The 115343-nt window shown below is 36.2% G+C and carries 103 protein-coding genes, 2 pseudogenes and 1 other annotated feature; of the genes and pseudogenes, 18 read left to right on the top strand and 87 right to left on the bottom strand.

Translation table 11 applies throughout. The features are described 5' to 3' along the window. Positions 1 to 220: 220 nt before the first annotated feature. Positions 221 to 562 (top strand): annotated as a pseudogene (locus GJU32_RS11155) (transposase); the annotation flags it as partial. Positions 563 to 1253: 691 nt separating this feature from the next. Here the strand turns inward: GJU32_RS11155 and pepF are convergent. The 4 genes from pepF to spxA all read right to left on the bottom strand — a co-directional run bounded on the left by pepF (position 1254) and on the right by spxA (position 5911). After that, positions 1254 to 3071: an oligoendopeptidase F gene (pepF, locus tag GJU32_RS11150; protein WP_155592027.1), complete on the bottom strand. Its 1818-nt coding sequence runs from the start codon at positions 3069 to 3071 to the stop codon at positions 1254 to 1256. A gap of 51 nt (positions 3072 to 3122) precedes the next feature. Continuing rightward, positions 3123 to 4244, bottom strand: a complete 1122-nt coding sequence (locus tag GJU32_RS11145; protein WP_155592026.1) for a competence protein CoiA — start codon at positions 4242 to 4244, stop codon at positions 3123 to 3125. 169 nt (positions 4245 to 4413) lie between these two features. Beyond that, positions 4414 to 5082 carry an adaptor protein MecA gene (gene mecA / locus GJU32_RS11140; protein ID WP_155592025.1) on the bottom strand — a complete coding sequence of 223 codons (669 nt, stop codon included), beginning with the start codon at positions 5080 to 5082 and terminating at the stop codon, positions 4414 to 4416. Between the two features lie 433 nt (positions 5083 to 5515). Then, positions 5516 to 5911 carry a transcriptional regulator SpxA gene (gene spxA / locus GJU32_RS11135; protein WP_025116803.1) on the bottom strand — a complete coding sequence of 132 codons (396 nt, stop codon included), beginning with the start codon at positions 5909 to 5911 and terminating at the stop codon, positions 5516 to 5518. Between the two features lie 485 nt (positions 5912 to 6396). After that, positions 6397 to 6619: a binding site (T-box leader), on the top strand. A gap of 118 nt (positions 6620 to 6737) precedes the next feature. Here spxA and trpS point away from each other — a divergent pair. After that, positions 6738 to 7727, top strand: a complete 990-nt coding sequence (gene trpS / locus GJU32_RS11130) for a tryptophan--tRNA ligase (RefSeq protein ID WP_155592024.1) — start codon at positions 6738 to 6740, stop codon at positions 7725 to 7727. A gap of 3 nt (positions 7728 to 7730) precedes the next feature. Here the strand turns inward: trpS and GJU32_RS23830 are convergent, their stop codons facing one another. The 3 genes from GJU32_RS23830 to GJU32_RS11115 all read right to left on the bottom strand — a co-directional run bounded on the left by GJU32_RS23830 (position 7731) and on the right by GJU32_RS11115 (position 10273). Beyond that, a complete protein-coding gene (locus tag GJU32_RS23830; RefSeq protein WP_036126664.1) occupies positions 7731 to 7952 on the bottom strand; it encodes a YuzI family membrane protein in 222 nt (73 codons plus the stop codon). Positions 7953 to 8062: 110 nt separating this feature from the next. Beyond that, positions 8063 to 9304 (bottom strand): beta-ketoacyl-ACP synthase II, encoded by a 1242-nt coding sequence (gene fabF, locus GJU32_RS11120; protein WP_155592023.1) that lies wholly within the window; start codon positions 9302 to 9304, stop codon positions 8063 to 8065. A gap of 30 nt (positions 9305 to 9334) precedes the next feature. After that, positions 9335 to 10273: a beta-ketoacyl-ACP synthase III gene (locus GJU32_RS11115; protein WP_155592022.1), complete on the bottom strand. Its 939-nt coding sequence runs from the start codon at positions 10271 to 10273 to the stop codon at positions 9335 to 9337. Between the two features lie 421 nt (positions 10274 to 10694). Between GJU32_RS11115 and GJU32_RS11110 the strand changes: the two genes are divergently transcribed. After that, positions 10695 to 10889 carry a YjzD family protein gene (locus GJU32_RS11110; protein WP_155592021.1) on the top strand — a complete coding sequence of 65 codons (195 nt, stop codon included), beginning with the start codon at positions 10695 to 10697 and terminating at the stop codon, positions 10887 to 10889. Between the two features lie 49 nt (positions 10890 to 10938). On the opposite strand, the gene GJU32_RS11105 is transcribed toward GJU32_RS11110, so the two are convergent. Then, complete coding sequence (locus GJU32_RS11105; RefSeq protein ID WP_155592020.1) at positions 10939 to 13065, bottom strand: ATP-dependent Clp protease ATP-binding subunit; 2127 nt, start codon at positions 13063 to 13065, stop codon at positions 10939 to 10941. A gap of 269 nt (positions 13066 to 13334) precedes the next feature. Here GJU32_RS11105 and GJU32_RS11100 point away from each other — a divergent pair, with 269 nt between their 5' ends. Continuing rightward, complete coding sequence (locus GJU32_RS11100) at positions 13335 to 14021, top strand: Crp/Fnr family transcriptional regulator (protein ID WP_155592019.1); 687 nt, start codon at positions 13335 to 13337, stop codon at positions 14019 to 14021. A 517-nt stretch (positions 14022 to 14538) separates the two neighbouring features. Continuing rightward, a complete protein-coding gene (locus tag GJU32_RS23160; protein WP_196426666.1) occupies positions 14539 to 14679 on the top strand; it encodes a hypothetical protein in 141 nt (46 codons plus the stop codon). A gap of 25 nt (positions 14680 to 14704) precedes the next feature. Here the strand turns inward: GJU32_RS23160 and GJU32_RS11095 are convergent, their stop codons facing one another. Continuing rightward, positions 14705 to 15013 carry a metal-sulfur cluster assembly factor gene (locus GJU32_RS11095; protein ID WP_155592018.1) on the bottom strand — a complete coding sequence of 103 codons (309 nt, stop codon included), beginning with the start codon at positions 15011 to 15013 and terminating at the stop codon, positions 14705 to 14707. 53 nt (positions 15014 to 15066) lie between these two features. Then, positions 15067 to 15831 carry a prolyl oligopeptidase family serine peptidase gene (locus tag GJU32_RS11090; protein WP_155592017.1) on the bottom strand — a complete coding sequence of 255 codons (765 nt, stop codon included), beginning with the start codon at positions 15829 to 15831 and terminating at the stop codon, positions 15067 to 15069. A gap of 121 nt (positions 15832 to 15952) precedes the next feature. On the opposite strand from GJU32_RS11090, the gene GJU32_RS11085 reads away from it, so the two are divergent. Both GJU32_RS11085 and GJU32_RS11080 read left to right on the top strand, forming a co-directional pair. After that, positions 15953 to 16762, top strand: coding sequence for a Cof-type HAD-IIB family hydrolase (locus tag GJU32_RS11085; RefSeq protein ID WP_155592016.1), 810 nt, complete (start codon positions 15953 to 15955; stop codon positions 16760 to 16762). 149 nt (positions 16763 to 16911) lie between these two features. Then, complete coding sequence (locus GJU32_RS11080; protein WP_155592015.1) at positions 16912 to 17769, top strand: DegV family protein; 858 nt, start codon at positions 16912 to 16914, stop codon at positions 17767 to 17769. Between the two features lie 144 nt (positions 17770 to 17913). Here GJU32_RS11080 and GJU32_RS11075 read toward each other — a convergent pair whose 3' ends face one another. The 8 genes from GJU32_RS11075 to GJU32_RS11040 form a co-directional block, all read right to left on the bottom strand. Next, positions 17914 to 19437, bottom strand: coding sequence for an alpha-amylase family glycosyl hydrolase (locus GJU32_RS11075; protein WP_230875016.1), 1524 nt, complete (start codon positions 19435 to 19437; stop codon positions 17914 to 17916). Positions 19438 to 19566: 129 nt separating this feature from the next. Continuing rightward, entirely contained in the window at positions 19567 to 19935 is a 369-nt protein-coding gene (locus GJU32_RS11070) for a YisL family protein (RefSeq protein ID WP_155592014.1), read from the bottom strand. Positions 19936 to 20119: 184 nt separating this feature from the next. Continuing rightward, positions 20120 to 21022, bottom strand: coding sequence for a fumarylacetoacetate hydrolase family protein (locus GJU32_RS11065; protein ID WP_155592013.1), 903 nt, complete (start codon positions 21020 to 21022; stop codon positions 20120 to 20122). A gap of 124 nt (positions 21023 to 21146) precedes the next feature. Then, on the bottom strand, positions 21147 to 22313 hold the full coding sequence (locus GJU32_RS11060; RefSeq protein WP_155592012.1) for a DUF418 domain-containing protein: 1167 nt from the start codon (positions 22311 to 22313) through the stop codon (positions 21147 to 21149). Positions 22314 to 22399: 86 nt separating this feature from the next. Beyond that, positions 22400 to 26116: a helicase-exonuclease AddAB subunit AddA gene (gene addA, locus GJU32_RS11055; RefSeq protein ID WP_155592011.1), complete on the bottom strand. Its 3717-nt coding sequence runs from the start codon at positions 26114 to 26116 to the stop codon at positions 22400 to 22402. A gap of 1 nt (position 26117) precedes the next feature. Further along, on the bottom strand, positions 26118 to 29627 hold the full coding sequence (gene addB / locus GJU32_RS11050) for a helicase-exonuclease AddAB subunit AddB (protein WP_155592010.1): 3510 nt from the start codon (positions 29625 to 29627) through the stop codon (positions 26118 to 26120). A 390-nt stretch (positions 29628 to 30017) separates the two neighbouring features. Further along, positions 30018 to 30656, bottom strand: a complete 639-nt coding sequence (locus GJU32_RS11045) for a TVP38/TMEM64 family protein (protein ID WP_196426665.1) — start codon at positions 30654 to 30656, stop codon at positions 30018 to 30020. Positions 30657 to 30667: 11 nt separating this feature from the next. Beyond that, positions 30668 to 31219: a helix-turn-helix domain-containing protein gene (locus GJU32_RS11040; protein ID WP_155592008.1), complete on the bottom strand. Its 552-nt coding sequence runs from the start codon at positions 31217 to 31219 to the stop codon at positions 30668 to 30670. 125 nt (positions 31220 to 31344) lie between these two features. Here GJU32_RS11040 and GJU32_RS11035 point away from each other — a divergent pair, with 125 nt between their 5' ends. Further along, positions 31345 to 32079 (top strand): AzlC family ABC transporter permease, encoded by a 735-nt coding sequence (locus GJU32_RS11035; RefSeq protein WP_155592007.1) that lies wholly within the window; start codon positions 31345 to 31347, stop codon positions 32077 to 32079. Then, entirely contained in the window at positions 32076 to 32402 is a 327-nt protein-coding gene (locus GJU32_RS11030; RefSeq protein ID WP_155592006.1) for an AzlD domain-containing protein, read from the top strand. The genes GJU32_RS11035 and GJU32_RS11030 overlap by 4 nt, the downstream gene beginning before the upstream one ends. Positions 32403 to 32432: 30 nt before the next feature. On the opposite strand, the gene GJU32_RS11025 is transcribed toward GJU32_RS11030, so the two are convergent. The 13 genes from GJU32_RS11025 to GJU32_RS10970 all read right to left on the bottom strand — a co-directional run bounded on the left by GJU32_RS11025 (position 32433) and on the right by GJU32_RS10970 (position 47655). Then, positions 32433 to 32654 (bottom strand): DUF2198 family protein, encoded by a 222-nt coding sequence (locus GJU32_RS11025; protein WP_155592005.1) that lies wholly within the window; start codon positions 32652 to 32654, stop codon positions 32433 to 32435. Continuing rightward, a complete protein-coding gene (locus GJU32_RS11020; RefSeq protein ID WP_155592004.1) occupies positions 32654 to 33835 on the bottom strand; it encodes a PDZ domain-containing protein in 1182 nt (393 codons plus the stop codon). Before GJU32_RS11020 ends, GJU32_RS11025 begins: the two co-directional genes overlap by 1 nt. 122 nt (positions 33836 to 33957) lie before the next feature. Next, positions 33958 to 35400, bottom strand: coding sequence for a S41 family peptidase (locus tag GJU32_RS11015; RefSeq protein WP_155592003.1), 1443 nt, complete (start codon positions 35398 to 35400; stop codon positions 33958 to 33960). A gap of 269 nt (positions 35401 to 35669) precedes the next feature. Continuing rightward, on the bottom strand, positions 35670 to 36257 hold the full coding sequence (locus GJU32_RS11010) for a peroxiredoxin family protein (RefSeq protein ID WP_155592002.1): 588 nt from the start codon (positions 36255 to 36257) through the stop codon (positions 35670 to 35672). Next, positions 36254 to 36886 carry a hypothetical protein gene (locus GJU32_RS11005; RefSeq protein WP_155592001.1) on the bottom strand — a complete coding sequence of 211 codons (633 nt, stop codon included), beginning with the start codon at positions 36884 to 36886 and terminating at the stop codon, positions 36254 to 36256. Before GJU32_RS11005 ends, GJU32_RS11010 begins: the two co-directional genes overlap by 4 nt. 615 nt (positions 36887 to 37501) lie before the next feature. Next, the gene (locus tag GJU32_RS11000; RefSeq protein ID WP_155592000.1) at positions 37502 to 38812 is read right to left on the bottom strand and encodes a murein hydrolase activator EnvC family protein; all 1311 of its coding nucleotides are present in this window, start codon (positions 38810 to 38812) and stop codon (positions 37502 to 37504) included. Positions 38813 to 38866: 54 nt separating this feature from the next. Continuing rightward, the gene (gene ftsX / locus GJU32_RS10995; RefSeq protein WP_155591999.1) at positions 38867 to 39751 is read right to left on the bottom strand and encodes a permease-like cell division protein FtsX; all 885 of its coding nucleotides are present in this window, start codon (positions 39749 to 39751) and stop codon (positions 38867 to 38869) included. Beyond that, positions 39741 to 40427 (bottom strand): cell division ATP-binding protein FtsE, encoded by a 687-nt coding sequence (gene ftsE / locus GJU32_RS10990; RefSeq protein WP_155591998.1) that lies wholly within the window; start codon positions 40425 to 40427, stop codon positions 39741 to 39743. The genes ftsX and ftsE overlap by 11 nt, the downstream gene beginning before the upstream one ends. Before the next feature lie 247 nt (positions 40428 to 40674). Next, a complete protein-coding gene (locus GJU32_RS10985) occupies positions 40675 to 41862 on the bottom strand; it encodes a DUF4097 family beta strand repeat-containing protein (RefSeq protein ID WP_155591997.1) in 1188 nt (395 codons plus the stop codon). 239 nt (positions 41863 to 42101) lie between these two features. Continuing rightward, positions 42102 to 44969, bottom strand: a complete 2868-nt coding sequence (uvrA, locus tag GJU32_RS10980; protein ID WP_155591996.1) for an excinuclease ABC subunit UvrA — start codon at positions 44967 to 44969, stop codon at positions 42102 to 42104. Between the two features lie 7 nt (positions 44970 to 44976). Then, positions 44977 to 46956, bottom strand: coding sequence for an excinuclease ABC subunit UvrB (uvrB, locus tag GJU32_RS10975; RefSeq protein ID WP_155591995.1), 1980 nt, complete (start codon positions 46954 to 46956; stop codon positions 44977 to 44979). A 209-nt stretch (positions 46957 to 47165) separates the two neighbouring features. Further along, positions 47166 to 47420, bottom strand: a complete 255-nt coding sequence (locus tag GJU32_RS23155) for a hypothetical protein (protein ID WP_196426664.1) — start codon at positions 47418 to 47420, stop codon at positions 47166 to 47168. Continuing rightward, positions 47413 to 47655: an IDEAL domain-containing protein gene (locus GJU32_RS10970; protein WP_155591994.1), complete on the bottom strand. Its 243-nt coding sequence runs from the start codon at positions 47653 to 47655 to the stop codon at positions 47413 to 47415. The genes GJU32_RS23155 and GJU32_RS10970 overlap by 8 nt, the downstream gene beginning before the upstream one ends. Positions 47656 to 47881: 226 nt before the next feature. Between GJU32_RS10970 and GJU32_RS10965 the strand changes: the two genes are divergently transcribed. Further along, the gene (locus GJU32_RS10965) at positions 47882 to 48391 is read left to right on the top strand and encodes a competence protein ComK (RefSeq protein WP_155591993.1); all 510 of its coding nucleotides are present in this window, start codon (positions 47882 to 47884) and stop codon (positions 48389 to 48391) included. Between the two features lie 41 nt (positions 48392 to 48432). Here the strand turns inward: GJU32_RS10965 and prfB are convergent. From prfB to GJU32_RS10705, 52 genes are all read right to left on the bottom strand, one after another. Continuing rightward, a protein-coding gene (prfB, locus tag GJU32_RS10960; RefSeq protein WP_420798380.1) for a peptide chain release factor 2 occupies positions 48433 to 49537 on the bottom strand; the annotation gives its coding sequence in 2 pieces (ribosomal slippage) (positions 48433 to 49461 and positions 49463 to 49537; 1104 coding nt in all). Positions 49538 to 49659: 122 nt separating this feature from the next. Further along, positions 49660 to 50202, bottom strand: coding sequence for a competence protein ComK (locus GJU32_RS10955; protein ID WP_155591992.1), 543 nt, complete (start codon positions 50200 to 50202; stop codon positions 49660 to 49662). A 383-nt stretch (positions 50203 to 50585) separates the two neighbouring features. Then, a complete protein-coding gene (gene secA / locus GJU32_RS10950; protein ID WP_155591991.1) occupies positions 50586 to 53096 on the bottom strand; it encodes a preprotein translocase subunit SecA in 2511 nt (836 codons plus the stop codon). Positions 53097 to 53238: 142 nt separating this feature from the next. Next, positions 53239 to 53790 carry a ribosome hibernation-promoting factor, HPF/YfiA family gene (hpf, locus tag GJU32_RS10945; RefSeq protein ID WP_155591990.1) on the bottom strand — a complete coding sequence of 184 codons (552 nt, stop codon included), beginning with the start codon at positions 53788 to 53790 and terminating at the stop codon, positions 53239 to 53241. A gap of 250 nt (positions 53791 to 54040) precedes the next feature. Next, the gene (locus GJU32_RS10940) at positions 54041 to 54421 is read right to left on the bottom strand and encodes a PilZ domain-containing protein (RefSeq protein ID WP_155591989.1); all 381 of its coding nucleotides are present in this window, start codon (positions 54419 to 54421) and stop codon (positions 54041 to 54043) included. A 196-nt stretch (positions 54422 to 54617) separates the two neighbouring features. After that, a complete protein-coding gene (fliS, locus tag GJU32_RS10935) occupies positions 54618 to 55028 on the bottom strand; it encodes a flagellar export chaperone FliS (protein WP_058843826.1) in 411 nt (136 codons plus the stop codon). 210 nt (positions 55029 to 55238) lie between these two features. Then, positions 55239 to 55598, bottom strand: coding sequence for a flagellar protein FliT (fliT, locus tag GJU32_RS10930; protein WP_155591988.1), 360 nt, complete (start codon positions 55596 to 55598; stop codon positions 55239 to 55241). Between the two features lie 28 nt (positions 55599 to 55626). Continuing rightward, positions 55627 to 57945 (bottom strand): flagellar filament capping protein FliD, encoded by a 2319-nt coding sequence (gene fliD, locus GJU32_RS10925; RefSeq protein ID WP_155591987.1) that lies wholly within the window; start codon positions 57943 to 57945, stop codon positions 55627 to 55629. Between the two features lie 22 nt (positions 57946 to 57967). Then, the gene (locus tag GJU32_RS10920; RefSeq protein WP_155591986.1) at positions 57968 to 58354 is read right to left on the bottom strand and encodes a flagellar protein FlaG; all 387 of its coding nucleotides are present in this window, start codon (positions 58352 to 58354) and stop codon (positions 57968 to 57970) included. A 158-nt stretch (positions 58355 to 58512) separates the two neighbouring features. Further along, positions 58513 to 60165, bottom strand: a complete 1653-nt coding sequence (locus GJU32_RS10915) for a phospho-sugar mutase (RefSeq protein WP_155592178.1) — start codon at positions 60163 to 60165, stop codon at positions 58513 to 58515. A 37-nt stretch (positions 60166 to 60202) separates the two neighbouring features. Continuing rightward, on the bottom strand, positions 60203 to 61417 hold the full coding sequence (locus tag GJU32_RS10910; protein WP_155591985.1) for a glucose-6-phosphate isomerase: 1215 nt from the start codon (positions 61415 to 61417) through the stop codon (positions 60203 to 60205). Positions 61418 to 61477: 60 nt separating this feature from the next. Continuing rightward, positions 61478 to 62620, bottom strand: coding sequence for a UDP-4-amino-4,6-dideoxy-N-acetyl-beta-L-altrosamine transaminase (gene pseC / locus GJU32_RS10905; protein ID WP_155591984.1), 1143 nt, complete (start codon positions 62618 to 62620; stop codon positions 61478 to 61480). A 2-nt stretch (positions 62621 to 62622) separates the two neighbouring features. Continuing rightward, positions 62623 to 63429 (bottom strand): formyltransferase family protein, encoded by an 807-nt coding sequence (locus GJU32_RS10900; protein WP_155591983.1) that lies wholly within the window; start codon positions 63427 to 63429, stop codon positions 62623 to 62625. Continuing rightward, positions 63429 to 64763 carry a DUF4910 domain-containing protein gene (locus GJU32_RS10895; RefSeq protein WP_230875014.1) on the bottom strand — a complete coding sequence of 445 codons (1335 nt, stop codon included), beginning with the start codon at positions 64761 to 64763 and terminating at the stop codon, positions 63429 to 63431. Before GJU32_RS10895 ends, GJU32_RS10900 begins: the two co-directional genes overlap by 1 nt. Next, positions 64760 to 65806 carry a pseudaminic acid synthase gene (gene pseI, locus GJU32_RS10890; protein ID WP_155591982.1) on the bottom strand — a complete coding sequence of 349 codons (1047 nt, stop codon included), beginning with the start codon at positions 65804 to 65806 and terminating at the stop codon, positions 64760 to 64762. Before pseI ends, GJU32_RS10895 begins: the two co-directional genes overlap by 4 nt. Then, on the bottom strand, positions 65803 to 66759 hold the full coding sequence (gene pseG / locus GJU32_RS10885; protein ID WP_155591981.1) for a UDP-2,4-diacetamido-2,4,6-trideoxy-beta-L-altropyranose hydrolase: 957 nt from the start codon (positions 66757 to 66759) through the stop codon (positions 65803 to 65805). The genes pseI and pseG overlap by 4 nt, the downstream gene beginning before the upstream one ends. Next, on the bottom strand, positions 66760 to 67482 hold the full coding sequence (locus GJU32_RS10880; protein ID WP_155591980.1) for a cytidylyltransferase domain-containing protein: 723 nt from the start codon (positions 67480 to 67482) through the stop codon (positions 66760 to 66762). A gap of 36 nt (positions 67483 to 67518) precedes the next feature. Next, positions 67519 to 68244 (bottom strand): SDR family NAD(P)-dependent oxidoreductase, encoded by a 726-nt coding sequence (locus GJU32_RS10875; RefSeq protein WP_155591979.1) that lies wholly within the window; start codon positions 68242 to 68244, stop codon positions 67519 to 67521. Further along, positions 68241 to 69482 carry an ANL family adenylate-forming protein gene (locus tag GJU32_RS10870; protein WP_155591978.1) on the bottom strand — a complete coding sequence of 414 codons (1242 nt, stop codon included), beginning with the start codon at positions 69480 to 69482 and terminating at the stop codon, positions 68241 to 68243. The genes GJU32_RS10875 and GJU32_RS10870 overlap by 4 nt, the downstream gene beginning before the upstream one ends. Before the next feature lies 1 nt (position 69483). Beyond that, complete coding sequence (locus GJU32_RS10865) at positions 69484 to 69708, bottom strand: acyl carrier protein (protein WP_155591977.1); 225 nt, start codon at positions 69706 to 69708, stop codon at positions 69484 to 69486. Positions 69709 to 69731: 23 nt separating this feature from the next. Next, positions 69732 to 70268 (bottom strand): UDP-4-amino-4,6-dideoxy-N-acetyl-beta-L-altrosamine N-acetyltransferase, encoded by a 537-nt coding sequence (gene pseH / locus GJU32_RS10860; RefSeq protein WP_155591976.1) that lies wholly within the window; start codon positions 70266 to 70268, stop codon positions 69732 to 69734. Between the two features lie 193 nt (positions 70269 to 70461). Continuing rightward, positions 70462 to 71553, bottom strand: coding sequence for a DegT/DnrJ/EryC1/StrS family aminotransferase (locus GJU32_RS10855; protein WP_155591975.1), 1092 nt, complete (start codon positions 71551 to 71553; stop codon positions 70462 to 70464). 18 nt (positions 71554 to 71571) lie between these two features. After that, positions 71572 to 72516 carry a WxcM-like domain-containing protein gene (locus GJU32_RS10850; RefSeq protein ID WP_155591974.1) on the bottom strand — a complete coding sequence of 315 codons (945 nt, stop codon included), beginning with the start codon at positions 72514 to 72516 and terminating at the stop codon, positions 71572 to 71574. A gap of 1 nt (position 72517) precedes the next feature. Then, positions 72518 to 73537, bottom strand: coding sequence for a dTDP-glucose 4,6-dehydratase (gene rfbB, locus GJU32_RS10845; RefSeq protein WP_155591973.1), 1020 nt, complete (start codon positions 73535 to 73537; stop codon positions 72518 to 72520). An 8-nt stretch (positions 73538 to 73545) separates the two neighbouring features. Beyond that, entirely contained in the window at positions 73546 to 74442 is an 897-nt protein-coding gene (rfbA, locus tag GJU32_RS10840) for a glucose-1-phosphate thymidylyltransferase RfbA (protein ID WP_155591972.1), read from the bottom strand. A gap of 27 nt (positions 74443 to 74469) precedes the next feature. Continuing rightward, positions 74470 to 75579 (bottom strand): glycosyltransferase family 2 protein, encoded by a 1110-nt coding sequence (locus GJU32_RS10835; protein WP_155591971.1) that lies wholly within the window; start codon positions 75577 to 75579, stop codon positions 74470 to 74472. A 15-nt stretch (positions 75580 to 75594) separates the two neighbouring features. Then, positions 75595 to 76806: a hypothetical protein gene (locus tag GJU32_RS10830; protein WP_155591970.1), complete on the bottom strand. Its 1212-nt coding sequence runs from the start codon at positions 76804 to 76806 to the stop codon at positions 75595 to 75597. A gap of 23 nt (positions 76807 to 76829) precedes the next feature. Next, positions 76830 to 77942, bottom strand: a complete 1113-nt coding sequence (locus tag GJU32_RS10825) for a glycosyltransferase family 2 protein (RefSeq protein ID WP_155591969.1) — start codon at positions 77940 to 77942, stop codon at positions 76830 to 76832. Continuing rightward, complete coding sequence (locus GJU32_RS10820; protein WP_196426663.1) at positions 77939 to 79039, bottom strand: phosphonoacetaldehyde reductase; 1101 nt, start codon at positions 79037 to 79039, stop codon at positions 77939 to 77941. The genes GJU32_RS10825 and GJU32_RS10820 overlap by 4 nt, the downstream gene beginning before the upstream one ends. A gap of 1 nt (position 79040) precedes the next feature. Beyond that, the gene (locus GJU32_RS10815) at positions 79041 to 79754 is read right to left on the bottom strand and encodes a phosphocholine cytidylyltransferase family protein (protein ID WP_196426662.1); all 714 of its coding nucleotides are present in this window, start codon (positions 79752 to 79754) and stop codon (positions 79041 to 79043) included. A gap of 1 nt (position 79755) precedes the next feature. Continuing rightward, complete coding sequence (gene aepY, locus GJU32_RS10810; protein ID WP_155591966.1) at positions 79756 to 80895, bottom strand: phosphonopyruvate decarboxylase; 1140 nt, start codon at positions 80893 to 80895, stop codon at positions 79756 to 79758. Position 80896: 1 nt separating this feature from the next. After that, on the bottom strand, positions 80897 to 82492 hold the full coding sequence (aepX, locus tag GJU32_RS10805) for a phosphoenolpyruvate mutase (protein ID WP_155591965.1): 1596 nt from the start codon (positions 82490 to 82492) through the stop codon (positions 80897 to 80899). A 29-nt stretch (positions 82493 to 82521) separates the two neighbouring features. Beyond that, positions 82522 to 83382: a nucleoside-diphosphate sugar epimerase/dehydratase gene (locus tag GJU32_RS10800; protein WP_155591964.1), complete on the bottom strand. Its 861-nt coding sequence runs from the start codon at positions 83380 to 83382 to the stop codon at positions 82522 to 82524. A gap of 24 nt (positions 83383 to 83406) precedes the next feature. After that, positions 83407 to 84378, bottom strand: a complete 972-nt coding sequence (pseB, locus tag GJU32_RS10795) for a UDP-N-acetylglucosamine 4,6-dehydratase (inverting) (RefSeq protein WP_155591963.1) — start codon at positions 84376 to 84378, stop codon at positions 83407 to 83409. A gap of 120 nt (positions 84379 to 84498) precedes the next feature. Further along, positions 84499 to 85692, bottom strand: coding sequence for a motility associated factor glycosyltransferase family protein (locus GJU32_RS10790; RefSeq protein WP_155591962.1), 1194 nt, complete (start codon positions 85690 to 85692; stop codon positions 84499 to 84501). Continuing rightward, positions 85692 to 86036: a DUF8042 domain-containing protein gene (locus GJU32_RS10785; RefSeq protein WP_155591961.1), complete on the bottom strand. Its 345-nt coding sequence runs from the start codon at positions 86034 to 86036 to the stop codon at positions 85692 to 85694. Before GJU32_RS10785 ends, GJU32_RS10790 begins: the two co-directional genes overlap by 1 nt. Continuing rightward, positions 86029 to 87729, bottom strand: coding sequence for a motility associated factor glycosyltransferase family protein (locus tag GJU32_RS10780; RefSeq protein WP_155591960.1), 1701 nt, complete (start codon positions 87727 to 87729; stop codon positions 86029 to 86031). The genes GJU32_RS10785 and GJU32_RS10780 overlap by 8 nt, the downstream gene beginning before the upstream one ends. 86 nt (positions 87730 to 87815) lie before the next feature. Continuing rightward, positions 87816 to 88733 (bottom strand): flagellin Hag, encoded by a 918-nt coding sequence (hag, locus tag GJU32_RS10775; RefSeq protein WP_155591959.1) that lies wholly within the window; start codon positions 88731 to 88733, stop codon positions 87816 to 87818. Positions 88734 to 88916: 183 nt separating this feature from the next. Next, a complete protein-coding gene (csrA, locus tag GJU32_RS10770; RefSeq protein ID WP_155591958.1) occupies positions 88917 to 89135 on the bottom strand; it encodes a carbon storage regulator CsrA in 219 nt (72 codons plus the stop codon). Continuing rightward, on the bottom strand, positions 89135 to 89578 hold the full coding sequence (gene fliW, locus GJU32_RS10765; RefSeq protein ID WP_155591957.1) for a flagellar assembly protein FliW: 444 nt from the start codon (positions 89576 to 89578) through the stop codon (positions 89135 to 89137). Before fliW ends, csrA begins: the two co-directional genes overlap by 1 nt. A gap of 16 nt (positions 89579 to 89594) precedes the next feature. After that, complete coding sequence (locus GJU32_RS10760) at positions 89595 to 90158, bottom strand: DUF6470 family protein (protein ID WP_155591956.1); 564 nt, start codon at positions 90156 to 90158, stop codon at positions 89595 to 89597. 60 nt (positions 90159 to 90218) lie between these two features. Beyond that, positions 90219 to 91133: a flagellar hook-associated protein FlgL gene (gene flgL / locus GJU32_RS10755; protein ID WP_155591955.1), complete on the bottom strand. Its 915-nt coding sequence runs from the start codon at positions 91131 to 91133 to the stop codon at positions 90219 to 90221. A gap of 63 nt (positions 91134 to 91196) precedes the next feature. Next, positions 91197 to 92789 carry a flagellar hook-associated protein FlgK gene (gene flgK, locus GJU32_RS10750; protein ID WP_155591954.1) on the bottom strand — a complete coding sequence of 531 codons (1593 nt, stop codon included), beginning with the start codon at positions 92787 to 92789 and terminating at the stop codon, positions 91197 to 91199. A gap of 15 nt (positions 92790 to 92804) precedes the next feature. Then, positions 92805 to 93305, bottom strand: coding sequence for a flagellar protein FlgN (locus GJU32_RS10745; protein WP_155591953.1), 501 nt, complete (start codon positions 93303 to 93305; stop codon positions 92805 to 92807). A 27-nt stretch (positions 93306 to 93332) separates the two neighbouring features. Next, a complete protein-coding gene (gene flgM, locus GJU32_RS10740; protein ID WP_036121087.1) occupies positions 93333 to 93593 on the bottom strand; it encodes a flagellar biosynthesis anti-sigma factor FlgM in 261 nt (86 codons plus the stop codon). Between the two features lie 120 nt (positions 93594 to 93713). Continuing rightward, positions 93714 to 94127 (bottom strand): TIGR03826 family flagellar region protein, encoded by a 414-nt coding sequence (locus GJU32_RS10735; protein ID WP_008178864.1) that lies wholly within the window; start codon positions 94125 to 94127, stop codon positions 93714 to 93716. 79 nt (positions 94128 to 94206) lie between these two features. Next, a complete protein-coding gene (locus tag GJU32_RS10730; protein WP_155591952.1) occupies positions 94207 to 94797 on the bottom strand; it encodes a ComF family protein in 591 nt (196 codons plus the stop codon). Beyond that, positions 94794 to 96161, bottom strand: coding sequence for an ATP-dependent helicase ComFA (locus tag GJU32_RS10725; RefSeq protein ID WP_196426661.1), 1368 nt, complete (start codon positions 96159 to 96161; stop codon positions 94794 to 94796). The genes GJU32_RS10730 and GJU32_RS10725 overlap by 4 nt, the downstream gene beginning before the upstream one ends. 62 nt (positions 96162 to 96223) lie before the next feature. Continuing rightward, positions 96224 to 97066: a DegV family protein gene (locus tag GJU32_RS10720; RefSeq protein WP_155591951.1), complete on the bottom strand. Its 843-nt coding sequence runs from the start codon at positions 97064 to 97066 to the stop codon at positions 96224 to 96226. A 524-nt stretch (positions 97067 to 97590) separates the two neighbouring features. Further along, a complete protein-coding gene (locus tag GJU32_RS10715) occupies positions 97591 to 98136 on the bottom strand; it encodes a DUF3225 domain-containing protein (protein ID WP_155591950.1) in 546 nt (181 codons plus the stop codon). A gap of 292 nt (positions 98137 to 98428) precedes the next feature. After that, a complete protein-coding gene (locus GJU32_RS10710) occupies positions 98429 to 99103 on the bottom strand; it encodes a response regulator transcription factor (RefSeq protein ID WP_155591949.1) in 675 nt (224 codons plus the stop codon). A 35-nt stretch (positions 99104 to 99138) separates the two neighbouring features. After that, entirely contained in the window at positions 99139 to 100287 is a 1149-nt protein-coding gene (locus GJU32_RS10705) for a sensor histidine kinase (RefSeq protein ID WP_155591948.1), read from the bottom strand. A gap of 165 nt (positions 100288 to 100452) precedes the next feature. On the opposite strand from GJU32_RS10705, the gene GJU32_RS10700 reads away from it, so the two are divergent. Both GJU32_RS10700 and GJU32_RS10695 read left to right on the top strand, forming a co-directional pair. After that, positions 100453 to 101088 carry a YigZ family protein gene (locus GJU32_RS10700; RefSeq protein WP_155591947.1) on the top strand — a complete coding sequence of 212 codons (636 nt, stop codon included), beginning with the start codon at positions 100453 to 100455 and terminating at the stop codon, positions 101086 to 101088. Positions 101089 to 101225: 137 nt separating this feature from the next. Continuing rightward, complete coding sequence (locus tag GJU32_RS10695) at positions 101226 to 102278, top strand: LCP family protein (RefSeq protein ID WP_155591946.1); 1053 nt, start codon at positions 101226 to 101228, stop codon at positions 102276 to 102278. Positions 102279 to 102739: 461 nt separating this feature from the next. Here the strand turns inward: GJU32_RS10695 and GJU32_RS10690 are convergent, their stop codons facing one another. Continuing rightward, positions 102740 to 103807: a glycosyltransferase family 4 protein gene (locus tag GJU32_RS10690; protein WP_155591945.1), complete on the bottom strand. Its 1068-nt coding sequence runs from the start codon at positions 103805 to 103807 to the stop codon at positions 102740 to 102742. A 225-nt stretch (positions 103808 to 104032) separates the two neighbouring features. Here GJU32_RS10690 and secA2 point away from each other — a divergent pair, with 225 nt between their 5' ends. Both secA2 and GJU32_RS10680 read left to right on the top strand, forming a co-directional pair. Next, positions 104033 to 106396 (top strand): accessory Sec system translocase SecA2, encoded by a 2364-nt coding sequence (gene secA2 / locus GJU32_RS10685; protein ID WP_155591944.1) that lies wholly within the window; start codon positions 104033 to 104035, stop codon positions 106394 to 106396. After that, complete coding sequence (locus tag GJU32_RS10680; protein ID WP_155591943.1) at positions 106396 to 107292, top strand: accessory Sec system S-layer assembly protein; 897 nt, start codon at positions 106396 to 106398, stop codon at positions 107290 to 107292. The genes secA2 and GJU32_RS10680 overlap by 1 nt, the downstream gene beginning before the upstream one ends. A gap of 81 nt (positions 107293 to 107373) precedes the next feature. Here the strand turns inward: GJU32_RS10680 and GJU32_RS10675 are convergent, their stop codons facing one another. Beyond that, positions 107374 to 108267 carry a C40 family peptidase gene (locus GJU32_RS10675; RefSeq protein ID WP_155591942.1) on the bottom strand — a complete coding sequence of 298 codons (894 nt, stop codon included), beginning with the start codon at positions 108265 to 108267 and terminating at the stop codon, positions 107374 to 107376. 250 nt (positions 108268 to 108517) lie between these two features. Between GJU32_RS10675 and brnQ the strand changes: the two genes are divergently transcribed. Then, positions 108518 to 109840: a branched-chain amino acid transport system II carrier protein gene (gene brnQ, locus GJU32_RS10670; protein WP_155591941.1), complete on the top strand. Its 1323-nt coding sequence runs from the start codon at positions 108518 to 108520 to the stop codon at positions 109838 to 109840. 185 nt (positions 109841 to 110025) lie between these two features. Next, positions 110026 to 111399 (top strand): S41 family peptidase, encoded by a 1374-nt coding sequence (locus GJU32_RS10665; RefSeq protein WP_155591940.1) that lies wholly within the window; start codon positions 110026 to 110028, stop codon positions 111397 to 111399. A 43-nt stretch (positions 111400 to 111442) separates the two neighbouring features. On the opposite strand, the gene GJU32_RS10660 is transcribed toward GJU32_RS10665, so the two are convergent. Beyond that, a complete protein-coding gene (locus GJU32_RS10660; RefSeq protein ID WP_155591939.1) occupies positions 111443 to 112042 on the bottom strand; it encodes a TetR/AcrR family transcriptional regulator in 600 nt (199 codons plus the stop codon). Positions 112043 to 112602: 560 nt separating this feature from the next. On the opposite strand from GJU32_RS10660, the gene GJU32_RS10655 reads away from it, so the two are divergent. Beyond that, entirely contained in the window at positions 112603 to 113577 is a 975-nt protein-coding gene (locus GJU32_RS10655) for a proline dehydrogenase family protein (protein WP_155591938.1), read from the top strand. Between the two features lie 74 nt (positions 113578 to 113651). On the opposite strand, the gene GJU32_RS10650 is transcribed toward GJU32_RS10655, so the two are convergent. Continuing rightward, the gene (locus tag GJU32_RS10650) at positions 113652 to 114989 is read right to left on the bottom strand and encodes an AAA-type ATPase lid domain-containing protein (RefSeq protein ID WP_155591937.1); all 1338 of its coding nucleotides are present in this window, start codon (positions 114987 to 114989) and stop codon (positions 113652 to 113654) included. A 179-nt stretch (positions 114990 to 115168) separates the two neighbouring features. Between GJU32_RS10650 and GJU32_RS10645 the strand changes: the two are divergent. Next, positions 115169 to 115343 (top strand): annotated as a pseudogene (locus GJU32_RS10645) (L-glutamate gamma-semialdehyde dehydrogenase); the annotation flags it as partial.

Below are 115343 nucleotides of genomic sequence, written 5' to 3'. Positions count from 1 at the left end.
ATTTCCATTACGGGCGGACGCTTTCCACGAGCGGGGTCGAGCTGCTTCCCTCGCTTCGTTACTGCCGCTTCGCTTTTGTACAGAAAACATTCGCCCAGTCCAGGATCTCGACTTTCCCGCTTTTCCCGCAGGAATCGCCGCCCTTCATTCCAATCAACTTCTACATAAAGAACTCCCTATTCATATGTTGATAAAAAGTTACCTTTCGAGGTGATAAACCATGATGACGAAGAATCAAATTAATGAACGTGAACAATTAGAAATGTTAACGATTGATCAATTGGTACCTGAAGATCATTTAGTGCGAAAACTAGAGGCTACTATTGATTTTCCTTTTATCTATCCATTAGTAAAAAACTTCTATTCAGCTTATGGACGTTCAAGTATTGATCCTGTCGTTCTCTTTAAAATGACGTTTATTCAATATGTCTTTGGTATTCGCTCCATGCGTCAAACCATCAAAGAAATCGAAATGAATATGGCGTATCGCTGGTTTTTAGGATTTGGTTTCCATACAGAAGTCCCGCATTTCTCTACCTTCGATAAAAATTATGTTCGCCGCTTGAACATGTACGCCATTCCTATGAGATCAAACAAATCTATGCAAAGTGCAAAGGAACGATTGAGCGTGTCTTTGCGGAAGCGATGGACGACCTTAAGAGGTCTTAAAAATTTGTCCATGCAGGCGATGCTTACTTTTGCTGCCATGAATTTAAAGAAACTGGCTACTTGGACGTGGCAGTCAGCTTAAAGAGTTCTTATGCTTGAAGAGTATGTTTAAACGGGTAGAAAATTACCATTTTTAAACATATTCATAGAAGAAAAAAAGACAAAAGGAATCGAGTGTTCACTTCTCGATTCCTTTTGTCAACAGTCTGAGGGACCCCATTCAACATGGGGTCCCTATTTCATGACTACGCAAAAAACAAAGAAGCGCCTCTATCCTCGACCGATAGAGACGCTTCTTTTTCACAAAGGGGATGGGAGAAATGTTCACGTTCAAACAAAGGGGTGTATGTTTGTTTTGTGATTTATTTCACAAGAATTACTCTATCATGGAATAATATATTTAGCAATGAAACCAATACTAGATTCACAAATTTGTCAAATAGAAAGCGATTACAAACAGTATTTTTCCAAGATGCACACTTTTAAACTATTTAGAAATCAAAAAAAATCATTATTCCTTCATTTCAATTAACACTGACAACAAAAGAAAAAGGACTGTAGGAATAATCCTACAGTCCGAGTAATTAATTATTTAACAATAATTTTTCTAATTCATTTAAACGCTCTTCAAATACTTTACATGCATCCTCAATTGGCTTAGCAACGTTCATATCAACACCTGCTGCCTTTAATACTTCAATAGGGAAATCAGAGCATCCTGCTTTTAAGAAGTTATTAATATAACGTTCTACAGCTGGTGCACCCTCCTCTAAAATCTGTTTACTCAATGCTGTAGCGGCAGATTTACCAGTCGCATATTGATAAACATAGTAATTATAGTAGAAGTGTGGAATACGAGCCCACTCTAAGCCAATTTCCTCATCCACAACCATATCATTTCCGAAGTACTTTTTGTTTAATTCATAATAAACCTCAGTTAAACGATCCGCTGTCAACGACTCACCGTTTTTATCCATTTGATGAATAAGATGTTCGAACTCAGCAAACATTGTTTGTCTGAATACCGTACTTCTGAAACCATCTAACCAATGATTTAATAAGTATATTTTTTGTTGAGGGTCATCAATTGTTTTCAGTAAATAGTCATTTAATAACTCTTCATTACATGTAGAAGCAACCTCTGCCACAAAAATAGAATAATCTCCATAAACGAATGGCTGGTTGTTTCGTGAATAATAACTATGCACACTATGGCCAAATTCATGTGCTAAGGTAAATAGATTATTCACATTGTCTTGCCAATTCATTAAAATATACGGATTAGTACCGTATGCGCCTGATGAGTAGGCTCCGCTTCGCTTTCCTTTATTCTCTAAAACATCTACCCAACGGTTATCCAGTCCGCTTTGAACAATGCTTTGGTATTCCTCACCTAATGGAGCTAAAGCTTTCACTAAAATATCTTTCGCTTCGTCGTAAGTGACCTTCATTTCCACTTCTTTAACAAGTGGCGCAAATAAATCCCACATATGCAATTCGTCTACACCTAATAACTTTTTACGTAACGAAATATAACGCTGCATAGCTGGTAAATACTTATGGATCGTTTCAACCAATTGATCATAAACGTTTTCTGGAATGAAATTATTAGACATAGCTGCGTGACGTGCAGAGTCATAATTACGAATACGAGCACTCACATTATGCTTCTTCACATTACCTGTAAGCGTAGCTGAAAACGTATTTTTAAATTTGCCATATGTTTCGTACATTACTTTAAACGCGCCTTCACGTACAGAGCGATCCTTACTCTCTAAAAACTTGATATAGTTACCATGCGTAAGTTGTATTTCTTCCCCCTCTTCATTTTTCACATGAGGGAAAACCATGTCTGCATTGTTTAGCATACTGAATGTATTAGAAGCTGTGCCAGTTACCTCAGACATCTGAGCTAGCAATGCCTCTTGTTCTGCCGGTAATACATGTGGTCGGGCCATGGTAATTTCTTTTAAAGATTGCTTATATAATTGTAAGTCTTGATTTTCTACTAAATAGCTTTCAATTGTATCTTCACTTAATGATAAAATCTCTGGTGTTAAAAATGAAAGGCCAGCTGAAATACTAGTTGCCAATGTTTGGATACGGCTGTTCATATCTTGATAAAAGCTATTTGTCGTATCTTGATCATAACGCATATGGGCATATGTGTAGAGCTTCATTGCACGTTGATATATATGCTCGTGATACTGCAAAGCAGCTAATAATGCCTCTGCCCCATTGTGTAAAGTACCTGCATAGCTAGGTGCTTGTTTAGCAAGCTCTGCAACCGCTTTTAATTCATCTTCCCATGTTGCATCTGTTGCAAAGATGTCCTCTAAACGCCATGTTAATTGTTCTGGTACTTCATTTCTTACTAAAACCTGATTACTGTTACTAGCCATGAATGCCAGCCCCCTTTATATGTGCTTTTTTCCTTTTACTCTCATATTTTCTCAGTATATTGTGGCAATTGCAAATAAATGTACATACACTTGCTCACAAATCTCTAGTAAACCATTCTCTTGCTTCATGCTCTTTAATAATTGACCATAATGTTGGATGACTCTTACCGCTTGTTCCGTCACTTCTAGATGGTGTTGTCTTAGAAATTTTTGAATTTGAATCTTCGATAATTCATACGGCTGGTGATTCAACTGCTTGCAAAAATGCAACAGCATCATTTGCCATTCACTAGCGAACAAGGCAATTGCAGTTCCCTCTTTTACTGGAATACCAATGTAGGAAGGCATAGCAGTAGGAGACAGCTGCAATTCATAGCAATTTCGTAAAAATGAATCTTGAACCCCTTTTTTGCTATGTAATAGGCGTCCATATGCAAATTGCCTAGAAGATTGTTTATAGAGTTGCCAATACAGTTGAAATTCATCGTGGGATATACGTTTAGGTGTATAAAAAGGAAAGCGCTGTTTATCGATCGCAATTTCTTGTACTTTGCCTATGAAAGTATGCCCATGAACATGGAGAAGATTCGTCCAATAAATAAAATGTGCAGTCTTAGCATTATAGGTCATTAGATAAGGTAAGCCAGTTGTGGTTGTTACAAATGCTTTTTGTAGCAATGGGGGAATGCTAATTTTTCTAATGCCGTTGAATGTATCTTTGCTTTGAGGTGTTTGAAAAAGCCAAATTGCTTGTATGCAATTTTTTTCATAGCCCGCTGTCCGTTGTTGCCATTTTTCATGGGAAATTGTGCTACATTGAAATTCAAGTGCGAAATGATTATCATCTATTATGACAAGCAAATCAGGGCGTTGAAAAAGCTTCTTTAAAAATGGCTCTAGCTCTACTTTATGCCCAAGCTTTTTTAGCCATTCGAATAATTGAATTTTGCCATGGAGATGCAGTTTAGATTCACCTTCTGCGAACAACTGTGAACAATTGTTTTTTGTGAGGTGTGCAAAGTGGGGAATATTATAGTGGCCTATTTTCAATTGAACAGGTTCTAAACATTGAGGACAAAAAAATTTCATCTGCCGCCTATATCGCTGTAAAGCATTTCTCGTATATTGATATGGGAGAAATAGCTGCTGTCGATTGTTATAGGCAATAAGCATATAATCAGCTCCTTTTTAGCCAACTATAGTAGAGTTTGATTGCTATAACAAAGATTACGCAGTTTTTTCTTCAAATTTAAGAAATGTGGTCTAATTAAAAAAGGACTGTAGCGAATCTCGATTTATTTATCGAGTTCACTACAGTCTAAAAAATCAAGTAATCAAATACTTAAGCAAAATATTTTCGAACTGTCTCAAAGCAATTAAATTCCATAATCTTTTCACCGTACTCCTCTAGACGATGAATCGTTAAATTCGATGGTGTTAAAAATTCCTTGATGACCGCATTCCTATCGTGACGATTTAAATCCTCATCGGCATTCCCGAAATCAACAACTAAATAGTACCAATCTTCATATTTGAATAATGAGGAATCCACTAATTCATCTGTCATTCGTTTCGCGACAGGGATTAACTCATCAATATCTTTAAATTTATAAACATAAATGTCTGTATCCATAAATAACTCTGAATCATCCATGTCACCAAATTGAGTTAGTTGGCTAAGAAGATCCTCTCCAACTTCATCGAATGGTGCAAACATTTCTTTGTGTTCATCAAAATTCGAATGACCATCTAATGTTTCACCGTCTTTTAAAATATGTGCACGTGTGACAATGATTTCTAAGCCTACTTCAGATGCATTGATATGAATCCAAATCGGACCTTCTACATCAAAATAATCCTCCGTGTTTACTTCATCAATCATATCCCAAAAAAGTTGCTCACCCTTTGCTCGATTGTACCAAATTTCTTCACGACTATAGCCGCGATCCTCTATATCATTGTACGTAATAAAGAGCTTGAGTGTATTTTCATTTACACGTTCGATGTCCACTAGACCTCATCTCCCTTCACTGTCATATGTCGAAAAACAGTTTTGTTTCATTAGTATGCTTTTATTCTTTGTTTTTAATGCTCATACCGCATTTGTTTTTCAACCTTTGACCACACTACAGTAAAACCTTCGAGAAACCGTAAACGTCAATTTTTGTTCACAGTTGTCTCTAACTCTATTGTATGCTGTTCTGTCATAAAATGAAAAGGATATACACCGTTTCACAGAAGATATTTGAATTATTGAAATTGTAGTAAACTATTTAACTTAAATCAAGTTTAACATACTTTTACGGAAATATATGACTTGCCCCTATTAATTATTATACTTCATATAGAAGGTTTTACATAAGTAAAACATAAAAAAAATAGATGTCACAACATGCATTCCACATTTGTAACATCTACAATATATATATTCAGATTAGATAGGTTTAATTCACCATTCGTTGCGCTTCTTGTAGTTGATATGCTCGAACTTTTCGAGGTAAGAAACGACGAATTTCATCTTCGTTATAGCCAACTTGTAGACGTTTTTCATCTAAAATGATTGGTCGACGTAATAATCCAGGATATTCTTGAATTAATTCATATAAACGTTGTAATGGTAAACTTTCAACATCTACATTTAATTTTTGAAATATTTTTGAACGGGTAGAAATAATTTCATCTGTTCCGTCTTCTGTCATACGTAAAATTTTTTTAATTTCACTAATACTTAGTGGCTCAGAAAATATATTACGTTCTGTATATGGAATTTCGTGCTCCTCTAACCATGCTTTCGCTTTACGACAAGAGGTACAACTTGGTGATGTAAATAGCGTTACGATCATTCTGACACATCCTTTCATTTTGTAATCATTATCTATAGACTAGTGTGTTAAATTAGAATTAATGTAATGTAAAATACACAGTATCATTATACAGTACTCTGCTGTATTTGAATATAGTTCCAATAAAAAAAAGACTCGACCCATCACTAAATATTCTGTTTATTTATACAGCTTTTAATGAAGTGTATTTGTTACAATCTTATGGACTACTACTAACATTCCCACTTTCAACGCATTTTAAACATCCTGACATGTGTCTTAATTGTTCTCATTTAAAAAAATTAAACGAGAAAATTGTCAATTGGACATGTACACTTAAACTCATTTTTAATAAAAAGATTTAGATTTATAATAAAATTACACAACAAAAAAAGCATATAATTTTTTTTCAAAAAAAAACACGGTCAAAAGTCCGACTTTACACAATGGATTCTTTATAATATAATTCATTGCAATAAAATCAATTTGAACAATTTAAATTGAGAAAAACGCTGACGAAGAGTAGTACATATGCTATATACACGTTTAGAGAGTCTGTGGTCGCTGCAAACAGATCGTGGAGGCATGTGGAATGGACTTCCGAGTTAGTTTTGTGAACGCTACTTGAAGCAACTAGCAAAGCTCGTCCCTTCACGTTACGAAGTAGAGTGGCCTTTTTAGGCAAGCTGGGTGGTACCGCGGATTCAAACATCATTCGTCCCTTCATTAGAAAATAATTCTAATGAGGACGCGTGATGTTTTTTTGTTTTCATGATCAAGTGGAAAGATGAAGACAAGGCCGCTGACAGATGTCACGGAATTTGAATTCGAGGAGGAAATTTTAATGACAACTATTTTTTCTGGCGTACAGCCAACAGGTATTGTAACTTTAGGAAATTATTTAGGCGCATTCAAGCAATTCCCTGCATTACAGGAGGAAGGGAACGCAATTTATTGTATCGTTGATCAACATGCGATCACTGTTGCACAAGATCCGAAAGAATTACGCGAAAGTATTCGTAAGCTAGCAGCTACCTATATCGCTACTGGCATTGATCCTAAAAAATCTACGTTATTCATTCAATCAGAAGTACCAGCTCATGCTCAGGCAGGATGGATGTTACAATGTATTGCATCTATTGGAGAGCTTGAACGTATGACCCAATTTAAAGATAAATCACATGGTAAGGAAAGCGTATCTGCTGCCCTTTTAACATACCCACCGTTAATGGCTGCAGACATTCTACTTTACAACACAAATATTGTCCCTGTTGGTGACGATCAGAAGCAGCATATCGAGCTAACTCGTGACCTCGCAGAACGTTTTAACAAACGATTTGGGGACGTGTTAACGATTCCAGAAATTCAATTACCAAAAGCAGGCGCTCGAATTAAATCCTTACAAGAGCCAACGAAAAAAATGAGTAAATCGGACCCAAATACAAAAGCAACAATCAGGTTGTTAGATACCGCCAAAGATATTGAGAAAAAAATCAAATCAGCTGTTACGGACTCAGATGGTATCGTGGCATTTGATGTGGAAAATAAACCAGGCGTTTCAAATTTATTAACAATTGAATCAGCTATTTCAGGTGTAGCTATTGACGATTTAGTCAAAAAATATGAGGGTATTGGTTATGGTGGATTCAAACAAGGGGTAGCAACAGCAGTTATAGAGCACCTAACACCTATCCAAGAAAAATTCTATCATTTAGTAGAATCATCTGAATTAGATATCATCCTAGATGAAGGTGCTGAAAAAGCGAATGTAATTGCCAGTGCTACATTAAAACGTATGGAAGATGCCATGGGACTTGGTCGTGCGCGTCGCTAACAATTAAGGCTTATCCGTGGATCGATCAAAGCCCAAATCAAGCACAACAGCACATATTATAATACAGGCTCCTACTGCCATATAAAATTCAGTTGTTTGAAAAATAAATTTGAAAACAACCTTCCAGGAATATCCTAGCGTACGGTAATTTAAATACAATATAAGATTCCCTACTGAGAGGATCATTAAGCCATAGCTTACTAAAAATAAAAAGAGACGAAACAAAGTAGCGGCATCCTTTCTATTTCTTCTTACTTATCATTTATTCACAAAACTATAAAAAAAGACGTCAGCCGTGTAAATTTGGCTGACGTTTTTTAATGTTGATGTTCTATTTAAGCTTCATATTTTTTGAATAAGAGACTTGCATTGTGACCACCAAAGCCAAGAGAATTACTCATTGCATATTGAATATTTGCTTCTCTCGCTTCATTTGGAACATAATCTAGATCACATTCAGGATCTGGATCTGTTAAATTGATTGTTGGTGGTAAAATCCCTTCTTTAAGTGCTAATGCTGTGAAAATAGCTTCTACACCACCAGCTGCTCCTAATAAGTGACCCGTCATAGACTTTGTAGAACTCATAGCAAGCTTATAAGCGTGATCACCAAAAGCTGTTTTAACAGCTTGTGTCTCAAATAAATCATTGTATGGCGTACTAGTACCATGTGCATTAATATAATCAACTTGTGATGGCTCTACCCCACCATCTGTCAATGCTTGCATCATCGCACGTGCTGCACCCTCACCCTCTGGAGCTGGAGCAGTAATATGATGCGCATCTCCTGTTGCACCATAACCTAAAACTTCAGCATAAATCTTAGCGCCACGTGCTTTTGCATGTTCATATTCTTCTAAAATAACAATACCTGCGCCTTCCCCAATAATAAATCCATCGCGGTTTTTATCAAATGGACGACATGCTGCTTGTGGGTCTTGATTTAATGATAAAGCAGTATTTGCACAGAATCCTGCTACAGCCATTGTCACGATTGGCGATTCAGCACCACCCGAAATCATTACATCTGCATCTCCACGTTCAATTACTTTAAAGGCATCACCAATTGAGTTTGTTCCCGAAGCACATGCCGTTACAGAACAAGAGTTAATACCCTTTGCACCAACATGAATGGACACTTGACCAGAAGCCATATCAGGAATCATCATTGGAATGAAGAATGGGCTGACACGTCTTGCGCCACGCTCTTGGAATGTTAAAAATTGTTGTTCATATGTTTCCATACCACCGATTCCCGAACCAATCCATACCCCTGCACGTGGAGCTAGTTCTTCATCAATTGTTAGCTGAGCATCTTCCATTGCCATGATCGAAGCCGCTAACGCGTAGTGTGTAAAACGATCCATTTTACGTGCTTCTTTACGATCAATATATTTTTCAATATCAAAATCTTTCACTTCTGCTGCAATTTTTGCTGCAAAAAGATCTTTATTTAAACGCGTTAACTCACCAATGCCAGATTTACCCGCTTTAATGTTAGTCCATGTTTCTTCGATGCTATTTCCTAGTGGTGTAACTGCGCCAATTCCTGTAATTACTACTCGTCTTTTACTCATTGTCTTACTCCCCTCAAGCATTTTTCTGTCTTATTTACCCCATCTCATGGCTACGGCACCCCATGTTAAGCCGCCACCAAAACCAACAAGGACTAATAAATCATCCTCTTTAATCCTACCTGCTTCAAGCTCATCTACCAAGGAAATACCAATAGATGCTGCCGAAGTATTCCCATATTTTTGAATCGTTTTTGACATTTTTTCTGGTGGTAGCTCTAATCGCTCACGAGCAGATTCCATAATGCGTATATTTGCCTGATGCGGCACTAAAAAATCAACGTCTTCTTTTGTTAAGCCAGCTTTATCTAACACATTAACAGCTGATTCACCCATTTGACGTACAGCAAACTTAAACACTTCACGACCATTCATGGCAATTGTATCTTGCGGAGTTAAATAAAGATTCTTTCCGCCTGTACCATCTGCACCAAGTTCAAATGATAAAATACCTCTGCCTTCAGATACTTGCCCTACTATTGCTGCACTTGCACCATCACCAAATAATACAGCTGTATTGCGATCCTTCCAATCAATGACTTTCGACAGCTTTTCAACACCTACTACTAAGACATATTTATAAGCATTTGCTTCTACAAACTGCTTTGCTGTCACTAAACTATATATAAAACCTGCACATGCTGCAGCCTGATCCATCGCCGCAGCATTCACTGCTCCGAGTTTTTCCTGAACCATACATGCTACACTTGGAAAATTTTGATCCTGTGTTACAGTTGCTACAAGTATTAAACCAATTTCCTCAGGTGTAATACCCGCTTTTGCCATAGCTTCTTTGGCAGCAGCTACTGCTAAATCTGAAGTGTCCTGATCATCTGCTGCAAAATGACGTTCTTCAATACCTGTTCGAGTACGAATCCATTCATCCGAAGTGTCCATTATTTTTTCTAAATCAAAATTTGTAACGACCTTCTCAGGAACATATTTGCCTATTCCTATTATACCAGCGTTCATATAGCAACCCCTCAGCTTTCTTACTATCAATTATTAGTAACTGGTCATAATTATAACGCATATGAAAGGAAGGACGCAAGATGATTTAAAATTAATGTGCTTGAAGGAACGTTTTGTTTGTTAATTTGTTCAACCAGCGGAACAGCTTTTTGAGTGGGTGCTTTTCTTTATTAGCGAGGTTTACTTGCGATTAATGCTTCACCTCACTTATTGCGCGAATATCTTATTTATTAGTGTAACTGAGGGACAAAATCAACACCCAGCAAATTTAACCGAACGTAAATACAAAAACCTCGTATTTGTTGTGACAAATTCGCCATGTTTCACATAAAAGGTTCATTTTTTTTCGATTTATGTTATGATATGATAATGAATATGAGTAAAACCTTATGATGAAAAAAGTTCGGTTGAGGTGAAATTAATGCAATATATCGTAACGTTCATATGGTCATTCCTACTAGTTTCTATGTTAAACTACGTAGTCAGCTCTGTACTTGGTGTACCATTTGATTTTAAAACAGGGGCAATCGTTTCAGTTGTATTCTCCATTCTTATTTTTGTTATTGGTGCAATCATCCCAAACGATCCTACACCAGAAGCTGCAGACCATCATTAATTTAGCTAGAAAAAACCTGTTCCGCATTATGCGAAACAGGTTTTTTCTGTTATTTTTCCACAACGCATTGACCATCACGCATTTTCACATGCAATGTTTCCCCTGGTAAAACCTCACCACGTAAAAGTTCTTTAGCTACGGCTGTTTCAATATGTCGTTGTACGAAACGTTTTAGTGGTCTTGCTCCAAATTGAGCATCGGCTCCTTGCTCTACTACCCAATCAATGACATCTTGATCGACAGATAACGTAATTTCTTGCCCTGCCACACGTTTAATCAGTTGCTCCGCATACTTCCAAGCAATCGCTGTAAAGTGTTTATTAGTTAAAGCATGAAAGAAGATAATATCATCCATACGATTTAATAATTCTGGTTTAAAATGTTGCCGTAGGGCAGTCATGACTAAGTCCTCAACCGCAGGTTCGTCCTCTTTTGCTTCCATTAAATAACTAGAGCCTATATTTGATGTTAAAATCACTACTGTATTTGTGAAATTTACCATACGTCCTTGACTATCTGTAATGCGACCATCATCTAAAATTTGTAATAAAATATTGGCCACATCTGGGTGTGCTTTTTCAATCTCATCTAGTAGAACGACAGAATAAGGATTACGACGTACAGCCTCTGTTAATTGCCCACCTTCTTCATAGCCTACATAGCCTGGAGGCGCACCAACGAGACGGGACACACTATGTTTTTCCATGTATTCACTCATATCAATACGAATAAAATGTTCCTCTGAATCAAATAATTGAGCAGCTAGTGCCTTGGCAAGCTCTGTTTTACCGACACCTGTTGGTCCTAAAAATAAAAAGCTACCAATTGGACGGTGTGGATCTTTAATGCCTGCCCGTGCACGCCATACAGCTTCTGTTACTAATTGAACAGCTGTATCTTGCCCAACCACACGTTCATGTAATGTATCCTTTAAACGCAGCAGTTTCTCACGCTCGCCCTCCACTAATTTGGTAACAGGGATTCCTGTCCAACGTGAAACAATCGCAGCGATTTCATCTGCTGTCACTTCTTCACGTAAAATGCGAGAATCGGCACCATTTTCTAATTGTTTTTCTAATGCTTGAATGTCCTTTTCTAGTGTTGGAATTTTGCCATGTCGTAATTCAGCGGCCTTATTTAAATCATATTTACTTTCAGCTTCATCTAAATCACGACGGTATTTATCCAATGTTTCACGCTTTTTCTGAATATCGTGTAGCATTTCTTTTTCAGCTTCCCATTGTTGACGCATACCCTTAGAGGATTCTTTTAACTTTGTTAATTCCTCACGTAATTGCTCAAGACGTTTTTTACTTGCCTCGTCTTTTTCCTTACGCAATGCCTGTTCTTCAATTTCAAGCTGCATTGTACGGCGAGTAACTGCATCTAATTCCTGTGGCATTGAATCGATTTCTGTACGAATCATCGCACAAGCTTCATCAATTAGATCAATAGCCTTATCTGGTAAAAATCGCTCTGTAATATATCGATTGGACAGTTCTGCTGCTGCCACAATCGCTCTGTCATGAATACGTACTGCATGATGTAATTCAAAGCGTTCTTTTAAACCACGTAAAATGGAAACTGTATCCTCTATCGAAGGCTCACGTACAAGCACTTGCTGGAAACGACGTTCTAAAGCAGGATCTTTTTCAATATACATACGATATTCGTCTAATGTAGTAGCACCAATACAGTGTAATTCACCACGTGCCAACATAGGCTTTAGCATATTTCCAGCATCCATAGCACCATCTGTTTTTCCTGCGCCTACAATTGTATGAATTTCATCAATAAATAGAATGATTTGTCCTTCAGAATCTTTTACCTCTTTTAATACACCTTTTAAGCGCTCTTCAAATTGGCCTCGGTAACTTGCACCAGCAATTAAAGCACTCATGTCTAATTCATACAAGACACACTCTTTCAAACCCTCCGGCACATCGCCTTTTACAATACGCTGCGCTAGACCTTCTACAATTGCCGTTTTACCAACTCCTGGTTCACCAATTAATACAGGATTATTTTTCGTTTTACGTGTTAAAATACGAATGACATTTCGAATTTCTTCATCACGCCCGATAACAGGGTCCATTTTGCCATTTTTAACTTCTTCGATTAAATTCCGTCCAAATTGCTCTAATGGTTTTTTATTATCTGTTTGTTGAAATTGCATAGCAAGCACTCCTTTACCATAATGTTTGCATAATAGTTATACCCATTCTTGTCCTTATGAAAAGTTTGACCTTTTTTGACTAACTTTATTTTACATCACTCGACAACTCTTAGCAAAGAAATCGCACTAAATTTTTTTCACTTAATTATGGAAGTTTACGTTATAATAATCGTATGTTTCTATGTTTTAGTATCGAAAAATCCACTATCCTTTTGTAATAATTATCATTTATTACAAAAAGAAAGCGATGTGTTGGAGATATGGTTTTAATGGATAATATGTTTGAAAAAATTAGGGATCTTTTTCAAAAGCACGGTGTGTTTATTAAAGTGACTAAAGGGAGTAAAATTTTTCTAGAGGGTGAACGAGCAAAAGAAATTTATTACATCACAACCGGCGTTATTTCGATTAGCCAAGAAACCGAAACTGGCAAGGAATTAACCAGTCGTATTTGTGGTCCTGACAGTATAATTGGAGAGGGTTCGTTGTTTTGTAATCTCGTCTATAATTCCATGACTGCAAAAGTTTTAGAACCTTCTTCGATGTATGTTTTAAGTCGCAAATCATTGGAACATTTACTGGAAGAGCAGCCGACGGTCATGGTGGAATATATGAAGTGGTTGCAAACAGAAAACTTAAAGCATCAAAGTCGTTTACGTGATTTAATGTTAAATGGTAAGAAAGGTGCTTTATTTTCAACGCTCATCCGGTTTTCTAATACGTATGGTAAACCTTTAGAAAATGGCTCGATTTTTATTGATTTTCAGCTGACAAATACGGAAATTGCGAATTTGTGTGCGACAAGTCGTGAAATGATTAATCGCATGTTGAATGATTTAAAAAAACACGATATTATCACTTTTGACAAAGGATTTATTACGATTCACGATTTACAATTTTTAAAAAATGAAATTGCTTGTGAAAATTGTCCATTACAAATATGCCGTATCGATTAATTCGTTACATGTGCAATCCCTGCCTATTTATAATAAGCAGGGATTTCATAATGCTGAAAAACAAAAACATCCATAGATTTTTTGTGAAAGGTGAAAATGGATTTCCGTTATAGGCTACTTGCTTTGTCGCTGACGCTTCGCTTTCGCGTAGAGCAGGGCTTCCTGTGGGCGAGCGCCAAGCCGCTTCCTCCACTACCGCTCCGTGCAGGGGCTCGCCTGTCTCGCTAGCCCACGGGAGTCAAGTAGCCTTCCACTCCAATCCATAAAAATGTTTCTTTTTAACAAAGGTTTTAAGTATTCACTACTCTTTATGGAGAGATGTTGTCACCCATCACTTCTCTACATTGAAAATAAGAGCCTATTCTTTCTTTAATTAGACAAATAATGGGCTATTTTGTTCACTACGGCTCGTATGAAAGGTAAGGAAAAGACACTTTTGCACATGGTTGATTGGAGTGGAGCCAGCGTCACTCCTAGGGGGATTTAGCGTCACAGCTGAGACCCTGGAGCGAACGCAGTGAGTGAAGCGGCTCATCGGACGCCCCCTGGAAAGGCGCTGGCGGAACGGAAATCAACCCCTCGCCTTGCTAAAGGTTCTTTTTCTGCCGTTGACATCACCTTTTTTCAACAATATGAAATCCCTGCCTATTTATCATAAGCAGGGATTTTTTTTTGCATCAATTTTAGCGTACGCCTAATGCCATTTTTGCATAGCGTGTCATTTTGTCTTTTGACCAAGGTGGGTTCCATACAATGTTAACATTTGTACTTTTCACTTCTGGAAGTTCACCTAATGCTGTATTCACTTGGTCTACAATGACTGGTCCAAGTGGGCAACCCATAGATGTTAATGTCATTGTAACAGTTGCAACACCTTCATCATCTAAATCTACATCATATACTAAACCTAAGTTGACGATATCAATTCCAAGCTCAGGGTCAATTACATTTTCTAAAGCACCAAACATGCTGTCTTTCATATCTTGATCCATTTGTATTTCTCCTTCCAACATAGTGTTAACCTTATCATAGCAGATGCATCATATTATGCCAAATGCTCCGCAAGCCAGTTTGTTGCAGCTAGCATACCGTCACGTGGGACAGCATGTCCAGCCTTTTTGTTCACCATAAACATTAAGTATTCAGGGTTTGCTTGATAGTATTCCCGTAATGTTTCATAAAATTTATACGTTTCACGGAAAGGTACAGTTTTATCTAATTCTCCGTGCCAAAAGAAGACAGGGCGGCCTGCAAATTTTTCTGGCGTTAGACTGACGTCATATTTTGCAAAAAGCTCATTGATTTTTTGGATTTCTTGCTCTGACATAGGCCAATCCACACCACTTTTAGCGAATTGCTGTAATTGGTACTCACCCAACTTAATAAAACCAGGAGCGCCCATACATATTGAAGCTGTTTGTATCCAATCATAAAGTTTAAGACAGCCTGATGTTACAATACCACCCATTGAAGTACCTGCAATGCCAATATTATCACTAGCTAATAAATTTTTATTCTTTAATACATCATATAATTGTTCCACTTCATGAATAGAATTTAAAACAATGTCCCAAAATTTCAAGTTCATTTGCATCTCTGTTAGGCCTTCGCTACGGTCACCATGAAATTTTGCATCCGGTAATAGGACACGCACCCCTTTATGCACCAGTTGATATGCATAGTGTAAGTTATGTTCTTTTGCACTCATAAAACCATGTAAAAAAATCACTACCGGGGTTTCTTCATTCATATTGTCTGTATGTATATGTAATAAAGGAATATTTCCCCACACTTCTTTTTCTACAAACATTTTTGTCACTCCCAACTATTGTCTCATCTTTATGTTAGCAAACTTTTTTCAATGTGACAAAATTTTGACGAATGAAAGACAAAGAGATACTATTCAAACTATAGGAAAGGGGCAACGAGCTATGAAACCGCATTTAATCGTATTGGACTTAGACGGTACTTTATTAACAGACCAACAACAAATTTCAGCAAAAACAAAAAAAACATTATTGCAGGCTAAGGAACAAGGGCACCAAGTGATGATTGCGACGGGGCGTCCGTACCGTGCAAGTGATCTTTATTATCATGAGCTTGGGCTCACTACACCAATTGTCAATTTTAATGGCGCGTATGTGCATCATCCAAAAAATGTCTCTTGGCAACATATGCACACACCCATTGATTTAAGTGTTGTACATGATGTCGTTAATTCTATTAATAGTTACGAATATGAAAATATTATCGCTGAAGTGAAAGATGATATTTATGTACACACAGAAGACGATCGTATTTTAAATATTTTTAATATGGGCAATCCGAAAATTACACTTGGGGATTTATACACACATCTCATGGAAAATCCCACAAGTTTACTGATTCAGGCAAATGAAGCAAATTCGGTCATAATACGTGACCATTTACAGGCGGTGCACGCAGAAGTTATTGAGCATCGTCGTTGGGGTGCACCTCTTCATATTATTGAGATTGTTCGTCGCGGCTTAAACAAAGCTGTAGGCATTGCGCATGTGGCAAAAGATTTAGGTATTCCACGTGATCGCATCATCGCTTTTGGTGATGAAGACAATGATTTAGAAATGATCGAATATGCTGGACTTGGCGTAGCAATGGGGAATGGTATTCCAAGTCTTAAAAACATTGCCAATGAAATTACGACAACGAATAATGATGATGGAATCGCAAAAATACTCATTGAACGCTTGAAATTATCATAGTTAAGTAGTAAGTTCAAGTTAACATTCCATTTTTACCGGTTTAACTTTATTCAGTGGTATCCCTTCCATTTACCGTCAGAGTGCCGACTGAATAAAGTTAAAAGGCTATAACAGAAGAAAAAGTAAGTTGAAATTAGGGGGACAAGAGAATGAAGATTTTTACGGATAGTGGATGCGATTTACCGAAGTCTTACTATGAAGAAAATGATGTCGTGCTACTCCCTTTACGAGTGCAATTGAACAACAAAGAATATGAAGATGTGATTTCAATTGATTCCAAAGAGATTTACGATGCGATACGTCAAGGCGCTCAGCCAAAAACATCACAAGTATCACCTGAGCTTTTTTTGAAACACTTTGAAGCTCTAGCTAAAAATGAAGAAGAAGGCATTTACATCGCCTTTTCATCGGAATTGTCAGGCACATATAGTACTGCTCAGATGATTCGCAATCAAGTACTAGAGCAATATCCTTCATTAAAATTAGCCATTATCGACTCTAAATGTGCTTCTCTAGGACATGGCCTTGTCGTGGAAGAAGCTGTTCGACTTCGAAATATAGGTGTATCGTTAGAAGATATGGAGTCTAAAATTAGTGCATTTGCGCCTCAGGTAGAGCATTTATTTACAGTGGAAGATTTAGATTACCTTGCTAAAGGTGGTCGTGTATCGAAAGCAAGTGCCTTTTTAGGTGGGCTTCTTAGCATTAAACCTATTTTAAATGTAGAAGATGGCAAGCTTGTACCGATTGAAAAGTCACGTGGTCGAAAGAAAGCACTCACTCGTATGTTAGATTTAATGCAGGAGCGTGGTGGCAGCTTTACGGATAAAATCATTGGTATTAGTCATAGTGATGATGCAGCTTTTGCCAATGAAGTAAAAGCTTCTATCCAGGAGCGCTTTTCACCTCAAGCTGTTCAAATTACAATGATTGGATCAGCCATCGGTTCACACGTAGGACCAGGCACTATCGCTATCTTCTTTACGAATAAAAGCTATCAAGGCTAATTCATTCCACCTCGGCTTAACTTCGTCTGGATTTTTTTGAACTTGTTCGAAAAGCTCTTTTTCAAAGTATGGACATCTGCCGAATTAAAACAAAAAATAGCATGTTAGGATAACTCCTAGCATGCTATTTTCATTATTCTACTATTATTGAGAGTCTTGTTCTTTACGGCGAACTTTTCCTCGTTTAATGATGATGACAACAAAGCCAATAAAGATGACCCAAACTAAGCCTAGGGCAACCATATATGGCATGTTTAAGCCCTCATCATTGCGAACCTGATAAATCTCTACCATTTCGCGATTTAAAATGACAGGATAAACTTCTTTTTCGTTTATACGAACTTTTTCCTCATGTAAAATTCCGTTCAGCATTTTGCCTTCACCAAGTTGTTCCGGTGTTAAGTCAACTCGTTGTGTTTTGGCTGTATTATTAACCATGATTACCCACTTTTCTTCGTCTGAAGTACGTGTAAAGACAAGCAGGCCATTTTCGTTTGTAATGACTTCAAAATCACCATTACGTAGAGTAGCGGATTTATTACGTAAGGATTGAACATTTTTGATGTAATCAATCAATTCTTCGTCAGTTTTAAAGTTGTAGAGTTGATGTGTATCTGGCTTCGTTTCCCCATTCATGGCAATCTCGGTACCATATTGTACAACGGGAATCCCTGGTAGCATAAATAAAGCACCCATCGCCATCTTTAAGCGTGTAGGCGGGAACATATTTTCAGTCGCAGAATCGAATGTAAAGCGGTGAGTTTCAAGTGAATCCACCATAATCTGTGTCGGTTTCTCTCCTGTAAAAGGCTCCATTAATTTAGATGAATCCATATCAACATTTTTAAAGATATTACGATAAACATCAGCAGCTGCTGGTGAGAAAGTTGCGTCAAAATCAGCGTCACTTTCTTCATTAGCGATTACATAAAGGGATGCTTTTGTCTCTTTTAATGCTGCAATCATCGCATTGACAAACTCTTTATCAGCCTCTGCAATATTCGTTAAACGAATACCACCAACATCATATGTAGATACAAATTCAGTGGCTGATTGAATGAGTGCCTCTTGCACAGCTTTGTTCGATAAATCCCACTGTACTTGTCCATTATTTGTAGAAGTAATCCAGTCAGCTTTTGATGAATCCTTCGCCCATTCATGATTTGGACTTACATTATTAAGTGGGAAGTCAACCATGATGGACATATTTTTAGCTTTATAAGCTTCTACAACACTTTGGAATTCTTCTGTTGTCCCAAAATGACGTTCGATTGTTGTGTAGCTTGTAAGTAAGGATCCATCATATTTCTCGGTAGAAAAAATAGGACCAATAGAAACAATTGTAAAACCCATCTCGCCGATAAATTTCAGTTTATCTTGCAGACCTGTAAAATCGCCTCCTGCAAATTTCGAAGGGTCTTGCGTATTCGTATCAAAATCGTTTGTGCCCGAGCCATTAAAGAAACGGTCAACGAGTAAATCATAGATGCTTTCTTCTGCCATCGATGTTGTCGCTTTTTCATCTGCATGTGCTACTGGTGTAGTACTTACAAATGAAGTTGCTAATAAAAGTGATGCAGCCGTCGCACTTATCCACTTCTTAAATTTCACTGTTATTCCCTCTCTTTCAAACCAATCCATCGTCATTTTACCAAATAACACTGTCACGTCGCTATCTTTTCAAAAGATTTTACGAAAATGCGAAATGAATTACGGCAAAAAGGTGTCAGTTCTCCCTATCTACTCTTCTTGCAAAATAAAAGCCGTGAAGCGAGTACTTCACGACTTTTCTAATCATTATGCTAAAAAGTTTATACCCATTGGTAGTTTAAATCCTAAGAACAATGTAATAAATAAAAATACTGCAAATAAAATCCAAAACATACCTGTTGGTTTATTTTTCTTTTGACGTACTAATACCATTTCCATCATACCAATTACTAGTATACCACCTAAGAATTTAAAGCCGTAAAGCATACCTTGACCATAGTCCATTGCTTGGATAAATAATGCCCCACCTGTGATGATAATTAATACGTAGAATAGACGTAATGCCATATGTAAACCTTTTGATTGCTTGCCCATTAGCGCAGCGATTAAAAAGATAACAATAGCAACTACCCACGTAGTAATATGCAAATGCGTTTGGCTAGTTAAAAAGCTCATGTTTGTCCCACCTCATTCATTTTTCTATCAAACTCTATCCTACCATGCGATGGAAAGGGTTTCAAATATTACAATAGTGTTCACATAATTTACATCAATTATGGTTCAATATCGCACAACCTATCGAGTGCAGAATGAAATAAAAAATCCGCGGAGGAAAGACTCACGCGGATGATTCTCATCATTATTCAAAATGGTTGACTAATGTACCGATTCCTTGAATAGATACTTTTACTGTATCTCCAGCCTTTAAGAACTGTGGCGGGTTCATCCCTTTACCAACTCCTGCAGGCGTACCTGTTAAAATAACATCTCCTGGCTCTAAAGTGACATGTTGCGATAGGATAGATACTAAACTTTCTACAGAGAACATCATATCCTTCGTAGAACCGTTTTGACGTACTTCATCATTAACCTTTGTCACTATTGTTAAGTCTTGTGGATTTGGAATTTCATCCTTTGTCACAAGATATGGTCCAAGAGGACAAGTACCTTCTAAGCTTTTAGCTAAGAAGAATTGTTTATGTTTATCTTGTAAATCGCGTGCCGATATATCATTGGCAATTGTATAACCAAATACATAATCAAATGCTAAGTTTTTAGGAATGTTTTTACCACGTTTTCCAATAACAATCGCCAGCTCACCTTCATAGTCCATTTTGGAAGAAAGATCAGTATGAATGGAAATCGTTTGGCCATCTGCCGCAATAGCAGTTGGCGATTTTGTAAATACCATTAAATCCGTTGGTGCTGCCTCGGCACCCATTTCTTTAGCATGTTCATCATAGTTTTTACCAATACACATAATATTTTTTGGTGTACGTGGGATTGGTGAAAGCCACTCGATATCTGTAAATTCATGCTTAAAACTATTAGCACGATCTGATTTTTCCGCAGCTTCTACTAATTTACGAATCTGTTCAACGAAATCAAAGCCTAAAGCAATGCCATCTACGATTGAACTTGAAAAAGAAGGGAGAACTTGAAGTTCATTTTGAATAGCGAGTACATCCCATACCGCTTCTTCTTTTTTTACTTTTGGTCCAAAGCTTACATGTCCACCTAATTTGAATGATAAAATTTTCATGATTTTAAGAGCTCCTTCTTTTTTCTACATAATACAACAATATAATAGAAATTGCCTTACTTTTGCGACAATAATTTTATAAGTTGTCCTATCTTCATAAATTATGCATATAAAGAGGAATATATTAACGTGCTTCCACTTTTTTCTTATAGGTTAATTTACGCCATATTGCCTCTAAAGGTCCTTGTTTCCATTTTGATAACCATATTTCTGCTAGGATCATTTGCACAGCAATTATCCCGATAGCAATCAATACCCCTGTTTCCACTGTTACTTTACCGTACCAGCCAAAGCCAAATTGATAGAATAAACAAGTGCCTAAAATTGATTGAAGAATATACATCGTTAATGACATACGACCAATTTTAGCAAAAGGACTAAGCAGTTTCGGTACAATTGGCACTAAGCAAAGTAACACAATGACCCCAATATAGCCCACTGCCAGTATTGGACCACCTATGTATACCTTTAAATAATCTAATAAATATGTTCGTGTAAACATAATAGGTAAACTTTTGACTCCTATACCAATGACTAATCCAGCGATCGCTAGTGTCAGCCATAGCCACTTTAACTCTTTAGCTCGTTCCACTAGACGCCATTTTGATGCAGCTGCTCCAATTAACATGTACGGTAAAATAGTGAATAGTGCTGCAAACCACATCCCTATTCCTGCCTGCGTAGATAAATCTGTTAAGCGTTGCATAAAGGCATCTAACCAGTTGCCCGTACCATAAGCCGTAATTGCTTTCTCTACAGATACGATATCTAAATAATCATCAACCTTCGTATTAAAATTAATAATACCTACAATCACTAGCATGAAAACTTGCATTAAACCATTAATGATCAATGCACTAACCAATAACCAAACGGGACTCAGACGTAGCAAAAGCACTAAAAAAACGCCACAAAATGCGTACATCATTAATATATCGCCCCACCAAATAAGCACGGCATGTATAAAACCGAAGGCAAACAATACGGAAAGTCTACGAAGTCCTAGCGTATAGAAATTTTGTTCACGACTCTGAGCCTTCTGCCATTGCATAGCAAGTCCATAACCAAATAGCATAGCAAAAAGTGGGTAAAAGCTTCCTTGCACATAAATATCTATATTTTTCTGCCAAACGATATCGGATGGTGTTGTAAACCACGATGCCAAATCAATATGCGGCATTGGCAAATAAAAGGTATACATATTTACAAGTAAAATGCCTACTAAACTAATGCCTCGTAAAATATCTAATGTTGCCATTCGTTCCTGCAACATTGTCGGTTTTAACTCCACAAAATAGCCTCCTCTTGACTAGCAGTTATGATTTTAGCAGAGCAAGCGAAAAACGGCATTGCCCTGCTGTTATCATAACAAGTCCTTTATGCCTGTACGGTCTGTTCATTATCGAATAAATAGAATACTTTATCGCTCACTTTGATGTGTAAAATCGATTCAATTGCCTCACGATAAACACGAATTTGCACAGCATAACGACCTAGTATTTCCTTTGACAAGGCAGGCTCCTTTGCAAAAGGTGGTAGTATGCGGTCAGTCTTATAATCTAGTAAGACCCAATCGCCGTATTCATCCTCAAATAAGCAATCGATAATCCCTTGCACAATTTGAGCATCACCATCCTCATCGACTCTACTAATGGTAAACGGCATTTCCCTACGTATTTGCTTTGCATGTTTAAAGCGTTGCCCAATTTCTGTATCAAAGAAGTGGAGAATTTTTGCTATTGGAACCACTTTTCCCTCTGTCTCTGTTAAAAGCTGCCTAGCTACTAAATCCTCTACAAAGTCTTTTACATCATTGATATCACCAAATCCACGCTGTGGGACATGCTGCATCACTGTGTGTATAGCTGTTCCAATCTCAGCACCTGTTAACTGTTGTTCCTGTAAAAAAGATGGTCTAGGTGCAATTGAAGAAGCGTTTTGCTTGGCTGGAGTTGCAAAATAATATTCAGGTTCCTCCTGACGCTGTAAATTTTCTAAACGCTTAATTTCACTAACAGATGTTTTGGAGCGTTTTCTAGTTGATTTTTGATAAGCATACTGCGCCTGAAAGCGAGTCGTGATTTCTGATAGTAATGCCTCATCCTCTGGCGTTGCAAACAATAGCTGTACTTCTTCGTCCAATGATTGTATTTCATATGAATAGTGTCGTGTATCAACGACCTGTACCACCCACTGAGAATGATCTTCCACTCCCTTGTATGAAGTGGTAGCTACGGTAGCAAAATCTGCGTGCCTTGCCACTGCTGGCCCTACCCAGTCGAAATAGCTATTTGCTCTAGCACGTAAGTATTCTTGAAGAGGAGCATCTGTCGGTAGACTTTGCACATCCTGCCAGTTGTCGCGAGTTTTCTCCCAATTCTTCACAGAGCCTATTAAAATCAGACGTTCCTTTGCACGTGTCATCGCTACATATAAAACACGCATTTCCTCTGCACGCATTTCAAGCTCCTTTTTCTCCTTCAAAGCTAAAAATGGTAGTGATGTATACGTAATACGATTTTCTGGGTCAATGGCCTTTACCGCTAGTCCAAAATCTTGGTCAAATAAATAAGGATGATGAAAATCCATCTTGTTAAACGGACGTCCCATTCCTGCGACAAAGACTACTGGATATTCTAATCCCTTAGAAGAGTGGATCGTCACAAGACGTACAACATCGTCCTTTTCGCCAATTGATTTGGCACTGCCTAAATCATCTCCACGTGTGCGCATACGATCGATAAAGCGTAAAAAGCGGAATAGCCCACGAAAGGCTGTCTGCTCATACATTAATGCTCGATCATGTAAAATACGTAGATTCGCCTGACGCTGCTTGCCATTTGGCATTGCACCCACCATTTCATAATAATGAGTATCTAAATAGATTTTCCAAATTAAATCTGACAATGATCCGCGACGTGCTAAATCTCGCCAATTTTCAAAAGCTAGCATGAAGCGTTGAAGCTTCTCAAACGTAGCTGTCTGCACCCCATGTCCTTCACTTCGAATAAATTGGCGTAAAGCATCATAGAAAGGTACCTTTTGATCTGCTAAACGGATTTTCGCCAGCTCATTTTCTGTTAAACCAACAAATGGTGCACGCAATACAGAAGCTAATGGAATATCCTGATAGGGATTATCAACCACCTTGAGCACATTTAACATAATCATCACTTCTAGCGCATCAAAATAGCCTTTAGACGACTCGGCATATAGTGGTATGCCTGCTAACTTGAATTCTTCTACTAAGTCTGTCGACCATGTCATAGAACGCATTAAAATCACAATATCACTATACTTTAATGGTCGCTCTGTCTTTGTTTTCGTATCATAAACGGTAGTTCCATCTTCCATCATCTGTCGTATACGATCAATGATAAAGCGTGCCTCATATTGTGATTTTTTCAATTCCTCTAGCTCAGTAGCTTCATTGGTCATTTCCTCAGGCTCTTCCGTCATTTCCTCTTCCTGTGGAGGATGCATCACGACAAGCTCAACGGGTACCTCTTTTTCATCATAAGGTGCTGCTGGCTTTAATGACGCATTATCATCATAAAGAATTTCACCAACCCGTTCTCCCATAATTTGTGCAAATACGTAGTTTGTAGCATTCAACACTTCTTTTCGACTTCGGAAGTTAGCATTTAAATCAATTCGCATCCCCGTTACATCAGGTGTCTCCAAAAAATCACTATATTTTCGCATAAAGAGCTTTGGTTCTGCTAAACGGAAGCGATAAATACTTTGTTTTACGTCCCCTACCATAAACAGGTTGCCATCCTGCTCCTTACCTGTTTTGACAAGCTGTAAGATCGTTTCCTGTAGCATATTTGTATCCTGATATTCATCCACAAGTACTTCTTTAAATCGCTTTTCCATATCTAGTGCAACTGGTGACGGCTGTAACTTGCCATCTACCTCTACAGTTAAAATTTGCAAAGCATAATGCTCTAAATCTGAAAAGTCAATGATTCCTCGTTCTAGCTTTGCTAATCGGAACTGTTCGCTAAACATAGCTGTCAATCCCACTAAGGTTGCAATCATAGGTGCCATTAAGCGTATTTCTTCTAATAGGCGTGCTGGCGTACGAACAAAATAGGTATCTTTGATTTTATTCATTATTTTCTTGGCTGCTTCTCGTTTTTTCTTCGCAAGCTCTTGAAGTTCTACATCTACTAAAGCATCTTTGGATACTCGTTTTAATGTAGACCATTTAACCGTTGCAAAATAATCAAATAGCTCTTGCCATGTACCATTTTGACTAATTCGAATCCCTTCTTGAATCATGGCAAAATCAACCTCAGCCGTTTCAGCATAAGGGGCAGGCCCGTCTGGCTGTAATGTAATCGCCCGCATTTCTGAAATTAACACGAAGGCTTCTTCTAGACTATGGCGAACAGTCAATTTGACGTATTGAGATAGCTCTAAATCGTCAATCGCCACATCCTCAGCTAAATTGTATGCCTGTGGAAGACCCCACAGCCATTTTTGAGGCTCTGCATGTACACGTGAGGTATCATAAAGTTTACTTATCAACGTTTCGATGGCCTGATCATCACGATCTGAAGTAAAGCTATCAACAAGACGATAGATGGCTTGTACTCGTGCTTCATCTTCAGAATCATAGGCATCTTCTAGTACATCTGCTAAAATATCATCTCTTAATAAGGCTATCTCTGCTTCATTAGCGATGCGAAAACCTGGATCTATATCTAGTAAGTATGCATATTGCTTCACGATTGATAAACAGAAGGAATGCAGTGTTGAGATTTGCGCTTTATTAACAAGACTAAGCTGACGCCTTAAATGATTAGAAGTTGGATTTTCTGCAATAGCTTTTTCCAGTGCCTCTGACATACGATGGCGCATTTCAGCTGCTGAAGCATTCGTAAATGTCACCACTAGTAGCTCATCTACATTGATGGGATTTTCGGTAGCAATGACTTTTTCAATCATACGATTAATCAGTACCGCTGTTTTCCCAGACCCTGCCGCAGCAGATACTAGCGTATCTTGACCAGCTGCATAAATCGCCTTCCACTGATCATCTGTCCATGTGACATCAGCTGGCTTTACAGGAATTGTTTGTCCCATACTACTCTACCTCCTTCCGTATTTTATCAACAATGTCATTAGGCTTCGCTTGCATCAATTGACGATAACTTTGTTTACCATCAGATGGATCAAATTGACAAACGGCGGCAAATTGACAATAATCACATGCCGTTTTTGCTTTTAATTTATAGGGACTAATAGCCGTATCACCAGATAAGATACCATTACCTGCTTCCTGATGCTTACGACGTACGAAATGCTGTAGCCTTTTCATATCATTCACAGGGACAATGCGTGATTGTGATTCAGATGGTGTCCCATCTTTTTTCATATAAACAGGAATGATCTTTGAATGCCCGCTACTTTCTTCTAACTGCTCGTCCATTGAAAGAATCGCCTCAGCATTTTCTGACAGTAGACCCTTCATCTTATACTGCTTTAAACGATCCTCTTCTATTTCACTATCCGTCAAATCCTTATCTAGTTTTAGCATTGGATTGTGGACATGGACGTATAGTACACCTGCTGGCTCCGTTTGACCTGGTAGCCAATAAGAGCTATTTTCCATCGCCACATCTAAATAAGTAAGGACTTGTAAGGACAACCCATAATACACCTCATTTAAATCAAGATCGCGAGCTGATGATTTATAGTCAACAATCCGCAAATAGGAGCGATCATCTATCGTTGCACTATCCACTCTATCGATACGTCCTCGCATAAACATTTTCTTACCGCCAGTCAAATCAATCTCAAGTGGAGGTAGCTGTTCATGTTGCCCAGGACCAAACGATGCCTCAATAGCAATGGGTTTAAAATGAGATACATTGGCATGCTGAGTCAATGCAGTCATCGTACGTTCGACAATACGAATTAGCTTACGCTGAATATAGCGGTAACGGGCACTAGATAATAAGATTTGATGCGAGAAAACAGGAACAATTTGTTCTACTGCTTGTCGTGCTAATTGTTTAATTTGCTGTTTAGTTAAACGAATCCATGATAACTGTAGACGGTGTGTTTCCTCTGTAATCCACTTTAAAGCTTCATGGAATAAATCACCCATCGCAAAGGTTTCCAAACGATACTCAGCTCGTTCTTCTAAACGTAAACCATACGTAGTGAAATGGGAAAATGGGCATCTGAAGTATTTCTCAATTCGTGAAACACTTGATGTTAACTTTTGACCATATAATTCTTGAGTAATATAGGTTTCAAGTGGCTCAGCCGCATTTTTATGTGTAATCGGATAGAGAACACGCTCAAAAATGAGCGCCCAATAGGGATCTTGTTTATAAAATTTTTGTAATGAGAGCCACACTGGTGCTAGTTCACGGCTATGCTCTGCCTGACGTAGTTGCACCATTAGATGGGCTAAAGCTGTACCTGGATGACGTAGATATGGTAAAACATCTCCATCGAGTAATTCAATCGGATCGATGACCACTCTCTCTATAGTGACGTCATTTAATAGACCAGTCGTTTTGTCATTGCCAACCATTTTCTTTATATATAGTGAAGATAGCAATGCCTTGCCCTCTTCATCTGCTGTAGGATACGTCAAATAAAGCTTATGAGAAGGTGTCGTAATAGCACGATAAAATAAGAAATTTTCCTGTAATAAACGATTGGTAGAGGTTGGGGCCAGCTCATAACCAATTTGACTAAACCATTCACGTTCTGTATCTGACAATAAACCCTCATATTCCATTCGAGTTGGATAAACACCATCATTCATCCCTACAACAAAAGCAACTTTGATATTGGATAATCGAGCTAAATCAACAGTAGCAACCATGACCTCATCTAAAGTAGGTGGAATTCGAGAAAATTCTAATGTATCAAAACCTTCATCAAGAATTTTGGCTGCTTCCTCTACAGACATCTCCTGTTCACCAAACATAAAGACAAATTGATCAAGGACAGCAATCCACTCATTCCAAGCCTGATCATGTTCACTCGCTGCTAATGCGTCCCCTCGTTCAAGTTCACGATCTTTCATTGCTTGGAGCTTGTCATAAACCTGTAACGACTCTACTAGCTCAAATAAAGAAGTCGCAATATCCCTACCTGTTTTCGCTCTATCAAGATTGTCTTGTAAAATTTTTAACGGTTGGCGGATTTCATCTCGAATAGCCTCGATTTCTGCCTGCATTGCACGTTCTTCATCTGTTTGTACACGCGAATGAAATTCAAGTCCACGATACTTTTTATAAAACCAACGCGGCTCCTCAAACCAACGTTCACCATAGATTCCTTGAGCAAGGCAGTAGTTTTCTAATCGATCTGCTCGCTCACGCCAAATCGTCAGCTCTGCCTGTAATGGGAAAAATAAATCTGTTTTCACACTACGAAAAATAGGTTCATACTTCCAATTAGACGTCATGACCTCCAATGCAGAACGACTTAGCTCTATTAATGGATGATGTAACATTGTCTTTTTTGTATTTGTAAAAATAGGAATTTCATATTGTTGGAAAATACTTGTAATGAGTGGGTCATAGAGTTCAGCCTGTCTATACAAAAGTACAATATCCTGATAACGATAACCGTCTTCCCTTGTCAGCTTTGTTATTTCCCGGGCAATCGCATGTACTTCTGCTCGACAATTAGATGCTTCAAACACCCCTACATCTCCTGAAGTTTTTTTCGTTTGAGGCACCAAATCACCAAATCTCGCCTCCACATGCTGTAAATCTTCCGAGTGAAATCTCCTTGTATTATAAAAATGTATTGGTGGCTCAACTTCAATGCCCTCTTCATTTGCCATATCGTGCAGTCTTTGATTCGTTAAGGCCGCCTCATGAAATAGAGCCTGTTCATCAAAGGCTTCATCCATATGTTCAAAAGGAAGAACAATGGTTACTTGCTTCGTTACCTTTACCAACTCCCGAGCCAATTCTAACTCTCGGACTGTGAAGGCTGTGAAACCATCAATATAAATGGTTGCTTGCTTCATTGTTTCTGCATACTTCAATTGCTCCGTTAAAATCGGATAATAGCCCTCACTATCGACATATGTCGTACCAAGTCGTTCCTCTAATGCCTGCAAAACAACATGCAAATCATTCGTTTTGGCTTGTAAAGTATTTGGGGCATCAATCGACTTCAAGGACTCCGATACCTCTGCTAAGACTGAACTATTCACGCTATAGCGACTAAATTCTTTTAAAAGAGTTTCGATTTCCTCCGTAAAGCCACGTTTTCCAGCTGCTTGTCGAAATAAGGAAAACTCACTTTTTTGTTCCTCCAAAAGTTTACGGATTAACATTCGGTAACCATAGCCATTCACTTCTTTCCGAGCAATACCACCTGTCTCCTGTAAGACCAGCCATGCTAAACGCTTAAACGTCATCACTTGCGCTCGAATCAAGCCTTGTAAGCCATGCTTATTCGTCAGCTCATATTCCGTAGAATAAGACATCTGGTCAGGTACAATAATGAAAATAGGATGCCCCAACGGTTCCGTCTTAAGTTGCTCAACAATTTCTTGATGAATAAATGCCGATTTCCCTGTTCCCGAACGTCCCGAGACAATACGCAATGTCATATCCTTTCCCCTCCTCATTGACTTGCTTTCTTTTCTCTTATGTTTGAGTGATTCTTTTGTTTAATAACCACTTTGTTCTGTTACTTTAGCGATTCTTTCGCTAGATTGATTGCTTTTCATTTCTTTTGAACAGTTCTCTCACCTGATTGATTACTTTCAATCCTTTTGAATGTTTCTTTCTGTGAATTTATCACTTTCGAATCCCTTCGTCGAATGAATATCTTCTCTATGCAATCCCAATAAAGCATCTTCAATTCTCTATTTTAAATTCTATCGAAAATAACTAGTAAATACTATCTATCAACCTTCATCTTCAGATAAATAAGGGTGATTTCATTACACAAAAAAAACAGCCTCTTCAGATGATCATCAAAGAGGCTACAAAATAGGTTATCTTACATGGTGATCCTGGTTTTTCGTCAAATTTCGCGCTTGCTTTAAATCTCTTTCTACACGGGCGTTCAATCGTTTCTCTATCAGCTTGCCAACCCACCATAAAATAACAATGGCAACAGCCGCAATCACCAATCTAACAGGGCTTGTCAATAACGATTTTAAATCATAGCCCAACACACTCATACCTAAGATCATGACGAACTTCCCTGCCAGTAATACTACTAAGTAAAACTTTTTATGAATATGGGACAATCCCGCTACAATATTCACAATAACAGATGGTGTAAATGGGAAGCATAAAAGGACAAAAAGAGGACTAATGCCATTCATATCCACCCATTTAATAAGTTTCTGTACTTTTTTACTGCCTGTTAAAAATCGTAGCTTTGGATGCTTGCCGAAATGGCGGACAAGCAAGAATACTGCATAGGAGCCAGCTACAGAACCTAACCAAGATAATAAAAATCCTAACCATAAACCAAATGCACTTGCATTGGCTACAACAAACACAACTAAAGGTAGGAAGGGTAAAAACGCTTCTAAAAATGGTAGCAGTAAACCAATGATTGGGCCAAGTGTTCGATACTGTGCCGCAACCTGTTCAATATTTTCTACAGTAAACCATTCACTCAACATCGACACCTCTATTTATACTGCAAAATTAAATGAAAAATTGTTAACCCTTCTGACGTATTGCGATATTCATGGGGTTGATGCCCCGAGAATACTAGTGTATCCCCTTCATCCAGTAATTCATGCATATCTCCCGCAGAAATAATAGCTTGTCCCTTGATAACCATTACAGTTTCCTCTACCCCTTCTGTATGGGCTTCACTCCTGCTTACAGCTCCTGGTTCCATTTCAACCTTGTAGAATTCCCAGCCTCGCTCAGGATTGTATGGAATAATTGAGTAGACACGGTAGCGTCCCTCATCCTCATCAACATGCGGAACATCCTTGCTACTATATCGCATGTAATGGGCAGTTGGCGGTTGAAGTAATGAAGAAAATGACATGCGCATACCAGCTGCAATTTTCCAAATGGTCGAAACGGTAGGATTAGCCTCACCTTTTTCAATTTGAGCGAGTTGTGCCTTACTAACTCCCGTCGCTTTGGCCACATCATCAAGGCTTAAATGACGTTGCTGTCTAATTTTCTTTAATTGAAATGCTAAATTTCGGCTCATTTGTTCCATTTTTGCTCACCAAATTTCTATTGTTTATTTTATCAGACATATGTATACTTTAATAAACATCAAGAACTATCAAACAATTCCATCAATAGTATACACGGAAATTATCGTGAAAGGATGACCTATTTATGACAAGTACAACAGAGCTTCATAATAATGATGCAACAAGCTCTTCTAACGACAGCTTTTTACAAGGTGTGAAAGATTGTGTACCTACTTTACTCGGTTATATTAGTATAGGACTTGCATTCGGTGTTGTAGGTTCCGCTTCAGGATTATCTGTACTTGAAATCGCACTTTTAACGATACTTATTTACGCAGGCTCTGCACAATTTATTTTTTGTGCGCTTCTTTTAACGAGTAGCCCAGCTTCTGCTATCATTGTAACCATTTTTGTAGTTAATCTACGCCATTTATTAATGAGTTTAACATTAGCACCTCATTTTACGCGCTACTCCATGCTAAGAAATGTTGGCTTCGGTACATTATTAACAGATGAAACCTTTGGTGTAGCCGTAACAAAGCAAATGCAAACAGGTAAATTATACGGTAAATGGATGGATGGGCTAAACATAACAGCCTATACTTTCTGGATTCTTTCCTGTATTACTGGTGCCTTTTTAGGTCAGTGGGTAGCAAATCCTGAAAAATGGGGCTTAGATTTTGCTTTAATCGCTATGTTTATCGCGCTTTTAGTTCTACAATTGAGCAGTATTGGCAAAAGTAAAATCATGCATTATATCAAGTTAATCGGCTATATGGCGGTTATTATGTACGGTCTTTCTTATATTGTTCCTTCACATGTGGCTGTGCTATTGGCAACAGTAATTGTAGCAACAATTGGGGTGGTGACTGATAAATGACGACAACTTCATATATGGTCTGGCTTATTATTGGCTGCGCACTTGTTACATGGTTACCGCGTGTCATTCCATTTATTTTTGTTCGTAGTGTAACACTCCCTGATGTTGTACTAAAATGGCTCAGTTTTATTCCTGTTTGTATATTAAGTGCTCTTGTTATTGAAAACTTATTAGATACAGATAGCGGCAAAGTAGTGACACTTGATTGGCCAGCTTTTGTTACATTTGTGCCAACACTTATTATTGCCATTGTCACAAAAAGTTTATCGATTACAGTAGTTGCAGGAGTAATCATTATGGCAGCTGTTCGATTTTTAATGTAAAAAAGTCAGTCCCCTGGGAACTGACCTTTTTTATTTCTTCATTTTACTTGCTAACCAAAAACCTACTGTTAACGAAAATGCATCGATTACAAAAATAATAGATGGGGATGTATAACCTGCGTAGACAGAAGCAGCGATAAGCGCAATCGCTAATAACAGTGCAACATAGCGGTTATACGTAATTCTTGTAAACAATAACACCAGTAGAGCTGGTATAAATAACGCTAATATCATTTTCCCGAAAACATCCATTATATTTCCCTCGGCTCAGCTAGTAATAAGCCAATGCGGTAATGATCATTGCTATAAATAACATGCTGTGTTAAACGAATTTCATTGTTTCTGTCTAACACTTCAAGGCGACAATGAGCTGCATTTAATTGCAGTGCTTCATATAATTCATTTTCCGTAAAAATAGACACACCATTTACTTTACGAATACATTCTCCTGCAAGCAAGCCCATTTTTTCAGCTGGTGAATCAGGGAGAACAGCTGCGATAATGGCACCCTTTGTACTTGGTGCTACCGCATAATGATCTGTTTTATCCTGCTGTGCAAAGTAGATAGAGATGATAATACGAATAATTGCGCCAAGGGCAAGTGTGATAAATCCAATCAATGGCTCAAAGTAGGCAGCCAGCCCCCCTATTAAAATAAGCTGTCCAAGTAACAGAACAGATCGCCCAATTTTAGGTAATTTTAATGATGGTAGTTCCTTTCGTGTCAGCTTGACAAAGCCAATTACGAGAGGAAACAACACGAGTGCGAAGCTATTATCTCCTATTGTAAACAGTGGCCAATACGGTAATACAGCAGAAATAGCATCACCAGGCATGATAAAGAAAATCGGTAATACCCATACATTTCTTGAGCGATAAACAATTGCCTGCATTCCTCGTTTCGTTTTTTCAATACTAGGAGTTGTCACCTTCATCGCTGCACGTCGAATTAATAACCCTTCCGCAATGACACAGATGCCCGCTAGAATGGTTATCGTAACGATTGCTCCATCCACTAAATTGACACCTTCTAAGGAAATTTTCCACCAAGAAAATGTCCAATTGTAATAAGACATAGCCCATATCGCTAGTGTTGCTATGCCCATTGTCAGAATGGGTGACAATGCATGCATAAAATGCAATACAAGTGCTACTATAGAAACTGCTATTAAAATGATTAAAAATACTTTCGGTACGGTAAGCCCTGCAACGATACTAATAATAGAAATGATCAGTGCATAAAGCCACCCATCTTTCCATTGTCCGATTAACTCCGTCCAGCCCCAAATAATCCGTCTATTAAAATATTTACGCTCCTGTTTCACACGACGATAACCTAATAAAATAGCAAATATTATGACTATATACAGTAATGGGTTGAGTAAAAAGCGGCCAATCGCTGTTACAAATTCTAATAATATATCACTAACCATACGAACACCCGCCATTTCTATCTTGAATACTATGAATTTATTGTATCAAACGACTACACTCTTGCGTAGTACAAACTCATAGAAAGCTTTGTATTATGGTATTTTTGTTCTTGTTATGGATTTTACTGTTCAATCGTGTGCAGTAAAAAACTAGTGGCCATTTGGAATTGCTGGTCATTTTGACGATCAACTTTATAATTTTTTAATGTTTCATTTAAACTATTAAAGAAAGTTGTATCCATATAAAATTCATCTTCTGCTCGTTTTAATTTTTTCTGTTTACGGTAAAGACTAACAGCCTCTGCCGTCGTATCATCCAAATAGCCATCCAAACGATCAATTTGGTAGCCTAGTTTCTGTAAGGCATTTTGTGAATAAGAAATTTCCTCACTCATATCCCCCACTTTAAATTTACCTGTCAGTGGATGCAGCTGAAAAGCAAATAATTCATTTTGCTCAATTACTAAACTTGCCTCAATACCTTGCCCATGAATCCATTCACGTTTTGGTGTAAGCCATTTATTTGTTGATAATTTAAGCTCCCCACCATTTGAAAGCTCCCAAGATTCCTGTACGGTTCCTTTCCCAAAGCTCTTGACACCAACCAATGAAGCACGTCCCCAGCCCTTTAAAGCACCGCTCAATACTTCACTAGCAGAAGCACTACCTTGGTTTTGTAAGACAACGATTGGAATTTTGTTCATCGTTTCTAAATATTTTTCATCAAAACCTTTTGTTTGCGTTTTTAATGGTTCCATAGCACCTTCCGCATTTTGCATATATGCAAATACCTTGCCATTGTCCAATACCGTGCTCAGTAGCGCTGCGACGCTATGTAAATAACCACCTGGATTATCACGTACATCAATCACAATTCCTTCAACATCTTTACGAAGCAATTTACTCGTTTCAGCAACCCATTCATTGGCCGTTTTTTCACCAAATAGCGAGATAGCCACATAGCCAATTGCTGTATCTTCTACCTTTACAACCTCACTTGATACAGTTTTATTGGAGATAGCAGCTCGTTCCATCGTCATCTTAATATGCTTATCCTCACTCGGACGGTAAACGACGATAGTAACTTTCGTCCCCTTTTCTCCCTGAATTAAGTGCATTAATTCACTCATCGTTTTCCCATCTACACGAACGCCATCAACTTGTACAATTTCATCGAGTGAACGCATTCCTGCTTTCTCTGCTGGAGATGAACGGACAGGGGACACAACAATAAATTTCCCTTTATTTTCTGTTAGTTCAATCCCAATACCCACTCTTTCCTCTGCCAGCATTTGCCGATGTTGCTCGGCCTCTTCCTTGGAGTAATAGGTACTGTAAGGATCTTTAATGGCATCAGCCATACCACGAAGAGCCCCCTCCACCAATGCATCCTTTTTTGTGCTGTATACTGATTTTTCTTCAATGATTGTCATGGCCTCATCAATTGTATCAACCTCCATAACAGGCTCTTTTTTATCGCCAATATTAAACCAATCAAAGTAAATACCACTACCTACCACTAAACTACTAAGTAGGACCCCGACACCGGCCGTTAATTTGCGCAAATCTTCCCTCCTCCGTCTCTTTTACTGTATGACTCTATTTTTTCAAACATACAAGATTACCTTTCAAATTTATGAAAAGAGAATATTTCGCTTTGCTCGTTGCTCAGTGGGTATTTTTCCTTGCTCCGCAGGTATTTCTCCTTGCTTCGCGGGTATTTCTCCTTGCTCCGCGGGTATTTCTCCTTGCTCCGCGGGTATTCTTAGCTTTTAATTAAAATAAAAAAATCAGCTCGTTTTCTACTATAGAAAACGAGCTGATTTTTTATGAATTAATCTAATGCATCTACATAATCATTTAACATATCAACATCCATTGGTCCTCTGATGGCGCGCTGAATATAGCCGTTGGTGTCAATGAAATAAGTCGTTGGAATGGTGATGATTTGATAATCAGAGCCAGCTGAATTTTCTGGGTCCAGTAGAATTGGGAATGTTAGCTCAAAGCTATCTCTGAATGTCATCACTGTATCTACTTTGGCATCAGCTGTCACATCACGTTCAGCTGATGTTAAATTAACAGCTACGATTTCAACATTTTTCTCTTTGGCATACTCATCGTAGAAACTTTGCATATGTGGCATTTCGGCCTTACAAGGTGGACACCATGTCGCCCAGAAATTCAACACAACCTTTTTTCCACGAAGATCGCTTAAAGTGATGTCTTCCCCATCTAAGCTCGTTAAAGTAAAATCAGGCGGTGTATCACCATTTCCTAAGCCGACTTCCCGTTTTTCCATGTCCTTACCAAGGGAAGACTTTTCAATTGCACGATCTTCATCAATTTGCTGTTTCACATATGTGCCAATCATCGCAACTACTAAAAGCACGACAATCAGTAACCCAATATTTTTTTTCATTCTTTACCTCCCATATCGATTCTTTTATGTTGAATAGCTACTACTAAACAAAGTAATAATAGACTAACACCCACAGCCGTTTGCCTTACACCTAGCGGCTGAAATAAGGTCATTATTATGTAACCAACTGTATAAAGTAATAATGCGTGTTTAACTCTTGCTAGTTTCCATAATATGAAGAGTGTTAATACACTTAGCACAACTAATGTAATAACTTCACTCGATGTAGTGTTGTTATTGAGTAGCACGACAAGCATTTGATAAATGGATTGCGTTAAAATAATGGCCCAGCAACATGCGATCATGCCTGTTTCATCAAACTGCAGCTTTTGTCGCTTCCACCATACTTGCAAAGATGCTACAATGACAGCAAGAAAAACGCCAATTGTTCCTCCATTGAAATACAACAAAGAAATTGGTTGGGCCACAACAGCCTTGAAATCAGTCATAAGCAAGCTTAGTTTCCACACAATGATAAACGTGAAAACGACGTCACTATATACGGTAGACCATTTTTTTGAAAATTGTAAGCGTAGAATAAGCCACACAATAAAAAAAGTAACAAGTAAAGCAACTGCAGTTGCTGGTAAAGTTAGTGCTCGGATTGAGTACCACTCTGTATTAATCACTCTAACAAATCCTCCTCCGAAAGATAGATACAGCATAGCATAGAACCTTTTAATAAAAAGAGTAATTCACACCATATTCAGAAAATCTTCAGAAACTAAAACCCGTTAAAAATACCCCACTATGTATATATTCATCATAACATTAAATAGAATCTTATAATAGCAATGAAACTTTAATTGGAATATTTAGTAAAACAATGAAAAAGAATGAGGAGAAGTTTTGTTCTCAAAGCGACTAATATTAGTCATCACTACTATTTTTCTTGGCATATGTATACTGGTGCTGTATTCAGAATATAGAACGAAAAACTTGGTAAAAGAGTTTTCACTTAAGAAGAAATATTGAATAATATTACCATCTAAGGAGTTCAAAGTGGTCGCCATCATCAATCGAGATGATTCACGATTAGAAGAAATGCGCTTAGCCTTAAGCACTAGTCAATATGATGGCATTTATCAGGTGGATATTATTATGACCACACGTTAAAGATACTGTTTTTCGAAGACGGTTTGATGGCTATTAATGGCCAAATATATAAGCAGGTCAGTGGCGAATCATTAGATGAAATAGTAAAAGCTATACACTAGAAAACTCTAATGTATAGCTTTTATATTTTACAATGGAATATATTTTAGAGGGTTTACGCTGCCCACTGCTTGTCCTCTCCAAGCTCCAATATGCACTTCAAAGTGTAAGTGAGGACCAGTAGAGCGACCAGTACTACCCATCGCTGCAATTTGCTGGCCTTGTGATACTTCTTGTCCTACGCTCACATTAAATGCACTTAAATGCGCATAAACTGTTGTATAAATTTGTCCATCGATGGAGTGCGTCAAAATGACAACATTACCATAAGAACTAAGTGGTGCTGCGTAGGAAACTACACCATCCGATGCCGCCCAAATTGGTGTCCCCGTTGCATTTGCAAGGTCCACACCATAATGGAATTCAGGACCAGCCCCAAGATTACGCCAGCCATAAGGTGATGTTAAGCGACCATTCGTTGGTTTAATCCAAGTCCCATTTGATTGCGGTGCATTGACTGTGCCACCAGAATAACCGCCACCACCATTGTTTGCTGCAGCAGCGGCCGCTGCCGCCGCGGCTGCTTTACGTTTTGCTTCTTGTTGACGAGCAATTTCAGCTAAACGATTTTGTTCAGCAATGATTTGATCTTGTAAATCCTGACTTAGATCCAATGCTTCTGAGTACTCTTTTTCAAGTAATACTTTTTCAGATTTCAGCTTTTCTTGTTCTTTTTCTAATTGGTCGACTAATTTATTTTTCTCAGCTTTTTGGCTACCTAATGAAGCTTTTAATCGTTCAAGCTCCGCTTTTTTATCTTCCAATTTTTGACGTTTTTCTTCTACAGCTTGCTTTTGTTCTTCTAATTTTTGTTTATCATTTTTTTGGTCTTGAATAATTTGACGATCTGCTTCCAACAATGCGTTGACTGCAGAGAATCGATCAATGAAGTCTACAAAACTATTAGAACCAAGCAACACATCTAAATAACTAACAGAGCCACCCGCTTGAATCGCACGTGCACGTTCTTGTAATAATAAATCGCGTTCTTCAATTTTATGAAGAAGTTCTTTAATAGACTCTTCTAATTTTTTTATTTCTTCATTTGTTGTATGAATTTCAGCTTGTACATTTTTAATATTACTATTGGTTTTGTCGATTTCAGCGTTTAATGCTTGAATTTGATCTAAGATTTTTTGTTGCTTGTCTTGATTAGCAGTAATTGCATTTGACTTATTACTGATGGAAGAATTTAAATCATTTTTCTTTGTTTCAATTTGTTTCTTTTCTTCTTTTAAATCCGATAAACTTGTTGCATATGCTGATGGAGTTTGGATAAAAAGAATTAGAGCAGATGCTGCTGCAAGTGTTTTCAATGTGTTTTTCGCCTTACTTTTCACCGATTGAACTCCCCTTCGACTATTCATTTTCTTCATCATAACTATCCGTTATGACTAAATTTTTAAAAACTTGCGCACTGACATGAAGCTTCCCCAAATACCGATAAGCACACCAATGAGTAGCAGAAGACCGCTCACCTGATACACCAATGGAGAAAAATCAAGTAATTGAATAAGCTCACCTTGTAAACGCGGTGCAATAATTTTATATATATTGTGGTAAAGGGTTGTGACAACCGCAATCGGAATAATTGAACCTAAAATTCCGAGCCACATACCTTCCAATAGGAATGGAATACGCACGAATGAATTCGTGGCCCCTACAAGTTTCATAATTTCTATTTCATCTCGACGAGCAATGATCGTAATTCGAATAGTATTCGAAATTAAGAAAATCGCAGTAAATAATAACCCTAAAATAAGCACGATTCCTACATTACGACTAATATTTAAGAAGTTAAATAGTTTTTCAACTTTTCCTTCGCCATACATTACGTCATATGTATACTCATATTTATCAATCGCTTTAGCAACTTTTGCTGTTTGCTGTGGATCAGCAGCTTTTACATAAATAACATTACGTAAAGGGTTACTTTGTTCAAATAGCTTAAAATCATCGCCAAAATCTTTAACTAACTTGGTTAGCTCATCTTCCTTAGTGGAGTAACTCATCTCAGAGACCCCAGGCAATTTTTTGACTTTTTCAATGAGAGCTTTTTCAGCAGCTTCATCTGCTGTTTCATCAATTAAAACTTTAATTTCGACATCGTTTTCTAAATCACTTGCTACTTTATTTAAATTCATCATAATAAGCGCAAAAACGCCTACTAGTATAAGCGTAACTGTTACTGCACTGACAGAGGCAATGGTCATCCAGCTATTTCGGCCAAGTGATTTAAAACTTTCACGGAAGTGGCGCTTTACTGTACTAAATTTCATAGCCGTATTCACCTCCATGTTCATCACGAACAATCAAGCCGCCTTCAATCGCGATAACACGTCGTCTTAGCGTATTTACAATTTCACGGTTGTGAGTTGCCATCACAATGGTTGTTCCACGTGCATTGATTTCCTCAAATAAATTCATAATCTCCCATGACGTTTCAGGATCAAGGTTCCCTGTAGGTTCATCTGCAATCACCACTTTTGGAACATTGACAATAGAACGTGCAATCGACACCCGTTGCTGTTCTCCCCCTGAAAGCTCATTTGGGAACATTCTTGCTTTATGTTTTAATCCCACAAGTTCTAAAACTTCCATAACACGACGTCTGATTTCATCTGGCTTTTCCTCTATTACTTCAAGCGCAAACGCAACGTTCTCATACACATTCAAACGAGGTAGCAATTTGAAATCTTGGAAAACAACGCCAAGTTGACGGCGCAAAAAAGGGACCTTTTTATTTTTTAATGTTGCTAAATCTATACCATTGACAATAATTTGTCCTGATGTTGCCTTTTCTTCACGGTACATCAATTTAATAAACGTAGATTTACCTGCACCACTTGGACCAACTACATACACAAATTCGCCTTGCTTTATATTAACGGAAATACCATTTGTCGCAACAACACCGTTTGGATATTTCTTTGTCACATTTTTCATTTCTATCATGATTAAACCACCTAAAACTCTCATCTATGTAAGAGGTATTTCTTTTACTATTATAGCACTCTATTTCTGTTTTTTTATTACAGTTTCATTTCAATACGTGGTAGTTCCTACTATTTCGTTCTTTCATTGCCATTATCCTCAAGAAAATGACAAAAATAAAAACAGAAATCGACTACATACGAAGTCGAATCCTGTTTGACAAGAAAAAAAGCATTCAAGCTTTAAATTAGCCTGAATGCTTCTACTGTTAAATTTGTTGTTCGTCCGTTGTTGTATAGCGCACTAAAACAGCACCTGTTTTCGATTCACCTTCGATAAATAAGCGATTCGCATTTTCAACTTCTTTATCAAAACGTACTACTTTGGATAGGAATTGATCTTGTGATTCCATTTTGGAAACATCCTGAATACCTACATCCACTTTTCCAAAATTCGTCACAACTTTGCCACTTAATGAAATTGTGCGTGGAACATACAATTCAACTGACCCTGCAACTGTCTGAGCTTTTATTTTAGATGAGTTTGTCGAACAAGTCGTCACCACAACATGTCCATTGACAGATTTAGCTTCCACTTCATCCAATGCGCCATCTAAATAAACACGCCCATTCAGTGTTTCAGCCTCTAAATCCTTACCACGGACATTTGTTAATTCAATGGAACCATTGGAAGAATCTACTTCCGCTTTTCCAAAATTAAACTTAGTTCCTTTAATAGCACCGTTTAAAGTTTTTACTTTTAATTCTTCAAATTCTGTGTCCTGTAAAGAAACACTACCATTCATAAGTCGAACAGATAATTTTTCAAGCTTATCCTTTGGTACTAACACCTTAACATTGACTTGCACAAGCTTTAATTGACTTAAAATTCGAAGTGAACGTTCATCTTCTTTCACAACAAATTGCTCTAAAAAGTGATTGCGTGTTTCTTCTTCACTATCATTCATCAATGGTGCTTTCACCTTACAAATAACTTGAATCGTATCTCCCTCACTGGATTCCAACGAGAAGTTACCATTTGGTAATTCAACAATAATATTGTCTACATTGGCAGCAGCCACTTCTTCTGTGTGTGTAAACTCAATTTTATCGCCAAATGGAGAGGCTACATCAAATTCCTTCACCTTTTTGACAGCTGTATTCATCATATCCATAAAAAGAGAACCAATTTGCGTTAAATCTTTACGAAAATCCTGCATCTCATCTTGGAAGTACTTCATATAATCTTCTTTTTTCTTGTCACCATCTTTTTGTTTTTCTTCAAAAAGTGACTCTTTTTCAGTTGGAGATGACTGCGTCTCTTTTGACACATCATTCATAACACTTTGAGTAGACTTGCCAGATTGCTCTAATGCTTCTAGTAATGTAAGCGCCTCTTGTGCCGAAATCGTACCTTTTTCTACAAGTTCTAAAATTCGTTGACGTTCATTTTGCATAAATAAATAGCCTCCCTCAGTTCGTTATACTATTTATACGATTCATCAAGTGAAAAGTTTCACTGCAAAATTGAATAAATTGGGTCTTTTCATTACAATATCTTGGCTTTCCATACTTTTACCTCAAGTTGTACGGGCATTTCAACTCGGATTGAGTAGGTCTCTCCACTTTTTGCTCATTTCACACCCCAAATTAAACAGGTAACCCCTCTAATTGATTACCAATAGAGGGGTTGTCCTTAAGCTTTAGAAGCTTCTACTAGCACGGCATCCATTCGCATACGATCGCGTTCCAGAATCGGTTTTAGGTACTTCCCTGTATAAGAGCCAGCAACTTTTACGACCTCTTCTGGTGTACCAGTCGCAATGATGGTTCCGCCTTTGTCCCCACCTTCTGGGCCTAAGTCAATAATATAATCAGCAGTTTTAATGACATCTAAATTATGCTCAATGACTAATACAGAGTCACCATTTTCAACAAGACGCTGCAACACTACCAGTAAACGGGCAATATCATCTGCATGTAAACCTGTCGTTGGTTCATCCAAGATATAAAAAGATTTCCCTGTAGAGCGTCGATGTAATTCAGAGGCTAGTTTGACACGCTGAGCCTCACCACCTGATAATGTTGTGGCAGGTTGTCCTAATTTCATATAGCCTAAACCTACATCGACAATAGTTTGTAGCTTACGCTGGATCTTTGGAATATTTTCGAAGAACACTACGGCATTTTCAATCGTCATATCTAGAATATCTGCAATACTCTTATCTTTATACTTCACTTCAAGTGTTTCACGATTATAACGTTTCCCGTGACATACTTCACATGGCACATAGACATCTGGAAGGAAATGCATCTCTATTTTAATAATGCCATCACCACGACATGCTTCACAACGGCCACCTTTGACATTAAAACTAAAACGACCTTTTTTATAGCCTCTTACCTTCGCTTCATTTGTTGCCGAAAAAACATCACGAATATCATCAAATACACCTGTATATGTTGCTGGGTTAGAACGAGGTGTCCGACCAATTGGTGATTGATCAATATCGATTACTTTTTCTAGCTCATCTATGCCTGTCACTTCTTTATGTTCTCCAGGCTTGACCTTTGAACGATTCAGCTTCTGTGCCAATGATTTATATAAAATTTCATTTATCAGTGTAGATTTTCCAGAGCCAGACACACCTGTCACTGCGACAAACAAACCAAGTGGAACATCTACTTTAACATTGCGTAAATTATTTTCCTTGGCACCTTTAATGGAGAGCTTACGTCCATTTGGCTGACGTCTTTCAACTGGCAATGGGATAAATTTTCTGCCACTTAAATATTGACCTGTTAAAGATTTTTCATTATTCATGACTTCCTGGGGTGTACCTGCTGCAACAATTTGACCTCCGTGAACGCCAGCACCAGGTCCTACATCAATAAGATAATCTGCTGCTAGCATCGTATCTTCATCATGCTCCACGACAATCAATGTATTACCGATATCACGCATATTTTGCAACGTGCTAATCAAACGATCATTATCGCGTTGATGCAAACCAATCGACGGCTCATCTAAAATATAGAGGACCCCAGTTAAACGTGAACCAATTTGTGTAGCTAGTCGAATACGTTGCGCTTCTCCACCTGATAATGTGCCTGCTGCACGACTCAATGTTAAATAGTCTAAACCTACATTGACAAGGAAGCCCAATCGCTCTTCAATTTCCCGTAAAACCAGGCGAGCAATTTGCATATCCTTTTCAGTTAAATCTAGCTCTTTGAAAAATGTGTCCGCTTCCTGAATCGAATATTGAGTTACCTCACCAATATGCTTATCTGCCACTTTCACAGCTAACGTTTCCGTTTTTAAACGATAGCCTTTACATGAAGGACAAGCTTGCTGAGCCATATATTTCTCCATTTGCTCACGAACATAATCGGATGTTGTTTCTTTAAAACGACGCTCAACATTGCGTACAACACCTTCAAATTCAATCATTTGGTCTCGAACATTGCCAAACTCATTTTCATAATGGAAGTGAATTTTCTCTTTTCCAGAGCCATATAAAATCTTATCCATCTTTTCCTTCGGTAAATCCTTCACAGGCACGTCCATCGGAATATCATAGTGATCACAAACAGCTTTTAATAATTGAGGATAGTACTGTGAACTAGTTGGCTCCCACGGTGCAATGGCATGCTCTACTATTGAACGATCCCAATCCGGCACCACTAAATCTAAATCTACCTCTTGTGTTGACCCTAAGCCGTCACAGCTTGGGCAAGCACCAAATGGGCTATTAAATGAAAACATACGAGGCTCTAGCTCACCAATAGAAAAACCACATAATGGACAGGCATGATGTTCACTAAATAGTAATTCCTCATGCTCCATCACATCTACAAGTACACGACCTTCAGCTAAACGCAAAGCTGTTTCTAAAGAATCACTTAGACGAGCAGCTATCCCTTCCTTCATAACAACACGGTCCACTACCACTTCAATCGAATGTTTTTTATTTTTATCCAGATCAATTGCATCATCTAAATCGCGCAATTCCCCATCAATACGTACACGGACAAAGCCCTGCTTTTTTAAATCCTCCAGCAGTTTAACATGTGTTCCTTTACGTCCTGAAACCATCGGCGCAAGGAGCTGCATTTTTGTTCTTTCTGGGTAAGTTAGTAAGCGATCCACCATTTGCTCAATCGTTTGGGAAGTGATTTCTATCCCATGATTTGGACAAATCGGTTTACCTATACGTGCATAAAGCAAACGTAAGTAATCATAGATTTCCGTTACCGTACCTACAGTCGAACGCGGGTTGCGGCTCGTTGTTTTTTGGTCAATTGAAATAGCAGGCGATAAACCTTCTATCGCATCGACATCTGGCTTATCCATTTGCCCTAGAAATTGACGGGCATAGGCGGAAAGGGACTCAACATAACGACGTTGGCCCTCCGCATAAATAGTGTCAAATGCTAGAGAAGACTTTCCTGATCCCGATAAACCTGTTAATACAACTAATTGATCACGTGGTATTGTGACATTGATATTTTTTAAATTATGAGCACGTGCACCTTGCACGACAATTTCAGTATTTTTCACAAGTCATTCACCCTTCTACCTTCAATTCAAATATTGTATCTCGCAACTCAGCCGCACGTTCAAAATCAAGCGCTTTTGCGGCTTCCTTCATTTCTACCTCTAACGAAGCCAAAAGCTGATCTTTTTCCGCCTTTGTTAGTTTTCTGCCTTTCGTAGCCTTTGTTACATAGGATTCCTCATCTTCAGCTACTTGTGTCGCACGAATCACCTCTGGGATTTTCTTGATAATTGTTTGAGGCGTTATGCCATGCTCCTCGTTATAAGCCATTTGTAATGCGCGACGACGTTTCGTTTCACTAATCGCCTTTTTCATCGAGTCTGTTACATTGTCTGCATACATAATGACATGACCATTCGCATTACGTGCAGCACGGCCAATCGTTTGAATCAATGAACGTTCGGAACGTAAAAATCCTTCTTTATCAGCATCTAAAATCGCCACAAGTGATACCTCAGGAATATCAAGCCCTTCACGCAATAAATTAATGCCAATCAGCACATCATATGTTCCTTTACGTAGCTCACGAATAATCTCAATACGCTCAAGCGTCTTTATCTCAGAATGTAAGTATTCGACCTTTAAACCCATTTCTTTCAAATAGGCTGCTAAATCCTCTGACATTTTCTTCGTTAACGTTGTCACTAAAACTCGCTCATTACTTGCAATTCGATCTTGAATCTCATCAATCAAATTATCTATTTGCCCTTCGATGGGACGTACATCAATTAATGGATCCAATAGACCAGTAGGACGAATAATTTGCTGTGCCATTTCTGGAGTATGCTCCAGCTCATAAGGACCTGGTGTTGCCGATACATAAATAGCTTGATGCATTCGCTTTTCATATTCTTCAAACCGTAATGGACGATTATCAAGAGCTGATGGCAAGCGGAAACCATGCTCAACGAGAACACCTTTACGAGCCTGGTCACCATTGTACATTCCACGGACTTGAGGAAGTGTTACGTGACTTTCATCGACTACAAGTAAAAAGTCCTCAGGGAAATAATCCAGCAAAGTATACGGAGTGGCCCCTGCTTCACGTAATGTTAAGTGACGTGAATAGTTCTCAATCCCAGAGCAAAAACCCATTTCACGCATCATTTCTAAATCATAACGGGTACGCTGCTCTAATCGCTGAGCCTCTAGTAATTTTTCCTCGGAACGTAATAAAGCAAGTCGATCTTCTAATTCTTTTTCAATGTTTTCAATAGCCTTTTTCATTTTTTCTTCTCGTGTAACGAAGTGGGAGGCTGGGAAAATAGCAACATGATCTCTGTCTGATAAAATCTCACCTGTTAATGCATCTACCTCACGAATGCGATCGATTTCATCACCGAAAAACTCCACACGAATACAATGCTCGTCACGTGAGGCTGGGAAAATTTCTACTACATCTCCACGTACCCGAAATGTTCCGCGTGTGAAACTGATATCATTACGTTCGTATTGAACATCCACAAGCTTGCGCAGTAGCTGGTTACGTTCAATTTCCATACCTGTACGAATGGATACAACCATTTCTCGATATTCTTCAGGCGAACCTAGACCATAAATACAGGACACAGATGCAATAATAATGACATCCTCACGCTCAAATAATGCAGATGTTGCAGAGTGTCGCAGCTTATCAATTTCATCGTTAATACTAGAATCTTTTTCTATATAGGTATCTGTTTGCGGTACATAGGCTTCTGGTTGGTAGTAATCATAGTAGCTGACAAAATATTCAACGGCGTTATTCGGGAAGAATTCTTTAAATTCACTATATAACTGGCCAGCTAGTGTTTTATTATGTGCCATAATAAGTGTCGGTTTCTTGACCTGCTGGATTACATTAGAAATGGTGAACGTTTTTCCAGTTCCTGTAGCACCAAGCAATGTTTGATGCCGTTTGCCTGCTTTAACACCCTCCACTAATTCCGCAATTGCCTGTGGTTGATCCCCGTTAGGCTGATATGGCGCTTGTAAATCAAAAGTTTGCACACATGTCCCCGTCCTTTCCTTCCAATTTGTACATATATTTTAGCATAGCGATAGTAAAATTTCGAACATTTAACGAACGAATGTTTGTAAAAATTTTTTTGTCGCTAAAATTTGTATAGGGTTATCCGTAAAACCAATAAAAACTAGTTACTCTCATAATAGCCGCTTCATCAGGTTTTCAAGCTTCAACTCTAGCTATTAAGTGTAAGTTATTTCTTTTTTAAGAATTTTTTTCGTTTCAAGCATGTATCTCTACTTTTATAGCGATTCTTTTTCATTCTCAAGCGCTTCCTCTGCTTTTGACTATGCCCATGAAACGACTCCATACACTTTTCTGCTTTTGAGTCACTTTTTTCACATTTAGAGCAGAGCCACAATTTTTCAAATCCACCACAACTATTTTCAAAATAAAAAAACCCAACTCTCCAATAAACACGGAAAGCGGGTTCGTCAATACTATTCATCTTCTGCTTGCTGCAATGAAATTAGTTCGGCTGCGTATTGATAAAATGCGTTTTCATCTTTTTCATCGAGTGCTCTATCTATCAGAACCATGAGCTGCTCTTGACGATGCACACGCTGGATACGATTTAAAAATAAATCTAAATAAATCTCGTTTAATAATTTCTCTGCCTCATCCACTTTTTTCGACTGACCAACGGCTTTTAGAAAATCTGTATACGAATAATATTTATCCAACGATCTCACCTCGATCCTTTTCTAAATTATATGAAAATTGAAATTGAAATGCAATGCATACGATTCAAAAATAACTTGGATTAGCTATTAATCTCGTGAGATTTAAAGCAAATTCTCTACGCATTTCATTCTTTTCTGAAGGGTTTTCATCTTTTTTCTATATTTTCCGAAAATTTATTTTATGAACTACACTACCATTAACAATAGAAAAGGAGGCATTCCCAATATGACTACCCATTTTGTAAATGGATACTTAATTTCATTTAACACTTACTTGATCCAACCTATTCAGCACAACACTAAAATTTTCACGCATGTTATTGACAAACATAATGAGCTGATTGTCACACGTAAACCGATGTATGTGCTTCGAAAATCTTGTATTTCATTAGGTACAACTTATGAAGCCGCAAAACAATCGGCTAAACGTTTTTTCGGCAATCAACACAAGCTACCAATCGTCGTGGCCTTTGATTACGGTTATCCCTGTATTTTTCTACCAACCTACTCACCTAATTCCATTCATAATATATGGATTGGACTTCACGCAATTATCAATATAACACCTAGTGAAATGGGCTGTGTCGTAACATTAAAAAACGATAAAAAAATTGAACTACCCATTCAATATGCTTCTATTAGCAAACAGTTTCTTAATGCCTCTATGCTCTATAAATATTATATGAACGAACGAAAACAACTTAGCCATGATGCACCATATCATCCGCCTTTTTAAATAGAAAATCCCCCCATGAGTTCCTCTTGGGGGGATTTGTATTAGTTAATTTTTGAACGTAGAAAGGCATTAATAAATGGATCTAAATCACCGTCCATGACTGCACCGACATTCCCTGTTTCTTCACTCGTACGATGATCCTTCACCATGGAGTATGGATGGAAAACATAAGAACGAATTTGTGAGCCCCAGCCAATTTCCTTTTGATCACCACGTATTTCATCTAACTGTGCCTGTTGCTTATCGAGCTCTAATTGATATAATTTCCCTTTTAACATCGTCATCGCTTTTTCACGGTTTTTAATCTGTGAACGCTCTGCCTGACATTGTACAACGGTACCTGTAGGGATATGTGTAATACGAACTGCTGAGTCTGTTGTATTAATATGCTGACCACCTGCACCTGTTGCCCGGTACGTATCAATTTTTAAATCTTCTGTACGAATTTCGATTTCAATATTTTCGTCAAACTCTGGCATAACATCACAAGAAACAAACGATGTATGGCGGCGACCAGACGAATCGAATGGTGAAATACGTACCAGACGATGCACACCCTTTTCCGCCTGTAAATAACCGAAAGCATTGTGACCTTTAATTGACAAAGTTACAGATTTAATACCCGCCTCATCTCCAGGAAGATAGTCCACCGTTTCCACTTTAAATCCACGCTTCTCTGCCCATCGAGTATACATACGTAACAGCATAGAACCCCAGTCCTGTGATTCCGTTCCACCTGCACCAGGATGTAACTCTAAAATGGCATTGTTTTGATCATATGGTCCACTTAACAGCAATTGCAGCTCAAAATCGCCCATTTTTTGTTGAAATTCTGCTAGCTCTTTGCCTAACTCTTCCTGTAATTCTTCATCTGGCTCTTCACGTAAAAGTTCCAATGTCATATCTAAATTTTCGTGCGTTTCCGCTAAATCTTTATATTCATTAACGATTGCTTTCAGGCCATTTCCTTCATTGATAACCACCTGTGCACCTTGCTGATCATCCCAAAAGCCTGGCTCTAGCATCATCTCATCTAGCTCCTGAATACGTGCCTCTTTGTTCTCTAAGTCAAAGAGACCCCCTGAAGTCCGCCAATTTTTTGGCTGTAGTGTCTAACACATTGCGTACATCTGCTAATTCAATCATTGTTAAATCCTCCGAACGTTAGTAATGGAGCTAAAACTGCATTCACAAAGCTCCCTATTTTTTTATTATAACGTTTTTACAAAGGAAAACATACTATCTAGCAGTTGTTTTGTGGGAGCAAATCAACTATCCCGCATCTCATCCTCAAGCATATTACTGGGTAGATGTTGAAATACTTTCACTCGATCATACTGAACGAGTAGATGCTTTGTTCGTTTCTCTAATCTATACTTTAATAAAAAAGCTCTCTGAATGCGATAATCTAACGCTTTCACACTGACATCCACAATCATTTCCTTGCCATTCATAAAGGTTACCTTTGTCCTCTTTTTATCCACAGCGATATATTCATCAATATGATGAATGGCGAACCATATACATTCAGGATGTAAAGGAGACTTACTTGGAAACCATAAAATATTACAACGTTCATCAACCACGACTGGGTTTTTATTCAGCTTACCTAGAATCATTTTCGTTCCATCAAAGGATCCTCTTAAACTAGAACCAAAATAACGAAGATTATAGTCCATCAACTTCGTTGGTGCTAATTTGGATATATATTCATTATTTTTCTCGAACACCCGCGTACATAAATTTCCAAAGGAATCATACACAGGCATATACAACATTGTTTCATTGCTCATCACATCTTTTTTATGCATCTATAGTCCCCCTTTATACACGTTATTTTGTTTTCAGCCAAAATAAAAAGGAATATACCAATATTCGTACATCCCAAATGTATTTACGAGTAAGAATGCTTGTAGATCTTTATTCCCGCACACGACCTTCCTTTTTTTAAAAAAAGCTTCTCCAAATTTCTCATCCCCCTTAGGTCTTATTCTTCATAAACATCAACTAATTTAGGCTATTAATATGATTCCTTCCCTAAACTAAACTCCTATTATTACAACTATTGTATACCCATATTTTTCAATTGTCTATAAATTCTGACTTTTTTATACTAAATTTCCTTCAAAACATGATGATTTCAAAAGAAAAAAACCATTTCAACACGCAGTTAAAATGGTTTGTTTTCACTATATTATTGACCTGCACCATGGCAGTTTTTAAATTTCTTACCACTTCCACATGGGCATAAATCATTACGACCAATGTTTTCTGCCTTACGTACAGGTTGCTTTTTCGGAGCTGAGCCGCCTTCTTCCTTCGGATTAACCGCTTGGCCCTTCGCCACCTCTTCACGCTCAAGATTACTGCGAATTTCTGCCTTCATCGCATATTTCGCGACATCCTCACGAATGGACGCAACCATATCCTCGAACATCGCAAAGCCTTCTTGTTGATATTCACGAAGTGGATCATTTTGTCCATATGCACGTAGATGGATACCTTGACGAAGTTGATCCATCGCATCGATATGATCAATCCATTTTGTATCAATTGAACGTAATAAAATGACCTTTTCAAACTCACGCATACGCTCTGGCGTTAACTCTGCTTCTTTTTCATCATAACGAACATGAACAGCATCAGAAATTAATTGGTTAATGTCTTCAGCAGACTTACCTTGGAAATCAGATCCTTTTAGTTGACCCTCTTCTAACAGATTAGCCGCTACAAAGTCTTCAATCGCCTTTAAGTTCCAATCTTTCTGCTCACCCTGCGTATACAGTCCAACAACATTATCGATTGTTTCTTGAATCATCGACTCAACAAGCACACGCATATTTTCTGTTTCGAGTACATCATAACGCTCTTTATAAATAATCTCACGTTGCTGACGTAATACATCGTCATATTGTAATAAACGTTTACGTGCATCAAAGTTATTACCTTCGACACGTTTCTGTGCAGATTCTACAGCTCTCGACACAACTTTAGATTGCAATGGCTGAGAATCATCCATGCCTAAACGCATCATCATAGATTTCATATTATCGGAGCCAAAACGACGCATTAAATCATCTTCTAGTGATAGATAGAATTGCGTAACCCCTGGATTCCCTTGACGACCAGAACGTCCACGAAGCTGGTTATCAATACGACGAGATTCATGACGCTCTGTACCGATTACTGCTAAACCACCAATCTCCATTACGCCTTCACCTGGTTTAATATCTGTACCACGACCAGCCATGTTTGTCGCAATTGTTACTGCACCCTTTGTACCGGCACTCGCAATAATTTCAGCTTCACGTTCATGGTTTTTCGCATTTAATACATTATGAGGAATTTTATACTTATCCAATAATCTTGAAATAATTTCAGACGTTTCAATCGCAACTGTACCTACAAGAACAGGTTGTCCTGCTTGATGTCGCTCTGCAATATCTGCAGCTACCGCTTTGTACTTTCCTTCCATCGAAGCAAAGATTAAATCTGCACGGTCATCACGAGCAATTGGTTTATTCGTAGGAATGGCTACAACACTCATATTGTAAATATTACGGAATTCTTCTTCCTCTGTCTTCGCTGTACCCGTCATCCCTGCAAGCTTTAGATACATACGGAAGTAGTTTTGGAAAGTAATCGTCGCCATTGTCATCGATTCATTTTGAATCTCAACGCCTTCTTTGGCTTCAATTGCTTGGTGTAGGCCATCAGAATAACGACGCCCCTTCATCAAACGACCTGTAAAGCCGTCAACGATCACGATTTCGCCATCCTGTACAACATAATCCACATCATTATGCATACTCACATGTGCCTTTAACGATTGGTTAATGGCATGGTTTAAACGAACATGTGTCAAATCAAACAGATTATCAATGCCAAATGCTTTTTCAGCCTTCTCCACACCTGCATCTGTTAACGTAACACCTTTCGTTGATTCTTCATACGTATAATCTGTCTCCGCACTTAACATACGCACAAACGCATTCGACTGTTTATAAAGCTGTGCTGATTTCCCAGCCTGTCCCGAAATAATTAATGGCGTACGCGCTTCATCAATTAAGATCGAGTCTACCTCATCGATAACAGCATAATGCAGCGGACGTTGTACACGTTCCTCTTTATACAGCACCATGTTATCACGTAAATAGTCAAAGCCTAGCTCGTTGTTTGTACTATACGTAATATCAGCCTCGTAAGCAGCGCGTTTCTCATCTTTTGAGAGACTATTCAGATTAAGACCAACAGACAAGCCTAAGAAATTATACAGTTGTCCCATTTCAGCAGCATCACGGCTCGCTAAATATTCGTTGACCGTTACAACATGTACACCTTTACTAGTGATAGCATTCAAATAAACAGACATCGTCGCAGTTAAGGTTTTACCTTCCCCGGTTTTCATCTCTGCGATATTACCTTCATCAAGCGCAGCAGCACCCATGATTTGCACACGGAATGGGTACATCTCTAATACACGTTTCGCTGCTTCTCGACAAACAGCAAAAGCCTCCGCGCGGATAGAACCTAAGTCCTCTCCATCGGCATAGCGTTTTTTAAACTCTTCCGTTTTCGCCTGTAATTGATCATCTGAAAGCTGTTCCATTTGAGAAGCGAATCCCTCAACTTGGTCAGCGATTTTTTCTAATTTTTTCAACTCACGTTTATTGAAATCAAATAGTTTATTTAATAGGTTTGCCATGAATGTTTTTCACTTCCTATATAGATTCAACTTCCATTTTACCATTGTGTAACAGTTTCATGCAAACAGTCTCCCCATTTGCACAAGAATGTCATACAAAAAAGACCCTCGCCATCGCGAGAGCCTTTGTCATTATGGAGTTTTAAGTTGTTTCAATTAAGCCATATTTTCCGTCTTTACGTTTGTAGACAATATTGGTGCCGTTCGATTCAGCATCTGTAAAGACATAGAAATCATGTCCAAGCATATTCATTTGTAAAACTGCCTCTTCTTGGTCCATCGGTTTTAAGTCAAATTGCTTTGTTCGCACAATTGAATATTCTTCTTCTTCTGTAGAGGCATCAGCGACTGCTTGACTAGTAGCGAAATAAAGGCCTGCACCTTCACGCTCACGGAATTTACGGTTTACTTTTGTTTTATGCTTACGAATTTGACGCTCTAATTTATCAACAATTAGATCAACAGCAGCATACATATCATTATGACGCTCTTCAGCACGAAGAGTTAAGTTCTTCATCGGAACTGTGACTTCCACTTTTGTTTGCTTGTCATTATAAACCTTTAAATTTACGTTAGCATTGGCGTTAACATCTTCGTTAAAATAACGTTCAACTTTTTCGATTTTATTCTCAACATACTCTCGAATAGCTGGAGTTACCTCAATATTTTCACCACGAATGTTAAAGTTTAACATGTAAACTCCTCCTTTATAACTGCTATACTATCTATTTCTACACAAGTGTGTGAAATTCCTCTAAAATAATTCTTTTTTTTACAAAAAAATTTTATTTTAATTCACCCTAAGACTCCTACTTCTATAAAGAAAATGAAGGCTTGGCTCTTTCCCGAGCATTTTAAAAATCTACTGAAGGGACTAAAGGCTTCTTATCCTAGGGCAATGGCAGCGTGACCAATATCGCAAGATCGAAAACCGAGAGCCATGATTAAAGATTATTTTGTTTTTTCGCTTCGGCTGCTTCCTTTTTACGTCGCAGCTTTAGTTCTTCCACAATCAAATCTTCCACTCGTCCTTGATCATTGAAATAGACGCCATATTGCTTGCCGTTACCAAACGGACGACTCCAGATCACTTCTCCATAAGCTCGCACCTCTTGTGTATCTAGCACAAAATGGATATCCAACGGAGGAGGATTCACGCCTAAATCCACTTCAGTAAACATCTTTAGCCCACGCGGACTAATATCCAGCAAGTCAGCCATAGCCGTTTGTCCATGATTGACCTTTCCATTCTCATAAATAGCAAACGTTATTTGAACAGGCTCCTCAAATTTAAATCGAAAGCCTTCTTGACGCTTAAAGATCATATTCCCACCCCAGTACTTTGTTAAACATTTATATTGCTTTGATTATGACACGATGCCCTTCTGTCAGCTAGAGGGAATAAGTAACATATTTTACCGTTGAACAGCCTGATTTATGACTATTTAGTGATAATTTCTAGTTAATGATTCTTGTCATAAAGAAAAGAGACCATCTTCTGATGATGGCCTCTAATTTTGTCTAAATTTGTCCGCTATTTCCCTGACCAAATTGCTGTTGTCGAGTAATGCGAATAACTTCCTTCCACGTATCGCGGAATTCCGTCACTAATCCTTCTACTTCTTCAATAATGGCTACATCATTTTGAATATTCGCTTCAACTAAACGATGATTCATATACTCGTAAAGAGGAAGCATCTGTTTCGAAATTTCAATATCCATATTGAGTGTAGACATTAGTTCGGCAATAATGGCTTGGGCCTTTATAAGATTTGTATTTTTTTCTTGGACATTTTTCTCTTGAATAGCTTGTTTCGCCTTAATCAAAAATTTCAAACATCCATTATAAAGCATTAACGTCAACTCGCCAGGGGAAGCAGTCGTTACACTATTTTGTTTATATGCGTTTTGTGCTGTTAAATTTGCTGCCAATAAAGGACAACTCCTTTGAAAGGTTACTTATTTACTAGTTTAAACCATTTTACGAAGAAAAGCTATTTGATCAATTACGCCTCGGCGTAATTGTGTCGGGATTTTGAATTGTGCAATCACAATTCACTCCTTTTAAAATCCCTGACATCCGCCGGGGCTTTATCTTCCATTCAGCTTGCGGCTTTCACCACGCTGAATGAAGATAAAATGTTAATTCTTTTTGTCATAATACATGCCATCCATCACACGAACATTCGAGTAAGGATTATAATATTGCTGTTCACTTTTTTTCGTTTTTTGAAGGTTTGCCATGTCTTGTTTAATTGCATCCATAACAGCTGCTAATCGTTTTTTAATGCCATTATCTAGTTCAAGCAAGGTACGATGAACACGGTCTTGTTCATCAAAATGAAAACCTTCTTGTTTCAGATCGTTTATAATCGTTCCACGCTTATCCAACATTGCATTAATGTTTTCAATGTAGTTATCTCGTTCTTCGCCTTTAGGAATATCACCTAAATGCTTAAATAAATTAGCTGAAGTCTGCAATAGTTGATTTATTTGCTGCATATTATTTCCCCTACCTTAATTAGAAGCCTCAACCTTGCATAAACATGCTAGATTGTTGGTTTGCTTTATTTATGGCTTGCTCCATAGCCGTAAATTGTTTCCAATATCGTGCTTCGATATCTACTAGTTTAGCTTGTAATTTAGTAATACGATTATCAGATTCTATAATTAGTTTACCTAAACTATACGTTTGATCTGTTTTTCCTTCCTTCCCTGCCTTCTTCTCAATGTTTTTTGTTAATGCATCTATTTCATCTCTTAGACGTTTTGTTATACCTCGTGAATCTTGGGTTACTTTTCTACCTTTTTCATCAGTTATAGTATTTACACTGCCTTGATTAGTAAACATTTGAATGACTTGATCAGGATCTTTTTCCAATGCAGCATCAAGTTTCTTTTCATCTATTACTAGCTTTCCACCATCTGATAGTATCTTAGATGTTGTGATCCCAATTTCAGCTAAAGAATCAATTGTATCATCACCTAATCCTTTGACAGTCGATACAAACTGAGAGCGCATTTTAGCTAAACCATCTCGAACTAACGAATCGCTACGTAATAGACCACTTTTTGCTTTTTCATCCCACAACTTTTGTTCGCTTTCTGACATATCTTCACGTTGCTCTTTTGTCAATGGTGGATAATCACGATATTTCTTCTCTTTTAATAAACCATTCATCGTATCAAGCATTTCATTATATGTTTTCACAAATTCTTGAATACTTTCTTTTATGCTCTTAGTATCTGTAGTAGAAGTTAAACTAACAGGAGGTACAGAAGGGGAATTATCGCCAACTGTACTGTTCTCTGCAGCCTTTGCATTATCAAGGGACTTCTGAGCCTCGGCAATACGTTTCAGACCAGTCTGTACATCCTTTTCTGCTACTTGATACGCAGTTTTATTATCATTATTCTTTTTATCAACTGCACTAAACTGTTTAAAATCCTCTAAGGAATCACTTAAATCAGATAAACGGCTCAAATCAACTCGATCCATTTTGCCGAATTTTTCTTTAACAGCATCACCTTTTCCGGCTAAAATCAGATCAATTTCACTATTATCTTTTCCTTTAATTTCAGATAAAAATGCTACATCATCGTCTGTTAAATTATTCAAAAAAGTTTTATCTAAGGTTTTAAAGGAATTTTCAAAATCTACTTGATGTGCTCGCTCAAGCAACGCTCCTCCATCTGCACTTTGTAAAGATTTTAAGTCATCTGCAGATAATCCCAATAGTTTTGCTTTTTGTTCATCTGTTAAGCTAGAATTGTTAATAGATGATTTAATACTCTCTGCATCTGTATAATCGATATTCAAAGATTGTAGGTCAGACAAATCAGTAGCGTTTAAAAGAGCAGCTTTTCCTACATTTGATAATTTATTAAATTTTTCTTGTTGATCAACTGTTAAATTATTTTTCCCAAAAATACGCTCGTGTTCTTTTTTATACGTATCATTATAATAAGTATTATAATCACCAAGCTTTTTATCTCTATCAGCTTCTAAAATTAGCTGTGCATCTTCAGCATTTTTCAACTCTTTTTCTGCTGCTGCTACACGATCAGCTGCGCCTGCTTTGGCATTGAATGTTGACTTAAGTGATACCTCATAGCCAGAAATCGTAAATGTATTTGATGAACGCTCCATCGAAATACCATTAACTTTTAGAATCGCATTTTTACCAGAAATTAGAGTTGCATTATCCATACCTAATGCATCAAAGAGTTCTTTCCCTTGTTCAAAAACAATCTCTCCACTACCACTTTTTACACTACCTGTATTATTTGCAGTTAATGAAAGTTGCCCATTTTCAAATAGCGCAGTAACACCGGCATTACTCTGATTGATTTTTTTTACTAAATCATTAATTGTATCATTTGAAGGATCAAACGTAATTGTAGATGCCTTTTCTGCTAAATTACCGTTCTTATCGATTGATTTTATCTCTATTGACTTAACAGAATTCCCTACCAAAGCTGATAATTTCGTTGTACCTGTATAACCTGTTTGCTCACCAATCATCTGAGTTGAAGTGGCTAATTGGGAAACACTTTCAATATTGAGAGAACCTGTGGCTGTATTTGTAGCTTTAACAGTTGCTAGGTTTTCATTAGAAGATGAAGCTGTTTTTTTCATCATTTGACTCTGTAACCACATTTTTTCCTCTAAAAATTTATTGAGTTTTTGTGTAGCTACATTGACATTACGATACGCGTCACGTTGCCATTCTAATGTTTGTTTTCTTTGAAATGCCTTATTCAACGGCATTCTTTCTGCTTGCATCAATTTCTCTACTATACTATCAATATCCATCCCTGAGGCTAATCCACCAATTCTTGAAACCATTTTTTTATCCTCCTATTTTCCTTTAAATTTTTTCGTCTACAATCATTCCTACCATTTTTTGCATCTCATAAAATGCATCCAATAATTTTTTTGGTGGAATTTCTTTTACTACTTCTTCAGTATCACGATTTACGATTGTTACATAATAACGTTCTAATCCCTCATGATAGATAAATTTAGAGGAACTATGATTAATTTCCAAAAATTCATTTACAACATCAACTGCCTGTTGTAGTTTATCTTTTGAAATTTCTTGATCTTCCACTGCTGCTGTTGTTTTTTCTACTATTGATTTAGAGATTGTTTCTGTCGAAACATTAGGCGTCATATTTTCCTGCACATTCGTTGCTTTTGTATTAGTTGGTGCAGTGATCGTATCATTTGACAGTCCTTGCGATACAATACGCATTTAACTCAACCTCCTAAACTTTTCAATTGCTTACCATTATTATCGGAAGTATTTTGTATTGTTTCACGTTTTTTGACAAAACAATCAGTTAGCCCTTGTTTATATAACAAAAAAACTCCTGGATCTTATTAGAATAGATTCAGGAGTTACAAACTAAATTATAAAATTAATTCACGTATAAATTCTTCAATATTAGCTACAGTTTCATCTGCCTCTGCTTTACTTTCCTTTTTAACACCTATATAAACTTTGCATTTTGGTTCTGTTCCAGAAGGTCGAATACAAATCCATGAATCATCTTTTAATCTATATTTGAGAACATCTGTTTTCGGTAAAGTTAATTTTTGTTTCTCACCATTTGCAAGATATGTAAAACCAACTTTGTAATCTTCTTTTGCTATAACTTTGATTCCAGCTATTTCAACAGATTTTTTGTTTCTAAAGTGCTCCATAATATTGATTATTCGTTTCTGCCCCTCCATCCCCTCATATGTAAATGACAACAACTTTTCTTGATAGTATCCATGTTGCTGGTAGAGGGAGTTCAGCACATCTAAAAGTGATAGATTTTGCTCTTTATAATAAGAAGCCATTTCTGCGGTTAAGAGTGCAATTTGTACTGCATCTTTATCTCTTACAAAATTCCCTGCTAGATAACCGTAGCTTTCTTCATATCCAAATAAAAACGAATGCTCACTAGTTGTTTCAAATTCTGCGATTTTCTCAGCAATGTATTTAAAGCCTGTAAGTGTATTTATCGTTTGTATATTAAAACTATCTGCAATTGCTGTCCCTAACTCAGAGGTTACAATAGTTTTTAACATTGCCCCATTCAAAGGTAAAGTTCCTGCTTGTTGCTTTGTAGAAAGTATATAGTTTAATAATAGGGCACCAAGCTGATTCCCTGTTAATAGCTGATAATAATCACCATTAAGTATCGCTACACCAAGACGATCTGCATCTGGATCTGTAGCTAGTATTAATTCAGCTCCAACTTTCTTTCCTAAATCAATCCCCATTTCAAAGGCAAGAGTTTCTTCAGGATTTGGATACAACACTGTTGAAAAATCGCCATCTTGAATAGCTTGTTCGTTAACAATATGTACATTTGTAAAGCCTGCATCTTTTAAAGCACGCTTAGTCGGCACAAGACCTGCACCATGTAAGGGTGTATAGACAATGTTTATATCCTTTTTGCCATTAACATGAACAAGTGTTTTTAGAGCTGAATTATACGCATCATCCAACTTTTCTAGAATCTCAATGCAATAACCCGATGTAAATAGTTCGTCTTTTGTTAGGGAATGAATTTTAAAAATATCTTCTACACTTTTCATATGTTCAGAGACTTCATCGGCAAATTGAGGTGTTAACTGTGCTCCATCTTGCCCATAAACTTTAAAACCATTATATTCTTTAGGATTATGACTGGCTGTAATAACTACTCCAGCATAAGCCGCTAAATATCGAATGGCAAAACTTAATTCAGGAGTTGGTCGACTTTCACTAAATACATAGCTCCGGATACCATATACTGCCAAAACTCCTGCTGTTTCATAAGCAAACTCCTGTGAAAAATGACGTGTATCATAAGCAATAACGACACCACTTATTTTCGCTACTTCTCCCTGACTTTCAATTTGACGAGCTAATCCTTCAGCTACTAAACGAATGGTATGAATATTGATACGATTAGTGCCAGCTCCTAGCTTCCCTCTCATCCCGCCTGTACCGAAAGGAACTAACTGATAGAAATGATCTTCCATCGTTTGTTTATTATCACCAATTTCTAGCAGTTCATCTTGATACATACGATTCGCTTTTTGTCGCCATAACTTATACAATTCTTTATGCACGAACCTTCACCACATCTTCCTTTAACAACTCTAACATTTTCTTTTTATATGCTTCTACACCAGGCTGATCAAATGGATTCACCTCAAGTAAGTTAGCACTGATAACACATGCTTTCATAAAGAACATCATCAAATATCCAACATGATATGCATCTAATTTTGGCAATTCTATACGAATAACAGGTACGCCACCTTCTTCATGTGCGAGTGCTACCCCATCTTTTGATGTTGCATTTACCTCATTCATTGATCGACCAGCTAAATAATTCAGACCATCTATATTTTCAGCAGAAAAAGGGATTTCAATATCTTCTTCGATATTATCAAAGTGAATAAGTGTTTCAAACATAATACGACTACCATCTTGAATAAACTGTCCAATAGCATGTAAATCTGTCGAATAGTTCACGGTTGAAGGATATAACCCTTTCTGTTCTTTCCCTTCACTTTCTCCAAATAGCTGTTTCCACCATTCATGCAATTTATTAAGTCTTGGCTCAAATGAGGCAAGCAGTTCAACTGAATAACCTTGTTTATATAATGCATAACGATCACAAGCATAATCGACTGCACTATTCGATTCACTAGAAAAATCTAATTCTGCTTGTCTTCCACCACGAACAAAAGCTTCTATATCAATACCTGCAACTGCAATTGGTAATAAACCCACTGGCGTAAATACTGAATAACGTCCTCCAACTTCAGACGGAACAGGAAATTGGCGATATCCTTCTTTAATGGCAATTTGCTTTAAGATTCCTTTTTCAGCATCAGTAGTAACAATTATTCTTTTACGTGACTCCTTACCATATCGTCCCTCCATATATTTTTTTACAACTCGAAAGGCAAGGGCCGGTTCCATCGTTGAACCAGACTTTGAAATAACATTGACATAAACGTCCTTCGTATTTAAATAAGACAATAGCTGCTTTAAATACGCACCACTCATATTATTTCCAGCATATAAAATTTCGACACCATTATTAGTATGGAAATAAGGAGTTAGAGCATCAATTACCGCACGTGCACCAAGAAAAGAACCACCGACACCAATAACTAGAAAAATTTGAGCTCTTGAATTTATTTGATTTGCAACATTTTGAATCATAAAAAGCTCTTGCATAGAAACAGGATTATAATGCTGCATGCTTGGATTTTCCGAAATTTTCATTTTAGGTAGATTAGCTAGTGGATGAAAATTAATCATATCGTCAACTCCTGTTAAAAACAGCTTACTCTTTTAAGAGCAAGCTGTGTGTTGTACTACTTATTTCGGTTGTTTTAGTAATTCTTTAATATTCGACACAATTATTGATAAATCTTCTACTGTCATATTTGGATGAATTGGTAATGTTAAAGCTTTTTCGTACCACTTTTCAGCAATTGGGCATACTCCGCGTTTATACCCCAACTGCTGATAATATGGGTGCCAATAGACAGGAATATAATGTACATGAACGCCTATATTTAAAGTTCTCATTTGTTCAAACACAAACTTACGCGATATTCCCTCAAGCTGAACCATATACAAATGCCAGCCGGAATTAGTTCCCTCTAGCTGCTGTGGAACGATAATTCCTTCTATATCTTGAAATGCCTCCGTATAAAATGCAGCAATTTCACGACGTTGTTGGATAAACGTATCAATTTTTTTAATTTGAGATAAACCAAGTGCTGCTTGTAAATCCGTCATTCGATAATTATAGCCAAGGTCAGTCATTTCATAATACCAACCTCCTTGATCAACTGAAAAGTCAGTTTGTTCAATACCATGACTACGGAATAATTGTAATTTACGATAATATTCCTCATTATTCGTTACAATAATACCGCCTTCAGCTGTCGTTATTGGCTTAACGGGATGGAAGCTAAACATTGTCATATCTGCCTGTGTACCAACTTTTTCTCCTTTATATTCAGCACCAAGAGAATGAGCACCGTCTTCGATGACAACTAGGTTATGTTCACGTGCGATGTCCATGATAGCATCCATATCTGCTGGTTGACCTGTAAAATCAACTGGGATAATTGCCTTTGTATTTGGTGTTATCTTTTTTCTTATCTCTTCAGGATTAATATTGTAAGTCTTTGCATCAATATCTGCAAAGACAACCGTTCCTCCCAAATAACGCACACAGTTAGCACTAGCCGCAAATGTAATCGGTGAAGTTATTACCTCATCTCCTTCATGTATACCTGCTGCATAACAAGCTGCGTGAAGTGCCGCTGTTCCGTTACAAAAAGCAACTGCATATTGAGCGCCAACATAATTGGCTATCACCTGTTCAAACTGTTCAATTTTTGGACCCTGAGTTAAATAAGGCGAGCGTAATGTTTCTATAACGATCTGTATGTCATCCTCATCAATAGATTGACGACCATAGGAAAGAAATTTAGGCAATTTTTTCATAACTATTCCTCATTTCTCAAAGCAGAAATAACAGGAGGATCGATTCTTGGTATTTTTCCGTCTAATAACTGATCTACAATATCATTATTATATTGATTATAAACAAAACGTAGATGCTGAGGCATCCAATCATTACCTATCCATAGTTTCCCGTTTGCTTTTTGTGGATGATATTCTACTTGGTCAAGAGTTGTTGTAGTTAGAATTGTAGATAAATCCTTAGCAACTTGAACGACCGCTTTACAAGCAACATCATGAAGCTTATCACCATAATCTAGATTCGGAACTGATTGATGGACAATATCTCCTGCATCTAATCGTGCTGATAATCTGTGAATTGTCATACCTGCCCAATTTGGTCGTAACATAAAGAATGGCCAAAATAGTGTAGTGTTTCCCTTATACCAAGGTGATAATCCACCATGAATATTCCATGAATGCTTTGGTAAAACATTTAACAACTCGTCAGATAACTTATGTACTCCATAACTGATAGCTATATCAAATGATTGTGAAGCAATCCACTTAATTGTTTCCTCACTATTTAACTGTGTTAAAGACACATTTAAAGTTGGAATCTCATGTTGTACTTTTTCGTGTCCTACAAATTGGCGCTGTTCGGCTTCATCTCTATCTGCAAAATGTCGAATAAAATTCAGGCGATCAATTTCTTCTAGATTGGCTGGTGGTTGAGGGACAAACGCTTCTCGGACTTCCATAACATGAGCAGCTACTATACCTAATTCAGCTAGTTTATTCACTACATATAAATGTCTCGGATGTGATCCTGTTAGTAATAATACTCTCACTAAAATAACCCCTTCTCCTCGTAAAATGGACCTTCAAGTAATTGATGTTCTTTTAATATATCAATTGAAGTTTTATAATCTTCTAGTGGATAATTTTTTATTAGATCTAATAATCTGTGCTTACCATCAGAATAACTTAGTAAAGTTAAAATCTGATTTAATTGTTGTCGATTATCAATGTTTGTATTATTCGATCTTCCACGTAAAGCTGGAGCATTAATATCAGGATATAAATTATATTTTCCCAATTTAGGTTCACCATAGGGTTTTTTATTGACATAATAACCATTTAATTCTTGTAACTTTAAAATATTTTCTATTTCATTAACACTATCTAAAAGTGCTTCTATTGACATCGATTCCTTAGTATCAAGCGAATTATGATAACCAGGATATGTCCCGTAAGTCATTTTTGCAAATTGCCCAACAGGTAAATTAAACCCAGGCGAACAAAATTGTCTTTCATCCGATCCATTTAGCGGACTAAATGGTCTAATAAGTAAATTTGGATTCTCTTTACTATTTAAATATTGCAGTAAAAGATTTAATGGTGATTCATTATTACGGGAAGCTTTATAACTTAGCTTCTTCTCTTTTCCCCCTAGACATGTTAATACCACTCCAGAATACATATTCTCCTTTAAATGTTGTCCGTATTTTGATAAATATGCAATAGATCCAATTGTTTCAGGTAAAAAAACAAATCGATAAGTTAGCTCTCTATTTTCCCATTGTTTAAGGCGATTATATAAAAAGGCTGCAACAATTGGTCCACTTAATTCGTTATTAGCCATAGAAGGATGACAAATATATGTACTAATTAAAACTTCTTTTTTTGATTTTCCAGGCAATATAGCTTGAGCAAAATTCAATTCTCCATCCACTTTTTCACTATCGATATAAACATGATAGTTTCCTTGAGGAAGAGTATCTAATTGATTTTGACTCATGCAAAAACCCCAACGTTCCTTATAATAGGAGATAACATAAGGCACAGCTTCTGGTAAATGGGGAATCGTATGAACATGTTGCTTTAATTCCTCAAGGGAAAGCCACATATCTATAGGTTCACTATAATTTACAACATGTAAATTTAAATCCTTTATATCAATGATTGTCTCACCATGCTCATCCTTAATCCAAGCTTCCCGTATAACCCACTCTTTTGGAATTTCCCAATCAAATACTTCTGTACCTGTTGGAATTCCTTCCATTTCAAGTGGAATATATTCTTGTAGGATACGAATTGTTTCTCGAACACCTACTCCTGTAATACTACGCATAATTGGAAAAAGTCGATCAAACAATTCGTCCATTTCTTTTAATTCATTCACAGTAATAACTCCCAACTTAAAGGTGTTCCCTTCTTCACATCTTGCTTAACAGTCTTTCCAAGTACTAAATCATAGTATTTTGTTGGCAGACCCAAACCTGGTCGAACATTTCTAAGATTTTCTTTTGTTAAAACGTCGCCTGCTTTTAAGTCTTCCCCTATATATAATGAACGTCGGAATTTAGTTGAGTCCTTTTCAGCTTCTGTTGGACCATACTGAACCTGCCCTAAGCTTTGCCATGCTCTTTCAGTTTCCTCTACAAGCATTTTTAACTCATGTGGCTCCATTGAAAATGCAGAATCCACTCCCCCATCAGCACGAGAGGTAGTAAAATGCTTTTCAATAACTGTTGCCCCAAGAGTTACGGCAGCAACCGATACACCAACACCCATCGTATGATCTGATAAACCAATTTCAGTACCAAACAACTCTCGCATATGAGGTATAGTAGCTAAATTAGAGTTTGCTGGTGTAGCAGGGTAGGTACTTGTACATTTTAATAAAATAATTTGATGATTTCCTTCAGCTCTTGCAGCTCGAACTGCTTCGTCTAGCTCTGCTGCTGTTGCCATACCAGTAGAAATAATAATTGGTTTACCAGTGCGAGCAGCTTTTCGAATTAACGGTATATCCACATTTTCAAATGATGCAATTTTATAAGCAGGTACATCAAGAGTTTCTAGAAAGTCGACTGCCGTTTCGTCAAATGGAGAGCTAAAAGCAAGTAATCCTAACTCTTTCGCCTTATTAAAAATCTCTTGATGCCATTCCCATGGTGTATATGCCTCTTTATATAAATTGTACAAAGAGTTACCTTTCCAAATATTCACATTATCCTGAATAAAAAACTCTCCTGTATGTACATCTAGCGTAATCGTATCTGGAGTGTATGTTTGTAACTTTAATGCATCAACCCCCGCCTCAGCGGCAAGTTCAACTAAGTGTAATGCACGTTCCAATGATTGGTTATGATTGCCTGACATTTCTGCAATAATAAACGGTTTTGTTTGGCGACCAATCTCTTTATGCCCTATTTTTATCATTTCATCAACTCCATTATTTTGTACATCCAAGCATTTGGTTGCTTGTTTGCAGTTAAAGCAAGCCCCTTAGCCCCCATTTCATTAACTGTAAGGGTACTTAGCAAACTCTTATATGTATCTTCGGCCACTTGCTCATGCCAACCTAAATTGTTCACAACACTAAGCTTCTCTGCGTACTCAGTTGTTTCTCGTTGATTTTCTGCTACAATTGTTGCACTTGAAGGGAGCCCAACATAGCATCGTTCCCACATCGTTGCTCCTCCAGTACCAATGGCAAAATCAGCTTGTTGCATGAGCATTGCCATATAGTCAATTTGACAATGAAAATGATACCCACGCTTGTTACAGATAGATTCGATTTGTACTTTTGACGGATTGCCATGACCAACAACGATATCGACATGCTCAAAAATAAAATAATCAAGAGCCTGTAATACTTTCATTGTTTCATTTGTTGGATCGCTTCCTCCCATAAAGACAAGTAAACGCTTCACTATATCCCCGCGTTCCCTTGGCTGTTGACGTACTTTAATAAATTCATCTCTTACAATTAAATACTGCGGTCCTAATAACTTTATACAATGTTCAGGTACAAGCACGTCATAGCGTGTAGCATAATTTGGTACAATATTTTGATCCAACACTACATCACATTCATGTGAACGGGCCAAATCATCTATCACAAAAATTTTTTGTGCATACTTTCGAATCGCTTGTTCCCATTCTTTATCAAGTGCATAATGATCAATAATATAGAGATCAGCGTAATCAGCTTCTTCCAAATTGTCAAAGCCTTCTTGTGCCACAAAGTTTATTATATTTCCGGGTAAAGGCTCCATCCAAAATGTCACTTGACAGCCTGCTTCACGGAATTTCTTAGCAATAGTTAGGCAACGCATCACGTGACCGCTACCAATTTCAATTGAAGCATCTGCTCGAATTATGACTTTCACTTATATCACCGGCTTTTGCTCAATATGGGAATTCAAATTAGCTACTTCGGGATGATTATTTAAGTATTGTATGACATCTACACTCGACACAAGTGGGTTGTTGAAATGCTTTGCTACATTATAAATAAGTGCATAATCTTCTTCTGTGTCTAATGTAATCCTTAATTTAGGCGCATTACGATTGGTAGGTGCTTTATAGATTACTGCCTCAAATTCATTTGCAAATTCATAGGCATAGTACGTTACATGCTCGCGATGCCTTTCTTCCTTACCTGCTATATTAATATGCAATAGTGCCTGATAAGAAATTAGTTCTACCGCAAGTCCGCGTGGCTGTTCTCCATCAATAAGAACAATATCCTTATTCTCGTTTGTCATCAATTCAACGATATCACTTGCCATTTCGTAATCAACAAATGGACAATCAGACGTTACACGCATAACATAGTCTGGCTCGTACTCCTTTGCACAATCTACAAAACGGGATAGGACGTCATTTTCTGAACCTCGGAAGCATCGAATATTATTTTCTAAACACCAAGTTGCAATCGCATCATCTTGAGGCATTGAAGTCGTTGCAACAATTACTTCATGCACACCTTTGATTTGTGAACAGCGCTTTGTAACATACATCAGTACATTCGAATCTCCTACAGGTTTTAATATCTTTCCTCTAAGTCGAGTAGAACCTATTCTAGCTTGAATAATAACAATTGTTTTCAAAAAATCACATCCTAAGTTTACATAGAAATCTTCTACCTAAATCGTTCCATTATCGACATGCACTACTGTTCCTGTAATAGACTTAGCTTGATCTGAGAGTAAAAAAAGTACTGTACTTGCTACACTCGAAACATCCGTTTCCTTTTTTAAAGAGGTTCTTTGATAAATACGTGCCTTTTGATCATCTGTCAATGTCGAACTCATTGATGTTTCCATAAAACCTGGTACAACACAATTAGAACGAATTCCTTTGCTTCCCCATTCTCTAGCCGTATTTTTTGAAAATGCCTCTATTGCTCCCTTTGATGCTGCGTACATGCTCAAACCTTTATATCCTGTATGAGCACTGATTGAGGAAATATGCACGATTGAACCCTGTGTTTTATGCAATAACATATCTCTGATTGCATATTTTGATAGATGCATTGCTGAAAATACGTTCACTTGGAACATTTGCTGCAATTGTTGCACATTTAAATTAGAAACAATGTCGTCATAAGCCATTGCTGAATTATTAACAAGCCCATGAATTGGACCTATTTTACGAATCTTATCCATGTACAACTGCTTAATTCCATCTACATCTGTTAAATCATAAGAAAGTGCCCTGAAACGATCTGGGTATTTTGCTAACAGTTCATCTGCTGCTTCTATGCTTGAACGACTAATACCTATTACACCAAAATCTGTTTCAGATAGGATTTGTTGAACAATCTCTCTTCCGACACCTCTTGAATCACCTGTTACAATAATCCATTTCATTTTCTAACCTTCTTTCCAGTTCGTGTAATCAGTAGCTCATCCACGAACTTAATAATGCGCGGTACTTTCCATGCCTGTAAATGAGTTGTAGCAAATTGCTTTAATTCTTTTTTTAACTCTTTTTCATCCAATTCCTCACACTTAATTACATCTGCAACAAGCATTTCTCCCGTCACACTATTTTTTTTCGACTTCACTACAACATCTATAATACCTGGTACTTGCATAAGTAGATTTTCAACCTCAATTGGATTTACTTTGTAGCCCCCTACATTGATCATATCCGATTGGCGCGATTGAAATTTAAAATGTGTTTCATCAATGGTTTCAACAGAATCCCCTGTATGAAACCACTCATTTTCTAATGAGTGTGACTGTCCAAGTAAAGAACGATGTATACACAATTCCCTCTGTTCAGTAATCTTTACAAATTGCTTATATTCTGGTCTAATTTCAAAAACATCACTTTTTGCCGCGAACAAACTTCCAGCCTCAGTAGATGCATATACATTAGTTATTTTTGAATTAGGAAAAGCATGCTTGATTTTCTCTTCTAAAAGCAAATCGAATTTTTCCCCACCAAATGTAACTCTTTCCATTGTTGGATATGTAGTTCCCTGTAGATATGGAAGGATATTACGATAAAATGTTGCCGTTGCTGAAATATGTGTGATTTGATACGTTTCCATCAATATTTTTATATTACTCATCGACTTACCAAACATATAAACTAATGGATTTTGATTAAGAAATGCTTGGAAAAAAACTTGTATACCAGCCATATGTGTAGGGTTATATGCAAATGCCCAAATACAATGTTCGAACTTTGCATGTACCTTTACATTTCTCGTCAGTGTATCGAAAGTATGGCCCATCTTTTTAGGACGTCCTGTTGTACCAGATGTATAGAGTGTTAGCATCCATTGATCTTTTTTGTATATTCTCCGTATCACTTCATCCATATTTTGAAAATGAAGACGCTCATGTTTCGGTACTTTAGTTGTTAATAGATTTGTATCTACACCTAGTTCACTAATCTCTTGCTCCGAAAAATCACCGTCTAATATTTCAAGTGGATAATTATAAAGCAAGCTATGGATAATCCCTAAAAAAACCTCATACGGATGGTTGTCTTTCACATATAAATATGAATATCCTGCTTCCTTACTGTTCAAGTCCATTAACAATTGTCCATATGTATAAACTGTGTCATTATATACTAAAAAAATCTTATCCATATTATTTACCTTCAATTTTAGCTATAATTTCACCAACTGTTTGAACGATGCCGTCTTCAAAAATATCCACATTAAACTCACTTTCAATTCGAACTGTTAATTCTGCCAACATTAAAGAATCTAATACAAGATCATCTCGTAAATCCATTGAGTCCTCTAACATCTCAAGTGGCGCATTCCCATCTTCTTCTCGCATTTCATTAATGATTAATAATAATTGGTCCATTGCTCATTCTCCATTCTAAAATTTCACTCTTCAAATTCGCCTATATATTTCTGATATTTATTTAATTGTAGCCAATCTTCTTTTAATAGCTCTAATAAATTCAAATCCCTGTATGAACCATTTTTTAAAATATGATCTTTATACATTCCTACCAGTCGATAGCCATGAAATAAATTCAACTTGAGGACATTATCATTCCCTTCCATTACTTCCGCAGTAATTTTATGGAAGTTATATTTCGGAAATATGTAATTATAAAAATATGGTGGAATAATACCTCCGTATAATCGATATTTTTCCTCACCGATATAAAAGCCCCAGCTTGTTCTTTTATTCAAATGATCAATATTATTTAATGAAATTACGCCTACTGATTCTCCCTTTATTTCAATAATCCAATAAGCATCGGATTCAGAATTTGAAATTCTTCTAAACCACTCTCTCTGTTTATCCATGTCTTTTTCAATATCTGTGTTCATGAATTTAGTGACATCTTCCTTTGTTCTCCATTCCAGAACTTGTTCAAGATGCTTTTCCCTAAGTTTAACAAAACGAATCATTAGAACCTCCATCACACATATTCTAAATCTAATCATGATATATCTATATTATCGGTTGTAAGTGCTTTTTTTCCATGTTTCCTTCAAAACAAAAACGACCTTCATAAATAATTGAACGTCGCTTGAATAAATATTTTAAGATACTACTAAATACATGTATATCATACTTAATAATTTTCTAGCGTGTATAACACTATCTATAGCTATTAATAACACTAATTATTTTAAACGTTTCTTCCTCAGTTTGTACCGATGAAATAGGTAGACTTATAATAGTGCGATGAATTTCTTCTGATATTGGATAATTAATATTATTCCATTCACTATAAGCAATTTGTTTATGCGGAGGAATTGGATAATGAATAATTGTTTGAATTCCATGTTCTAATAAAAACCTTTGAAATTCTTCTCGTTTTTCAGTACATACTGTAAAGACATGCCAAACATGTTGTTCTTGAGGTACTAGTAACCTTGGTAAAGCAATTTGTTTATTTCGTATATTTTCTAGGTATAAATTAGCTATCTTGCGACGTTTATCATTTTCAACATCTAAATACGGCAATTTCACTCTAAGTAGAGCCGCCTGCATTTCATCTAAACGATGATTATATCCTTTATATACATTCTCATACTTTTTATAAGAGCCATAGTTACGTAACGATCTTAGCTTTTCTGCTAATAAATCATCATTTGTTGTGATAGCCCCTGCATCACCTAAAGCCCCAAGATTTTTACCAGGATAAAAACTAAAGCCCGCAGCATCACCTAAATTACCTGTTCGTTTACCATCGTAAATTGCTCCATGCGCTTGTGCTGCATCTTCTATGACTTTTAAATTATATTTTTTTGCAATTTCTAAAATAGGTTTCATCTCGGCAATTAAGCCATATAAATGTACTACTAAAATTGCTTTAGTATCCTTTGTGATTTTAGTTTCAATTAAATTATGATCTATATTATAGGTTTCTATATCTGGTTCTACTAATATTGGTGTTGCCCCTACCTCTGAAATTGCTAATATAGATGCAATATATGTATTAGAGGGAACAATTACTTCATCTCCTACTCCAATTTCAAATCCCTTTAATATCAATTTTAATGCATCTAAACCATTACTCACTCCAATACAATGCTTATTTCCGCAATATGCGGCAAATTCTGTTTCAAACTCCCCTACCTCAGTACCTGAAATATACCAACCACTATTTATTACACGACTAGCCGCTTCTTCTAATTCTTTAGTATATTGGTTATTTATTTTTTTTAAATCGAGAAATGGAATCATCTTATTTACTCCTTCTGCTCAATCAATGACCGTTGATAAATCCTTGCCACAACTCTCACAAAACTTTCGCTCATTCAACTTTTTTCCACAGGTGCAAACGAACCCCTTAAATGTAGCTGGATTGCCGTACCATAATGTATAAGGAGGTACATCCTTTGTTAATACTGCTCCAGCACCAATCATTGCATGTTTACCAATCTTATTACCTGCAACAATTGTCGAATTAGCACCAATAGATGCAAAGTCCTCAATCACTATTTGTGCAAATTTTGATGGATAAACCTTTGAACGGGGATTTAAGTCATTTGTAAAAACAACGCTTGGACCAATAAATACATTGTTGCCAATACGGGCACCATCCCAAATATGTACACCGGATTTTATAGTTACATTATTTCCTATAACAACGTCATTTTCAATTAGTGTATGATCATTAATATTACAATTTTCTCCAATTTCAGCACCTGGAAACACATGTGTATAAGCCCATATTTTAGTATTAGAACCTATATTTCTGGTCTCCACTATAGATTTCTCATGTTTAAAATAATTCTTTTCAATAATATTATCCTTTAAATAAGTCTTAAACTCTTCATAATTTCTTAAATAATCATCCTCACTATATAACTCGCTAGCTAATACCATTAAAACACAATCTTTACTAAAATCGTACATTTCACGCCAAATAGTTTTATCTACAAAAAGTCCTTTATTTGGCTTATCCAATACATATTCTGATCTAATATTACCATTATCTAGAATTACTTTACATGATCCACTTACACAAATTAATACTTGTTGGAGGTCTTTATGTGCATGGAATCCTCTAGGCAACTGTGTATCAGTGTCATAAATATAATACACCCGCTTTATTCTAAACGGTATGTTTTTCATTTCTTCTAAACTTACAAGTGATCCTCTCGCGTCGCCGATTTCTGAAAATTCTATATACCTCTCTTGCATATTAAATCCCACCTTGGATATATTTATCAATATACCATTCGATTGTTTTCAAAATTCCCGTTTCAAAAGTTTCTTCAGCCCTCCAATTTAATTCTTTTTCAAGCTTACTCACATCAATCGCATATCTAAAATCATGACCATATCTATCTTCTACAAACTTTATTTGTTCTTTATAGCTTTTGTCTTTTGACCTTATCTTATCTAGATAATTACATATAATAATTGCTATTTCTAAATTCGTTTTCTCATTTTTTCCACCAATTAAGTATGTATCCCCGGATTTTCCCTCGTGAAAAATAACATCAATTGCTTTACAATGATCCTCAACAAACAACCAGTCTCTTATATTTTCACCCGAACCATATATCGGCAAAATATTTCCGTTTAATGCATTACGTATTAATGTAGGAATAAATTTTTCATCATGCTGTTTTGGGCCATAGTTATTCGAACAATTTGTAGTAACAACATTTAATCCAAAAGTGTGAAAATAGCTTCTTACCATCAAATCTGATGAAGCTTTACTTGCACTGTATGGACTATTAGGTGCATATGGAGTTTCCTCAGTAAACAATCCACTTTTACCTAATGTTCCATATACTTCATCTGTTGACACATGTAGAAAACGAGAATTAACATAACCCTCTTTATTATTAAAAGGACCTACTTGCCAATGATTACGGGCAGACTCTAATAAATTTATTGTTCCAAGAACATTCGTTTCCACAAATACTACTGGATTATTTATCGAATTATCAACATGAGACTCCGCTGCAAAATGAATTACATGATTTATATCAAATTCTTCAAATAAATTGTTAACAAATTTACTATCTCTAATATCCCCCTGCACAAACTTATAATTTTCTATATTAGCTACTTCTGAGTTATTACAAATATTCCCTGCGTAACTTAATGCATCTAGATTCACTATATTATATTTACTATGTTTATTTAAAAAATAGTGGATATAATTAGAACCAATGAAACCAGCGCCACCAGTTATTAGTATTGTTTCCATTACCTATATCACCTCATTGAATTCCATGAAAATTGCTTAGGTTCATTTGCAATATCAATTAAGTATTGTCCGTAATTTGATTTTTTTAAAGGCTCTGCAAGTGCTAATAATTGTTCTTGATTAATGTAACCCATTCTATATGCAATTTCTTCTATACAGGCAACTTTAAAACCTTGCCTTTTTTCAATTGTCTCAATAAACAAAGAAGCTTCCAGCAAAGAATCATGTGTTCCAGTATCTAACCAAGCAAATCCACGCCCAAGCAACTCTACTTTTAACTCTTTTTGTTCTAAATATTTTTTATTTATATCTGTAATCTCTAATTCTCCGCGTAAAGAGGGTTTAATTCCTTTGGCAATTTCCACCACTTTATTATCATAAAAGTATAGTCCTGTAACTGCAAAATCAGATTTAGGATTTTCAGGTTTTTCTTCAATCGATTTTGCATTTAAGTTTTTATCAAATTCCACTACACCAAATCTTTCAGGATCTTTTACACGATATCCAAAAACTGTAGCACCATCCGTTCTTTTGGCTACATTTTGTAGAATCGGTGTAAATCCTTGCCCAAAAAATATATTATCACCTAATACAAGTGCGACATTACTTTCGCCAATAAAATCTTCTCCAATTATAAAAGCTTGAGCAAGCCCATCAGGCTTTTCTTGTTCTCTATAGCTGAGTGAAATTCCTAATTCACTTCCACTTCCTAATAGTTGTTTAAACATTGGTATATCAGATGGAGTAGAGATCACAAGAATATCCTTAATCCCTGCTAGCATTAAAACCGAAAGGGGATAGTAAATCATCGGTTTATCAAAAACTGGTAACAGTTGTTTAGAAATAGTACGGGTTAATGGATATAATCTTGTACCACTCCCTCCAGCCAAAATAATTCCTTTCACTTTTTACACATCCTTCATAAATAGTTTTTATTGAAAATCTAAACCCTTTTTAAATCCAAGTGCTTCTAATTCTTTTCCGATTTCCTCATTAAAACTACTTAAGATTAATATAAAAACATTGGATTCCTCTTTTAAATACCCAGGTGATTTAACTTCAAAGCTATTCCATTGACCAACTCTATTAGAATCAATAAAATAGTCAAACGTTAAGTCAGGATATTTAAAAATAAAACTTTCTGCAAAATCACCTGTTCCCCATCCAACTAATTTTTTATTTTTAGCAAGAACTTTAAGGCTTTCTATTTCAATATCGAACCAATATTTTTTAGGCTTTGGATTTAATTGTTCCAATCTTTTCTTTTCAAAATAAGTAGCTAATGTTTCTAATTCTTTTTCACTTAACGATAAATGGTTATTCACAATAAACTTTTTATATAAATCTGCTATGCCGCCAATTATAATATCTTTATTTCTACCAGAATTCCCACTATGAATCCTATGTAAAATCAATGGTTCATCTATAAAGCCAATTTCATAAGTTCTGGAAATTCTCAACATCAAATCAACATCTTCAAACTTTATGTCTTCGTCAAAGCCACCTATATCTCTTAATACACTTGTTTTATAGACGAAACTTGGTGATGGTAGATCGAAAACATTGTATAATAAAAATGAATTAATATTTCCTTGATTAAACGGTATAACCTCAGAAAATAATAAACCTTTATTATATTCCTTTTTATCGATAAAAGCAGTATTTATATGCATTCCATTTGTATATGAGCATGCATATGCATTCTTTTCTAAAAAATACACTTGTTTTTCTAGGTAATTTTTATACATTAAGTCATCTGATGGTAAGATGCAAAAATACTTCCCTTTAGATAGTTGTAAGCCAATGTTCATTGTTTTACAAATACCGACATTCGATTGTTGAATAAATTTAACTGATTCTATACTTTCAGCTAATTTTGGCATAAAATTTTTAATTATTTCTACAGAATTATCCTTCGAACCATCATCTATAATTATTACTTCAATGTTTTTATATGTTTGTTCACATAGACTTTGAAGTGTTTCAACAATATAATCTGAATGGTTATAGGATGGTATTAATACCGAAACTAATGGATTCATTCATTTACCCTCTTATTACAATTCTTTTAAAATATATTCATAAATTCTATCTGTAGGTCTTAATTTTTTATTTAACATCATGTATTTTTCAACCATTTGCATTCTCTCTTTATATTTATAATCGTCTCTTCTGAATAATGTTTCATGAATTTGTAATCTTATATCTGAACCAACATCCACCTTGTAGCATGATTCAATAATTTCTTCTCCTACCTGATTCAACTTTAAATCGCCTTTTTTCTGTAGGAAAACAATTGACTTCCCTGAAGGCATATATTCAGCAATAAAGGAATTACTATCAAGTAAAAGACCATCAGATAATTTAAATAAATTTACGTAATCATGTCCCTCATAAAATTCTACATTTTCTAAATTTCTAAACAAATTAAAGATTTTGTCTGCCCTTTCTCTTCCATAGTTATGAGCTAACTGTGGATATAGTAATGGGTGTGGCTTAAAGATCCAAAAGTATTTTTTATTTTCTTTAATTAGTTCTAAGATTTCCTTATATATATTGTTAAAATTCCCGTACCAACCAATTCCACGATCTGTTTTTGGGCTTACTGTCCAATGTGGTGCATAAATGTAAAGTTTTTCAAATTTGGCTGTGTCATATTTTCTTAAATTTTCTGCAAAGTTTGTTTCCTTGAAATAATAATCGTCAAATTTCGGGTAACCTAAATTCACAAAATTACTCACTGTTATTCCAAGCTCTTCTTCTGCAATTTTAGTATGTGCATCAGTTTCTATAAATACTTTCCAAGCCTTCGTAAAAATCGGTTTTTTATAAAACTCCATTGTATGAACTAGTAAATAGCAGTAATGAATATATGCCGTCTTGTATACTCTTGAGGCGTTTTGAGGTTGCCAATCTTCCTGCAAATAGTATCCATCATATGGATCACAATAAATAACTAAATCCGGATTAATATTTTTTAACTCCACCCATTCTTCTGTTTCTTGATTATAACCCGAAACATAATTTAAATTATTATCCTTAGCAAATTGAATTGACGGCTCAAAGTCATGTGTGAGTTGGTGCATTTTCTTTTTTGTAAGTTTTTCTTGAGGAATTTCGTCTTTATAAATTGCCCAAATATGATTGATTGTTTCACCACATAAAAATACTACAGGCTCATATTCAGGATTTTCTTCAAACTTTTTGTATAAATTATTATAAATATTCCAAAATACAGGTCTTGTTAACATAAATACAATTTTCTTCATGACTATTCTTCCTTTATAGTTATTTACATATAATCCTTGTCTCTTTCAAAGCCATTATTATCAAGCCATTTTACAATTTCCTCTTTATAACTACTTGCGATTAAAATAAAATAATCTTTTTCTAATTGAAGTAATGCTTGTGAACTTATTACTTTTTTATTTAAAAAAGTTTGTCTTTTAGGTAAACTCTCTATAAATAATGAAACTTCTAGTTTACTTGATTGAGAATCTAGTAAATCTTTTGCATATGTGCCAGTTCCCCACACATACAATTTCTTATTGTTTACAAAATCTTTAAAGTTTTCCGTCTTGATAAATTGATTTTTTTTATATTTACCCTCTAGTATTTCTATATCTTTACTTAAGTTATGAATTAACTTATGTTTTTCTTCTTCACTATAATCTGGATCTAACGAATACTTTTCAATAATTTGCTTAAGCCCTTTGATTATTATGTCTGGATTCCTTCCAGAGTTGGTATTGTGTAATCTTCGATAAAACAATTTCTCGTTTATACATCCCATTTTGTTATATTTAGAGATTCGTAAAAACATATCTACATCTTCAAATTTTAAAGTCTCATCAAATAAGCCTATTTCCTCAAAAATACTTGCTCTATAAATAAAAGAAGGTGTTGGAAGATTTAAATAATTATCCAACATAAACCATCTTAAATCTCCACTCTTGAAAGTAAATAGTTCTGAAAAAACATTCCCCTTACTGTAATCATGAATATCTAATTCACTACTATTTAGGTTAATCCCATCTGTATATGAACATGAATAATCTTTATTTTCTTCAAGATAACAAATTTGTTTGCAAACAAAATTTTCAGAAAAAACATCATCAGAAGGACAAATAAAAATATATTTGCCTTCTGATAATTGAATTCCATTATTAAAAGTTTTACATATCCCTTGATTTTTCTGTGATTTCACAATAACTTTACTAAATCTATCAACAAGCTTTTGCTCATAATCTTGGATAACTAAAAGGGTATTATCACTAGATCCATCATCAATCACAATTAGTTCCATATTTTCATATGTTTGGTTAATTAAACTTTCAAAAGTTTTTACAATATAATTTCCATGATTATATGCAGGTATAACTACGCTTACTAATGGTTTAGTCATCTTTTCACCATCCAGTTTTCAAAATCAATGTCACTAAATTGGACAATGCTATTTGCTATTCTAGTAGTAGATTCTAAGGATACTTCTATTTCCTTTAAAACCTCATCTGTAATTTTATAGCTTTCAAGGTCTAACGAAATATTTAATTCCTTATATAAGGCTATCAGTTCCTGCACTGGATTTGCACTTTCGGGAAAGATGCTATATAAACTATTCTTTACACCATCTTTTAGTAAAGCAGCTTCAAAAATAGCTGGTAGAGTAATACTCGCTGCAATGCCATGTGGAATTCCCTTATGCAGTGTCATATAATAGGACATCGCATGTGCAATAGCTGTTTGAGTATTTGAAAACGCTAAACCAGATTTATATGATGCTAACAGCATTTTCTCTCTCAGCTCAATATTTGTTAAATCCTTAATCAACTTCGGTAGGTTTTCTAATATCATTTTCGCTGCACTAACCGCGTATAATTCAGATATAGGATTCGCATTCTTATTCCAAATAGCTTCTAAACTATGTGAAAGTGCATCTAGTCCTGTTTGAATTGTCAACTCTTTCGGTATGGTCACATGTAGTTCTGAATCTAGAATTGCACTTTCACAATACAAATTTGAATGCGCAATCGAATATTTCTTTTTATTCACATCATCCCAAATTGTTCCCCACGATGTAACTTCACTACCTGTTCCTGCAGTAGTTGGGATTGCAATAATAGGTTTAGTTTGAAACTCTAAACCTTCAAAGCCTTCTAAAATTACCTTTTTAATATCTATTTGTTTTGTCTCATTAAACACTGAAAAAGCTTTAGCAATATCTATAACACTGCCTCCACCTAGCGCAATAATCACTTCAAACTCATCATAATTTAACTGTTCTCTAAACATTAAAACTTGTTTAAGCGTTGGATTGGGTTGTATATTAGAAATAATATTAATAATACTCGGATTTGTATTCAATAAATGCTTAACTAGTCCTCTATTAACGAAACCACTTGATGTTACTAAAAGTGCCTTTCTACCTTTAAGAAATCGCGGAAGAAACTTCAAACTCCCTGCACCAAATTCTATTTTCACTGGATTGTCATATTGAATCATCTCATCTAAACATCCTTTGCGCTTCATCATAGTCTTCTAAAAAGTCAATTTCCATCCAATTTTCACCATGAATTGAGTAGCATCGAATCTGCTCTCCGTCACGTGCAATATTTGAGAAAGCATAAGTGTCATAAACATTTAACTTCTCATGGACTAAAACTTCTTCTATGTATTCATAGACCATTTTAGGGTTTTGAATAACCGCAAGTCCAATCCATTCCCCTGCACTTTCTGATTGAGCAATTTCTTTACTGGATTCAATTAACATTAGCTCTTTATTTACTTTCACTTTCATTGCTTCTTCATCAGTTTCTTTGAAATCAACGGCTAAGTGAATTTGAGCAGAATTATTATTCGCGTCCTCTAAAAATCTCTTGATTAAAGTTTCAGTAATAACAACATCACCATGTAAATATATGAACGGCTCAGCTTCTACCGCATGTTTTGCCAAATATAAAGAACCCATATTATTACAATGTCTATAAAAAGGGTTGTAGATAAATGTTGCTGTATCTCCAACTTCATTTTCAATTTTTTTATTTAAATATCCTGTAACAACGATCACTTCTTCAATTCCCATTTTTTTCAAAAGTTTAATATTACGAGAAATAATTGGTTCATTATTAATTTTCAATAAACATTTAGGCTTATCTAATGTTAAAGGATATAATCGGCTTGATAATCCAGCTGCTACAATAACTGCTTTTTTTAACAACTTATTCTCCCCCAATATTTATCATTAATCGTTGCTTTACTTCAACTGGTGTCAATGTAGGTCTACCTAAATTTTCCTTAATCCCTTTTGCTGTTTTTATATATCCAAAAGTAAGTTGCTGCTGTTCTCCCCAACTTTTCAAGGACTTATTTAATTCCTTTATTCCTGTTAACTGTACTACTTTTGGATATCCAGCACCTGTAGCTATATCTAAAAAATCAATATTTCCTGATACTGTTTTTTGCCCACCAGTAGACTCATGTAAAGCATTGTCTAATAATAAGTGATATAAATTGGCGGGTGCGTAATATGCATTAGTTGCTAATGAACCCATTCTCATTAAAAGTGATCCATCGCCATCAATTGCTACCACTTTTTTATCAGGCCTAGCTAATGCAAGACCCAAAGCAACTGAACTAATACATCCCATCGATCCTACCATATAAAATTGATTATCTACATGACCTAATTCAAATAATTCTCGACCTGTTACTCCAGTAGTCGCCAATAATAATGTGTCCTCATCCGCAATAAATTTTAATTCTTTTAATACTTCAATTCTTTTAGGAAGTTGAGAGACGATAGCATTACTACGTTGAACATTTTCTTTAGTATTTGAAATAGTTTCGCCTTGATCATTTAATTTTTCTTTTTCAAATGTATCTTTTTTTACGATAAAGAAAAATGATTTACCACTTTCAATTACTTCATTCGCTTTTGCTAATTGTTTCATTGCATCTTCGATATTATCAGATAAAACTTCATTTTCAATCTTCATCACATTTAATAAATCATCCGTAATTACACCCATTAGTTCATGCTGTGGCTCATCAGCAACACCCTTCTCACCACGTAGACTAACAAATCCCAAAACAGGAATCTCAAAAGTATAATTTAGAGAAGTCAGGGGAGATACTGCATTTGTTAAACCTGAGTTTTGGCAAAGAAAAATAGTTTTCCTTCCACCTAAATTAGCACCAGCACAAATTGCTACTGCATCACCTTCATTTGCAGCCATTACAAATTGATCATTATTGATTGCATAATTAATCATTGATTTTAAAAATGAACAAGGTACTCCACTATAAAAGTCAAATCCGTACTTCTCTAACTCTGAACCAAAGTCTGACATCTTTAACATATTAGAATTCACCTGCCTTTTGCAATTCAATGATATTATCTATATCCGTCCATGAACCCCTAATATATTTCACAGTAACATCTGTATTGGTAACAAGATGATTAAATAAATCACTTAATCTTAATTTTTTAATATCTTGATTTTTTGATAATTTGTTAATAGCTAACTTCACTTTTTCAAGTCCATTTTTATTAATTTTCCAGAGCCCAATAAACTCTCCATTAATATCATTAGTTGTTAGTTCTGAAGACATTCTTTGTAAGGATACTTCTTGTTCAAATTGTTTTTTATCGTATGGATTATTAGTTACTACATAGTCCTTATAACCTACTTCTATTTCTGTATCTGCATCAACTATAATCGTAATCTCATCTTTAGAATTTAATAATTCGTTTAATATGTAAGATTTAAATAATATATCTCCATACGAAATTACTGCTTCATTTTTCATATTTTCTAATGCAAGTGAAAGAGAATACAATTCTTTAGAGTATTCAAATTCTTCATTTTCAACAAAATTAATATTTTCTTGATTGAAATGTTGTTTTCCAAACCCACGAACAACAGTTATATCTTTTATCCCAACATCATTAAAACCACTAATTAAACGATTCACAATAGGCTTTCCATTTACAGGAAGCATCGCTTTTGGCAATTCTCTCGTTAGTTCACCAAAGTTTTCCCCTTTAGAAGCTGCTAAAATAATTGCTTGTATATCTTGGCCATATGTAGGCAAATATTTTTTTTCAGCTATTTTTAATTCGTCTGCACCTTGTAACTCAAAAACATGGCTTACTGAAGCTATATTCCCTTCTATATTCACCAAACTTTGGTCATCAAAAATTTGTTGTGTAGTTTTTTCCATTGATGCAATTGCCGAACGAATATTATGGTTAGCCCAAATAACAGTACTCACACCCCAATCCTTGAAATGTTCTGTTGGCGTAGAATAGTATTTTGTCGGAACGATAATCACTGGGTGCCTATTTTGCCAAACCTTCATAAAGGCCATGATTTCATTGGCATTAGACTTTTTACTGTGCATTAATATCGCATCCGCCCCTGCTTTTCTATAAGCTTCTGCACGTTTCAAAGCTTCATCTAGTCCCCAACCTGCAATAAATGCTTCAACTCGAGCAACAACAACAAAATCTGGATCGGTACATGCATCTTTTGCTGCCTTTATTTTTCCGCAGAATTCCTCTATATCAGCGAGAGGCTGTGATTCTCCTCCAATAAATGAATTCGTTTTTGGGAACAACTTGTCCTCGATACATACCCCCGCTATACCACGTTGCTCTAATTTTCTTACTAATCGTCGCATATTATTAAAATTACCATATCCAGTATCGCCATCTAATAAAATAGGGATATTTGTAGCGTCACTCATAAATTCAATTACTTCCAATACTTGTGTCCAGGAGGCCTCATTATTATCACGAACGCCTAAAGCAGCGGAAATAGACAATCCACTAGCCCAAATACCTTTGAAACCGGTATTTTCAACAATTTTCGCAGAAAGTCCATTGTGTGCTTCCATTAGAAACTCAAGATTATTTGAAGTTAGCATATTTTTTAGTAGTGTAGTTTTTTTCATATAAGTATTTCCTCTCCTAATCCAATTACTTAATTCGTAAAAGCAAATGGGTAATCTGCAAATGTAGTATCCTTCTTAGGAACTTTCCAATTTCCATATGTATGTTCCAAATAATGTACATATTCTTTGGGAACATTGATTGATTCGCCTTTAAAAAGTACTAAATCATTTTCTAAGAAATGAATATCAGATACCTTATTCATCGTTTGAATGGCAAGACCGCTTTCGAAATAAATAATCCATAAATCAACAGCGAATGCCTTTAAACCTAAGTCGAATATATCTTCAAAATTTAATACTATATTAGATACAGTTTTATCTGAATTATAAATTATTTCATACTTCCAAATCACACCTTTGTTAATTTTCAACAAAATTCCATCAATACTATGAATTAAATTATTTAATTCATAGTGCGGGATACTGAAATCTATATCATCATCCCATGTAATTAATCCTCCATCTCTTACAATTCCTAATAAAGTACCGAAATCGACGAAATAATTAATACTTAACTCTTGAAATGATTTGGATAATTCCAGCAATATCTTTTGAGCAAATTCACGTGTTTTATTATTTTGAAAAGGATATTCTACTGATTTCAAAAAAGATTTCGGCGCAGCAATTATTTTATTTTCATCTACCCCTAAGTCTAAAAGTTGTTTTTGTATTGGGTTAAAATACATGCTAGTTATAACAACATTATCAAAATCATAGTTCAAAATATCATGTGGAGGAATAACAAGATAATTCTCTAATTTCAACCCAATTTTATTCCTATCATTATCTGCTATTGCTAAAATTTCAAACTCCGATTGTTTTTTAATAAAATTTTTACCACCCTCACTAGCTCCAAAAATAATTACATTTTTTTTATTATTATCAATCATTTCCTCTTTTCCTTTTCTTCTGCTTTAATAGTCTTTAACTAAGTTTTTTAATTCCTCTATCTCTAACCACTCTTCGTTATTGTCACTCGTATAAGCAAAACCATCTGGTAATTCTTTTCCACCCTCAGCATATTTTTTTGACCACCATGGGAATTCCGGTTTAATAATATAATAATCATCAAATTCTACTGTATGGCGAGCATCGTCCTCCATAATCATTGCTTCATGTAATTTTTCACCTGGACGTATACCGATAATTTCAATTTTACATTCTGGTCCAATGGCCTTTGCTAAGTTCACAACTTTCATACTTGGGATTTTAGGCACAAAGATTTCTCCGCCATGCATACGTTCTAAATTATCTAATACAAATTGGACACCTTGCTCAAGTGTAATCCAGAAACGAGTCATACGCTCATCTGTAATTGGTAAAGCACCGGTTTCTTTCATTTTTTTAAAAAATGGTACTACACTTCCACGACTGCCTACCACATTGCCATACCGTACTACTGAAAAGCTAGTCTTTTTATCTCCAACATAGGCATTGGCAGCTACGAATAATTTATCTGAAGCTAGTTTAGTAGCACCGTATAAATTTACAGGACTACATGCTTTATCTGTAGAAAGTGCAATTACCTTCTCCACCCTACAATCAATAGCAGCCTCTATAATATTTTGTGCACCATGAATATTTGTTTTTACTGCTTCAAATGGGTTGTACTCACATGCATCTACATGCTTCATTGCTGCTGCATGGATCACAATATCTACACCATCAAAGGCTCGATACAAACGATCTTTGTCTCGTACATCGCCAATAAAGAAACGAAGTCGATCGTCTTTAAATTCTTGTTTCATTTCGTATTGTTTTAATTCATCTCGACTAAAGACAATTATTTTTTTCACATCTAATGTCAAAGCTTTATGAATAAACCTTTTACCAAAAGAACCTGTTCCACCTGTGACAAGAACAGTTTTATTTTTTAATACGTTCATAGCGCATATATCTCCATTCTAATTCATTAAATTATGTATTTTATTATACAACCAACTTCTTTCTATATATATCGACAAAATTCCTCAATCATAAATAAAAACCTACATCTCAGTAGGCTTTTATTTTGAATTAACAATGCTATTCAGTTCTTTTTGGTTTATATATGGTACTTTAGGTATAAAAACACCTTGTTCTGATGTAGTATAAAGTTTTTTTGACATTCGTTTGGCCTTATTTTCTATCCACCTTGTATAGACTTGCAAATTTGGTGTCGTGTGAATGAAAGAGCCATCATTAGCAAGAACTTCTCTTATATTCAAATCATCACTGACAGCCCTTCCTGATGTAGAATCTTTGGCATGAGTTTGATTGCCTACAAAACCTAGATCTTGTCCAAATAAAATAATCTCTTCAAAACCCAAATATTCAAGTAAGCTAATAGCAACTGTAGATACAGAGCCCCCCGTCTCAAGCAAAGGCATTTTATGTTTTTCTGCAGCCACCTCTGCTAAAGGATACCCTTGTTGAAATATTATATAAGAGTCTCCCTCATGTTTGATAACAGTTTTAGCATTTGCAGTGCTTAAAAAATACAATGGTCCAAGATATCCTGAACCTTCAATTTGTTTAATAATATCATGCTTTGCATCTGAAATTATAGCTGCTGTCGGTGTTATTCCATTTAGCAACAATAATTTTAAAGCAGAGCCTACCGCAAATATTTCAACTTTATCCTGAATTTCTTTTAACCAACTTACTGTTTTATTAAGTGATGGACCTGATGCAACAATACAAGCAATTTCCTTTTTATATTTTGGGTAACTTTGTATTTCTGGAGAAATTCGCATGTTGCTATTAAAATTATTTTTCATTAAATCAGCAGTTTTTTTAAAGGTTACTTGATTAATTTTTATATCCTCTAAATAAGCAAATAGTGAATGGTCTTGTCCAATTGCTCTTATCCAACTACCAGAAATTAGTACCTGGGTCTTTTCATTCAATATAAAATCCTTCAAATCATGAATAATTTCTATTTGTAAATCTTCGGATTCGTTGTTGTTCAAAAATAACTCATATTCTATTTTTTCAAAGAAATATACAATTACTCTTTTACCTTTTGCCAATTGCGCTAATCTTTCAGCGTGATAGCCAAGACCCAAACCAATTAAAAAATACTGTTCCTTGGATTCTTCAAATTCACTATCTACCCATTTCCAAGCATCTTCCCTAGGTCTATATTTACTATATACAGCATAATTATTTAATGTTAATGTTGCTTCTCCATTTTTTGCAGTAGCAACTTCCCAGTTCATTAGTTTTCAAACCCTTCAATTGGTGATAGTTGTTCAAAAAATGGTGCGATTTCATATTCAAACATATCTGCAACTAATACATAATCTTGCAATTCTAGCCCACTATTAATTTCATTTAAAAACTCATGTATTTGTTCAACTGGTAAGTGAACTGTTATATTATTTTTAGAAAGTAAATCACTCGCTTCTACTAACCAGCCCATTCCCTCTGAAAACTGTAAAATCATTTGCATGGCTTCTGGTACTTCATCTTTACGTAAATGTTCTGCAATTTGAATACTTCCTGAAGATACTTTTAAAATATATTCATTATAACTATTAATTACTTCAATTACTTCATTCATTGTTTTCAACCTCACTATTTTCTAATACTTTTTTTATGCACTGCTCTGTATAATTTATAGCATCTTGTAGCTGTGTATATAAGGCTTTAGTTTGCTTATTAACTCGTTTATACGTTTCAGTTGTAGTTTCATTCTCAATTGGTAAATAATGATTCAAAATATCTATCGTAATAGAATTAGTCATTGGCTCCATAGGAATTTTAACAAGAAGCTTATTAACTTTCTTATCTATACTATCTAATTTCTTTAGAGCTTTTTGATCTATCTGATTTAATGACTCTATTTTTTTTACAATAGTTAACCCATTAATTAATAATTCTTTTAGTTCATTTAAACTAATAAGAATTTGTTTTAATTTATTATGAACATCTAACTGTTGGCTTGTATCATTTACTTTCGTCACTTTGGATATTACTTTATCACCTGCAAATTTCTTAAAAAAATCTTCGAATGTCATCTGCTCAAATCCATTTATCTTAACACCACCTTCAGTACAATTAAAATAAGGTACATCTGGCTTTCTAACCGTGATAAGTGCTTCAAAATCTAATTTCATTGATTGCAAGACAGGGTTTGTCCAAACAGGCTCTCCATAATATCCTTCAACTTGAAATGCTTCTCGCTCTTTTATAAATGCTTCATCAATTTCTCGAGCATGTTTATTATTTACAGCATGTGTTAAATTATCAGTATATGCTAAATCCTGTCCAATTAATGCAATTGGTCCAGACGAAATATAATGGGCTATATTAAAAGCAGCATGAGCCACACTCCCTCCATACTCTAAAGCGGGGAATTTTAAATTAAATTCTTTTTCAAGATACATTGATAACTCATCAAAACTCTCAGTTCCAATTATATAGCCTCTTTGCGAGAAGGATTTTCTTACCTTATAGTGATTTTGCATACAATAAATGATTTCAGCATTTTTAAAGTTTAATTGTTTAAAATGGTTGTAATTTGGTTCGCCCCCATCTATCGTTACAACATAATCAGGCTCAATATCATTACTTAATAATGAATTAGTAGTTGAGCCAGCTGAAATTAATATCAAATTATTCCTATATTTTTTTAATAACGGTATTTGTTTCGTTAAAGAGGGACCCCCAGAAGCTATCACGATAGGGCAATTATATTGTTTATGCAACCTCTCAATTGTGCAATCTTTATTAAGATTACGTAAATTTTCGATAAAATTACGTTGCCACTCTTTCGCATAGCGTATTAACGTATAATCATTTGTTCTATTTTTATACTGTATATCCACTATTTTTTTTAGTAGTTCTTTATACTCCTTTGGAAATACCTTTTCATAGTTTGAAGTACAGATTATTTTAAATGCTACACGTGTATTTGCAGCAATTTTATTTATATATAGTTCAAGCATGGAAATAGCTGTACTATCAAACAAAAATAAATTAGAAGATTTGCGTTCAGGTCTTAATGTTCGACTATCAAATAAGGGATCTATTACAATAATAGTCTCTTCAAATGATCTACGCTTTAATAAAGCATCTACTACATAACCACACCCATAACCAAAAATGATATGAGTGTGATGAGGTGTGTATTGGCGATGAATTAATTGTTCTGCTTCTTTGTTGGGATTATATTTACTATGTACAAAATACTCATTTATTTTCAATGTTTCCTCGCCATTTTTGCTTGGTAGGAACTCAATATTAATATTCAAAACATATCACCTCAATACTTCTATCATCAGTTATATAAATATTTAAAAAAACCCCTAGCCAAAGCTAGAGGTTTGCGCGTTATAAATTAACCTAGTAATTGAAGAACGCCTTGTGGTTGTTGGTTAGCTTGAGCTAACATTGATTGTGCAGCTTGCATTAAGATGTTGTTTTTAGTGAAGCCCATCATCTCTTTAGCCATATCAGTGTCACGGATACGTGATTCAGCAGCTGTTAAGTTTTCAGAAGTTGCACCTAAGTTGTTAATAGTGTGCTCTAGGCGGTTTTGAACTGCACCTAAAGATGCACGAGTTTCAGATACACGGTTTAATGCTTTGTCGATAATTGAAATTGAGTTATCAGCAGATGTTTGAGTTGAGATATTGATACCTTTACCAATTTTATCTGCGTCAGTAAGTTCTGTAGCTTTAGAACCAAGAGCATTTACACCAAGTGCAGTTGCTGACATGTTACCAACACTTAGGTTGATAGATTGACCAGAGTTAGCACCGATATGGAATACTTTACCACCAGCATTTGTTGCATCGTTAATATCAAATGCTGCGCCATCTTTTACTTGTTTACCAAAAGTACCATCTAATAATTTTTGTGTGTTGAACTCAGTATCTGTAGAAATACGAGTGATTTCTTTTGCTAAAGAGTTAATTTCTAATTGTAATGCAGCACGGTCAGAAGATACGTTTGTATCGTTTGCAGATTGTACTGATAATTCACGCATACGTTGTAGGATTGCGTGTGTTTCGTTAAGAGCACCCTCAGCAGTTTGGATTAAAGATACTGAATCTTGTGCGTTTTTTGTAGCCATATCAAGACCACGGATTTGTCCACGCATTTTTTCAGAGATTGCTAAACCAGCAGCGTCATCACCAGCACGGTTTACTTTGTAACCTGAAGATAATTTCTCAAGGTTTTTAGAAGCTTGAGTGTTGTTAAAAGTAAGGTTACGGTGTGTGTTTAAAGCTGAAATGTTGTGTTGAATTCTCATTTGGAATTCCTCCTTGAATAGTTGTTTTGTTATTCCACATCCATGTGGAATTTCGGATTAGGTAGTATGTATGTACTTCCTGCCCCTTACAATCTATATATCGTTCCTAGTTTGAAATGTTTAATAGCTTTTAGAATTTTTTTTTATGTACTAGTTTTGTTTTTTTGAAGTTCATCCAATATTTCACTTTTTCTTAATCTGCTCTAAAAAGTTGGATGCAGTAGAAAGAGCTTCTCTGTTCTGTGCCTGAATAGCTTCAAACACCTCTGAACGATGGACTTTTACTGTTTTAGGAGCAACAATACCAATTTTTATTTGCTCTCCCTCAACAGCTAATATTTTCACCTCAATTTGATCACCAATCATTATAGATTCATCTTTTTTACGTGATAGTACTAGCATTACTCGGCACTTCCTTCCAATAATTGCATTGGGTAACGGAGTGGGTAGGATTTATTATCTTGAAGGACAATCTGTTTACCGAATTTTTTTTCCATGTTAATAATTAATGGTGCAAGTAAATTCATAGTTGATTCTTGAAATGTGTCTTTCATCGTTACGATAGCATATGTTAGTACGTCTTCTATTTTTTCGATTTGCAGTTGCTGGTAATCCTCTTCGCTGAGATCAAAGCTATAATCTTTTTTAAATGCAAACGGGTAAGCAATAACAAATCCTATATCTTTTTGCTTAACTGATTGAAGTAGCGCTAAAGGTAGATCTGCATCTATAGGTAATAATACAAATTTTTTTTCATCCTCTAAACCTAACAACCCTTGCTCAAATGTTAGAATTTCCTTTTCTTCAATATCCAATGCGCCTAGAAATTTTGTATCTATTTTCATTGATTCTTGCACTCCTTTAAATGATGACATCAATGTCAACATCTGGTCTTTGTACCATTGTACCAGTTACTTTTCCTGGTGTGTATTCGTGGATTGGTTTGTTCACTTTAGTGTCAATTATTGGCTCCCTACGCTGAATATTGACGTCTGTTGTGCCAGGTGTATAGTCGATTTTTACAGACCCAATTGATGGGACAAATTTAATATTGAACGGAGTACGATGTGGGCCATGATTTTGTTTTGCAATATTTCGAATTGTAGAACTACCTTGGTCTTTACCAGCACTATCCATCATTTGACGTCCCTCTCGTGCTCTTCGTGCCATTCCTTTTATTGCCTCTTGTTTTCCCTTTTCTGCGTAATTTGCACTTGATTCTAAAGGACCGATCATTCCTATATCTCTTCTTGCCTGTGAAGAGTCAATCTTCAAAACACTTCTCGTTGTATTTATATCTAAAATAGCAGCCGGTTGTTCGATATGCTGTGTCGCTTTAGGCTGTTCAATATGCTGCTGAGGTTTACCGATATGAAGATCAATTTTAGCGTCTGTTGTACGAATTTGTATTTGTGGTAGCCTCACAATAATAGCTCTCCTTTCAAGAAAAGCGTCTGAACAAAGTGTCCAAACGCTTTTGACATATTAGCGGATAAAATCCACTAGTGTTTGTTGAATGATTTTAGAACCTACAGAAAGTGCAGCCTGATGAATAGACTCATGTGTCACCATTTCAGTGATAGCTTTTGAATAATCGACAGACTCATTATCTCTCAATTGTTTTGTAACATTAACTTCACGAATACCTAAACGATTTTCCATCATCTCAACACGATTTTGACGGGCACCTATATCTGCTTGTGCCTCTAAAACTTTATTATGCATTGTTAATATATCATCATTTGTACTGGATGACGATACGCCACCAAGCATATCTCCAATTTCCTCACCTGTTTTTGTTGGATCGCCTAATAAGTCCGAAATTTTACCCATCATATCATCTATATTTTTAAATAAGTCCTTACCTGGTGTATTAACTGGAATTTGAATACCATCATATATTTCAATATTCACTGCGTTACTGTTTATAGTAGGATCAATTACTTTACCACTTCCTCCAGGTATAAACAGTGGCTGGTTTGTATTGGTTCCACTAAATATGTAACTACCACCAATATTTGTATTCCCTACATCCTGAAGTTGCTGACGAATTTGGTCAATCTCCATTTTCATTTTTTCACGTTCTTCTGGTGTGTTTGTATCATTAGCTGCTTGAATGACAAGTTCGCGAACTCGTTTCATTTGCTCGCCAACCTGATTAAGAGATTCATCGGTCGAATCTAACCAGCTACTTGCAGTAATTGTATTACGAGTGTATTGTTCCACTTTAGCTAAATCTCGACGATAGCCCATTCCCTTTACTGCTATTACTGGGTCATCAGATGGACGAGTAATTTTTGAACCTGAGTTTATTTGGTCTTGTAGCTTGGACATTTTGCCATAGCTATTATTTAAATTTCTTAGCATGTTATTTGATAGCATTGATTGTGTTACACGCATTTTTTAAAAACCCTCCTTCTTGTAAGTTTGAGTTAATTGGCCATTAATTACTTCATTCTATTGTTATAATCCAACTCGGCCCATACCGTTAATAATTTTATCCAATGTTTCATCAACGACTGTAATCATTCGCGCATTTGCATTATACGCTTGTTGGAACGTAATCATATTTGTCATTTCTTCATCTAAAGAAACAGCACTTACAGAATCACGGCTTTTGGACACCATAAGAAGTTGGGATTCAGACGAGGCAGCTAAACGTAATGCCTCTTCACCATCTACACCAACTTTTCCGACCATTGCTTGATAAAATGATTGTAAACTTGCATTATCTATGTCTGCATATAATTTATGCTGCATATTGGCAAGTTCATAAGCATTTTTACCATTTCCTTCTTCTGTCGGGTTAGACGATGCTGCTAAAAGATTAGGATTTTTTTTGATATCCTCATTAACCTTAATTCCACCAGCACCAGTTCCTTCAAAGAAAACGCCACCTGGTTTAGAAGCATTGATGATGTTTCCGTTCGCATCTTTTTCTTCAAGGGTATATCCTTTTGCATGCTGCGCATTGAATTCTTTAATAAATGCATTGGCTAATTGATCTAATTTTTGTAAAGTTTCCGTGTAATATCCTTTAATATCGCCGCCTGCACTTTGATAACCAAACGAATTAATGAGTGAAAGTAATTTCCCTTTTGATGCTTCAAAGTCTTGCTGTTTAATGGCTGTTTGTGTACTAGTGACAGCACCAGCTTCGTGTGCATCTAAAGATTCCAATCCTGTTAATTGTAATTCAGAGAAAGAATTTGTAATATCGTCGCCTGTCACCTTCGTGCCATTAGTACCCATTGCTGTGAACTGAGCGAAATCTTTACCGTTTACTAAATCTCTGACAACACCATCTGCGCCTTTAAATGTAATTTTTAAGCTGCCTTCTGCAACCTCTGATGCTAAACCACCAGAAGGAATACGTTCAATTGATACCGGGATATATTCATTTAGTTTATCGACTAACGTATCACGAACATCATATAAATCATTTGGTACATGTCCACTAGGTTCAACCTCTTGAATCTGTTTATTAACAGCAGCAATCTGCTTTAGGATGGTATTAATTTGAGTTGTTGAAACATTAAGTTCATTCCCAAGATTGCCCTGAATCATTTTTAATTGTTTATCAAGGTAATTAAAGGATTCAGCTAAGTGCTCCGCACGACTAATGGCTACTTGACGTGAAGCACCATCTGCAGGCTTTGTCGCAATATCTTGAAGACCCTTCCAGAACTGTTCGAAAGCTTTATCTAAACCAAATTCTGAAGGTTCATTCATAACATCCTCCATTTGGGCAATAGCATTTGTTCTAGATTCCCAATAACCTAACTTATTCGTCTCTTGACGATATTGACGGTCAATAAATTCACTGCGAATACGTTGAATTGAACTTGCTTCAACCCCAGTGCCAAGATGTCCTGGATAAGTCGGTTGGTTTAATCCCGCTGTTGGAAAACCAGGTGTTGCCTGCATGTTTACTCGTTGGCGAGAGTAGCCTAATGTGTTGGCGTTGGAAATATTATGTCCTGTTGTGTATAAAGCTGTTTGTTGTACGAAGAGGCCGCGTTTACTTGCTTCTAAGCCCATAAATGTTGAGCGCATCTTTTTTCCTCCCTTTTATGCTTGTGAATCAAAATAGGATTTTTTTGCTATGTTATTGGTTCCGCGTACCTCACTGCTAGAGTAGTTCATTTGCTCTGCACGAGGTTTTACAGCATCTAATGTTAGATTGACGATTTGTAGTGATTGGAAAACGAGTTTTTGATTTAAGTCGTTTTGTTTTCGTAGTTCATTAATAATTTGTAATAACCGATCTCGAATTACTGAGAGTGTTGCTTTGTCAGCTTGTTGTTCAGAAGCCTCGATAACATCTGCGACAGTTGTTTTGTCAGATGAAGCAAGTCCCTTTGCTTCAAGGTAGTCCGTTACCTGTTTCTGACGCTGTTGCTCGAGCTTATCGATGGCCGCTACATGTGCCTGCTCATCCTTGAGCAATTGGTCTAGAGCTTCGATATCGCCAGCTTTGATGATTTCTGTTTTTTTAAAGGCTAGTTCGAGTAAGCTTTTATGCATTCTCTCTAGCATTGTTAGTGTAGAACTAATCGCTTCTACAGACATATCGTTATACACCCTTTCTGCTATTCCCTAGAAACGATAATATTTCAGCATATCCTCTGCTACTTTACGCGCATCTACTTTGTATTCACCAGAATCAATGTCTTTTTTCAGCTGTTGGACGCGGTCAGCTCGCTCTGTACTGTATGTTGATACGCTTTTCATATCTTGAGCAGCCTTTGAAATTTCAATTTTATCAGCAAAAGATGCTTTGTTTGTATCTGATTTCACGTTACGTACTTGGTTTTTATAGGCATTCACTGCATTAATTCCATAAGATGTAATTTTCATTTTGAAACCCCCCATCTAAAATCTTATCTTACTATTATTTCGGATTGTCTCACATAATGTTAAGTTTTCACATATAAAAAAGTGTGCTAATTTTGTTTAAAATTAACACACTTCCAGTTATTAACGTTTTCGGTCTGCGTGATAGGTTACACGATCGCGTTGCTCCACACTGTCGCGGAATTCCTTAGCTGCTTCAAATGTACGTAAATCTGCCTTTAATTCATCTTGGCATTTTGTACAAAGCTTACCTGTGGTTGTTAGGTGACCACAATTATCACATGGATAACCAAGGTTAGGGAACATGGCTGGTTGCAAGCGACCTTTGCGAACCCATTTATACAATAACTCTTCTTCCGCTCCTGTTGCTTCTACGATCCGTTCTACTGTTGCCGCACGGTTCTCACGTTTACGAAGGAAGCGATAAACGATTTGATACAGTTCTTCCTCTGATTGTGCACACTTATGACATACTTCTCGGACCCCTGTATAATTAAAAAACTCATTACATTTTGGACAATTACGAACCTCTGCCATCTGCATTTCCTCCTCTTTCAAGAAATCATATCTACGAATGCTAATCCCATCATCTATTATACATAATACATTGGTAAATTCATCCTTCAATTAGTGTGAAGTGTTGGACATTTTTAGCACCTGCCTGCATTAGGACAACTGCTGCATGCTGTAACGTTGTTCCTGTAGTTTTTATATCGTCAAAAAGAAGGTAATCTTTATGCTCAACTCGTGAGCCAGTCTTTAAGCGAAAAAGAGGTGCTACATCTATACGCTGCTCTCTATTTTTTGAGCTTTGTGTCTCAGTTGTCGTCTTTTCTAATAACTGACTATAGGGAATATAAGCTGCCTTTAATAGTTCTTCTGTATGCGAGAAAGTGCGCTCTCGTTGTTTGAGGGGATGCATGGGAATTGGTAAAATAATCGCATTTTCTTTCTTGAAGCGAGCATAAAGTTCCTGTCGAAATACTTTTGCGAGAGCCACGTCTTGTAGAAATTTGAACTGGTGTAAGTAGTCTTTCATTTCCTCATTATATTGATAGAGTGCTGTGGATGCGTGTGAACGTTGAAAGCGAGCGGCACACCTTTCACATATGGTCGGTGAAAACTGCTTTGTTAAAAGCATTTTCCAGGAAATTGTTGCTTTCAAAGGCTGTGTGCACATTAAACAATGCGATTCTATTTTATTCATCTGGAAAATCCTTTCTTATTATAAAAAAGAATTTTCGCACGTGCCTCATCCATCTCTGCTGTGATGCCGTGATGAAAGAATAGGACTTCGCCATCTGAAAATTGAACATTCCGCCCAACACGGCCTGCAATTTGAATAAGTGCATCGGCGGTAAAAATCGATGATTCTGCCCCAATAACCGCTACCTGTACATTGCTAATTGTAATGCCTCTTTCTAATATAGTTGTGGTTAATAATCCTGGAATTTCTTTATTCCGAAGCTTTAGAACTTTCTCCTTCCGCTCCGGATCTGCTGCATGCACAGCTAATATGCGCTCATTTACTAACTGTATTTGAGGTGCTGCTAGATTCATCAAGGCGATTGTTGGGAAAAACATTAGAAATGGTTCATTTCGTTTCAAACGTTCCTCTGTCCATCCCTTTAGCCTTCTAGGAATTATGCCTCGCTTGAAGCTTTTTTCATAACCCCATAAAGCACGAACTCGAGGGACTGGTAATGGGTGATTGTGGTAGCGTTTTGGGATAAAGGAGTAGCTCTCTTGTTGATAAGTTTTGAGTAGTGACTGTGATGGGGTTGCTGTAACATACACAACAGGAGCATCTTCCCTTTTAGCTTTATTTACTGCTCTTTGTAAGGTTTCATCAAATGTATAAGGAAATGCATCTGCCTCATCCAAAATCATGACATCAAATGCTTTGTCAAAGCGGTAAAGCTGATGGGTAGTTGCTATAATAAGCTGGGCATAGCCATCTTGTTTAGAGGCTCCACCATATAATGCATGAATGACTGTCTCAGGGAAAACTTGTTGAAAACGCGGATACAACTCTAACACCACATCCGTACGTGGTGTTGCCATACAAATACGTAATCCTCGCTTTAAGGCATCATGAACAGCTGGAAAAAGCAGCTCAGTTTTGCCTGCACCACAAACTGCGTTAATAAGATGAGAACGTTTTACTTTCACACTTGCTAAGATTTCATTAGCAGCCTGCTGTTGAAGCTCGGTGAATTGCCCTGTCCATTTTAATGAATGCTTGTTGTTCTTTATCGCTTTAGGACCAGTCCAAATCATCAACTGCGTACAGCTACTCACTCTTCCCATCTTAATACAATGTCGACAATATAAGCATCGTTGCTGGCATTTTGAACAATCAAATAGAGTGAATAATTGTGAGTCTGTATTGTGGCAACGATTGCATCGAATAACAGGCTTCATTTGAATTCCTTCTATTATAAAGAAGTAATTTTTCTTTATCGCCTTATCAATATCTGCTGATGAAAATGGAGAATGATTTTTCAACCAAATGCGACCTTCATGGAAATCACGTAATGCTGGTGGTAACAGCCAGCCTTTGTATTTCATTCTATCTCTCCTTTCATAGAAAAAAGCCTCTACATTTGCTGTAGAGACTTTTTTACAATACGTTATTTTTTTGTCCAGCCTAAGCCCATCGATCCTTCTCCTAAATGTGTACCGATGACAGGACCGAAGTAGCTTAATTTAAAGTTTACATTTGGGTACGTTTCCGCTAGTTGCTCTAGCCATTCTTGTGCCTCTGCTTGGCAATTACCGTGAATGACAACAGCATCCATCGCTTCATACTTTTTCGCATCATCGGCTAGCAATTCCTCAGCACGTTTTAATGCTTTTTTGCGTGTTCGGATTTTTTCAAAAGGCACAATTACCTTGTCCACAAAATGTAAAACAGGTTTTACTTGTAATAAGCCACCGATTAATGCTGCCGCAGAAGATAAACGTCCACCGCGTTGTAAATGCGCTAAGTCGTCTACAATGAAGTAAGCACGGATAGACTGTTGCATGTCCGCTAATGCTACAAGTATTTCTTTAGCTGAACAGCCCTCTTTCGCCATTTCAGCTGCTTTTAGAACGTAAAAACCCTGAACCGCACAGGATATTTCACTGTCAAAAGCGTGAACTTTAACACCTTCTACCATGTCGCCTGCCTGTACTGCCCCTTGGTATGTTCCACTAATACCACTTGATAAATGGATCGAAACAACTTCATCATATTCCTTCGCCAGCTCATCAAAGAGAGCGACAAATTCTCCGATTGGAGGCTGTGTTGTTTTTGGAAATTCTTTTGCTCCACGCACCTTATCATAAAATTCAGATGCTGTGATATCTACTTCTTCTGCAAATAGTTCACCTGAGATATTCACACTTAAAGGTATCATGTTAATGTTTAAGCGTGCACGTTCCTCAGCTGAAATATATGCAGTACTATCTGTTACGATTGCCGTCCTCATCCATGTCCACTCTCCTATGATTCTTAGTTTACAATCTATTTGTTCTTGGTGCAATTGTTGTTACCGTCGCTTCGCTTTCGTACAGACAAAACATGTTGTTGCTGCCGCTTCGCTTTCTCACAGACAAAACACTTGTTACTGTCGCTTCGCTTTCGTACAGACAAAACACTTGTTGTTGCTGCCGCTTCGCTTTTGCACAGATAAAACATTTGTTCCTGTCGCTTCCCTTTCGCACAGACAAAACATGTTGTTACTGTCGCTTCCCTTTCGCACAGACAAAACATTTGTTGTTGCTGTCGCTTCGCTTTCGCACAGATAAAACATGTTGTTACTGCCGCTTCGCTTTCGCACAGAAAACTGAATGAAAACAAAAAGAAATGAATGTGAATGAATGACGAACGTAGGATTCGCGTTGTCGCCATTCTAATGTTCCGCTAGTAAGCTAGCTTCCATTTCACATTCATTTTCTATGTATAGTAGGCGTATCTTCACTCAATTCTTATGTTGAATGAAGATAGCTCCTGTTAATTGCCTGTACTTGATTGTGAGTCATCACCAATATAAAAGACACTTGTTACCTTCCAATCGTCGTCCTCTTTCACGAAGACAGTTACCTGACGTCCTGCACTTTCATGCTCGACCTTTGTCTCAAGCTGAAGAGAATGCATTTTCATGTTGGCAAACACTTGGGCCTCTTCTGGCTCATACTTTGCAATCGTTACGTTTTCTACTTCACGCTTAATATCAAATTGATCAAATACTTCTGTTGCATATGTTTTTTCTTCTTCGTATTTAAATCCCTTTGGATTTTTCGAGATTGTTTTCAAATAACGATCGATCTCTTCAGCATTTAATGCTGCAATATACTCTTCGAAAGATGCTAAAATTGCCTTTTCATCTGCTGCTGGTACATTTTCAGCTTTTTCCACGGTATCACCCATCATCTCAAAGCCTACTGTACCATCCTCTATTACTTTTTCTCGTTCTTCGTCACTCATCTTCTCATCTTTATTACCACAGGCAGTTAACACTAATAAGATTAAAACTGCTAGAAAACTCTTTTTAAACATCAAAAAACCTCCCGCGCATATTGTAGCATATAAATGCTGTCGTAGGAATTTTGTTGTACATTTTCAACATTTAGGTGCTACATCTTTCTTATGACGTATTAGGCTGTAAAATGTTGCACGATCTGTTCTTGTTCTTATTTATGAATATCTACAATACGTCTAGCCATCGTTACAAAAATGTGAATGACCATTTAAACACGGAAAAGGTCGATACAAATAAATACTAAAAAATAATAAAAAACTGTTTTAAAAACTACTTCAGATAAAGTAGCTTTTAAAAACAGTTTAGCAATTATCGTACTTCAACCCAACCATTTTTAATGGCTGTTACAACAGCTTGTGTACGGTCATTAACATTCATTTTTTGTAGAATACTTGATACATGGTTTTTAACCGTTTTTTCAGAGATAAATAATGTCTCACCAATTGTACGGTTTGATTGGCCATCTGTTAATAGCTGTAATACTTCACACTCACGTTTAGTTAGTAAATGGAACGGACGACGAATTTCAGTTTGGTGGAAGTTTCCTTTATTTTCGTGTTCTGAAAGTCGTTTGAACTCTGCTACTAAGTTTTTCGTTACTTTTGGATGTAAGTAAGATCCACCATTGGCAACGACTTTAATCGCCTCAACGATTTCATCTGCATCCATCTCTTTTAGCATATAGCCAAGAGCACCTGATTTTAATGCATGTGTAACATATGTTTCATCATCATGTATCGAAAGCATAATCACTTTTGCATCTGGATATTCATTGATTAACTCTGCCGTAGCTTCTACTCCATTTTTTCCTGGCATGTTAATATCCATCAGTACAACATCTGGTTCGTTGTCAGTATATAATGTAACCACATCTGTACCATCGTCACCTTCTGCTACTACGTCAAACGAATCTTCAAAATCTAAAATACGTTTCACTCCTTCGCGGAATAGCTGGTGATCGTCTACAATAATAATCTTTGTCATTTGTCTTTACCCCCTAAATTTCTGCAACAGTTCCTTCACTCTAGTTCTAACGGAATTTTAAATAACACCGTCGTACCTCGATTGATTTCACTAGTAATAGTGATTGTACCATTTAAAATTTCGATACGTTCTTTCATTCCTAATATCCCAAAGGAATGGTCTTTCACTACTTGTGGGTCAAATCCTATGCCATCATCTTTTACAACGACATTGACAGCATTTTTTAACCACTCAAGCTTTACCCAAATGTCTTTACATTTTCCGTGCTTCATGGCATTTGTTACGCACTCTTGCACTAACCGGAAAATAGATACTTCGTAATTTGAAGGTATACGTTTTTCAGTACTTCTCGATTGGAAATGAATTTCAACACCTGGATTATATTCAGTTACTGTCGATAAATACTTCTTTAATGTCGGAACAATTCCCAAATCATCAAGTGCCATTGGTCGTAGATCATAAATAATACGTCGCACCTCAGATAAAGCGTTTCGTACCGTTTTCTTTAAATCGGCAATTTCAGCTAATGCCTTATCAATACCTTTTTCACGATACGTTCTATCTATTAAATCAGTGCGCATTAGTACATTTGCAAGCATTTGAGCAGGTCCATCATGAATCTCTCGCGATAAACGCTTACGCTCTTCTTCTTGAGCTGCAATAATACGTATCCCAAAATCTTGCTTCATTTTTGCTTGTTCAAGCGCTAAACCAACATTTTTTAAATCTGAAGTTAAGTAAGTCAAAACGACATTTACCTGATTGACAATATGATCAGCACGTTCAATCGTATCGAGTAATCCTCTTAATCTTCTCTCTAGATCATCTCTTTTATCGCGTAGCTGTTTTTCTTGTGTTCTAATAACGGAGAGTTTTACTTGAAAATCATGTGCAGTTTCATATGCTTCTCTAACTTGTTCTTCGGTATAATTATCGAAAGCTTTACTTACTAACACAAGTCGTTGTTTAGCAAGCTGCGTACTTTTTTCCAAAGCATCGCCTTCATCAATTACGATTGATATTTGTTTTCGAACAATTTCCAGCTCTTTTTGCATATCTTCAAAGTTTCTTCGGCTTTGTTCGCTTATAATAAAGATATCATCCTTCGAGCTCATGATTGTATCTAACATTCGATTAAAAATGTCATCAAGCGACTTTAAATCGAAGGTATCATTTGAAAACATAGTGTACTCCCCAGTCTAATGTCTTATGATTGCTTACTATTTTAATAGACCAAATTCATATATTCCATAGTCTACACCTATTATAGCATTACCATGCTAAAATTTAATGCTTTTTCTACATGAAAATTATAGAATAGAACTCTAGTTAAAAGGAGATTGATACAGATGAGAGAAAACTATTTAACTGTAAAAGGATATGGTGAAAGCGAAATTATTATTTCCAAGTCTCGCTTTCTCACTTATATAGAACGTGCAGAAACCGAAGAGGATGCAATTTCTTTTATAGATCGTATAAAAAAATTGCATCATCATGCAACACATAATTGCTCAGCCTATATTATCGGTGAGCATGATCATATTCAAAAGGCGAATGATGACGGGGAACCTAGTGGTACGGCAGGCGTCCCTATGTTAGAAGTCTTAAAAAAACAAGGCTTAAAAGATACGGTCGTCGTTGTGACTCGCTATTTTGGCGGTATTAAATTAGGCGGCGGTGGTCTGATTCGTGCCTATGGAAAAGCGACAACAGAGGGAATTATAGCTGCTCAAGTAGTAGAACGAAAGCTTCATCATTTCATGAAAGTTGCTATTGATTATACATGGCTTGGGAAAGTGGAAAATGAAATAAGAAGTTCGTCTTATACTTTAGAGGAAATACGCTATTTGGAGGGTGTCGAAATCATTGTTTCTGTGCCAAAAGAGGAAGAGGAACAGTTCGAAAGTTGGATAACAGAGATCACAAATGGACAAGCATCCATCTCATTCGAAGACGCTCAATTTGTAGAATTTATTGTCAATTAAATAGTTTTAATTGTCGAAACCACTTATGCATAGTATAATTTTTTTGTTAGGCTATTTTTATCGGCTCTATTGTACATGAATAAAATTTAGCTTCATCGCATTATTATTCCCATAAATTAGAGGAGAATATATCTAATATGAAAAAAAGATCTGTTAGTTCGTACAAAAAGAGATCTTCTAAAGCTTCATTAATTATAAAAGTTACACTGCTCCTAGTTGCAAGCTTGGTGATATGCGTAACTGCTTATGCTGTTTACCTTACAAAACAGGTAGAACATGCTGCAGACTCAGCGTATGAGGAATTAGAAGGTCGAAATGTTTCTGTGAAACGTGAAGAAAGTGTAGAACCAGTACAAGAAAATGTGTCTATTTTATTTGTCGGGGTTGATGACAGTGATAATCGAGGACAAGGGTCTGAAAACTCACGTTCCGATGCACTTATTTTAGCCACATTAAATAATAAAACACAGACAATTAAAATGTTAAGTATTCCTCGTGATTCTTACGTTTATATTCCTAAGGTTGGTTATGAAGATAAAATTACTCATGCTCACGCAATGGGTGGAACACTAACTACCATTGAAACGGTTGAGGAACTATTTGATATTCCAATCGACTATTATGTGCGTATGAACTTCAATGCTTTTATTGACGTTGTCGATGCATTAGGTGGTATTGAAGCAGAAGTACCTTATGCTTTACACGAATTAGATGAATTTGATAAATTCACAATCAATTTACAGCCAGGCTTACAGCATTTAAACGGTAGTGAGGCACTTGCCCTTGCAAGAACACGTAAACAAGATAGCGATATTGAGCGTGGTAAACGTCAACAAGAAATTCTTTCAGCTATTATCCAAAAAGTTGCTTCAGTCAAATCCATCACAAAGTATGATGATGTCATTAAAGCTCTTGGTGATAATATGAAAACGGATATGACATTCACTGAAATGAAATCCTTCTTATCTTATTTATCAAAAGGAGCTCCACGTATTGACTCTTTAACATTGGATGGTACAGATGATACGTCTACTGGTATTTATTATTACCAGTTAGATCAAAATTCTGTTGAAGAAGTAAAAGAAATTTTCAAAAACCATCTTGGCCGTAATGAAAAATCATCTAGCTTAACAAACGGCAATACAGGAACTGATAGTGCAGCTAGCGAAGATAATTCAGTCGTAGAATAAGCAATACAAAGAACTTTCTAGACCATAGACAAGCAATTTTGTCTATGGTCTTTTAATTTATACTCCTCCATATATGACTTCCCTTTCATATACCTGTCATGGACTGGCTATGCAAGCCATTTTTAGTTTTCCTCTCCTTCAATTTCCTATACATAAAAACAGTCTAGGAAATCTCTCTCTGAGACTAATCACTTGTTGCTACTACTACTTTTCCTTTCCCATAAATTCGTTATACCAAACGGTTCGTCGAATGCCTAAAAAGCACACTGTCTATGAAGAATTCATCCTCGTTAACAACAAAAAAGAGGCTGGGACAAAAAGAAAAAATGTTAGACCGATTGTATTTCGGTCTAACACTTTTTTGATTTAGGAAGGAACACTCTATTCATTGAAGCGAAAAAGTTATTATCTGTTTTTGCTATTTTTCAAAATAATCGAGTTCTGTCCCAGCCTCTTTCATTTTATTTACTGAAAATACGTACAAAGTTTAATAATGGTCTATAGTTTTTACCTGCTAGCCCAATGACCTCAACAAAGATTTCAATGGCTGTTAAAATAACAGCTACTAGTAAAATAGCTCCCCATACTTTTGCCATAGAGAAAATGATGGCTGCTAATCCAAACATCATCGCAATGCCGTAAATAAGCAACACAGTTTGACGATGTGTAAAGCCCATATCTAGTAAGCGATGGTGTAGATGTGATTTATCTGGATCAGACCATTTCTTCTTCATACGTACACGACGAACAATTGCAAAAAATGTATCAGAAATCGGAACACCAAGAATAATAATTGGGATGATTAAAGCTACGAATGTAACATTTTTAAACCCAAGTAAAGCTAATACCGAGATCATAAATCCAAGGAACAATGCCCCTGTATCACCCATAAAGATTTTTGCTGGGTGGAAGTTATAAAATAAGAAACCAAGTGAAGCGAAAGCTAAAATGGCTGCTAGTGCTAAAACAAACATATTGCTCATTATAAATGCCATGACTGCTAATGTAATTAGTGCAATTGTAGAAACACCTGCAGCTAGACCATCTAAGCCATCAATTAAGTTAATTGCATTTGTAATACCAATAATCCAAATAATCGTTAATGGGATACTCAGTAAACCAAAGTCTAATGTACCTAAGAACGGTAGGTTAACCATTTCAATTTCAATACCGCCTACAAAAACAACAATTAGTGCAGCAACTAGCTGACCAAGCATTTTTGCCTTTGCAGAAATCTCACGCATATCATCAATAACACCCGTGACAACGATAATACAAGCACCAATAATGATAGCTAACAAAGCCTCGTTACTACCATGTTTAGTATGGACTAAAAATGAATATAAAATCGTCACGCCAATTATGAAGGCTAAGAAAATAGCTAAACCGCCAAGTCTTGGCATAATTCGAGCATGTACTTTTCGATAGTTTGGTGCGTCAACTGCACCTATTCTAAACGCTAAACGTTTCACTAATGGAGTTAACAAAATGGATGCAACGAATGCTGCTATTAAAGACACGTAAAGCATGTCTCTCCTCCTCAAAAAAATAATCTACATTGAAATCCAAATTGATTATAGCATGAACAAGCATCGAAATATACTTTTTCTAAACATTTTCCACGATTTCACAAATATTTTGTACATTTTAGCATTAATAGATTCCTATATAGTCAATTGTAGTCACCATTCGCAAAATTTGATAGAATAATGGAGTGTCTAGCATTTAGACAACTTTAAAGGAGCGTATATTTCATGTTCTCAATTTTCAAAAGTAACAAAGAGCAAACAAGTGCTCGTCAATTAAAACGCTACTATAAAATAGTAGATCAAATTAATAATCTTGAAGAAAAATATGTTAACAAGTCAGATGCTGAATTACGAGAAATGACTTTTATTTTCAAAAATCAATTAGAACAAGGTGAGCCTATTACATCGATCATCCCGGACGCATTTGCTGTTGTACGCGAAGCTTCAAAGCGTGTATTAGGAATGCGTCATTTTGATGTACAGCTTATCGGTGGTCTTGTGTTAACTGAGGGCAATATCGCTGAAATGCCTACAGGTGAAGGTAAAACACTTGTTGCTTCCCTGCCCTCTTATGTGCGTGCTTTAGAAGGTAAAGGTGTTCATGTCATCACAGTAAATGATTACCTAGCTAAACGTGACTTTGAGCTAGTTGGTCAAATTCATCGTTTCCTTGGCCTAACAGTTGGTTTAAATATACCAATGATGGAGGCTGATGAGAAAAAAGAAGCCTATAATGCAGATATTACATACGGTGTTGGCACTGAATTTGGTTTCGATTATTTACGTGACAATATGGCCTATAGCTTAGCAGATAAAGTACAACGTCCTTATCATTTTGCCATTATTGATGAAGTGGATAGTGTATTAATCGATGAAGCAAAAACGCCGTTAATTATCGCAGGTAAAATGCCTTCAAACGACGAACTACACCGCATTGCGGCTATGTTAGCTAAGCGTTTCAAAAAAGAGGAAGATTATGACTTTGATGATGAAACAAAGGCTACTTCTCTAACAGATAAAGGTATTGAAAAGGTTGAGGCAGCCTTCAATATTGACAATCTGTATGACTTAGAACATCAAACACTTTTCCATTATGTAATCCAAGCTGTCCGTGCACATGTTATGTTCAACCGCGATGTAGATTACATTGTGAAAGAAGATAAAATTGAACTTGTCGATATGTTTACAGGTCGTATTTTAGAAGGTCGTTCCCTTTCTGATGGCTTACATCAAGCAATTGAAGCCAAAGAAGGCGTAACGATTACGGATGAAAATAAGTCAATGGCACAGGTCACAATTCAAAACTATTTCCGCATGTATCCGAAACTTTCCGGGATGACGGGTACAGCGAAAACACAAGAAAAAGAAATTAAAGAAGTGTACGGCATGGAAGTCGTGCAAATTCCAACAAACCGCCCACGTCAACGTGTGGATCAGCCTGATCTTATTTTTAGCACACAAGAAGCAAAGTATAAGCATGTTGCTACTGAGGCTAAAAAACGTCACGAAAAAGGACAGCCAATTTTAATTGGTACAACATCGATATTACAGTCTGAAACAGTGGTGGACTATCTGAAAAAAGAAAAATTAACATTCCAATTACTCAATGCAAAAACTGTAGAGCAAGAGGTTGAACTTATTTCGCAGGCAGGTCAAAAAGGCCGAATTACTGTAGCGACAAATATGGCTGGTCGTGGTACAGATATCGTGCTAGGTGAAGAAGTTCATGAACTTGGTGGTTTATTTGTAATCGGTACAGAAAAGCACGAAAGTCGTCGTGTAGACAACCAGCTACGAGGTCGTTCAGGTCGTCAAGGTGACGTAGGCGAAAGTCGCTTCATTCTCTCTATTGAAGATGATATGTTCCGCCGTTACGCAAAAGAAGAAGTTGAAAAATTCTCTGCAAAAATGATTGTAGATGAAAATGGCATTATTCAAAATAAAGAGGTGCAAGAGCTTATTGATCGTACGCAGCGTATTGTTGAAGGTTCTCAGTACGGCATGCGTGAATACAACTTAAAGTTAGACGATGTCATTAATGATCAACGTACCGTTCTTTATGGACTTCGTGACAAAATTTTAGCTGGCGAAGATTTAATGGGCGAGCTGAAAAAAATGCTAAGTGAAACGGTTGATTTTGCTGTTCGTGATGCTGCACCAGAAGATGTATCTACAATTGACTGGGATTACGATCAAATGGAGCATGCACTTAACTCCCTGTTCATCACACCTGTTTCAGTCGATCGAGAAGTTGGAAGAATAAAACAAATTTTAGCTGACATTCAGCCTTCTGAACAAGAACTACTCGATCAAATGGAGAAATTTGCAGAAAATGACAGAGTAATAGAAGTACTTCCTCAAATCATGCTGAGCTATATTGATAGTGGCTGGGTTAAACATTTAGAGGCAATGACTCATTTAAAAGAAGGAATAGGCTTACGTCATTATCAACAAGAAGATCCTATGCGAATTTACCAACGCGAAGGACTCGAATTATTCGGAAAGAATTTCCAAGAACTACGTCGTTCTATTATTATAGAAATTACCGGCTTCATGAAAACAATTGAGGCACAACAGGAGGAACAATAATGGGCTTATTTTCATTCTTTAAAAAATCAGACAAAGTCGTTCAAGAAAATACAATTGACTCAAAAGACTTGCTAGGAAATGTTACGACAAATAAAGGTGATAACCGTGATGTTGAAACAAAGCTTTCCTTCCATCCAGAATGGGATGTACCACAAGAACAAAAATACATCTTCAACTTCCTTGCTAATGAGCTAGAACCATTGAAACCAAATCAATTATCGTTATCCTCTATTAGTATTGAAGAAGGTCGTGGTGGAAAATGGTTAGTTCGTGCATTTTTCCGTTCATCTTTACCACAAGCTATTGAGCTAGGCGAAATTGAACTTTTCATCATGGATAAAAACGATGAGCTTGTAGCATCTAAAAATTTCGACTTTAAAGCACTTGGTACAATTCCAGCAGAAAGCGCTCGTCCATGGGTGTTTGAGTTCGAAAAATCTTCAATTAAAGTTGATGAAGTCCCTGAAGATGGCTGGAAAATTGCCTTTAACCTAGTTTCCCTTCGTGGACACCAATTAGAACTAGATCCATCATGGGAAAAACAATTACCAGCAGCTCAAAAAGAAGAGCTAGAAAAAATCGTTAAAACATTACCAAAGCTAGGTGAAACAGAGGTAAACTTCACAGGTTTACAGGCAAAACTAGCTGATGATGGAAATTTAAACGTATCCATCTTTATCCGTAATGGACACAATAAAGCGATTAATTTAGAACAATTGCCATTAGAAATCATTGATGCAACTGGCAAACAAATTGCCAAAGGTTCATTTAAAATGGATCCGATCCTAACTGTACAACCTAACTCAACTAAGCCTTGGACATTTATTTTCCCAGCCGATCTTGTTGATGCAAATGATGCTGACCTTTCTCGCTGGACAGCACGCGTTACACAATAACACAAAACCCCTTCTTTTTAAAAAAGAAGGGGTTTTTTCATATAAAAAGTGATTCCTGCAAAGGCAAAAATCGCTTTTATATTATTTCACACTATCAAAACGTTTATAAGCTACTAATTTAGAAGACCAGTAAGCGTACGTAACATCCGAAATTTCTACACCATCTGTGCCCGCGTGGATGAATTTATTATCGCCTATATAAATGCCCATATGAGAAATACCTTCTTTATATGTATTCTCAAAGAATACTAAATCTCCAGGTACTGGATTTTCTACATGGGTTGTATTGCCATTAAAATACCCTTCACTGCTCGCTCTTCCAATTTTCAAACCACCTTGATTAAAGGCATAGAAAATAAAGCCACTGCAGTCAAGACCTACTGGGGTATTACCACCGTATAAATAGGGTGTGCCAACTAGTGTATTGGCTACTTCAACTGTGTTTTTATAAATAGCCTGTCCATTAACTGTAGGATCTTTATCTGTTACTTTTGAAGGTGTACCCGTATCTGTAGTCACATTATTATGTATTGTATCGCCCTCGGGTTTCACTGTTGCTAAAGATATCTTTAAGACTTGTCCAATATAAATCGTATCTTTTTCAAGTTTATTCCAATCTCTTATATCCTTAATTGTCACATTATATTGCTTTGCGATTTTTGATAATGTGTCACCTTTCGCTACTGTATGAGAACTAGCTGTTGGTTTTACAGATGTTGATGGGGTTGAAGGTTTTGTCCCCTCACCCGTTAATTGCTTTTGAATCTCAAGCTTTTGGGCTACAAAAATCGTATCTTTCGATAGATTATTCCACTTCATAATATCCTCAATAGTCACTTGATGATTTTGGGCAATTTTTGATAAAGTATCGCCTTTTTGTACGGTGTATGTTGCTGCTTCTGCTGTTTGTAGTGCTAAAAATGAAGTTGCTATCGTACTTAAAACAAGAAATCTCCATTTTTTTGTCTTTTGCATACCAAAGTGCCTCCGTTCGTGCTAGAATATTTCCTTGTGTGTCTATCATACTAGATAACTAGCTAATGAAAAATCGGAAATACTGACTATTTTTCAAACATTTTAGCAATCCTATAAAATACGACGAAATCCGACTATACTGCAATAATATATTCATTGCAAGATTCGTGTTCCTATGATAACATACACTTCTGTATTTAAAATTTTTAGAAAGTTTCAGCTTTTCAATCTTAAAGGAGTTTTTATACTTATGAAGAACATTTTGCATTTCATCAAAGGAAATTTAGCAGTAGGATTACTACTATTTGCCTTATTCTTGGGTGCTGGGAATATTATTTTTCCACCGTTATTAGGTCAACAAGCAGGTGAAAACATTACAGTAGCTATGATTGGATTCCTAATAACAGGTGTCGGTTTACCACTACTAGCTATCGTTGCTGTCGCAAAAGCAGGAGGCGATTTACAACTGCTTGCCAACCGTGTTAGCCCTGCTTTTGGTGTAATCTTTACATCGATTGTTTATTTAGCCATTGGACCGTTCTTTGCCGTACCACGAACTGGATCTGTGTCCTATGAAATAGGAATTGCGCCGTTTCTTCCTGAAGCTATGAAGGATCATTGGGCACCACTTTTCATCACATCCATTTTGTTTTTTGCCTTAATCCTATTTTTATCCATTAATCCATCGAAGCTTGTCGATCGAGTAGGAAAAATTTTAACGCCTGCACTGCTTCTTGTTATTTTATTGCTTGCAGTTAAAAGCTTTATCTCTCCAATGGGAGAACCAGGAGAAGCCGTAGGAAGCTACATTACATCTCCTTTTGCAGAAGGCTTTGTACAGGGTTACTTAACAATGGATGTACTCAGTGCACTTGTTTTCGGAATCGTAATCTTACAAGCATTGCGTGATATGGGCATGACAGATAAGAAAAAACAAATCAATACGACCATTTTTGCAGGTGTTGTTGCTGCTATTGGCTTATCATTTGTTTATATCTCCCTCGGTCATATCGGTAACACAAGTATCACTGCCATTGGTATCTCTGAAAATGGTGGAGATATTATTGCAAAATCAGCTAAGGTGCTCTTCGGGAGTCTTGGAAGTATTATTTTGTCTGCGACTATTCTACTAGCTTGTATTTCAACGGCAGTCGGTTTATTAACTGCTAATGCACAATATTTTCATAAGCTCTTCCCTAAAATCTCATACAAAACATTTTTAATCGTCTTCACTATATTTAGTGCAGCTATTACAAATGTAGGACTTTCGACAATTATTAATGCATCTTTACCGGTACTGTTAATCATTTATCCATTAGCAATGGTATTAATGGTTTTATCATTAGCTGATCATTTCTTTAAAGGTGGACAAATTGTTTATATTTTAGCGCTAATTCCAACCTTCCTTGTCAGTCTATATGGAGGCTTAAAGCAAATGAAGGTTGAAATTGCTCCATATGAAAACATCCTAAAGGCATTGCCATTGTATGAGCAAAATTTAGGTTGGCTTTTACCAGCTGTTGTTGGCGCATTAATTGGTTTTATTATTCATAAACTTATAAAGAAGAAGTAGTTTACTAGAATCTGCTTGCTGTTTAGAGGCAAGCGGATTCTTTTTCTTTTTCGTTTAATTCCACCACTCTTACTATGGCTTCATGTATAATAAAAACAGATACTGAATTGTAAAATGTATCCATCCATTTTTGTCCTACCATGGGTGATACATTTTAAATTTGAGTTCTAGAAAAGAGGTGTCCAATGAAAAAATTAGTATGGTCGTTCGTATTTGTTCTGGGCTTCTTTCTCCTTCCTATCACGACTACCCAAGCTGCAAATAATGAGCAACAGCTAATCAAGGAAATGAAGAAGATTATTGAGGATACTTATGTTGGAACAATCAATGGAAACTTAGAGAAAGCCACATCCATCTCAGAAATCATTGATATGCTTGATCCTTACTCAACCTATTTTACAAAGCAAGAATTCGAAGATTATATGAATAGTATCAATCTATCAACAATCGGGATTGGTGTTGTAATAGAAGAACATGAAGATGGTATTCATATTTTACAAGTAATTGAAGGTAGCGGAGCATTTGAAGCTGGTATTAAGGCTGGAGATATCATCATTGCTGTTAATGGCGCGTCCATTATTGGGCGTTCTACACAAGAAGCCTCTTCCCTCTTAATCGGTAATGAAGGATCTCAAGTGAACGTTACATTCAAACATAGTGATGAAACGACAACTACTAAAACTATTACACGTAAAAAGTTTACATTACCAAATGTCCAATCTGAATTACTGTTTGGGAATGTTGGCTATATTTCTTTGGCTTCCTTTTCAGAGGATGGTACACAGCTTGTCAAAAAAGCACTTATTGATTTAAAACAGCGCGGCGCAACATCATTTATCTTAGATTTGCAAAATAATGGTGGCGGCTACGTTACAACAGCTGAGGAACTTACAGGACTATTCCCATCTGCTAAAATTGCTTATTTATTGGAGGAAGCACATACTTCTTATACAATACCAGCAGCTAACCAAGATACAAAGTTTCCTAAAAATACTCGTATTCTAGTGAATCGCTATAGTGCAAGTGCTTCTGAAATGCTTTCCGCATCACTAAAAGATCAGAAAGCGGCTATTTTATATGGTGAAACAACCTATGGGAAGGGTGCTATGCAAGGCTTTTATACACTACATGATGGAAGCTATTTAAAGCTAACAGTCGGTAAATTTACTGGTCCTGCTGGTCAAGTCATTCATGAAGTAGGCGTTAAACCAAATATCCAAACAACAACAGCACCCATTTTCCAAGCTCATTTTGACGCATTGAAGGAAAAATATTCAAAATACAAACAGCTTTCCAGTACGAAAAGCATGACTGATACGCAAAAATTCACAATAAAAATCCCTTCAGCACTTACTCCACAAATTGCTAAAGGCAACATTCAACTCGTTGCTTTAGGGGCTAAAGAAGTACCAGCAACAGTCAAAGTTGAAGGAAGTTCAATTATTGTGACACCATCGAATCCTTTATTGGCAGATCAAGAATATTTGTTACTCATTCATCCGAATGCACATAGCAAAGGCCAAAAAGGCTTTTATCAGCATATTAAACTAAAAAAATAAAAATAATCCTCTCAGCGATAATAAGTATCGATGAGAGGATTTTTTATATAACTTCTTTAGTTTTCCAAAAATATAATTGTACAATATCATTTGCTAGTTCAGCAGGTAATCTTTTTTGTTCTAATAAATTCGTTACTATTAATCTTTCCATCGATCCTACTAAACAATCTATCATTATTTTGATATCTACACTATACAGTTGCAAATCTTTATCGCAGTCATGAAGGTAGATAAGGTGGATCAATTGCTGTGTCAGTTGAGTTTTCACTAAATGTGATTGCTCCGACTCAAAAAAACCGATTTTTGATAATTTTGGATTTTCTATGATGTAAACGAACAAACTTAATAACTTTTGCTCTAACAGCGTGACAAAACCTCGCAATCCATTTTCTACAATTTCAGCAGGCTTACTACTCATCACTTCTAAAAATCCACTTTGAAATTGTGAATTCAAATCGTTATAAAGTGCATCCTTACTTTTAAAATAGAGATAAAAAGTAGGCTGAGTTACGTTGGCAGCCTTTACAATGTCACTAATTTTCGTATGATGATACCCTTTATCAGAAAATAGCTCTATCGCTTTTTCAAGTAATAGTTGTTTGCTTCGTTCTCCATTTGAATTATATTTTCTGCCTCTTGCCATACTTTCCACCTTATCTTAGTTTAGAGTAGTCATATTCCCTTCAGTATTAATATAGACACACTATTCTAAATCAAAAGTAACTACAGTTCACAGAATGTACATATTTTATCCATGATTATACACCATTTTATTATAATACACCCTCTTTTTTTTTTATTATAAACCACTATTAATATGATATATAAATGTATTAATAAAAAGTGGCTATCCAAGAATTTCTTCTAAGATACCCACTATTTTCTAAAATTATATTGATATATTTTTCGTTAGATAAGGAATCCAATTAGCAATTCATTCAAAGTAAACTCTTACAATACTTTTTACTCAATTTAAGACATATAACTATCAACATAAATCAAATTTATTATTTTGAAAAGTCCTTTTTTCTGAAAAAAATTTTTTTTTTGTACTTTTTACTTAAAAAAAGTCAATCACCACAATAGTTTCTTCCCGTTTTCTTTCCTTCAAAAAATTTTTTTCTGTAAATCAAAGCGTTTTACTTTTCAAAAAAAGTGTTATAATCGCCAAGAATTTAAAATTTTCAATTTTGGAGGCATATGATGGTATTACGTGATTTTTTCATTTACTTATCAGAAAACAAATTATTAAATAGCGCTGCACAAAAATATGGTCTTAAAATGGGTGCCCAAAGTGTTGTTGCTGGGACAAGCTTACCTGAAGTTGTGCAATCGATTAGAGAATTAAACAAAGCTAATATTTCTTGTACAGTCGATAATCTAGGCGAATTCGTCTACGAAAAATCAGAGGCAACAGCAGCAAAAAATAATATTTTGGCTGTCGTTCAAGCTATCCATGATGAGCAACTTGATGCTCACATCTCACTTAAACCTTCACAATTAGGTTTAGATATTGATTATGCATTTTGCTATGAAAACTTAAAAGAAATCGTGGCTCTTGCCCATCAATATAATATTTTCGTGAATTTCGATATGGAAAACTACGAACGTTTATACAGCTCTTTTGAGTTATTAGAGGAGCTACACAAAGAGTTTGATAACGTAGGTACAGTTATTCAAGCTTACTTCTTCGAATCTGAGGAAAATATTGAGAAATACAAAAACTTCCGTTTACGTATTGTAAAAGGTGCTTACAAAGAGCCAGAAAATGTAGCATACCAATCAAAAGGTGATATCGACCGCAACTATCTGAAATTAATTGAGTATCACTTGTTACATGGTAAATTCACATCAATTGCTACACACGACCATAATGTGATCAACCATGTAAAACAATTTGTGAAACAACATAACATTTCAAATGACAAATTCGAATTCCAAATGTTATATGGTTTCCGTAAAGAAATGCAGTTGGACCTTGCACGTGAAGGCTATAACTTCTGCACATACCTACCATTTGGTAACGATTGGTACGGTTACTTTATGCGCCGTTTAGCAGAACGTCCACAAAATGTAGCGCTTGTGACAAAACAAGTGTTTAACAAAAAAACGAACATGGCAATTGGTTTAGGAGCAGCAGCATTTGCCCTTGGACGCCTTTCAAAAAAAGGAAAATAGTAGTTCAAGGTAGATGCTATCCGACAGTTTCGAGAACCTACCCATCTGTTTACATCAAAAAAGCGAAAACATTGTTAATCAATGTTTTCGCTTTTTTTATTGAGCTTATAGTTTTTAACACGATATTGTAAGCTTTGGCGACGAATCCCCAATGCAGCAGCTGTTTTGGAAATATTCCCTTGATGAAAATCTAACGCCTTCGAAATATAGTACTCCTCTACCTCTTTCATGTAGACATCTAACGGCCTAATGTCCTGCTGATTTTTAATGACAAACAAATCACTCGTTGACACTTCGTTTTCCGTTTCCTCACAAGCACTTTGAATTTTCCATTTGAAGTGCACAGGCAACATATGGGATTCAACTATCGTTTCATTTGTAATCAACGAGGTGATTTCATCCAACAAAACTTCTAATTCCTTTAAATTACCTGGCCAGTCATATTTTAAAAAGGTTTCTCGCACTTCTTCTGAAAGCCCTTGAATAGATGAGCCAAAGCTGTCACGATGTCTTTTGAAATAATCATCGATAAAAGGCATCATGTCTTCTTTTCTTTCTCGTAAAGGTGGAACGTAAATGGTGATGCCTGAAAATAGTCGGTAAAGCTTTTTGGATAGCTCTTGCTTTTGAATTAAATCAATGGGGTCTTTGCCAACACTAGCGATTAAAACATGCTGATGATTCGGATGATTGTTGAAAAGCTCGACAACTTTTTCTTGTGCTTCGAGCGATAAATATTCAATACGTTCAGCAAAAAAAGTAATTTTTTCCTTTTCAACAATATATTTTTCAAATTGCTTTAACACTGTTTTTTCGTCTCTACGGCAAATTAAAGCAATAAACATATCATTTTGCACCTTTAGATCATGATGAATTCCTTCAGCCACCATATCTATTCCAGTACCTGATTCCCCTATTAACACAACGGGCATTCTACTTAGCGCTACAATCTTTGCTTTTTCAATGACATCCTTCATGACTGCCGAAACAGCCGTGATAATATCAAATGTCAATGGTGCGCCATATCTTCTTAATGGCTGATACATCATGTATTCAAGCTGCGTAATATCTCGGGCAAATTCCACAGCCCCCACTAAAACACCTTCATGGTGCAACGGATAAATATTGCTTATATAGGTCACTTCTTGATTTTTTTTATTCCAATACGTTTTTTTTATATTGTGCACTGGCGTTTCAGAATTGAGCACCTTGTAAATATCACTTTTTTCGATTTCGAAATCAATAATCTCTAAGGCTCGCCTCTCCTCAAATTCGTCCTCGCTAACGCCTTCTAATTCTCGCATTTTTTTATTGTATATGAGCAACTTGCCTTCAGTGTCTACTACACAAATTCCCATATCCCCTTTTTCAATAACGTATTTATAAATACTTTGTAGTACATTATTATCCATCTTGTCCTCCTGTATGCCATTAAGCTTATTCTAACACCAATACGAAAAACAGATGCAAAAATTAAAAAAGTTTTAAAATTTGAGTTGATTAATGCCAAATAATATTGCATTATATAATTATCACAATCTTAAAGAGTGCATAATCATTTGGCACCACTTATCCATGGGAGGAAACTGACATGATTCCATACAAACACGAACCATTCACAGATTTTTCAAAAGAGGAAAACTACAATGCTTATGTAGAGGCTTTAAAAAAAGTTGAAGGTTATTTAGGTCAAGACTACCCACTAATTATCGGTGGCGAGCGCATTACAACAGAAGATAAAATCGTTTCGTACAATCCTGCAAAGA

Source organism: Lysinibacillus cavernae, assembly GCF_009724685.1.
Lineage (GTDB): Bacteria > Bacillota > Bacilli > Bacillales_A > Planococcaceae > Lysinibacillus > Lysinibacillus cavernae.
This window is presented reverse-complemented; position numbering and strand designations above follow the sequence as displayed.

Excerpts from the sequence above, each read along its gene's own strand:
- GJU32_RS11095 (WP_155592018.1), bottom strand. The coding sequence starts at position 15,013 with ATGGATCAAGATATGAAAGACAGCATGTTTGGTGCTTTAGAAAATGTA.
- pepF (WP_155592027.1), bottom strand. The coding sequence starts at position 3,071 with ATGGCTAGTAACAGTAATCAGGTTTTAGTAAGAAATGAAGTACCAGAA.
- flgL (WP_155591955.1), bottom strand. The coding sequence starts at position 91,133 with ATGCGTGTAACACAATCAATGCTATCAAATAACATGCTAAGAAATTTA.
- GJU32_RS11040 (WP_155592008.1), bottom strand. The coding sequence starts at position 31,219 with ATGGAACAAATGAGCCGAAATTTAGCATTTCAATTAAAGAAAATTAGA.
- GJU32_RS10870 (WP_155591978.1), bottom strand. The coding sequence starts at position 69,482 with ATGGATAAGATTTTTTTAGTATATAATGACACAGTTTATACATATGGA.
- GJU32_RS11025 (WP_155592005.1), bottom strand. The coding sequence starts at position 32,654 with ATGGATGTTTTCGGGAAAATGATATTAGCGTTATTTATACCAGCTCTA.
- GJU32_RS10655 (WP_155591938.1), top strand. The coding sequence starts at position 112,603 with ATGGTATTACGTGATTTTTTCATTTACTTATCAGAAAACAAATTATTA.
- pseI (WP_155591982.1), bottom strand. The coding sequence starts at position 65,806 with ATGATAAAAATAGGGCATAAAGAGATTGGTCGCCAAACAAAACCGTTT.
- GJU32_RS10790 (WP_155591962.1), bottom strand. The coding sequence starts at position 85,692 with ATGAACTGGGAAGTTGCTACTGCAAAAAATGGAGAAGCAACATTAACA.
- GJU32_RS23155 (WP_196426664.1), bottom strand. The coding sequence starts at position 47,420 with ATGAATAGTATTGACGAACCCGCTTTCCGTGTTTATTGGAGAGTTGGG.
- GJU32_RS10695 (WP_155591946.1), top strand. The coding sequence starts at position 101,226 with ATGAAAAAAAGATCTGTTAGTTCGTACAAAAAGAGATCTTCTAAAGCT.
- GJU32_RS10940 (WP_155591989.1), bottom strand. The coding sequence starts at position 54,421 with ATGATCTTTAAGCGTCAAGAAGGCTTTCGATTTAAATTTGAGGAGCCT.
- GJU32_RS10715 (WP_155591950.1), bottom strand. The coding sequence starts at position 98,136 with ATGTTTAAAAAGAGTTTTCTAGCAGTTTTAATCTTATTAGTGTTAACT.
- GJU32_RS10985 (WP_155591997.1), bottom strand. The coding sequence starts at position 41,862 with ATGCAAAATGAACGTCAACGAATTTTAGAACTTGTAGAAAAAGGTACG.
- GJU32_RS10830 (WP_155591970.1), bottom strand. The coding sequence starts at position 76,806 with ATGAAGAAAATTGTATTTATGTTAACAAGACCTGTATTTTGGAATATT.
- aepX (WP_155591965.1), bottom strand. The coding sequence starts at position 82,492 with ATGAAAAAAACTACACTACTAAAAAATATGCTAACTTCAAATAATCTT.
- GJU32_RS10745 (WP_155591953.1), bottom strand. The coding sequence starts at position 93,305 with ATGTCTGTAGAAGCGATTAGTTCTACACTAACAATGCTAGAGAGAATG.
- csrA (WP_155591958.1), bottom strand. The coding sequence starts at position 89,135 with ATGCTAGTACTATCACGTAAAAAAGATGAATCTATAATGATTGGTGAT.
- GJU32_RS10665 (WP_155591940.1), top strand. The coding sequence starts at position 110,026 with ATGAAAAAATTAGTATGGTCGTTCGTATTTGTTCTGGGCTTCTTTCTC.
- GJU32_RS10690 (WP_155591945.1), bottom strand. The coding sequence starts at position 103,807 with ATGCTTTACGTGTCTTTAATAGCAGCATTCGTTGCATCCATTTTGTTA.
- GJU32_RS11070 (WP_155592014.1), bottom strand. The coding sequence starts at position 19,935 with ATGAGCTTTTTAACTAGCCAAACGCATTTGCATATTACTACGTGGGTA.
- fliT (WP_155591988.1), bottom strand. The coding sequence starts at position 55,598 with ATGCAGCAAATAAATCAACTATTGCAGACTTCAGCTAATTTATTTAAG.
- hpf (WP_155591990.1), bottom strand. The coding sequence starts at position 53,790 with ATGTTAAACTTTAACATTCGTGGTGAAAATATTGAGGTAACTCCAGCT.
- GJU32_RS10915 (WP_155592178.1), bottom strand. The coding sequence starts at position 60,165 with ATGTATCAAGATGAACTGCTAGAAATTGGTGATAATAAACAAACGATG.
- GJU32_RS10850 (WP_155591974.1), bottom strand. The coding sequence starts at position 72,516 with ATGCAAGAGAGGTATATAGAATTTTCAGAAATCGGCGACGCGAGAGGA.
- hag (WP_155591959.1), bottom strand. The coding sequence starts at position 88,733 with ATGAGAATTCAACACAACATTTCAGCTTTAAACACACACCGTAACCTT.
- flgM (WP_036121087.1), bottom strand. The coding sequence starts at position 93,593 with ATGAAAATTACATCTTATGGAATTAATGCAGTGAATGCCTATAAAAAC.
- GJU32_RS10920 (WP_155591986.1), bottom strand. The coding sequence starts at position 58,354 with ATGCGTATTGTATCGCAAGGACTGTCAAATGATACGATCACTGCACCA.
- ftsE (WP_155591998.1), bottom strand. The coding sequence starts at position 40,427 with ATGATAGAAATGAAAAATGTGACAAAGAAATATCCAAACGGTGTTGTT.
- GJU32_RS10700 (WP_155591947.1), top strand. The coding sequence starts at position 100,453 with ATGAGAGAAAACTATTTAACTGTAAAAGGATATGGTGAAAGCGAAATT.
- flgK (WP_155591954.1), bottom strand. The coding sequence starts at position 92,789 with ATGCGCTCAACATTTATGGGCTTAGAAGCAAGTAAACGCGGCCTCTTC.
- GJU32_RS11020 (WP_155592004.1), bottom strand. The coding sequence starts at position 33,835 with ATGGTTAGTGATATATTATTAGAATTTGTAACAGCGATTGGCCGCTTT.
- GJU32_RS10720 (WP_155591951.1), bottom strand. The coding sequence starts at position 97,066 with ATGAGGACGGCAATCGTAACAGATAGTACTGCATATATTTCAGCTGAG.
- pseB (WP_155591963.1), bottom strand. The coding sequence starts at position 84,378 with ATGAACGTATTAAAAAATAAAACTGTTCTTGTCACAGGTGGAACAGGT.
- GJU32_RS11145 (WP_155592026.1), bottom strand. The coding sequence starts at position 4,244 with ATGCTTATTGCCTATAACAATCGACAGCAGCTATTTCTCCCATATCAA.
- GJU32_RS10910 (WP_155591985.1), bottom strand. The coding sequence starts at position 61,417 with ATGATTAATTTTCATCCACTAGCTAATCTACCTAAAATGAAAATTTCG.
- GJU32_RS11080 (WP_155592015.1), top strand. The coding sequence starts at position 16,912 with ATGAAGATTTTTACGGATAGTGGATGCGATTTACCGAAGTCTTACTAT.
- GJU32_RS11090 (WP_155592017.1), bottom strand. The coding sequence starts at position 15,831 with ATGTTTGTAGAAAAAGAAGTGTGGGGAAATATTCCTTTATTACATATA.
- GJU32_RS10785 (WP_155591961.1), bottom strand. The coding sequence starts at position 86,036 with ATGAATGAAGTAATTGAAGTAATTAATAGTTATAATGAATATATTTTA.
- fliW (WP_155591957.1), bottom strand. The coding sequence starts at position 89,578 with ATGAAAATAGATACAAAATTTCTAGGCGCATTGGATATTGAAGAAAAG.
- GJU32_RS11030 (WP_155592006.1), top strand. The coding sequence starts at position 32,076 with ATGACGACAACTTCATATATGGTCTGGCTTATTATTGGCTGCGCACTT.
- GJU32_RS11115 (WP_155592022.1), bottom strand. The coding sequence starts at position 10,273 with ATGAACGCTGGTATAATAGGAATAGGCAAATATGTTCCTGAGAAGGTC.
- rfbB (WP_155591973.1), bottom strand. The coding sequence starts at position 73,537 with ATGGAAACAATACTAATAACTGGTGGCGCTGGTTTCATTGGTTCTAAT.
- fliD (WP_155591987.1), bottom strand. The coding sequence starts at position 57,945 with ATGGTTTCAAGAATTGGTGGATTAGCCTCAGGGATGGATATTGATAGT.
- GJU32_RS11010 (WP_155592002.1), bottom strand. The coding sequence starts at position 36,257 with ATGAAAAAAAATATTGGGTTACTGATTGTCGTGCTTTTAGTAGTTGCG.
- GJU32_RS10660 (WP_155591939.1), bottom strand. The coding sequence starts at position 112,042 with ATGGCAAGAGGCAGAAAATATAATTCAAATGGAGAACGAAGCAAACAA.
- aepY (WP_155591966.1), bottom strand. The coding sequence starts at position 80,895 with ATGTTAAAGATGTCAGACTTTGGTTCAGAGTTAGAGAAGTACGGATTT.
- GJU32_RS11110 (WP_155592021.1), top strand. The coding sequence starts at position 10,695 with ATGCAATATATCGTAACGTTCATATGGTCATTCCTACTAGTTTCTATG.
- GJU32_RS10835 (WP_155591971.1), bottom strand. The coding sequence starts at position 75,579 with ATGAATCCATTAGTTTCGGTATTAATACCATCCTATAACCATTCAGAT.
- fabF (WP_155592023.1), bottom strand. The coding sequence starts at position 9,304 with ATGAGTAAAAGACGAGTAGTAATTACAGGAATTGGCGCAGTTACACCA.
- GJU32_RS10680 (WP_155591943.1), top strand. The coding sequence starts at position 106,396 with ATGGGCTTATTTTCATTCTTTAAAAAATCAGACAAAGTCGTTCAAGAA.
- GJU32_RS11085 (WP_155592016.1), top strand. The coding sequence starts at position 15,953 with ATGAAACCGCATTTAATCGTATTGGACTTAGACGGTACTTTATTAACA.
- GJU32_RS10855 (WP_155591975.1), bottom strand. The coding sequence starts at position 71,553 with ATGATTCCATTTCTCGATTTAAAAAAAATAAATAACCAATATACTAAA.
- trpS (WP_155592024.1), top strand. The coding sequence starts at position 6,738 with ATGACAACTATTTTTTCTGGCGTACAGCCAACAGGTATTGTAACTTTA.
- addA (WP_155592011.1), bottom strand. The coding sequence starts at position 26,116 with ATGGGACAAACAATTCCTGTAAAGCCAGCTGATGTCACATGGACAGAT.
- brnQ (WP_155591941.1), top strand. The coding sequence starts at position 108,518 with ATGAAGAACATTTTGCATTTCATCAAAGGAAATTTAGCAGTAGGATTA.
- GJU32_RS10825 (WP_155591969.1), bottom strand. The coding sequence starts at position 77,942 with ATGACTAAACCATTAGTAAGCGTAGTTATACCTGCATATAATCATGGA.
- pseH (WP_155591976.1), bottom strand. The coding sequence starts at position 70,268 with ATGATTCGTTTTGTTAAACTTAGGGAAAAGCATCTTGAACAAGTTCTG.
- GJU32_RS10800 (WP_155591964.1), bottom strand. The coding sequence starts at position 83,382 with ATGATTGATAATAATAAAAAAAATGTAATTATTTTTGGAGCTAGTGAG.
- GJU32_RS10725 (WP_196426661.1), bottom strand. The coding sequence starts at position 96,161 with ATGAAATACAAAGGCTGGCTGTTACCACCAGCATTACGTGATTTCCAT.
- GJU32_RS10650 (WP_155591937.1), bottom strand. The coding sequence starts at position 114,989 with ATGGATAATAATGTACTACAAAGTATTTATAAATACGTTATTGAAAAA.
- GJU32_RS11105 (WP_155592020.1), bottom strand. The coding sequence starts at position 13,065 with ATGCAATTTCAACAAACAGATAATAAAAAACCATTAGAGCAATTTGGA.
- pseC (WP_155591984.1), bottom strand. The coding sequence starts at position 62,620 with ATGAAAAAATTGCCTAAATTTCTTTCCTATGGTCGTCAATCTATTGAT.
- GJU32_RS11100 (WP_155592019.1), top strand. The coding sequence starts at position 13,335 with ATGGATAATATGTTTGAAAAAATTAGGGATCTTTTTCAAAAGCACGGT.
- GJU32_RS10730 (WP_155591952.1), bottom strand. The coding sequence starts at position 94,797 with ATGAATAAAATAGAATCGCATTGTTTAATGTGCACACAGCCTTTGAAA.
- GJU32_RS10865 (WP_155591977.1), bottom strand. The coding sequence starts at position 69,708 with ATGGACCAATTATTATTAATCATTAATGAAATGCGAGAAGAAGATGGG.
- GJU32_RS10710 (WP_155591949.1), bottom strand. The coding sequence starts at position 99,103 with ATGACAAAGATTATTATTGTAGACGATCACCAGCTATTCCGCGAAGGA.
- GJU32_RS11065 (WP_155592013.1), bottom strand. The coding sequence starts at position 21,022 with ATGAAAATTTTATCATTCAAATTAGGTGGACATGTAAGCTTTGGACCA.
- secA2 (WP_155591944.1), top strand. The coding sequence starts at position 104,033 with ATGTTCTCAATTTTCAAAAGTAACAAAGAGCAAACAAGTGCTCGTCAA.
- GJU32_RS10820 (WP_196426663.1), bottom strand. The coding sequence starts at position 79,039 with ATGATTCAATATGACAATCCAGTGAAAATAGAATTTGGTGCAGGGAGT.
- ftsX (WP_155591999.1), bottom strand. The coding sequence starts at position 39,751 with ATGAAATTTAGTACAGTAAAGCGCCACTTCCGTGAAAGTTTTAAATCA.
- GJU32_RS10955 (WP_155591992.1), bottom strand. The coding sequence starts at position 50,202 with ATGCATAAAAAAGATGTGATGAGCAATGAAACAATGTTGTATATGCCT.
- GJU32_RS10675 (WP_155591942.1), bottom strand. The coding sequence starts at position 108,267 with ATGCAAAAGACAAAAAAATGGAGATTTCTTGTTTTAAGTACGATAGCA.
- GJU32_RS10875 (WP_155591979.1), bottom strand. The coding sequence starts at position 68,244 with ATGAAATGGATTATTGTAACAGGTGATTCAAGAGGTGTCGGAAGAGAG.
- GJU32_RS10965 (WP_155591993.1), top strand. The coding sequence starts at position 47,882 with ATGACTACCCATTTTGTAAATGGATACTTAATTTCATTTAACACTTAC.
- GJU32_RS10705 (WP_155591948.1), bottom strand. The coding sequence starts at position 100,287 with ATGTTTTCAAATGATACCTTCGATTTAAAGTCGCTTGATGACATTTTT.
- GJU32_RS10735 (WP_008178864.1), bottom strand. The coding sequence starts at position 94,127 with ATGGCAGAGGTTCGTAATTGTCCAAAATGTAATGAGTTTTTTAATTAT.
- addB (WP_155592010.1), bottom strand. The coding sequence starts at position 29,627 with ATGACATTGCGTATTGTCTCGGGACGTTCGGGAACAGGGAAATCGGCA.
- secA (WP_155591991.1), bottom strand. The coding sequence starts at position 53,096 with ATGGCAAACCTATTAAATAAACTATTTGATTTCAATAAACGTGAGTTG.
- GJU32_RS11035 (WP_155592007.1), top strand. The coding sequence starts at position 31,345 with ATGACAAGTACAACAGAGCTTCATAATAATGATGCAACAAGCTCTTCT.